Source organism: Chelativorans sp. J32, assembly GCF_000518985.1.
Lineage (GTDB): Bacteria > Pseudomonadota > Alphaproteobacteria > Rhizobiales > Rhizobiaceae > Chelativorans.
This window is the reverse complement of sequence record NZ_JAEQ01000004.1, coordinates 57,017-168,158: the sequence shown is the minus strand read 5'-3', so window position 1 is coordinate 168,158 and position 111,142 is coordinate 57,017. Positions and strand designations below refer to the sequence as shown.

111 protein-coding genes, 1 tRNA gene and 2 pseudogenes (1 of these 114 only partly in view) are annotated in these 111,142 nt (G+C 60.9%); 36 read left to right on the top strand and 78 right to left on the bottom strand.

Annotated elements, in window-relative coordinates:
* Both CHEJ32_RS24215 and CHEJ32_RS27385 read right to left on the bottom strand, forming a co-directional pair.
* A protein-coding gene (locus CHEJ32_RS24215; protein ID WP_034658088.1) for a helix-turn-helix transcriptional regulator crosses the window boundary here: on the bottom strand, positions 1-328 show its 5' portion. It extends 26 nt beyond the left edge of the window; 328 of the gene's 354 nt are visible here — the first part of the coding sequence; it begins with the start codon at positions 326-328; its stop codon lies off the left edge, out of view.
* A 109-nt stretch (positions 329-437) separates the two neighbouring features.
* The gene (locus tag CHEJ32_RS27385; protein WP_028033425.1) at positions 438-2,081 is read right to left on the bottom strand and encodes an Ig-like domain-containing protein; all 1,644 of its coding nucleotides are present in this window, start codon (positions 2,079-2,081) and stop codon (positions 438-440) included.
* A 183-nt stretch (positions 2,082-2,264) separates the two neighbouring features.
* On the opposite strand from CHEJ32_RS27385, the gene CHEJ32_RS0108125 reads away from it, so the two are divergent.
* A complete protein-coding gene (locus CHEJ32_RS0108125; RefSeq protein WP_028033424.1) occupies positions 2,265-2,864 on the top strand; it encodes a TIGR00730 family Rossman fold protein in 600 nt (199 codons plus the stop codon).
* Here the strand turns inward: CHEJ32_RS0108125 and rarD are convergent.
* The 8 genes from rarD to CHEJ32_RS0108075 all read right to left on the bottom strand — a co-directional run bounded on the left by rarD (position 2,848) and on the right by CHEJ32_RS0108075 (position 10,743).
* A complete protein-coding gene (gene rarD / locus CHEJ32_RS0108120; RefSeq protein WP_034658087.1) occupies positions 2,848-3,768 on the bottom strand; it encodes an EamA family transporter RarD in 921 nt (306 codons plus the stop codon). The genes CHEJ32_RS0108125 and rarD overlap by 17 nt on opposite strands.
* Before the next feature lies 1 nt (position 3,769).
* Positions 3,770-5,383 carry a citramalate synthase gene (cimA, locus tag CHEJ32_RS0108115; protein ID WP_028033422.1) on the bottom strand — a complete coding sequence of 538 codons (1,614 nt, stop codon included), beginning with the start codon at positions 5,381-5,383 and terminating at the stop codon, positions 3,770-3,772.
* Between the two features lie 67 nt (positions 5,384-5,450).
* Positions 5,451-6,404 carry a prolyl aminopeptidase gene (gene pip, locus CHEJ32_RS0108110; protein WP_028033421.1) on the bottom strand — a complete coding sequence of 318 codons (954 nt, stop codon included), beginning with the start codon at positions 6,402-6,404 and terminating at the stop codon, positions 5,451-5,453.
* Positions 6,401-6,892: a GFA family protein gene (locus CHEJ32_RS0108105; protein WP_028033420.1), complete on the bottom strand. Its 492-nt coding sequence runs from the start codon at positions 6,890-6,892 to the stop codon at positions 6,401-6,403. The genes pip and CHEJ32_RS0108105 overlap by 4 nt, the downstream gene beginning before the upstream one ends.
* A 21-nt stretch (positions 6,893-6,913) precedes the next feature.
* Complete coding sequence (locus tag CHEJ32_RS0108100) at positions 6,914-7,297, bottom strand: VOC family protein (protein ID WP_028033419.1); 384 nt, start codon at positions 7,295-7,297, stop codon at positions 6,914-6,916.
* The gene (cysS, locus tag CHEJ32_RS0108095) at positions 7,294-8,787 is read right to left on the bottom strand and encodes a cysteine--tRNA ligase (protein ID WP_028033418.1); all 1,494 of its coding nucleotides are present in this window, start codon (positions 8,785-8,787) and stop codon (positions 7,294-7,296) included. Before cysS ends, CHEJ32_RS0108100 begins: the two co-directional genes overlap by 4 nt.
* Before the next feature lie 498 nt (positions 8,788-9,285).
* The gene (locus CHEJ32_RS0108080; RefSeq protein ID WP_028033416.1) at positions 9,286-9,906 is read right to left on the bottom strand and encodes a LysE/ArgO family amino acid transporter; all 621 of its coding nucleotides are present in this window, start codon (positions 9,904-9,906) and stop codon (positions 9,286-9,288) included.
* 90 nt (positions 9,907-9,996) lie between these two features.
* Positions 9,997-10,743 carry an SOS response-associated peptidase gene (locus CHEJ32_RS0108075; protein ID WP_028033415.1) on the bottom strand — a complete coding sequence of 249 codons (747 nt, stop codon included), beginning with the start codon at positions 10,741-10,743 and terminating at the stop codon, positions 9,997-9,999.
* A 79-nt stretch (positions 10,744-10,822) separates the two neighbouring features.
* Here CHEJ32_RS0108075 and CHEJ32_RS0108070 point away from each other — a divergent pair, with 79 nt between their 5' ends.
* The 6 genes from CHEJ32_RS0108070 (at position 10,823) to CHEJ32_RS0108045 (ending at position 14,438) form a co-directional block, all read left to right on the top strand.
* Positions 10,823-11,230, top strand: coding sequence for an NUDIX hydrolase (locus CHEJ32_RS0108070; RefSeq protein WP_028033414.1), 408 nt, complete (start codon positions 10,823-10,825; stop codon positions 11,228-11,230).
* 42 nt (positions 11,231-11,272) lie between these two features.
* The gene (locus CHEJ32_RS0108065; protein WP_051469545.1) at positions 11,273-11,644 is read left to right on the top strand and encodes a TIGR02301 family protein; all 372 of its coding nucleotides are present in this window, start codon (positions 11,273-11,275) and stop codon (positions 11,642-11,644) included.
* A gap of 158 nt (positions 11,645-11,802) precedes the next feature.
* A complete protein-coding gene (locus CHEJ32_RS0108060; RefSeq protein ID WP_028033412.1) occupies positions 11,803-12,060 on the top strand; it encodes a hypothetical protein in 258 nt (85 codons plus the stop codon).
* 79 nt (positions 12,061-12,139) lie between these two features.
* Entirely contained in the window at positions 12,140-12,886 is a 747-nt protein-coding gene (locus CHEJ32_RS0108055; RefSeq protein WP_028033411.1) for a hypothetical protein, read from the top strand.
* A 68-nt stretch (positions 12,887-12,954) separates the two neighbouring features.
* Positions 12,955-13,821, top strand: coding sequence for a folate-binding protein YgfZ (locus CHEJ32_RS0108050; protein ID WP_028033410.1), 867 nt, complete (start codon positions 12,955-12,957; stop codon positions 13,819-13,821).
* The gene (locus tag CHEJ32_RS0108045) at positions 13,821-14,438 is read left to right on the top strand and encodes a YfbR-like 5'-deoxynucleotidase (RefSeq protein WP_198023838.1); all 618 of its coding nucleotides are present in this window, start codon (positions 13,821-13,823) and stop codon (positions 14,436-14,438) included. The genes CHEJ32_RS0108050 and CHEJ32_RS0108045 overlap by 1 nt, the downstream gene beginning before the upstream one ends.
* Positions 14,439-14,450: 12 nt before the next feature.
* Here the strand turns inward: CHEJ32_RS0108045 and CHEJ32_RS0108040 are convergent, their stop codons facing one another.
* Both CHEJ32_RS0108040 and CHEJ32_RS0108035 read right to left on the bottom strand, forming a co-directional pair.
* Positions 14,451-15,911, bottom strand: a complete 1,461-nt coding sequence (locus CHEJ32_RS0108040; protein WP_028033408.1) for a RimK family protein — start codon at positions 15,909-15,911, stop codon at positions 14,451-14,453.
* Positions 15,908-16,372: a GNAT family N-acetyltransferase gene (locus CHEJ32_RS0108035; protein ID WP_028033407.1), complete on the bottom strand. Its 465-nt coding sequence runs from the start codon at positions 16,370-16,372 to the stop codon at positions 15,908-15,910. The genes CHEJ32_RS0108040 and CHEJ32_RS0108035 overlap by 4 nt, the downstream gene beginning before the upstream one ends.
* 225 nt (positions 16,373-16,597) lie before the next feature.
* Here CHEJ32_RS0108035 and CHEJ32_RS0108030 point away from each other — a divergent pair, with 225 nt between their 5' ends.
* The 3 genes from CHEJ32_RS0108030 (at position 16,598) to CHEJ32_RS0108020 (ending at position 20,913) form a co-directional block, all read left to right on the top strand.
* The gene (locus CHEJ32_RS0108030; RefSeq protein WP_028033406.1) at positions 16,598-17,488 is read left to right on the top strand and encodes a mechanosensitive ion channel family protein; all 891 of its coding nucleotides are present in this window, start codon (positions 16,598-16,600) and stop codon (positions 17,486-17,488) included.
* Positions 17,489-17,611: 123 nt separating this feature from the next.
* Positions 17,612-18,850, top strand: a complete 1,239-nt coding sequence (locus tag CHEJ32_RS0108025) for an MFS transporter (RefSeq protein WP_028033405.1) — start codon at positions 17,612-17,614, stop codon at positions 18,848-18,850.
* An 89-nt stretch (positions 18,851-18,939) separates the two neighbouring features.
* The gene (locus CHEJ32_RS0108020; RefSeq protein WP_028033404.1) at positions 18,940-20,913 is read left to right on the top strand and encodes a PhoX family phosphatase; all 1,974 of its coding nucleotides are present in this window, start codon (positions 18,940-18,942) and stop codon (positions 20,911-20,913) included.
* Positions 20,914-20,969: 56 nt separating this feature from the next.
* Here the strand turns inward: CHEJ32_RS0108020 and recO are convergent, their stop codons facing one another.
* The 8 genes from recO to rpoZ form a co-directional block, all read right to left on the bottom strand.
* Positions 20,970-21,728, bottom strand: coding sequence for a DNA repair protein RecO (gene recO, locus CHEJ32_RS0108015; protein WP_028033403.1), 759 nt, complete (start codon positions 21,726-21,728; stop codon positions 20,970-20,972).
* An 18-nt stretch (positions 21,729-21,746) separates the two neighbouring features.
* The gene (era, locus tag CHEJ32_RS0108010; RefSeq protein ID WP_028033402.1) at positions 21,747-22,664 is read right to left on the bottom strand and encodes a GTPase Era; all 918 of its coding nucleotides are present in this window, start codon (positions 22,662-22,664) and stop codon (positions 21,747-21,749) included.
* Complete coding sequence (rnc, locus tag CHEJ32_RS0108005) at positions 22,661-23,377, bottom strand: ribonuclease III (protein WP_028033401.1); 717 nt, start codon at positions 23,375-23,377, stop codon at positions 22,661-22,663. The genes era and rnc overlap by 4 nt, the downstream gene beginning before the upstream one ends.
* A 6-nt stretch (positions 23,378-23,383) precedes the next feature.
* Positions 23,384-24,133 carry a signal peptidase I gene (lepB, locus tag CHEJ32_RS0108000; protein WP_028033400.1) on the bottom strand — a complete coding sequence of 250 codons (750 nt, stop codon included), beginning with the start codon at positions 24,131-24,133 and terminating at the stop codon, positions 23,384-23,386.
* 125 nt (positions 24,134-24,258) lie between these two features.
* Positions 24,259-24,657 carry a holo-ACP synthase gene (acpS, locus tag CHEJ32_RS0107995; RefSeq protein ID WP_028033399.1) on the bottom strand — a complete coding sequence of 133 codons (399 nt, stop codon included), beginning with the start codon at positions 24,655-24,657 and terminating at the stop codon, positions 24,259-24,261.
* Positions 24,654-25,238, bottom strand: coding sequence for a DUF2062 domain-containing protein (locus tag CHEJ32_RS0107990; protein WP_028033398.1), 585 nt, complete (start codon positions 25,236-25,238; stop codon positions 24,654-24,656). The genes acpS and CHEJ32_RS0107990 overlap by 4 nt, the downstream gene beginning before the upstream one ends.
* Before the next feature lie 157 nt (positions 25,239-25,395).
* A complete protein-coding gene (locus CHEJ32_RS0107985) occupies positions 25,396-27,633 on the bottom strand; it encodes a bifunctional (p)ppGpp synthetase/guanosine-3',5'-bis(diphosphate) 3'-pyrophosphohydrolase (RefSeq protein WP_028033397.1) in 2,238 nt (745 codons plus the stop codon).
* 115 nt (positions 27,634-27,748) lie between these two features.
* The gene (gene rpoZ / locus CHEJ32_RS0107980; RefSeq protein ID WP_028033396.1) at positions 27,749-28,144 is read right to left on the bottom strand and encodes a DNA-directed RNA polymerase subunit omega; all 396 of its coding nucleotides are present in this window, start codon (positions 28,142-28,144) and stop codon (positions 27,749-27,751) included.
* 307 nt (positions 28,145-28,451) lie between these two features.
* On the opposite strand from rpoZ, the gene CHEJ32_RS0107975 reads away from it, so the two are divergent.
* Positions 28,452-29,036 (top strand): NYN domain-containing protein, encoded by a 585-nt coding sequence (locus CHEJ32_RS0107975; RefSeq protein WP_028033395.1) that lies wholly within the window; start codon positions 28,452-28,454, stop codon positions 29,034-29,036.
* Entirely contained in the window at positions 29,033-29,695 is a 663-nt protein-coding gene (locus tag CHEJ32_RS0107970) for a uracil-DNA glycosylase (RefSeq protein WP_028033394.1), read from the top strand. The genes CHEJ32_RS0107975 and CHEJ32_RS0107970 overlap by 4 nt, the downstream gene beginning before the upstream one ends.
* Before the next feature lie 360 nt (positions 29,696-30,055).
* On the opposite strand, the gene smpB is transcribed toward CHEJ32_RS0107970, so the two are convergent.
* Together smpB and dapA are read right to left on the bottom strand one after the other, a co-directional pair.
* Entirely contained in the window at positions 30,056-30,523 is a 468-nt protein-coding gene (gene smpB, locus CHEJ32_RS0107965; RefSeq protein WP_028033393.1) for an SsrA-binding protein SmpB, read from the bottom strand.
* Positions 30,524-30,550: 27 nt separating this feature from the next.
* Positions 30,551-31,432, bottom strand: a complete 882-nt coding sequence (dapA, locus tag CHEJ32_RS0107960; protein ID WP_028033392.1) for a 4-hydroxy-tetrahydrodipicolinate synthase — start codon at positions 31,430-31,432, stop codon at positions 30,551-30,553.
* A gap of 350 nt (positions 31,433-31,782) precedes the next feature.
* On the opposite strand from dapA, the gene CHEJ32_RS0107955 reads away from it, so the two are divergent.
* A complete protein-coding gene (locus CHEJ32_RS0107955) occupies positions 31,783-33,831 on the top strand; it encodes a lytic transglycosylase domain-containing protein (RefSeq protein WP_028033391.1) in 2,049 nt (682 codons plus the stop codon).
* A gap of 99 nt (positions 33,832-33,930) precedes the next feature.
* Here CHEJ32_RS0107955 and CHEJ32_RS0107950 read toward each other — a convergent pair whose 3' ends face one another.
* Complete coding sequence (locus CHEJ32_RS0107950; protein ID WP_028033390.1) at positions 33,931-35,046, bottom strand: porin; 1,116 nt, start codon at positions 35,044-35,046, stop codon at positions 33,931-33,933.
* A 494-nt stretch (positions 35,047-35,540) separates the two neighbouring features.
* On the opposite strand from CHEJ32_RS0107950, the gene CHEJ32_RS0107945 reads away from it, so the two are divergent.
* The 3 genes from CHEJ32_RS0107945 to CHEJ32_RS0107935 all read left to right on the top strand — a co-directional run bounded on the left by CHEJ32_RS0107945 (position 35,541) and on the right by CHEJ32_RS0107935 (position 37,637).
* Positions 35,541-35,631: transfer RNA gene (locus tag CHEJ32_RS0107945), tRNA-Ser, on the top strand.
* 331 nt (positions 35,632-35,962) lie between these two features.
* Positions 35,963-36,406 carry a DoxX family protein gene (locus CHEJ32_RS0107940; protein WP_051469544.1) on the top strand — a complete coding sequence of 148 codons (444 nt, stop codon included), beginning with the start codon at positions 35,963-35,965 and terminating at the stop codon, positions 36,404-36,406.
* A 109-nt stretch (positions 36,407-36,515) separates the two neighbouring features.
* The gene (locus CHEJ32_RS0107935) at positions 36,516-37,637 is read left to right on the top strand and encodes a pyridoxal phosphate-dependent aminotransferase (protein WP_028033388.1); all 1,122 of its coding nucleotides are present in this window, start codon (positions 36,516-36,518) and stop codon (positions 37,635-37,637) included.
* Between the two features lie 65 nt (positions 37,638-37,702).
* On the opposite strand, the gene CHEJ32_RS0107930 is transcribed toward CHEJ32_RS0107935, so the two are convergent.
* From CHEJ32_RS0107930 to CHEJ32_RS0107920, 3 genes are all read right to left on the bottom strand, one after another.
* A complete protein-coding gene (locus CHEJ32_RS0107930) occupies positions 37,703-38,143 on the bottom strand; it encodes a GNAT family N-acetyltransferase (RefSeq protein WP_034658086.1) in 441 nt (146 codons plus the stop codon).
* A 194-nt stretch (positions 38,144-38,337) separates the two neighbouring features.
* On the bottom strand, positions 38,338-38,736 hold the full coding sequence (locus CHEJ32_RS0107925; protein WP_034658085.1) for a VOC family protein: 399 nt from the start codon (positions 38,734-38,736) through the stop codon (positions 38,338-38,340).
* Positions 38,737-38,780: 44 nt separating this feature from the next.
* Positions 38,781-39,020, bottom strand: a complete 240-nt coding sequence (locus CHEJ32_RS0107920) for a hypothetical protein (protein WP_028033385.1) — start codon at positions 39,018-39,020, stop codon at positions 38,781-38,783.
* A 144-nt stretch (positions 39,021-39,164) separates the two neighbouring features.
* Between CHEJ32_RS0107920 and CHEJ32_RS0107915 the strand changes: the two genes are divergently transcribed.
* The 4 genes from CHEJ32_RS0107915 (at position 39,165) to CHEJ32_RS0107900 (ending at position 43,245) form a co-directional block, all read left to right on the top strand.
* Entirely contained in the window at positions 39,165-40,325 is a 1,161-nt protein-coding gene (locus CHEJ32_RS0107915) for an isovaleryl-CoA dehydrogenase (RefSeq protein WP_028033384.1), read from the top strand.
* Positions 40,326-40,378: 53 nt separating this feature from the next.
* Positions 40,379-41,986, top strand: coding sequence for a carboxyl transferase domain-containing protein (locus CHEJ32_RS0107910; RefSeq protein WP_028033383.1), 1,608 nt, complete (start codon positions 40,379-40,381; stop codon positions 41,984-41,986).
* 91 nt (positions 41,987-42,077) lie between these two features.
* Positions 42,078-42,794: a hypothetical protein gene (locus CHEJ32_RS0107905; RefSeq protein ID WP_028033382.1), complete on the top strand. Its 717-nt coding sequence runs from the start codon at positions 42,078-42,080 to the stop codon at positions 42,792-42,794.
* Positions 42,772-43,245, top strand: a complete 474-nt coding sequence (locus tag CHEJ32_RS0107900) for a DUF2019 domain-containing protein (protein ID WP_028033381.1) — start codon at positions 42,772-42,774, stop codon at positions 43,243-43,245. Before CHEJ32_RS0107905 ends, CHEJ32_RS0107900 begins: the two co-directional genes overlap by 23 nt.
* An 80-nt stretch (positions 43,246-43,325) precedes the next feature.
* On the opposite strand, the gene CHEJ32_RS0107895 is transcribed toward CHEJ32_RS0107900, so the two are convergent.
* Both CHEJ32_RS0107895 and CHEJ32_RS0107890 read right to left on the bottom strand, forming a co-directional pair.
* Positions 43,326-43,877: a DUF922 domain-containing Zn-dependent protease gene (locus tag CHEJ32_RS0107895; RefSeq protein WP_084032736.1), complete on the bottom strand. Its 552-nt coding sequence runs from the start codon at positions 43,875-43,877 to the stop codon at positions 43,326-43,328.
* A gap of 127 nt (positions 43,878-44,004) precedes the next feature.
* A complete protein-coding gene (locus tag CHEJ32_RS0107890) occupies positions 44,005-44,436 on the bottom strand; it encodes a cyclopropane-fatty-acyl-phospholipid synthase family protein (RefSeq protein WP_028033379.1) in 432 nt (143 codons plus the stop codon).
* Positions 44,437-44,697: 261 nt separating this feature from the next.
* On the opposite strand from CHEJ32_RS0107890, the gene CHEJ32_RS0107885 reads away from it, so the two are divergent.
* The gene (locus CHEJ32_RS0107885; RefSeq protein WP_028033378.1) at positions 44,698-46,659 is read left to right on the top strand and encodes an acetyl/propionyl/methylcrotonyl-CoA carboxylase subunit alpha; all 1,962 of its coding nucleotides are present in this window, start codon (positions 44,698-44,700) and stop codon (positions 46,657-46,659) included.
* 85 nt (positions 46,660-46,744) lie between these two features.
* On the opposite strand, the gene CHEJ32_RS0107880 is transcribed toward CHEJ32_RS0107885, so the two are convergent.
* Together CHEJ32_RS0107880 and CHEJ32_RS0107875 are read right to left on the bottom strand one after the other, a co-directional pair.
* Positions 46,745-47,011: a sel1 repeat family protein gene (locus CHEJ32_RS0107880; protein ID WP_028033377.1), complete on the bottom strand. Its 267-nt coding sequence runs from the start codon at positions 47,009-47,011 to the stop codon at positions 46,745-46,747.
* A 317-nt stretch (positions 47,012-47,328) separates the two neighbouring features.
* On the bottom strand, positions 47,329-48,030 hold the full coding sequence (locus CHEJ32_RS0107875; RefSeq protein ID WP_028033376.1) for a glutathione S-transferase family protein: 702 nt from the start codon (positions 48,028-48,030) through the stop codon (positions 47,329-47,331).
* 204 nt (positions 48,031-48,234) lie between these two features.
* On the opposite strand from CHEJ32_RS0107875, the gene CHEJ32_RS0107870 reads away from it, so the two are divergent.
* Together CHEJ32_RS0107870 and CHEJ32_RS0107865 are read left to right on the top strand one after the other, a co-directional pair.
* Positions 48,235-48,420 carry a hypothetical protein gene (locus CHEJ32_RS0107870; RefSeq protein WP_028033375.1) on the top strand — a complete coding sequence of 62 codons (186 nt, stop codon included), beginning with the start codon at positions 48,235-48,237 and terminating at the stop codon, positions 48,418-48,420.
* Positions 48,421-48,462: 42 nt separating this feature from the next.
* Positions 48,463-49,962 (top strand): AMP nucleosidase, encoded by a 1,500-nt coding sequence (locus CHEJ32_RS0107865; RefSeq protein WP_028033374.1) that lies wholly within the window; start codon positions 48,463-48,465, stop codon positions 49,960-49,962.
* Between the two features lies 1 nt (position 49,963).
* Here the strand turns inward: CHEJ32_RS0107865 and CHEJ32_RS0107860 are convergent, their stop codons facing one another.
* Entirely contained in the window at positions 49,964-50,587 is a 624-nt protein-coding gene (locus tag CHEJ32_RS0107860; protein ID WP_028033373.1) for a class I SAM-dependent methyltransferase, read from the bottom strand.
* A 161-nt stretch (positions 50,588-50,748) separates the two neighbouring features.
* On the opposite strand from CHEJ32_RS0107860, the gene CHEJ32_RS0107855 reads away from it, so the two are divergent.
* On the top strand, positions 50,749-51,768 hold the full coding sequence (locus tag CHEJ32_RS0107855) for an endonuclease/exonuclease/phosphatase family protein (RefSeq protein WP_034658084.1): 1,020 nt from the start codon (positions 50,749-50,751) through the stop codon (positions 51,766-51,768).
* Between the two features lie 34 nt (positions 51,769-51,802).
* Here the strand turns inward: CHEJ32_RS0107855 and CHEJ32_RS0107850 are convergent, their stop codons facing one another.
* Entirely contained in the window at positions 51,803-53,509 is a 1,707-nt protein-coding gene (locus CHEJ32_RS0107850) for an electron transfer flavoprotein-ubiquinone oxidoreductase (protein ID WP_028033371.1), read from the bottom strand.
* 304 nt (positions 53,510-53,813) lie between these two features.
* On the opposite strand from CHEJ32_RS0107850, the gene CHEJ32_RS0107845 reads away from it, so the two are divergent.
* Together CHEJ32_RS0107845 and CHEJ32_RS0107840 are read left to right on the top strand one after the other, a co-directional pair.
* Complete coding sequence (locus CHEJ32_RS0107845; protein ID WP_028033370.1) at positions 53,814-54,401, top strand: hypothetical protein; 588 nt, start codon at positions 53,814-53,816, stop codon at positions 54,399-54,401.
* A 42-nt stretch (positions 54,402-54,443) separates the two neighbouring features.
* Positions 54,444-55,292: a uracil-DNA glycosylase gene (locus CHEJ32_RS0107840; protein ID WP_028033369.1), complete on the top strand. Its 849-nt coding sequence runs from the start codon at positions 54,444-54,446 to the stop codon at positions 55,290-55,292.
* Between the two features lie 76 nt (positions 55,293-55,368).
* On the opposite strand, the gene CHEJ32_RS0107835 is transcribed toward CHEJ32_RS0107840, so the two are convergent.
* Entirely contained in the window at positions 55,369-56,328 is a 960-nt protein-coding gene (locus CHEJ32_RS0107835) for a DMT family transporter (protein WP_028033368.1), read from the bottom strand.
* A gap of 64 nt (positions 56,329-56,392) precedes the next feature.
* On the bottom strand, positions 56,393-58,705 hold the full coding sequence (locus tag CHEJ32_RS0107830) for a xanthine dehydrogenase family protein molybdopterin-binding subunit (protein WP_028033367.1): 2,313 nt from the start codon (positions 58,703-58,705) through the stop codon (positions 56,393-56,395).
* Positions 58,706-58,837: 132 nt separating this feature from the next.
* Between CHEJ32_RS0107830 and pepN the strand changes: the two genes are divergently transcribed.
* Together pepN and CHEJ32_RS0107820 are read left to right on the top strand one after the other, a co-directional pair.
* Positions 58,838-61,483: an aminopeptidase N gene (gene pepN, locus CHEJ32_RS0107825; protein WP_028033366.1), complete on the top strand. Its 2,646-nt coding sequence runs from the start codon at positions 58,838-58,840 to the stop codon at positions 61,481-61,483.
* Between the two features lie 136 nt (positions 61,484-61,619).
* Entirely contained in the window at positions 61,620-63,941 is a 2,322-nt protein-coding gene (locus tag CHEJ32_RS0107820) for a PAS domain-containing sensor histidine kinase (protein ID WP_028033365.1), read from the top strand.
* A gap of 5 nt (positions 63,942-63,946) precedes the next feature.
* Here the strand turns inward: CHEJ32_RS0107820 and CHEJ32_RS0107815 are convergent, their stop codons facing one another.
* From CHEJ32_RS0107815 to CHEJ32_RS0107665, 31 genes and pseudogenes are all read right to left on the bottom strand, one after another.
* Entirely contained in the window at positions 63,947-66,913 is a 2,967-nt protein-coding gene (locus CHEJ32_RS0107815) for a bifunctional [glutamine synthetase] adenylyltransferase/[glutamine synthetase]-adenylyl-L-tyrosine phosphorylase (RefSeq protein ID WP_028033364.1), read from the bottom strand.
* Positions 66,913-68,319, bottom strand: coding sequence for a HAMP domain-containing sensor histidine kinase (locus CHEJ32_RS0107810; protein WP_028033363.1), 1,407 nt, complete (start codon positions 68,317-68,319; stop codon positions 66,913-66,915). The genes CHEJ32_RS0107815 and CHEJ32_RS0107810 overlap by 1 nt, the downstream gene beginning before the upstream one ends.
* Positions 68,319-68,993, bottom strand: a complete 675-nt coding sequence (locus CHEJ32_RS0107805) for a response regulator transcription factor (protein WP_028033362.1) — start codon at positions 68,991-68,993, stop codon at positions 68,319-68,321. Before CHEJ32_RS0107805 ends, CHEJ32_RS0107810 begins: the two co-directional genes overlap by 1 nt.
* 81 nt (positions 68,994-69,074) lie before the next feature.
* A complete protein-coding gene (locus CHEJ32_RS0107800; protein ID WP_028033361.1) occupies positions 69,075-70,583 on the bottom strand; it encodes a Do family serine endopeptidase in 1,509 nt (502 codons plus the stop codon).
* Between the two features lie 200 nt (positions 70,584-70,783).
* A complete protein-coding gene (locus tag CHEJ32_RS0107795) occupies positions 70,784-71,248 on the bottom strand; it encodes a cytochrome c-type biogenesis protein (protein WP_028033360.1) in 465 nt (154 codons plus the stop codon).
* On the bottom strand, positions 71,245-73,230 hold the full coding sequence (locus tag CHEJ32_RS0107790) for a heme lyase CcmF/NrfE family subunit (protein WP_028033359.1): 1,986 nt from the start codon (positions 73,228-73,230) through the stop codon (positions 71,245-71,247). The genes CHEJ32_RS0107795 and CHEJ32_RS0107790 overlap by 4 nt, the downstream gene beginning before the upstream one ends.
* A gap of 10 nt (positions 73,231-73,240) precedes the next feature.
* Complete coding sequence (gene ccmE / locus CHEJ32_RS0107785; RefSeq protein WP_028033358.1) at positions 73,241-73,675, bottom strand: cytochrome c maturation protein CcmE; 435 nt, start codon at positions 73,673-73,675, stop codon at positions 73,241-73,243.
* Positions 73,672-74,820, bottom strand: coding sequence for a c-type cytochrome biogenesis protein CcmI (gene ccmI, locus CHEJ32_RS0107780; RefSeq protein WP_028033357.1), 1,149 nt, complete (start codon positions 74,818-74,820; stop codon positions 73,672-73,674). The genes ccmE and ccmI overlap by 4 nt, the downstream gene beginning before the upstream one ends.
* Positions 74,821-74,918: 98 nt before the next feature.
* Entirely contained in the window at positions 74,919-75,341 is a 423-nt protein-coding gene (locus tag CHEJ32_RS0107775) for an RT0821/Lpp0805 family surface protein (RefSeq protein WP_028033356.1), read from the bottom strand.
* Between the two features lie 84 nt (positions 75,342-75,425).
* A complete protein-coding gene (locus CHEJ32_RS0107770; RefSeq protein WP_028033355.1) occupies positions 75,426-76,808 on the bottom strand; it encodes an ATP-binding protein in 1,383 nt (460 codons plus the stop codon).
* A gap of 40 nt (positions 76,809-76,848) precedes the next feature.
* Positions 76,849-77,514, bottom strand: coding sequence for a response regulator transcription factor (locus CHEJ32_RS0107765; protein ID WP_028033354.1), 666 nt, complete (start codon positions 77,512-77,514; stop codon positions 76,849-76,851).
* Between the two features lie 36 nt (positions 77,515-77,550).
* Positions 77,551-77,844: a hypothetical protein gene (locus tag CHEJ32_RS0107760; RefSeq protein WP_051469543.1), complete on the bottom strand. Its 294-nt coding sequence runs from the start codon at positions 77,842-77,844 to the stop codon at positions 77,551-77,553.
* 101 nt (positions 77,845-77,945) lie between these two features.
* Entirely contained in the window at positions 77,946-78,152 is a 207-nt protein-coding gene (locus tag CHEJ32_RS0107755; protein ID WP_028033352.1) for a hypothetical protein, read from the bottom strand.
* Between the two features lie 32 nt (positions 78,153-78,184).
* On the bottom strand, positions 78,185-82,075 hold the full coding sequence (locus tag CHEJ32_RS0107750) for a glycoside hydrolase/phage tail family protein (RefSeq protein ID WP_028033351.1): 3,891 nt from the start codon (positions 82,073-82,075) through the stop codon (positions 78,185-78,187).
* 3 nt (positions 82,076-82,078) lie between these two features.
* A complete protein-coding gene (locus CHEJ32_RS0107745; protein ID WP_034658083.1) occupies positions 82,079-82,528 on the bottom strand; it encodes an NlpC/P60 family protein in 450 nt (149 codons plus the stop codon).
* Positions 82,525-83,412, bottom strand: a complete 888-nt coding sequence (locus CHEJ32_RS0107740) for a DUF2163 domain-containing protein (protein WP_028033349.1) — start codon at positions 83,410-83,412, stop codon at positions 82,525-82,527. The genes CHEJ32_RS0107745 and CHEJ32_RS0107740 overlap by 4 nt, the downstream gene beginning before the upstream one ends.
* Positions 83,412-84,050, bottom strand: a complete 639-nt coding sequence (locus CHEJ32_RS0107735; RefSeq protein WP_028033348.1) for a DUF2460 domain-containing protein — start codon at positions 84,048-84,050, stop codon at positions 83,412-83,414. Before CHEJ32_RS0107735 ends, CHEJ32_RS0107740 begins: the two co-directional genes overlap by 1 nt.
* Positions 84,051-84,203: 153 nt before the next feature.
* Positions 84,204-84,767 carry a phage tail tape measure protein gene (locus CHEJ32_RS0107730; protein WP_028033347.1) on the bottom strand — a complete coding sequence of 188 codons (564 nt, stop codon included), beginning with the start codon at positions 84,765-84,767 and terminating at the stop codon, positions 84,204-84,206.
* Positions 84,752-84,949: pseudogene (locus CHEJ32_RS24210) on the bottom strand (phage tail assembly chaperone); the annotation flags it as partial. The gene CHEJ32_RS0107730 and the pseudogene CHEJ32_RS24210, both read right to left, overlap by 16 nt.
* 35 nt (positions 84,950-84,984) lie before the next feature.
* The gene (locus tag CHEJ32_RS0107720) at positions 84,985-85,326 is read right to left on the bottom strand and encodes a gene transfer agent family protein (RefSeq protein ID WP_028033346.1); all 342 of its coding nucleotides are present in this window, start codon (positions 85,324-85,326) and stop codon (positions 84,985-84,987) included.
* Positions 85,323-85,739, bottom strand: a complete 417-nt coding sequence (locus CHEJ32_RS0107715) for a phage major tail protein, TP901-1 family (protein WP_028033345.1) — start codon at positions 85,737-85,739, stop codon at positions 85,323-85,325. Before CHEJ32_RS0107715 ends, CHEJ32_RS0107720 begins: the two co-directional genes overlap by 4 nt.
* 79 nt (positions 85,740-85,818) lie before the next feature.
* On the bottom strand, positions 85,819-86,223 hold the full coding sequence (locus CHEJ32_RS0107710; protein ID WP_028033344.1) for a DUF3168 domain-containing protein: 405 nt from the start codon (positions 86,221-86,223) through the stop codon (positions 85,819-85,821).
* A complete protein-coding gene (locus tag CHEJ32_RS27075; RefSeq protein ID WP_156936646.1) occupies positions 86,204-86,380 on the bottom strand; it encodes a hypothetical protein in 177 nt (58 codons plus the stop codon). Before CHEJ32_RS27075 ends, CHEJ32_RS0107710 begins: the two co-directional genes overlap by 20 nt.
* Complete coding sequence (locus tag CHEJ32_RS0107700) at positions 86,377-86,712, bottom strand: phage head closure protein (RefSeq protein WP_028033343.1); 336 nt, start codon at positions 86,710-86,712, stop codon at positions 86,377-86,379. The genes CHEJ32_RS27075 and CHEJ32_RS0107700 overlap by 4 nt, the downstream gene beginning before the upstream one ends.
* Positions 86,709-87,281, bottom strand: coding sequence for a head-tail connector protein (locus CHEJ32_RS0107695; protein ID WP_028033342.1), 573 nt, complete (start codon positions 87,279-87,281; stop codon positions 86,709-86,711). The genes CHEJ32_RS0107700 and CHEJ32_RS0107695 overlap by 4 nt, the downstream gene beginning before the upstream one ends.
* Positions 87,282-87,370: 89 nt before the next feature.
* Positions 87,371-88,630 (bottom strand): phage major capsid protein, encoded by a 1,260-nt coding sequence (locus tag CHEJ32_RS0107690; protein WP_028033341.1) that lies wholly within the window; start codon positions 88,628-88,630, stop codon positions 87,371-87,373.
* Positions 88,631-88,633: 3 nt separating this feature from the next.
* Complete coding sequence (locus tag CHEJ32_RS0107685; protein ID WP_028033340.1) at positions 88,634-89,314, bottom strand: HK97 family phage prohead protease; 681 nt, start codon at positions 89,312-89,314, stop codon at positions 88,634-88,636.
* Between the two features lie 3 nt (positions 89,315-89,317).
* Positions 89,318-89,671 carry a DUF6107 family protein gene (locus tag CHEJ32_RS24205; protein ID WP_371179795.1) on the bottom strand — a complete coding sequence of 118 codons (354 nt, stop codon included), beginning with the start codon at positions 89,669-89,671 and terminating at the stop codon, positions 89,318-89,320.
* Positions 89,672-89,749: 78 nt separating this feature from the next.
* Positions 89,750-90,925 carry a phage portal protein gene (locus CHEJ32_RS0107675; RefSeq protein ID WP_028033339.1) on the bottom strand — a complete coding sequence of 392 codons (1,176 nt, stop codon included), beginning with the start codon at positions 90,923-90,925 and terminating at the stop codon, positions 89,750-89,752.
* Between the two features lie 15 nt (positions 90,926-90,940).
* Complete coding sequence (locus tag CHEJ32_RS0107670; RefSeq protein WP_084032723.1) at positions 90,941-92,257, bottom strand: terminase large subunit domain-containing protein; 1,317 nt, start codon at positions 92,255-92,257, stop codon at positions 90,941-90,943.
* Positions 92,166-92,663 (bottom strand): hypothetical protein, encoded by a 498-nt coding sequence (locus CHEJ32_RS0107665; RefSeq protein ID WP_028033337.1) that lies wholly within the window; start codon positions 92,661-92,663, stop codon positions 92,166-92,168. Before CHEJ32_RS0107665 ends, CHEJ32_RS0107670 begins: the two co-directional genes overlap by 92 nt.
* Positions 92,664-92,992: 329 nt before the next feature.
* Between CHEJ32_RS0107665 and CHEJ32_RS0107660 the strand changes: the two genes are divergently transcribed.
* The 4 genes from CHEJ32_RS0107660 (at position 92,993) to CHEJ32_RS24200 (ending at position 97,673) form a co-directional block, all read left to right on the top strand.
* A complete protein-coding gene (locus CHEJ32_RS0107660) occupies positions 92,993-95,131 on the top strand; it encodes a transglycosylase domain-containing protein (protein WP_028033336.1) in 2,139 nt (712 codons plus the stop codon).
* Between the two features lie 83 nt (positions 95,132-95,214).
* Entirely contained in the window at positions 95,215-95,799 is a 585-nt protein-coding gene (locus tag CHEJ32_RS0107655) for a DUF1214 domain-containing protein (protein WP_028033335.1), read from the top strand.
* Complete coding sequence (locus CHEJ32_RS0107650; RefSeq protein ID WP_028033334.1) at positions 95,792-96,343, top strand: DUF1254 domain-containing protein; 552 nt, start codon at positions 95,792-95,794, stop codon at positions 96,341-96,343. The genes CHEJ32_RS0107655 and CHEJ32_RS0107650 overlap by 8 nt, the downstream gene beginning before the upstream one ends.
* A 439-nt stretch (positions 96,344-96,782) precedes the next feature.
* Positions 96,783-97,673, top strand: coding sequence for a DUF2336 domain-containing protein (locus CHEJ32_RS24200; protein ID WP_198023837.1), 891 nt, complete (start codon positions 96,783-96,785; stop codon positions 97,671-97,673).
* 27 nt (positions 97,674-97,700) lie between these two features.
* Here the strand turns inward: CHEJ32_RS24200 and CHEJ32_RS0107640 are convergent, their stop codons facing one another.
* The 3 genes from CHEJ32_RS0107640 to CHEJ32_RS24195 form a co-directional block, all read right to left on the bottom strand.
* Positions 97,701-98,045, bottom strand: a complete 345-nt coding sequence (locus tag CHEJ32_RS0107640; RefSeq protein ID WP_028033333.1) for a DUF1491 family protein — start codon at positions 98,043-98,045, stop codon at positions 97,701-97,703.
* Positions 98,046-98,088: 43 nt separating this feature from the next.
* Positions 98,089-98,640 carry a peptidoglycan-binding protein gene (locus CHEJ32_RS26660; RefSeq protein ID WP_245261024.1) on the bottom strand — a complete coding sequence of 184 codons (552 nt, stop codon included), beginning with the start codon at positions 98,638-98,640 and terminating at the stop codon, positions 98,089-98,091.
* 223 nt (positions 98,641-98,863) lie between these two features.
* Positions 98,864-100,549: a PAS domain-containing sensor histidine kinase gene (locus CHEJ32_RS24195; protein ID WP_198023836.1), complete on the bottom strand. Its 1,686-nt coding sequence runs from the start codon at positions 100,547-100,549 to the stop codon at positions 98,864-98,866.
* 514 nt (positions 100,550-101,063) lie between these two features.
* On the opposite strand from CHEJ32_RS24195, the gene CHEJ32_RS26170 reads away from it, so the two are divergent.
* Together CHEJ32_RS26170 and CHEJ32_RS0107620 are read left to right on the top strand one after the other, a co-directional pair.
* Positions 101,064-101,387, top strand: a complete 324-nt coding sequence (locus CHEJ32_RS26170) for a DUF5330 domain-containing protein (RefSeq protein ID WP_051469540.1) — start codon at positions 101,064-101,066, stop codon at positions 101,385-101,387.
* A 53-nt stretch (positions 101,388-101,440) separates the two neighbouring features.
* The gene (locus tag CHEJ32_RS0107620; protein WP_028033331.1) at positions 101,441-101,866 is read left to right on the top strand and encodes a SufE family protein; all 426 of its coding nucleotides are present in this window, start codon (positions 101,441-101,443) and stop codon (positions 101,864-101,866) included.
* Positions 101,867-101,881: 15 nt separating this feature from the next.
* Here the strand turns inward: CHEJ32_RS0107620 and CHEJ32_RS0107615 are convergent, their stop codons facing one another.
* Together CHEJ32_RS0107615 and CHEJ32_RS0107610 are read right to left on the bottom strand one after the other, a co-directional pair.
* Complete coding sequence (locus tag CHEJ32_RS0107615; protein WP_028033330.1) at positions 101,882-102,679, bottom strand: DUF6456 domain-containing protein; 798 nt, start codon at positions 102,677-102,679, stop codon at positions 101,882-101,884.
* Between the two features lie 17 nt (positions 102,680-102,696).
* Positions 102,697-103,119, bottom strand: a complete 423-nt coding sequence (locus CHEJ32_RS0107610; protein ID WP_028033329.1) for a helix-turn-helix domain-containing protein — start codon at positions 103,117-103,119, stop codon at positions 102,697-102,699.
* Positions 103,120-103,327: 208 nt separating this feature from the next.
* Here CHEJ32_RS0107610 and CHEJ32_RS28030 point away from each other — a divergent pair.
* Positions 103,328-103,591, top strand: a pseudogene (locus CHEJ32_RS28030) (cytoplasmic protein); the annotation flags it as partial.
* Between the two features lie 241 nt (positions 103,592-103,832).
* Here CHEJ32_RS28030 and CHEJ32_RS0107600 read toward each other — a convergent pair.
* The 8 genes from CHEJ32_RS0107600 to CHEJ32_RS0107565 all read right to left on the bottom strand — a co-directional run bounded on the left by CHEJ32_RS0107600 (position 103,833) and on the right by CHEJ32_RS0107565 (position 110,501).
* Complete coding sequence (locus CHEJ32_RS0107600; protein WP_371179792.1) at positions 103,833-104,252, bottom strand: MucR family transcriptional regulator; 420 nt, start codon at positions 104,250-104,252, stop codon at positions 103,833-103,835.
* Positions 104,253-104,649: 397 nt separating this feature from the next.
* Complete coding sequence (gene mnhG / locus CHEJ32_RS0107595) at positions 104,650-105,003, bottom strand: monovalent cation/H(+) antiporter subunit G (RefSeq protein WP_028033327.1); 354 nt, start codon at positions 105,001-105,003, stop codon at positions 104,650-104,652.
* Positions 105,000-105,335 carry a cation:proton antiporter gene (locus CHEJ32_RS0107590; protein WP_028033326.1) on the bottom strand — a complete coding sequence of 112 codons (336 nt, stop codon included), beginning with the start codon at positions 105,333-105,335 and terminating at the stop codon, positions 105,000-105,002. The genes mnhG and CHEJ32_RS0107590 overlap by 4 nt, the downstream gene beginning before the upstream one ends.
* Complete coding sequence (locus tag CHEJ32_RS0107585; protein WP_028033325.1) at positions 105,332-105,805, bottom strand: Na+/H+ antiporter subunit E; 474 nt, start codon at positions 105,803-105,805, stop codon at positions 105,332-105,334. Before CHEJ32_RS0107585 ends, CHEJ32_RS0107590 begins: the two co-directional genes overlap by 4 nt.
* A complete protein-coding gene (locus CHEJ32_RS0107580; protein ID WP_028033324.1) occupies positions 105,802-107,361 on the bottom strand; it encodes a Na+/H+ antiporter subunit D in 1,560 nt (519 codons plus the stop codon). The genes CHEJ32_RS0107585 and CHEJ32_RS0107580 overlap by 4 nt, the downstream gene beginning before the upstream one ends.
* A gap of 5 nt (positions 107,362-107,366) precedes the next feature.
* Positions 107,367-107,744, bottom strand: coding sequence for a Na+/H+ antiporter subunit C (locus CHEJ32_RS0107575; protein ID WP_028033323.1), 378 nt, complete (start codon positions 107,742-107,744; stop codon positions 107,367-107,369).
* Positions 107,744-108,163: a Na+/H+ antiporter subunit B gene (locus tag CHEJ32_RS0107570; protein ID WP_028033322.1), complete on the bottom strand. Its 420-nt coding sequence runs from the start codon at positions 108,161-108,163 to the stop codon at positions 107,744-107,746. The genes CHEJ32_RS0107575 and CHEJ32_RS0107570 overlap by 1 nt, the downstream gene beginning before the upstream one ends.
* A gap of 1 nt (position 108,164) precedes the next feature.
* The gene (locus tag CHEJ32_RS0107565) at positions 108,165-110,501 is read right to left on the bottom strand and encodes a putative monovalent cation/H+ antiporter subunit A (RefSeq protein WP_028033321.1); all 2,337 of its coding nucleotides are present in this window, start codon (positions 110,499-110,501) and stop codon (positions 108,165-108,167) included.
* Positions 110,502-110,708: 207 nt separating this feature from the next.
* Between CHEJ32_RS0107565 and msrB the strand changes: the two genes are divergently transcribed.
* Positions 110,709-111,116: a peptide-methionine (R)-S-oxide reductase MsrB gene (msrB, locus tag CHEJ32_RS0107560; protein WP_028033320.1), complete on the top strand. Its 408-nt coding sequence runs from the start codon at positions 110,709-110,711 to the stop codon at positions 111,114-111,116.
* Positions 111,117-111,142 lie beyond the last annotated feature (26 nt).

The window sequence follows — 111,142 nt, the reverse complement described above, 5'->3', positions numbered from 1 at the left end:
CAGCGCTGGCGGCGCAATCGGAAAGAAAACCGCTCACGGCCTGCGAAAGCGCGCACAACGCCTCGGTGTCGATCGTATAGTTAGAGCGCTGGGCCTGGGGGCGCATCCTTACCAGACCCGCATCAAGAAGGACCTTCAGGTGCTGCGATACAGTGGATTGTGCAAGCGGCAGGCGACCTGCAACATCCTTGCAGCAGCATGCCTCGGCCCTGGAAAGCTGGCGCAATATCTCTATGCGGACGGGATGGGAAAGGGCGGCGAGACTGCGCGCCAGCGTTTCCGGCGTGCAGCAACCCTCCTTCCCGGGATTGTCGGAAAACTCTTTCATCGTATATCGGCGATATACGATGATTCATTTTCGTGCAAGACGGCTCCCGCGAAATGGGCCCGATGTGAACCCGGCTAGTTCACACCTTCAACGCTGAAAAAGCAGAGGGCTATTGCCCCGATCGCTCGGCTGATTGCCCCAGTTCCGGTGTTTGGCCGCCAATGGCATCGAGGTCGGCCTTCTCGCCTTCCTCGGTTTCGTTCGGGACGGTGAAGACCTGGCCCGGCCAGATGAGATCCGGGTCACTGATCTGGCTCTGGTTGGCAAGATAGATCGTGGTGTAGCGGATGCCCCGGCCATAGACCCGGCGCGATATGTGCCAAAGCGTGTCGCCGCGCCGGATGATGACCGAACCATCCACGGGCTCCAGCGCCGGCGAAGTCATGCCGGAGGAAGCAGCGTCTGCTTCAGAGCCAGCGCGCTGGGGGGCATTCGCGCTTCGGGCTCCCATCTGCTCGCCCAGTCGGCCCTGCGCATCGCCTGCGCGCCTCCCGTTGCCCGAAGGCGTTCCGGCTTCATAAGCGGCGGTTCCTGCGCCGTGGCCCTGGTCATCTGTTGCGGGAGCCGCTTGTGGCGTTTCCCCCAACCGGTCGCCTGATGGAACGGCGGCCTCGCTCCGCTCTGAGGGTTTGCGCGACGAAAGCGTCTGCGGCGCTACGGCGGAGATCTTTTCGCCTTCCGGGCGCTCAAATGGGACGGCAGCGCGTGAGACGACGGTGCTTCCATCCTCGCCAAGCACGTCGGCTCGAACGATGTAGTCCCCCACAGGGAGATCGCGCTCGGCTTCGATCAGAAAGCGCCCTTCCTGCGAAATATCGGTCTGGCCGAGCAGGATATCGTTGGCATAGACACGGACCGTATGCCCCGGTTCTGCCCGCCCCGCGACGAAAACATCCCGCCCGTCGATTTCCACCGCCTCAATGAAGGGCGCGTCGTTTTCGGGGGCTTCCGCGGCATCCGCCGAAGCTGCGGTGTCTCCCTCCCCGGCCGGTGCTCCACCAGGGTCGGAGCGGGCAACATCCCCGGTGCCATCCGGCTCCTTCGGCGCATCTTCACCGGCAGACGCCCCGCCACTCCCGGCCTGCTCTCGAGAGACCTCAGAGGTTCCCTGCCCTGCGGGAGGGGACGCATCCTCCGGTGCCCTGGCTATCCGCTGCGGCTCTTCGGGCTTCTGCGCCTCGGCTACGGGTGCCGTAATCAGTCGGCTCGGCTCACCGGGTTGCTGGACAAGAGCGACGACCTGCCCGCTTTCGGCGGTGGGGATCGAGACGATCGCAGTCTCCAGGGATGTGGCTGACACTCGGTCCTTCGATGTCGCACGCAACACGATATTGTGTTCGCCAGGTTCCAACGGATCATCGAGAATTGCAGCGAAATCACCGCCGGGACCGGCGGTTGCCTTGGCGAGCACGGAAGAGCCGCTGACGATTTCCACCTCCGCCCCTGCCTCTGCCCTCCCGGCCACCACGAGCGAGCCGTCAGGTTCGGCGCGCAGGAGATCGAAAGCGGGAACCACGACCTGCTCATCGCCGGCCTTCCCCTCCTCGCCCGCTTCAGCCACAACAGGAGCTTCGCTTGCCGGCTTCTCCGCGGCCGCACCGCTTTCGGCGCGCTGCCCGGAAAGGGGGCCATTCACGGCCGCCTGCGGTTGTTGTTCGCCTTGCGGGTTGAAGATGCCGGCCAGATGAACCACAACGCCGGCGACAAGGACTCCCGCGATGAGAAGCAACACTCTGAGCGGAGTGAGAACCATGTTGTCAAACTCTTTATCGTTACCGAGCGGTCTATATCTTTTTGAACAGCAGGACAAGGCAAAGGCCTTGCAAACCCGTTGTGGCCAGCGGGTTTCGATCATGCAGGACGAGGCTTGCCCAAACCATGCCGCACGAGCAATTGCCGCTTGACCCGACTCGCCAACCCGATCACCAATGATGCCATGAAAACCATCACATCCGTTTGCGTCTACTGCGGCTCCTCCACCGGGCGCGGGGACGGTTATCTCACCGCCGGCCGCAGGTTCGGCAACGCGCTCGCGCGCGCACGCCTCAGGCTCGTCTATGGCGGGGGCACCAAGGGCATCATGGGCGCAGTCGCCGCCGGCTGCCTGGAAGAAGGGGGCAAGGTCACCGGCATCATTCCCCGCTTCCTCATGAACAAGGAGGCGACCGAATCGGCGCTATCGAGTTTGGATGACCTCATCGTCACCGACGATATGCATCAGCGCAAGCATCTGATGTTCGACCACTCCGATGCGTTCGTTGCGCTGCCGGGCGGTATCGGGACGGTGGAAGAGATCGTCGAGATCATGACGTGGGCCCAGCTCGGACGGCACGAAAAACCGATGGTTTTCGCCAATGTGGGCGGTTTCTGGGACCCCTTCCTCTCACTTCTCGATCACATGAGAGCGGAAGGTTTCATCCATACGGGGCATCGCGTGCAGCCGCTCGTCATAGAACAAATCGACGAGATCGTGCCGGCCCTGATGAGCGCCGGCTCTCCTTCGGAGGGCGATCCGGCGATCATTGAGCGGCTGTGACCTTCAGGCTCCGCAGCATCGGCCACGTATAGAGCACCAGTGCGGTCCAGATCAGCGCGAAGGCGATCGCCTGTTCGTGGCTGAACGGTTCCTTGAAAATGAACACCGCGATGATGAACACCATGCTCGGCGCGATATACTGCATGATGCCGATCGTGGCATAGCGCAGGAGCTTGGCCCCGAAGGCATAGAGAAGGAAGGGACCGGCAGTCACCGGACCGCAAGCCAGAAGCAGGGCGATGTTGGCGGGTTGGTCCATGTGGAAATGGCCCTGGCCGATGGCTTGCAGCCAGACGATATAGCCAAGGGCTGGAACGCTCAGGATGAGGACTTCGAGGAAGAAGCCCTGGCTTGGACCAATGGGCAGGGTTTTTCTCAAGAAGCCGTAGACGGCGAATGTCAATGCAAGCAGCAGCGACAGCCATGGAAGCCCACCGCCTTCGATCGTGAGCACAACAACCGCGATGACGGCAAGTCCAACGGCTGCGAGTTGCAGCCGGGTCAGTTTCTCGCCGAGAAGGACAGCGGCCATGGCGATCGAAACCAGCGGATTGATGTAGTATCCAAGCGCCGTATCAAGCGCCCGGTCGGTCGCTATCGCCCAAACATAAAGGCCCCAATTCGCCGAGATGATGGCCGCCGTCAACGCGGCCAGCAACAGCGTGCGGGGGGAAGTCAAAGCCTTGCGGACATCGGCAGTGCGCCCCAGGAAAAGCAGTACGATGCTGGCAATCGGAACGGACCAGACGACCCGGTGGGCAACAACTTCCATGGCCGGGATATGAGCCACTGCCTTCAGGAAAAAGGGAAGCAGACCCCACAGGAAATAGGCGGAGAATGCGAAGAGGAACCCCCGCGCTGAATCGCCCCCGCTCGCTGGGGGATTTGCCACCGTGTCGGTCATATTATTCGGCCGCGAGGCCAATCCTTTCCCGGTTCTTCACCAGCTTGTAGATCACGGCGTCCATCAGTGCCTGGAAGGAAGCGTCGATGATATTGTCGGAAACGCCGACGGTCCACCATCGATCACCGGTCACATCGCGAGATTCGATTAGCACACGCGTGATGGCCTCAGTGCCCCCGTTGAGGATACGCACTTTGTAATCCGTGAGCGCCATGTCCTCGATCTCGGCTTGGAATTTACCGAGATCCTTCCTGAGCGCGATGTCGAGCGCGTTGACCGGCCCGTGTCCTTCCGCAACGGAAAGCCGCGTCTCGCCATCGATCGTCACACGCACCACCGCTTCGGATACTGTTTTCAGATGGCCTTTGGCGTCGAACCGGCGCTCCACCATGCAGCGGAAACCATCCACCTTGAAGAATTCAGGGAGCCTGCCGAGAATCCGCCGCGCCAGGAGATCGAAACTGGCGTCTGCGCCCTCATAGGCGTAGCCCTGCGCCTCACGTTCCTTGACCAGCGCGATCAGCGTATCGAGCCGTGGGTCGGATTTCTCCACCTGGATGCCGCGCCGGGTCAGCTCGGCGATGAAATTGGCCTTGCCGCCCTGGTCCGACACCATGACCCGACGCGTGTTCCCGACTTTCTCCGGCGCCACATGCTCATAGGTCTGCGGGTCCTTTAGGATCGCGGATGCATGGATCCCCGCCTTCGTGGCGAAGGCAGAAGCTCCCACATAGGGTGCCTGCGCATTGGGCGCCCGGTTCAGAAGCTCGTCAAAAGCGTGTGATACGCGTGAGACGCCCTCAAGTCCTTCGTCCGTAAGGCCGATCTCGAACCGGTCGGCGTAAGCAGGCTTCAGCATCAGCGTCGGAATGATCGTGATGAGATTGGCGTTCCCACAGCGCTCGCCGATCCCGTTCAGCGTGCCCTGGATCTGGCGCACGCCTGCGTCTATGGCCGCCAGCGAGTTGGCGACCGCCTGGCCCGTGTCGTCATGGGCATGGATGCCTAGATGCGATCCCGGAATGCCCGCAGCGATGACCGCCGATACAATCTCGCGCACCTCGCCCGGCTGGGTGCCGCCATTGGTGTCGCATAGCACCACCCAGCGGCATCCCGCTTCGTAGGCTGCCCTGGCGCAGGCGAGCGCATAATCCGGATTGGCCTTGTAGCCGTCGAAGAAATGCTCGCAATCGACCATGGCCTCCTTGCCGGCCGCCAGTGCGGCAGCGACGGAAGCACGAATTGCTTCCAAATTCTCCTCATTCGTCGCGCCTAACGCCAAGCGGACATGATAGTCCCAACTCTTGGCAACGAAACACACCGCGTCGCTTTCTGCCTGGGTGAGTGCCGCAAGGCCCGGATCATTCGCTGCGGAAACGCCCGCCCGTTTGGTCATGCCGAAAGCCACGAAGGCGGCGCGACGCGTGCGCTTGCGTGAAAAGAACTCGGTATCGGTGGGGTTCGCTCCGGGATAGCCGCCCTCGACATAGTCCACGCCAAGTTCGTCGAGCAGTCGCGCGATGGCGATCTTGTCCTCGACGGAAAAGTCCACTCCCGGCGTCTGCTGGCCGTCACGCAGCGTGGTGTCGAAAAGATAGATGCGTTCTCTGGTCATGCGGACACCTCGATGCGCAGCGTTCCATGTTCTCCCAGTGACACGCGCGAAGGGGCTGGGATCTCCATCACGCGTTTCCCGCGAACTCATCGGTCGCCCGGATCAGCCGATCGAGTATGCCCGGCTCGGAAAAAGCATGACCGGCACCTTCGATGATATGTAGCTCTGCGTCCGGCCAAGCTTTGGCAAGCTCCCAAGCGTAGCGTAGCGGGCATGGCATGTCATAGCGGCCATGCACGATGACCCCGGGGATGCCCTTGAGTTTCACGGCATCGCGCAGGAGCTGCCCCTCCTCGAACCAGCCCCCATGGACGAAATAGTGGTTCTCGATGCGCGCGAAGGCGATAGCAAAGTCATCTTCCGCATGGTGTGACGAGAGCGCAGGATCGGGAAGCAAGGTGATCGTTTCGCCCTCCCAGACGCTCCATGCTTTGGCCGCCTCGAGCTGCACATTCCGGTCGCCTGAAGTGAGCCGCTTGCGGTAGGCCGCCATCAGGTTGCTCCGCTCGGCTTCGGGGATCACCGAAACGAACTGCTCCCATTTGTCCGGAAACATTTCGGAGACACCAAACTGGTAATACCAGTCAAGCTCTGCCTTGGTGAGGGTGTAGACGCCGCGCAGGATGAGTTCCGAGACGCGGTGGGGATGGGTTTCCGCATAGGCGAGAGCCAATGTCGATCCCCAAGAGCCGCCGAAGACCTGCCACTTCTCGACGCCCATCATCTCGCGCAACCGCTCCATGTCGGCCACCAGATGCCAGGTCGTGTTCGCTTCCAGTTCGGCATGAGGCATCGACTTTCCACACCCGCGCTGGTCGAAAAGCAGGATGTCGTATTTCTCCGGATCGAACAGGCGCCGGTGGGTCGGGGAAATCCCGCCACCCGGCCCGCCATGCAGGAATACGGCAGGTTTGGCGCCGCGCGTGCCCGCCCGCTCCCAATAAATCCTGTGGCCGTCACCGACATCCAGCATGCCGGTCTCATAAGGCTCGATCTCGGGATAGAATGTGCGCAAGCTCATTTGGTCCTCACCGGCGGCCATTGATCCGTGTCGTGGTCGGGATGTTGGTAGGAGACGAGGTCGGCGAGAAAATCGGCCTCACCAACATCTTCCATCGTTTCATGGCCCGGCAGGGTGTGGAGCGTATCGACATAGGGCAGCTTGCTTTCGATGCCCCCTTGAACGCGCGGCGCGACCTCTTCGGGATGATCGAAAGCGCCGATGGCAAGCGCAATCCCGTCCGGCCCCTCAAAGGTGAGCGGGGTTCCACACTCGGAGCAAAAGCCGCGCTTCACATGATTGGATGACTGGAAACGCTTCGGCTCCCCACGGGTCCACTCCAGCTTCGCCTGGCGCGTAGAGACCAGCGGCGCATAGAAATTGCCGAAAGCCTTCTGGCACATGCGGCAATGGCAGATGGAAGCATCTCCAAGCGCGCCTTCAATGCGGAAGCGCACAGCACCGCACTGGCAGCCGCCGGTGTAAACCGGTTGATTGTCGAGGCTCATTGCGCAGCTCCTTGCCGTTCGTCACGCCGGGGCGTGGCAGACGGCCTCGATGTTGTTGCCATCCGGATCGAAAACGAACGCGCCATAATAGTTGGCGTGGTAGTGCGGGCGCAGCCCCGGCGCACCATTGTCCTTGCCTCCGGCGGCAATCGCAGCGTGATAAAAGGCGTCGACCTCGTCCCTCGTCCGGGCACTGAACGCCACATGCTTTGATTCGCCTGAGCTGCCTGCTTCGTGCAGCCAGTAGACCGGCCGGTCACGGCCATAGCCACCGATCTTGACACCACCCGTGTGCTCAGTAGGCACCATCATCAAAAGGCGCGCGCCGAGCGGGGCGAGCGCTTGATCGTAAAACGCCTTCGCGCGATCGAAATCCGCTACTCTGATGCCGATATGGTCGATCATCTCTTCACCTCCCATCTGGTCCTGCGCTCGCCGGTTTCGGGATCCTTGTAGTCCATGAGCTGGATGCCGGCAGCTGCAAGCTCCTCGCGAATGCGGTCTGCCTCGGCGAAATTCTTCTCGCGCAGGAAGGACAAACGCGACGCTATGCGCTCCTCGACCGAGGCTTCGTCGATGGCGGCGCCTGCTGCCTTGCCGGAAAACCACTGCTCCTGCGATTGCGTCAGGAGTCCAAGCAGGGCTGCATTCGCCTTCAGATCCGCCTTCGCCGCCTCGCTCCCCTTCGCCGCCTGTGCACGCAGGTCATGGAGCGCGGCGATCGCGCCGGTCGTGCCGAGATCATCACGCAGCGCAGCGCGGGCCAGAGCGTTGTCCCCGTTATGTGCTTCGGCATCCCCGATAGCACGATACCATCCGTCCAGCACGGTTTCGGCTTCCTCGAGCTTCCTCAAGGAGAAATCGAGCGGCTCGCGGTAGTGCGTCATGAGAATGGCAAGACGCAGCACCTCGCCCGGCCACTTGCGCCCCCCGAACCGCTCCGTCTCCAGGAGTTCGTTGATGGTGACGAAATTGCCTTCCGATTTCGCCATCTTCCTGCCCTCCACCTGCACGAAGCCGTTGTGCAGCCAGTAATTGGCCATGACCGGCGTGCCGTGGGCGCAGCGCGATTGCGCAATCTCGTTCTCGTGGTGCGGGAAGATCAGATCCAAGCCGCCGCCATGGATATCAAAGACTTCGCCGAGATACGCCGCCGACATGGCCGAGCACTCGATATGCCAGCCGGGCCTGCCCCGGATGGCAAGCGGCCTCCCATCCAAGGTGAAACGCCCTTCCCACCCTGGTTCTTCGGCCGACGATTCCTTCCAGAGAACGAAATCCGACGGATTCCTCTTGTGCGGATCCACGGCCACCCGCGCGCCCGCCTGCTGGTCCTCCAGCCGGCGCTTGGAAAGCTGGCCGTAATCTGGCATGGAGGCCGTGTCGAACAGGATTTCGCCTTTAGCGGCATAGGCATGGCCGCGATCGATGAGAGTTTGAATCAACGTCGCCATATCGGCCTTGCCGTCCGGGCGCGGAAGCACGAATTCCGTCGCGCGCGGCTCGTGAGTGGGCGCAAGGCATCCAAGCGCGGTGACGTCTGCGTGGAACTGCTCGGCCGTGCGCTCCGTCACGCGCCGAATGGCCTCGTTGAGCGTGAGACTCCCGGCCTCGATCTCGTCGCCGAAATCGCGCAGGGCGCGGGCGTTGATCTTGTCGTCCACATCCGTGATGTTTCGCACATAGGTGACATGATCCTCGCCATAGAGTTCGCGCAGGAGGCGGAACAGGACATCGAAGACGATGACCGGCCGCGCATTCCCGATATGAGCGAAGTCGTAAACGGTCGGCCCGCAGACATACATGCGCACATTTGCCGGATCGAGGGGCTCGAACTCCTCCTTGCGCCGCGTCAGCGTGTTGTAGAGCTTCAGTCCCTTGAACCCGTCAGACATGCCCGATCCCGTGTTTAAAAGATCCGTGCCAACGCTCCGGCCGGCTGGCCTGGGCGTTTTTCGTATCGGGAGGGAAGAGGCGAAAACGACCGGACCAGCGTAGGTGCGCTAGCCGATAATGCAAATGCCGATAATGGCGAACAGCGTTTTCATCGTCATCCTTATCGCCTCGACCGCTTCTCGCGTCAAGCGGGGAACGGCTGTGTTTCCAGCGCAACACTGCCGAAAGGAAGTATTAAGCATGTCGCAAGAAGCTCCGATACAGCTTGCCTGAACCTTCGTGGAACATGATTTCGTCGGAATCAGTTCGCAGTTGGGGGCAATAGTAAACAGACAGGCAGTACCATGGCCTCTTACACCGCCACACAAGACCGAGCACGACCTCGGGAGAAGCCCGCAGAGGCAGAGCTCGTCCGCGAATATAGGCAAGTCGGTCCCGCCGCGATCAACGCAGCGCTCCTTTGCAAGCCCAAGGCCAAGAAGGAAGAGCCTAAGCGCTTATACGAGCCGCGCGAGGAGACCTGATCCCAGCGCGGCCATCACAAGGCCGATCAGCGTGTCGAGCACGCGCCAGGATTGGGGACGCGCGAAAATCGGCTGCAGCAAGCGTGCACCATAGCCGAGGCTGAAGAACCACAGGAACGACGCCGCGATCGCGCCGAGCGCGTAGCTTGTGCGTGCGGCGCCTTCATATGCGCCTGAAAGCGAGCCCACGAGCACCACCGTGTCGAGATAGACGTGCGGGTTCAGGAAGGTGAAGGCGAGGCAAGCGCCTATCGCGGCTTTCAGCCCCCGCTTTTCCTCCTTGGCAGCTTTTAGGGCGTCCGGATGCAATGCTCGGCGAAAAGCGAAAATCGCGTAGGCGAAGAGGAATATGGCCCCACCAAGGGTCACGGCGGTGATCAAGGAGGGCGAGCGTGCCACCAGCGTGCCCAGGCCCGCCACACCCGCCGCGATCAGGAGCGCGTCCGATAATGCGCAGATCAGGCAGAGAATGAAGACATGTTGCCTGAGGAGCCCCTGTCGGAGAATGAACGCATTCTGCGCGCCGATCGCCACGATCAGCGAACCGCCCAGGAAGAAGCCTGCCAGAAAAGAAGGATAAAGCGCCGTGTCCATGCCGGCGCATTTGCCCTACTTGGATGCCCGAGACAATGGGCAGAATCACCCGGCGGTGTATGCCAAAAGTGCGGTTGCGCCCAGTGCTCGCTAAAACAGGCTCAACTGGGTGTCCAATTTTCCTTCGGAACGCGGACCTTCAAAGTCTATCTCCACTCTCTCCTGCAGGTCGGGTCCCACATTGGCGACGCTGTTGACCTTGTCGGAAACGGGTACGGCTTCGAAAAAACCGGGCTCGACAGGAGCCAGCAAATCCGCCATGTCGCGCGGCTCGTATTTCACGCCATCAAGCCAGCGTGAGAAGTGTTCGGGCGGGATCACCACCGGCATGCGCTGGTGGATCGGGGCAAGGTCGCTGTTTGCCTCGGTGGTCAGGATAGCGCCGGTGTCGATCTCGCTGCCTCCCGGCTCCGACCAGGTCTCCATCAGCCCGGCAAACGCGACGAGCTCTCCCTTTCGGGGCCGAACCCAAAAGGGTTGCGCGCGGCCTTTGCCCTCCCGACGCCATTCGTAGAAGCCCGAGGCTGGCACGAGCGTGCGGCGGTGGCGCATGGCGGCGCGGAAGGTAGCCTTCTCCGCGGCACTCTCCGAACGTGCATTGATGAGAAGCGGCATATCCCTGGGGTTCTTTGCCCAACCGGGTATGAAGCCCCAGCGGACCAAAGCCGCCCGCCGGCGCGGCAGGTTAGAACCCTCCGGCCGCGGCGTGGAGACGGCCATCAGAATCGGCTGGGTGGGTGCAATGTTGAAGCGGGGTGGAAAATCGTCGAGTTCGGCAAGGCCGAGGAATATCTCCACTTCCTTCGCTTTTGCCGTCAATGCAAATCGTCCGCACATTTCTATCTTCGCCCCAGGCTTTGACGGCATTCTCGCCACAGATGTGTTTAGACTAGGGTCTCGGTTCAGGGATGTAACGATGGGTCAAAACGATATCCACGCCGTTTCGCTTGCGGTGTTGTCGAACGGGCGCTTCTTGCTCGTGCGCCGGGGCCACGCACCGGCGAAGGGGCTCTTCGCCTTTCCGGGTGGGCGCGTAGAGGAAGGCGAAGATGCCGAAACCGCCGTCCGGCGTGAGCTCTATGAAGAGACCGGGCTGGTTGTCGACGAGATTTACTCGTTCCGCGAGATCACGCTGGAGGCAGAAGGCGGAAAGCGCTACCGCCTCGAAATTTTCCGAGGCCGCGAGCTGAAGGGCTGTGCCAGGGCGGGAGACGATGCGGACCTCGCTGGCTGGTATACGATCGAGGAGATGCGCTCGCTGCCGGTGACGGCGAGCACGCTCGAAATCGCGCAAGACATGATTGCCCTAAGCGAAGCTTCATGAATTGGAGCTATCCTGCCGGCACGCCACGACGTAGAAGTCTCTATGAAACCGCTTCTGAAGCCCCTTTTCGCCGGTATCCTGGCTGCCTGTTTGTCGTTTATGCCCGCCTCGGCGCAAGCGCCCTATGATCCGCAGCTTATGCGTCTTGCCGAGGTTCTCGGCTCGATCCATTTCCTGCGCAGCCTTTGCGGGGAAGAGGAGAGCGTGTGGCGAGACCGGATGGAGGCCCTGATCTTGGCCGAAGCTCCTTCGGAAGAACGCAAAGCGAGGCTGATCGCAAGTTTCAATCGCGGCTATCGCGCCTTCGCAGGGGTTTACACCAGCTGCACGGAAGCCGCGGCGCAGGCGGTGGCCAGATATATGAAGGAAGGCGAGACGCTGACCGACGAAATTACCCGCCGCTATGGAAATTGAGCTTGCCCGGCGCCCCAAACCGTTAAAATTTTACCTTTCCTTTACCACTCCTGGCAGTGTCTCCGTCCCGCCGCATTTTTCATGGTACCCCTATCGATAAGGGGACGAACAGGGACAGACGCCGGTATGCTGGCGTCAACGGAACGGGTGGTATTTCAATGCATATGACTGTTGCCGACATCGAAGCGCTGATCGAGGAAGAAAAGCGTACGACCTGTGCTGAATGCCATGGCGCAGCCTGGGCGGAAGGACTTCTGGCCGGTATCGAACCGGAGATCATTGCCGAGGCAGCGCTCACCACCGCCCTCACGGAACTGGGCAAGAGCGGGGAAGAAGAGAAGCTTTTGGATCTGCTCGATTCCATGCGCCGGCGTGTGCTCACAGGGGATTTCCTTCCCAAGCGCAGCCACCATTGAGCTTACCTTCCGCATTCGCTATTCCTGGCATCGCATATCCCAGCCGTTCTTTCGGCAGCACTGATTTCAAGGTGGCGCGATGCCGTTCTCTCTCCTTCCGGCACTACCTTCCGGATCGAATATCGCAGTGGTCACGCTGGCGGCACTTCTCGGGCTCACCAGCGCAGTCCATGCATTGAACGACACGTTTCCGGAATACCGCCCTCTGCAGAGCCAGATCGAACAGCAGCCCGAAGGCGGTTCCGGAATCATCCCAAAGACTTCACCTCTCTCGCCTGCGAGGCCCTCTGACGGCACGGATGGGGAGGAGGCACCCGCAGGGGACGCCGCGCGTCCTGATACTACTCCCGGCCAGGAACTGCCCGAGATCATCTATGATCTCAGCCGCCTGCCGGAGCCGGTGCGGCGGATGCGACAGCTGATCATCGACGCCTGCAAGAGCGGGGACATAGAGAAGCTTAGGCCGCTTATCGGTACCGGCGAGGGAGCCACCCAGCTTCTGCTTGGCGAACTCGACGGCGATCCGATCGATTTCCTGCGCCAGATCTCGGGTGATCAGGAGGGGTATGAAATCATGGCCATCCTTCTGGAAGTCATGGAATCCGGCTTCGTGCACCTCAATGCCGGCACCGAAAGCGAGTATTACGCCTGGCCTTATTTCTTCGCCGTTCCTCTGGAGGAACTGACGCCGCCGCAGAAGGTGGAGCTTTTTACATTGCTCACCGCGAGCGACTATGAAGAAATGAAAAACTACGGGGCCTATGTCTTTTATCGCGTGGCAATCACGCCGGAGGGGCGCTGGCTCTTCTTCGTGGCCGGAGACTGAGCAGGCCGCTTGCCGTCGCTCGCCGGCACGCTTACCTGAATGGAGAAGCACAGTCCGGATTCGAAGCCATGCCTACCGTTAAGCTTTCAGACCGCGCGATCCTTCGCGCCACCGGCCCCGATGCCGAGGCGCTCCTGCAGAATGTCATCACCATAGATCTCGCGACCTTGGGCGAGCGGGAAGCGCGACCCGGCGCGCTTTTGACGCCGCAAGGCAAGATCCTCTTCGACTTCCTGATTTCCCGCGCCGGCCCGGACAGTTTCCGCCTCGATTGCCGGCGCGATATCGCGCCGGATCTTCTCAAGCGGATGATGCTCTACCGGCTGAGGGCAAAAGCGGAGCTTTCGCTGGATAATGAATCGCTTATCTCGACATCTTGGGAAAGTGATTCATCCGTTTCGCAAACTGATTCAACTTCAGTGTTCGATCGCCGGTTTCCGGAAACCCTGCAGGTCATTCGCAATTACGGCACCTCTCCAGCCGAAAGCGGGGATGCCTCGGCATGGGATCTTCTGCGCATCGAGCATGGCGTGCCCGAGAGCGGCCAGGACTACCAACTGGGAGATGCTTTCCCGCACGAGATCCTTTTCGACCAGAATGGGGGGGTGGGCCTGAAGAAGGGCTGCTATGTGGGACAGGAGGTCGTCTCGAGAATGCATCATCGCGGGACTGCCCGCCGCCGGCTTGTAATCGTCCATGGCGAAAGCACCCTGCCCCCACCCAGTGCCGAAGTGACCGCGGACGGACGCGTGATCGGCGCACTCGGTACGGTCGCCGGCTCGGAAGGACTTGCGATCCTGCGCATCGACCGGGCCGCCGAAGCGGCGCAATCGGGGCTGCCGATACTTGCCGGCGGCGTCCCTCTGACGCTTCGCGTTCCCAACTATGCAAAGTTCAACATTTCCACCGGCCCTGGCGAGGCGGAGACCGCTTGATGCCGGCCAAGGAAGCCGCTGCACCGCGCGCCTGGCAGCGCATGCTCTCGGGTCGCCGCCTCGATCTCCTGGATCCCTCCCCGCTGGATATAGAAATCGCCGACATTGCCCATGGGCTTGCGCGCGTTGCACGGTGGAACGGCCAGACCAATGGCGATCACGCCTTTTCCGTCGCGCAGCATTCGCTTCTGGTGGAGCAGATTTTCCAGAGACTGCACGAGGATGCGCCGGTCGATTGGCTGCTGACCGCCCTTCTCCACGACGCACCGGAATATGTGATCGGCGACATGATCTCGCCGTTCAAGGCAACGCTGGGGCAGGATTACAAATCGGTCGAGCAGAGGCTTCACCGTGCGATCCACCTTCGCTTCGGTCTGCCCGCCGAAACGTCTTCGAAGCTCAAAGCCGAAATCAAGAGGGCCGACTGCATTGCCGCCTATTTCGAGGCGACGGAGCTCGCCGGGTTCGCCCATGGGGAGGCGTCCCGCTTCTTCGGCCGGCCACGCGGCTTCACCCTGGATATGCTCGATCTCGAGCCGAAACCCGCACGCCGCGCGCAATCGGCTTTTCTCGCGCGTTTCGAGGCGCTGGAGAAACGACGCCGCAAAGCGGCCTGAGAGGGCCGCCTCTTATCTCCCCTGCCGCTCCAGCCGGTCGATGAACCATTGCGTCAGCCGGACCCAGACCTGGTCCTTCTCGCCGGAATCCTCGCAGCCGTGGTCGAGATTGGGATTGTCGTTCACCTCAATCACATGGATGCCTTCGCGCGTCTCTTTCAGATCGACCCCATAGAGGCCATCGCCGATGCAGCGCGCAGCCTTCACGGCGATGTCGATCACCTCGCGCGGGGTCTCCTGAAGCCGGAAGGTACGGAAACCGCCTTCGTCCGGCTTGCCCCGCCTTTCATGGTTCACGATTTGCCAGTGCTTCTTGGCCATCAGGTACTGCACGGCAAAAAGCGGCTCTCCACCCAGGACTCCGATCCGCCAATCGAATTCGGTGGGAAGGAATTTCTGCGCCAGCAGAAGGTCGGTATCCTCAAGCCATTTCGTGGCGAGTTCCTTGAGCTCGGCCATATTGGCGGCCTTCTTCACCCCGCGCGAGAATGCGCTGTCGGGGATCTTGAGCACCAGCGGAAATCCCAACGCATCAGCCGCCGGCTCCAGATCGCCCGGTCCGGAGATCATGACGGTGGGCGGCACCGGCACGCGATTGAACAACATGAGTTCGTTCAGGTAGACCTTGTTGGTGCAGCGGATCATCGAGAGGGGGTCGTCGATGACCGGCATGCCCTCCTGCTGCGCCCGGCGGGCAAAACGATAGGTGTGGTTGGAGATCGCCGTCGTTTCGCGGATGAACAACGCGTCGTAATTGGCGAGCTTCGGCAAATCCTTGCGGGTGATCGGCTCGACCTCGACGCCCATCTTCTCGGCAATTCGCGACCAATATTTCAGCGAATTGACACTCGAGGGCGGGAGCACCTCCTGCGGGTCGATGAGCGTGGCGAAAGTATAGCGCGATGGCGTGCGGGCCTTCGTATCCCGCCACTGCCGGTTGGTATAGGTGTCGAGACTCTCCAGGAAACGTGTCTTCTCGTCCTTCTTCATGCGCGCGAGCGGCAAGAAGCCGATTTTCCTGATCGTGGCCCATTCGCCGTCGTCAATCGCCACTTCCAGCGCGGGCGCGCGGAACCAGTCGAAAAGCAGCCGGGCAAATCGATCCCAGGCTTTCGACGGGCCTATGCCGAAAAAAATCGAAACCGTCGTCGGAAAACCGCCGCCCAATTCCTTGCGACACTTGTTGAGCGCCTGCTCCAGTTCCGGCAGCGCATTCTCGTATAGCTTGCGGCCGGACAGATCGATCATCGTCTCGACCGACGGGATCACCTTGTGGCCGCGCGAGCTTGCAAGCAGCGATGCGTAATAGCCGCGGCTCTGATAAGCATAGGTATTCGACAGATTGATGATCTTCGGCCTTTGGCCGCGAAACAGCGATGGGTGGGCCAGGTAGTCGCGGCTGGTGATGATCTTGTGGGGAGTTGCGACCTGATCGAGATCGTTCTGCCTGCCGGTGAGAATGACCCAGCTCATTGCTCCGTGGAGCCTCCTAAATCCTTTTCGAGCCGCAGCGCCGGCGCGCCGTCCTCGTAGTAGTTTTCGCGCCGCCCGATCGGGCGGTAGCCGGCGCGCTTGTAAAGCTCCAGAGCGCGCAGATTGTCCTCGCGCACTTCCAGACGAAGTATAGAGCGGCCATTGGCTCGCACCGTCGCCTCTGCAGCAGCGAGCAAGCCACGGCCAATACCGGCAGAAGCCTCGCTGCTGGCCACAGCAATTGAATAGAGCCGGGCGATCTTCACGCCTCGTCGGTAGAAAACAAGCGCGTATCCAAGCACCACGCCGTCCCTTTCAGCGACCAGGAGAGAAGTCGTGCCGCTTCCTATATGGTTGCGAAAAGCACGGCGGTTAAGGCGGTCCGATTCGAAAACGCTGTTCTCGATCGAAACGAGCGTATCGATATCGGAAGCGCGAGCCGGACGAATGTCGGCGTGCATGGGTGTGCGGATCACCTCGAACCAGGGTTGCCAGTCATAGCACCACCTTCAGACACTTCCAGTGGGAAAAAGAGATTGTCCGCAACGGCGTGCTTCCGCGCGACTTGCGGCCACCGGATGACAGGTCCCTTCGTCGGGAGGCCGGGATCGGTCATGGCGATCGGAGGTTTACATTGGGCGCCATTTGTCCCTTGCTTATGACAAGTTCAAAATGAGGCAGTCTCTATGGAACTCGATCCCGCCGAAATGATAACCACGGCTGAAGCGCTCTGGCGCGACCTGAGTGCACTTGCAATTTCCTATGCATTCTCCGCCCTCGGCGCGCTATTGCTGATCGTGATCGGCATCTTTGCAGCTCGCCTGTTCGAGGGATGGACACGCGCTGCTCTTGGCCGCCTGCCCGGCATTGATGAAACCCTAAGCCGCTTCCTCTCCAAGATCGTGCGCTATGCCATTCTGATCCTGGTTGGCGTGACGGTGCTCGCCCAGTTCGGTGTGCAGACTGCAAGCATCATCGCCGCGCTCGGTGCGGCGGGTCTCGCGATCGGCCTTGCCCTTCAGGGCACGCTTCAGAACATAGCCGCCGGGATCATGCTGCTGGTCCTCAAGCCCTTCCGGGTCGGAGAATATATCGACGCCGGCGGTATCGCGGGAACCGTGGAGGAGATCGGCCTGTTCGCGACCGAACTCAAGGCTGCCGATGGTGTCTATGTCATGGCTCCAAACAGCGAACTGTGGAACAAGCCCGTCACGAACTACTCGCGCAACGCGGTTCGGCGCAACGATATCGCGATCGGCATAGGCTACGACGACGACATAGACCTTGCCCAGAAGCTGCTGATGAACCTTGCAACGGCTGATAACCGCGTGCTGGCCGCTCCCGCGCCGGAGACGTTCGTGGGTGCCCTCGGCGACAGTGCTGTGCTGGTAACGCTGCGCTATTGGACGTCAACCGGCGATTACTGGCAGGCGAGCCTCGATCTTCGCAAGGCGGCGAAGGAAGCCTTTGACGCCCATGGCATTTCCATACCTTTCCCGCAGCGGCAGATTTACGTCACGCCTGCGGATGCAGCAGGCCAGAGCACACAGATAAGCCAAGGCCGGGCGAAGGTCTGACAGCAAGGTCGGAAGACCGCGGGATGATCCATCAAAACTATTGAATGCTTCTCCTTTGCCAATTCATTTGAATAAAGGATGGCTTCGGATAAGGCTTAAGCTGAGATTTAAAGGGCAATCGTCATGGCCGGCTCCGTTTCGCAGCGCTCCGCTTCCGCATCCTTTCCCTGGCTGATCGTCATATGCGGTTGCCTTATCGCCGCGCTTACCTTCGGCCCGCGATCGGCCATGGGCTTTTTCCAGCTTCCGATGCTTGCGGAGAAGGGGTGGGACCGCACGACATTCGGCCTTGCGATGGCGATCCAAAACCTGCTCTGGGGATTCGGCCAGCCGATCTTCGGCGCTATCGCCGACCGATTCGGCACCTGGCGCGTGCTGGCGATGTCGGGCGGCCTCTATGCCCTCGGCCTGCTCCTGATGGCAAGCGCCGATAGCCCGACCATGCTCTATATCGGCGGCGGCGTGCTGGTCGGCCTCGGCGTGGCCGCAGGTTCCTTCGGCATCGTGCTTTCCGCCTTCGCACGGAATGTGCCGGCGGAAAGGCGCAGCATGGTTTTCGGCATCGGCACCGCGGCCGGTTCGGCCGGCATGTTCCTCTTTGCGCCTATCAGCCAGGGCATGATCGATGCTTTTGGCTGGTCCGATACGCTTGTCTATATGGGCATAGCCATGCTTCTCGTTCCTCTGCTCGCGATCCCGCTTACCGGGAATTCCGCGAGCGGCTCGGTCCGGCAAGCAGAGTTCGAGCAAAGCTTCGGCGCCGCCCTGCGGGAAGCATTCGCCCATCGCGGCTTTCTCCTCCTTACCTCTGGCTTCTTCGTCTGCGGCTTCCAGGTCGCCTTCATCACCGCGCATTTTCCAGCCTATCTGGGGGATATCGGCATTGACGCCAGCTATGCGGTGATCGCACTGGCCCTTATCGGCTTCTTCAATGTGATCGGTTCCCTCGCCTCCGGCGTCATCGGCCAACGCTACCCGAAGCCAGCCTTCCTTGCGCTTATCTACCTTGCGCGCTCGGTGCTTGTGACTGCCTTCCTGCTGATCCCGCAGACCCCGACCACGGTCATCGTCTTCGCCATTATCATGGGCCTGCTCTGGCTCTCGACCGTGCCGCCGACCAACGGTCTCGTGGCCGTCATGTTCGGCACGCGCTATCTCGGCATGCTGGGCGGCATCGTCTTTTTCTCGCATCAGATCGGCTCATTTCTCGGAGTGTGGCTCGGCGGCTATCTCTACGACCAATTCGGTTCCTATGACCCGGTCTGGTGGCTGGGAGTAGCGCTCGGCATCTTCGCCGCCGTCGTTCACTGGCCGATTCAGGAGAAACCGGTGGAACGGCCGGCACTGGCGCCGGCGGAGTAAACGGAAGCATCGACAAATTTCTGTCATGCGCCTGCAACATCGGTTTGCTTTAGCCCTCTTGGACATTTCCACCCACCAGGAGGCAGGCAATGAACAAGAACGTCGATCCGAAAGCGATCAAAACGCTTAGCGAAATCCGCGAGGAGCGCGAGGACATCGGCCGCAACCCGAGCGCCAATCCCACCATGGGCGATATCATCCATCGCCGCTATTCGCGCAGAGGTTTCCTTGGTGGTTCCTTGGCGGTTGCCGCCATCGGCGCCACGGTGAGCCCGATGGCACTGCTCGCCGCGAAAGAAGCGAAGGCGCAAGGCACCGCCTCGCAGTTCAACTTCACCGAGGTGGAGGCCGGCGTCGACGAGACGCATCACGTGGCCGACGGATACGACGCACAGGTTTTCCTGCGGTGGGGAGACAAGGTTTTCGCCGACGCGCCGGAGTTCGACCCCGCCAACCAGACCGCGGAAGCCCAAGCCAAGCAGTTCGGCTACAACAATGACTATGTGGGCTTCATCCCGCTTGAAGGCGCCAATGACCGCGGGATTCTCGTCGTCAATCACGAATACACCAATGCCGAGCTGATGTTCCCCGGCTTCGCAAAGGTGGAAGGCGACGATGTCAAGCTCGGCGAATACACCAGGGAGCTGGTGGATATCGAGATGGCGGCACATGGCGGCACGGTCATCGAGATCCGCAAGGTTGATGGCCGCTGGCAGCCGGTGCTCGACAGCCGGTATAACCGCCGCATCACCGCCGACACGGAAATGCAGCTCTCCGGGCCGGTTGCCGGTCATGACCGTGTGAAGACCAATGCCGATCCCACGGGAACGAAGGTGCTTGGCACCATCAACAATTGCGCCGGCGGCGTCACGCCCTGGGGCACCTATCTCATGGCCGAGGAGAATTTCCACGGGTATTTCTCCGGCGAGCTTCCGGAAGGCCATCGCGAGGCCGAAAACTACAAGCGCATCGGCGTCCCCGCCGCCGAATATGCCTGGGGCACCTTCCACGACCGTTTCGACGTCTCCAGGGAGCCGAACGAACCCAACCGCTTCGGCTGGGTGGTCGAGGTCGATCCCCTCGACCCGAACTCGGTGCCCAAGAAGCGCACCGCGCTCGGCCGCGTGAAGCACGAAGGGGCAGAGAGCATCGTGAACAAGGACGGCCGCGTGGTCGCCTATTGCGGTGATGACGAGCGCTTCGACTATGTCTACAAATTCGTGACGGCCGGCACCTTTAACGAGCAGGACCGCGCCGCAAATATGGACCTCCTCGACGAAGGCACGCTTTATGTCGCCCGCTTCGATGAGGACGGCACTATGGAGTGGCTGCCGCTCATCCATGGGGAAGGCCCGCTCACGGCTGAGAACGGTTTCGAAAGCCAGGCGGACGTTCTCATCGAGACGCGCCGCGCTGCCGACATGCTCGGCGCCACCAAAATGGACCGCCCGGAAGACGTGCAGCCCAATCCGAAGACCGGCAAGGTCTACGTGATGCTGACCAACAACACCCGGCGCGGGGCGGACCAGGTGGATGCCGCCAACCCGCGCGCGGATAATGCTTTCGGCCATATCATCGAGATCACCGAAACGGACGGTGATTTCGCGTCCACCAAATCGACCTGGGAAGTGCTGCTCAAATGCGGCGATCCCTCGCTCGCCGAAGTGGGAGCGAGCTTCTCGCCGGATACGACCCGCAACGGGTGGTTCGGCATGCCGGACAATTGTGCCATCGACGCAGATGGACGCCTTTGGGTCTCGACCGACGGCAACAACCAGAAGGCCACCGGCCGCACTGATGGCCTGTGGGCCGTTGATACCGACGGGGATGCGCGCGGAACCTCAAAACTCTTCTTCCGCGTGCCGGTGGGTGCCGAAATGTGCGGTCCCTACTTCACACCGGATGGGGAGACCCTGTTCCTGGCCGTCCAGCATCCGGGCGACGAAGGTCTCGCCACCTTCGAGCAACCGGCCACCCGCTGGCCCGACTTCGACGACAACCTGCCGGTTCGTCCCGCGGTGGTGGTCGTGACCAAGCAGGGCGGCGGCAAAATCGCGGCTTGAGCGATCAGCGATATACCGTAAGGCGGGGCCTTTTGGGCCCCGCCTTTTTTGGAATTTCAGCTTGCAGATACGCGGGTAGCTCCTTCCCCGCTCGGGAGGCACCGCATCAAAGCCGCCAGAAATCCCGCTCGCGCTTCGGGCTCGGTCAGTCCGCGCGGCTCGTAGACGTGACGCGTGAAGAAGAAGCCCGTGAGCGCGAAGGCCTGCAAAAGCGCTTTCCTGTCGCAGAGACCCTCGCCGGCATTCAGGAAGGTCGGCAACGGGAGCAGCTTGTCCGCCCAGGGTGCACCCGCTTCGCGGGTGACGGCCCTCCCCGTCTTCGGCGATACGTAAGCGAGATTTTCCCGGCTGCCCGTAAGGGCGCAGCGGGAAAGGTCGAGCCCGAAACCCAATTCCTCCAGCACGGCCAGTTCGAAGCGGGCGACCAGCATCCCTGCCGCGGCAGGATCATCCAGATGCGCAGCAATCACCCCAAGCGCTTCGAAGAGGCCGGGATGCGGATCCCGCTCCGGCAAGAGGCGCAAATGCGCGCCGAGCGTCTGGATGCCATAGACGGCGACGGCAGAATTGATGAGCCGGGCGGCATTGAGCTCCAACGGCTCCACTTGGAACGTGCCCAGATGCTCGTCCAGCCTTGCGCGCCAGGTAAGGCCGACGCGATTCCCCGGCTGCAGCACCGGCTGCATACGCTTTGATCGACCGCCCCTGACCATGCCAAGGTGCCGGCCGTGGCCGGCCGTCATCGTTTCCAGGATAACGCTGGTCTCTCCATGCCGCCGGGTACCGAGGACAATGCCTTCGTCGAGCCATTCCATGGCACGGTTCTCTTCCCCTCAACCGGGGAATTCAAGCCCGATCTCGCGATAGCGCTCGGGATCGTTGCTCCAATTCTCGCGCACCTTTACGAACAGGAAGAGGTGGACCTTCTGTTCGAGGATTTGTGAAAGCTCTTCGCGCGCAGACTGGCCGATCTCGCGTATCGTCGATCCCTTATGGCCGAGCACGATCTTCTTCTGGCTTTCGCGCTCCACATAGATAACCTGCTCGATACGCACCGAGCGGTCCTTCCGCTCCTCCCATTTTTCCGTTTCCACGTGGGCGGAATAGGGAAGTTCCTGGTGAAGCCGAAGATAAATCTTCTCGCGGGTGATCTCGGCCGCAAGCTGACGCATGGGCAGATCGGAAATCTGGTCCTCCGGGTAGTACCAGGGGCCTTCCGGCAGCGTCTCGGCCAGATAGTCGAGCAGGTCTTTGCAACCGTCCCCGGTCAGCGCAGAGACCATGAAGGTTCTGTCGAAGGGGGCGCGCTCATTCGCCTCCGCCGCAAGGACAAGCAGCTTGTCGCGCTTGATGCGATCGATCTTGTTGAGGATCAGGATCTTTGGCTGTCGTACGTCCGCAAGGCTGTCGAGGATCGTTTCGGCATCTCCCTTGATCCCCCGTTCCGCATCGATGAGAAAAGCCACGATATCCGCATCCTTGGCTCCGCCCCAGGCGGTCGTCACCATGGCGCGATCAAGCCGCCGTTTTGGCTTGAAAATGCCGGGCGTATCCACGAACACGATCTGCGTCTTGTTATGGGTCGCGATGCCACGGATCAGCGCGCGCGTGGTTTGCACCTTGTGCGTGACTATGGAGACTTTCGCGCCCACCAACTGGTTGAGCAACGTTGATTTTCCGGCATTCGGCGCCCCGATCAGCGCGACAAACCCGGACCGTGTCCCCGGCGAAGGCTCTCCGGTTCCGGTCATGGCAAGCTTTCCATCGGCGTCCATACGGCCTCGCGAATCAAAACTTCAGTCGCCGCTGCCTGTTCCGCCTCGCGCTTGGAACGGCCGCGACCACGCCCTTCCTTGTACCCCGCGATACGCACCACCGCGGTGAAAATCGGGTCGTGATCCGGCCCCTCGCGGCTTTCAATCACATATTCCGGCGTGGCGCCTGAAGCCCTATGAGCCCATTCCTGCAGGGCTGTCTTGGCGTCGGCGCGGGCCGCTCCCTCGGCCGTGGAACGCTCCGTCCAATGAGTCCGGATGAACTGGCGTGCGCCCTCCAGCCCGTCCTGCAGGTAGATAACGGCGATCAGTGCCTCCAGAACGTCGGCACGCAGATTGACCTGCTTGCGCATGGCAAGCGCCTTCAGGTCGCTTCCGGTCCGGATGAGCGTATCGAGCCCCAATTCCTCGGTGATTTCGGCCAAGGTCTCCGCGTTCACCAGCGCATTGAGACGCAAAGAAAGCTCACCCTCAGGCGCATCCGGATAGGCTTCGTAAAGCATCTCGGCGACGGCAAGCCCCAACACCCGATCGCCCAGAAATTCCAGACGCTGATAGTCACCGCCCTTCCCGCGCACGCTCGAATGAGTGAGCGCGCGCTCAAGCAGCTCGGTATCGCGGAAGGAAAGTCCGATCCGTTCCTCGACCGCCTCCGCCAGCGCATGCCCTTTGAGACGCCGCTGCGCCATTGCCGATCAGTCGACCCAGCTGAACATGCGCGACAGTCGGATTTCAGACGGCCAACGCCAGATCTCCAGCGGGCTCGCGCCGCCGGCTATCGAAAAGAAGATGATGTTGGCCCGGCCGACCAGATTCTCCGCCGGCACGTAGCCGACCGAGAAGCGGCTGTCTGTGGAATTGTCGCGGTTATCCCCCATCATGAAATAATGTCCCTCGGGAACCACGAACTCTCGCGTGTTGTCACCGACGGAATTGGGGGAAAGATCCAGCGTCTCGTAGGAAACGCCATTGGGCAATGTCTCGCGATAGATATCCACCGGCCGCGCCAGTTCCGTGATATCCACATTGTCTATCTGCCCGATCTTCTCGCGCGGAACGGCGGTGCCATTGATGTAAAGCTGCCCCTCGCGCATCTGGATATGGTCGCCCGGAAGGCCGATCACGCGCTTGATATAGTCGAGCGAAGGGTCCGGCGGATACTTGAAAACCACGACGTCGCCGCGCTCCGGCTCTCCTCCCCAGATCCTGCCGGAAAACAGCGGCGGAGAAAAAGGAAGTGAATAGCGCGAATAGCCATAGGCCCACTTGGTCACGAACAGATAATCGCCTTCCAGCAGCGTCGGGCGCATGGAACCGGAGGGTATCGAAAATGGCTGAAAAAGAAATGTTCTGATCACAAGGGCAAGCAGCAGCGCCTGGACGACGACGCTGATGGTCTCGGCCAGTCCGCCGGATTTCTTATGAGATTTATGGGCCACGCTCATCTAGTCCTCAGTTCGGTCGCGTGCCCGCGACCCCTTTCGCGTTTCGTCTTATCGGCTTGCAGCCCTCACGGCAATGCGCGGGACTGCGGCATTCGCAGCTTCTTCCGTTCTGCCTCTACCATCATTTATTCAGGCACGGCTTCAATGATGACGAACGCCTGGGCAAGCGGGAAATCATCGGTGATGGTGAGATGGACGAGAGGCCTATAGCCTGGGGGGGTGATCGCATTGAGGCGCTCGGCAGCGCCGCCGGTCAGATGCATGGTCGGCTTGCCGCTCGGCAAATTCACCACGCCCATGTCGCGCCAGAACACGCCCTGTGCCAACCCCGTCCCGAGTGCTTTGGCGCAAGCTTCCTTGGCCGCGAAGCGCTTTGCGTATGATGCGGCGCGCTGGCGGCGCCGGTCGGATTTGGCTCGCTCCACCTCGGTGAAAACACGATAGGTGAAGCGCTCGCCATGCCGCTCAAGCGTCTTCTCGACGCGACGAATATCAATGAGATCGCTGCCAATACCAATGATCATGAAGCCATTGCGCCCGCATCATCTGCCGCCCGGCGGCGGGCCCGTTCCGCCAGCCGCTTTCGCCGCTCCTCGCGAAAAGCATTCGTCGCCCACCGAGTCACGATGTAACCGATCAGCGCCGCTAACGCGCCAAGCGGCAGCGCGCCAACCGCCATCGGCTTCAGCAGCGGCTCCCAAAGCTTTTCAAACTCCAGATGCCACAACAAGTGGCCGATGTCTTCCGGTCCGATCCCCGCCGGATGCTCGCCACGCAGGATGAATCTGCCGAGACCGAGCGTGGCCCCCCAGATGAAGGGGAAGGTCAGCGGATTGCCGACGAAGGTGCCCAGCGCGGAGGCCACCACATTGCCGCGCAGCAGCCACGCAGCCGTTGCGGCGAGGATCACATGAAATCCCATGAAAGGCGTGAAGGAGGCGAATATACCCGCGGCGACGCCGATCGCGATTGCATGCGGCGTTGCGCTCAAACGCAGGGCGCGCTTCACGACGTAAGCCGCCGATCGCCGGAACGAGCGGCGAGGCCAGACCATCGTCCTCAGCCTGTCCCGCAGCGGTTCCCTTGTCCTGCGCTTGAACAACATTTCGCTACCGCGCTCCGGCCATCTGCCGCAGCCGACACGACCTTCTCACCAGCATACCCGCATTCATATCATTTTCCGTCGCCCGGCGTCCCCTAATCTATGCTCGAAAGGCGTCGGGGCAAACCTATGGTCGGTGCAAATCGAAAAATCACCGACACTATCCGTTAACGCGCTGAACGCTGCTTACGCTGCTCGTTTCGCGGAGTTGTGAAATCAACCGGTTCAGGTGCTTCAGGTCCCAAACTTCGATATCGAAGACCATTTCGGTGAAATCGGGCGCCGTGTGCCGCATCGACAATGTATGGATGTTCGCATCGTTGGAGGCCATTACCTGGGCGATGGTCGCGAGCGAGCCGGGTTCGTTGATGGCCGTCACCAGGATGCGCGCGGGAAACCGCTCTTTTGTGTTCTCGTCGATGTCCCAGCGCACGTCGATCCAACGTTCCGGCTGGTCATCGAAGGCCGTGAGCGAGGGCGACTGAATCGGATAGATCGTGATGCCGGATCCGGGCGTGAGGATGCCGACAATCCGGTCTCCCGGCACCGCTCCCTCGGGCGCGAAACGCACCGGCAGGTCGCCGGAGACACCGCGGATGGGAATTGCTCCATTTTCGGCGGAAGCGGTTTCCTTTCCCTTCCGGCGTGAAGACCGGCCAGGGACCTTAAAGAGCATACCTGCCGCATTGCGCAGATTGAACCAGCCCTCTTCCCGCTTCTTGGGATGCTGAACGGTTACACGCTCGTCCTTGTAATCGGGGAACACTGCGCGAAGGACATCCTGCGAGGTAATCTCGCCGCGCCCAACGGCTGCCAGCACGTCCTCCACATCCTTGCGGGCCAGGCGATGCATCACAGGCTTCAGCAGATCCTTGCCGAACGTCTTCCCCGCCCTCTCGAAGGCACGCTCGAGAATACGGGTGCCCAGCCCGGAATATTGCCGGCGAATCGCATTTCTCGTGGCGCGGCGGATGGCTGAGCGCGCCTTGCCGGTGACGACCACCGACTCCCAGGCAGCGGGAGGCACTTGCGCCTTCGAACGGATGATCTCCACCTCGTCGCCGTTTTTGAGCTCCGTCATCAGCGGCATGATGCGGCCGTTGACCTTGGCGCCTACACAGGTGTCCCCGACATCCGTGTGGACCGCATATGCGAAGTCGATCGGCGTGGCGCCGCGCGGCAGAGCGATCAGACGGCCCTTGGGCGTAAAGCAGAAGACCTGGTCCTGGAACAGCTCGAGCTTCGTGTTCTCCAGGAATTCTTCGGGGTTATCGCCCTCCGAGAGCTGCTCGATCGTATGGCGCAGCCACGCATAGGCGTTGGTGTCCTTTGAAATCTGGTGGCCCGGCCCGTTCGGTTTGGGACCGAAATCCTTGTAGAGCGAGTGCGCCGCCACGCCATATTCGGCGATACGGTCCATTTCCTGCGTGCGGATCTGCAGTTCCACCCGCTGGCGCGAAGGGCCGACGATCGTGGTGTGAATCGAGCGGTAATCGTTCTGTTTCGGAGTCGAGATATAATCCTTGAACCGCCCGGGAACGAGGGACCACGTCGTGTGAATGGCTCCTAGCGCACGGTAGCAATCCTCCACCGTGTCGACGATCACGCGGAAGCCGAAAATATCGGAAAGCTGCTCGAAGGAGAGTGCCTTCGCTTCCATCTTGCGGAAGACGGACCAGGGCTTCTTCTGCCGGCTCTTCACGACGGCCTTTATGTCGTATTTGTCGAAGAGACCTTTGAGCGCCTCCTCGATCTCCCCGATCACGCCACGGTTTCGCTCGGTGAGGTCCGCCAGGCGCTCCGTCACTGCATGATAGGCTTCCGGATTGATATAGCGGAAGGCGAGTTCCTCGAGTTCCTCGCGCATGTCCTGCATGCCCATGCGGCCGGCGAGCGGAGCATAGATCTCCATCGTCTCTTCGGCGATCCTCAACCGCTTGTGCGACGGCATGTGATCGAGCGTGCGCATATTGTGCAGGCGGTCCGCGAGCTTGACGAGAAGCACGCGAACATCTTCCGATATGGCCAGGAGCAGCTTACGCAGGTTTTCCGCCTGCTCGGCCTTGGAGGATACCAGATCCAGCTTCTTCAGCTTGGTAAGCCCCTCGACAAGCCTGCCGATTTCCGGGCCGAAGAGTTCGTCGATCTCATCGCGCGTGGCGCTTGTATCCTCGATCGTGTCATGCAGCAGCGCGACGGCGATCGTCGCCTCGTCAAGATGCATGTCCGTCAGGATGGCCGCCACTTCGAGCGGATGGGAAAAATAGGGATCGCCCGAAGCCCGCTTCTGGTGACCATGCTTCTGCATGGCGTAGACATAGGCTTTGTTCAGAAGCGCCTCATTCACGTCAGGCTTGTAGCGCTGCACACGCTCGACAAGCTCGTACTGACGCATCATGAGCGGCTTCTCCTGGGCCTATAAACGTAAATCATGCGCCGCATCGGGCATGCGACGCATGTGGATTCGCCCTGAGAAAAGATCCGCCGCCAACGAAAGGCAGCGGAACGACGGATCAGAAGTCGTCGTTCTTCTCCGGCGGAACAAGACCCTCGATGCCGGCCAGCAGGTCTTCCTCGCTCATGCGATCGAAGGCGATATTGTCCTCGGGCAGAAGGTCGGCTTCCGGCGCATCCTCGGCCTGGGCAGTGATCGCCGGCAGGTCGGCCTCGGGCTCGTCCACCTCCACATGCTTTTGCAGGGAGTGGATCAGAGCCTCCTTGAGATCGCCCGGAGACAAGGTCTCATCGGCAATCTCGCGCAGCGCCACCACTGGGTTCTTGTCGTTGTCGCGATCGACGGTGATATGCTCGCCCTGGGAGATCTGACGCGCACGATGACTTGCGAGAAGCACCAGCTCGAAGCGGTTCTCGACCTTGTCGATGCAGTCTTCAACGGTTACACGGGCCATCTGTCGCCCCTTTCATTCGCGCGGAATTTTTGGAAACTGCGGGGTCCATAGCTTTTCCACGGAAAAAACACAACACCCATGAGGGACAGGCATTAGACCTTTCCCTCACAAAGGTTCACAGTCCGGGCAGGCATCAGCCTGAGCTTAGACCCATATTATTTGCAGTTTTTTACCTTATACAATTTAATTGGCATTGGCATGAAAACAAGTCCGCACTATGTCACGGGATGAGGAGCGGCATTGCCGCGATTGAACTGGCGCATTGCGGCAATTCCCACGCAGCGATTGCCACGAAGGATATTTGAGAATGTTTGATCCCCGCGAAAAGATCGCGATGTTCATAGACGGCGCAAATCTATATGCCACCTCGCGATCCTTGGGCTTTGATATAGACTACAGAAAGCTTTTGGCGAGTTTTCAGAAGCGGGCTTACCTTCTGCGCGCCTACTACTACACAGCTCTCGTGGAGGATCAGGAATACTCGTCTATCCGGCCGCTTATCGATTGGCTCGACTACAATGGTTACAAAGTGGTCACCAAACCGGCAAAGGAATTCACTGATTCGACTGGCCGGCGAAAGATCAAGGGCAATATGGACATCGAGCTCACAATTGATGCGCTGGAGCTTGTCGATGTCGTCGACCATTACGTGATCTTCTCGGGCGACGGTGATTTCCGCACACTGGTGGAGGCGCTGCAGCGCAAGGGCCGTAAGGTGAGCATCGTATCGACGATCCAGTCGCAGCCGCCGATGATCTCGGACGAGTTGCGGCGCCAGGCCGATCACTTCATCGATCTTGCCACGCTGCAGACGGAGGTTGGCCGCGATCCGAGCGAGCGCCCGGCCCGCCGCCCCGATCCTACGGATATTGATCAAGACGACACTGAATGAGCCTGCCTGAAGCGGCCGGAGAACCGCCGCGTGACTGTCCTCTGTGCCCTCGGCTTCACAGTTTCATCGCCGGCTGGCGCGAGAAAGAGCCGGAATGGTACAACGCACCTGTCAGAACCTTCCTGCCTGAAGGCGGCGAGGAATCTGTAAGGCTTCTCGTGGTGGGGCTTGCACCGGGGCTGCGCGGCGCAAACCGCACCGGGCGTCCCTTCACGGGCGATTACGCAGGCACACTGCTTTATGAAACACTCATACGCTTCGGTTTCGCCCGCGGAAAATTCGACGCCAGGCCGGATGACGGGCTGACACTCACCGACACGGCGATCACCAATGCCGTGCGCTGCGTGCCGCCCGAAAACAAGCCGGATGCGAGCGAGATCCGCACCTGTCGCGAATATTTTCTTACTCCGACGATCGAGCGCTTTCCCAAGCTGGAGGCCATCGTGACACTCGGAAAGATCGCCCATGACTCCACCGTCAGAGCGCTTGGTCATCGGCTAAGCGCTGTCCCCTTCGTCCACGGGGCGCAGGAGCAGGCCGGAGCGCTCCGCATCTTCTCCAGCTACCACTGCTCCCGCTACAACACGAACACCGGCGTTCTGACGGAGGCGATGTTCGTGGACGTGTTCCGGAGCGTGAGGGAGTTTTTAGGGGACTAAGCAGCAGGGAAAGGTACTGGTTTCCCGCCTCGGTCTTAACAGGCGGTAAGCTTATTGATTCAGGTTTTCAGGCTGTTCCGATACTGTCCCCGTTCGGCTTTGCTTCAACAGCATGAGCATGCCGCGGATCCCCTCCAAGATTCAGGCATGGCTCCTGGGGCCAACCTGGATGCGTCGAGAATCTCGGCAACTCCAGAGCTGGCGGTTGGCAACTATGCGGCTGCAAGCGCCACCTTCTGCTTGACCCAACGACCATGGTTATGGGTTGACGCGCCGCCGCGGCTGCAGGTGAAGCTGCAGGCTATCGGAGGCGTAGCACCGGCTCGAAGACGCCTCCTACTGCCCCACTGGTCTACTGCCCTACCCTCTTTCCTTCAGAAGGCGGGCTTGTTCCCGGCTCCAGTCGCGCTGCTTCAGGGTCTCGCGCTTGTCATGCAGTTTCTTGCCGCGCGCGAGCGCGAGTTGCAGCTTCGCGATGCCACGTTCGTTGAAATAGAGTTTCAAGGGCACCATCGTCATACCCTCGCGCTCCACCGCCTGAGCCATGCGCGCCATCTCCTTCTTGGACAGGAGCAGCTTCCGCCTGCGACGCGGCTCGTGATTGAAGCGGTTGCCGGCAAAATATTCGGGGATATGCGCGTTGATCAGCCAGATCTCTCCGCCTTCCACCGAAGCGTAGGATTCCTGGATGTTGGCGTGCCCTTCCCGCAGGGATTTCACCTCGGTACCGGAAAGCACAAGGCCCGCCTCAAGCGTGTCCATCACCTCATAAGCGAAGCGTGCCTTGCGGTTGTCGGCAACCGTTTTGATGTTTGTGTTCTTGGCCATAGCGAAGGAGATGCGCGTAAGGGCGCGTCAGTTCAAGAGCCCCGCGTGCTTCATGGCTGCATCGATCTTCTCGGCGGTGGAAGACTCGATCGTGACAAGCGGCGACCGCAGCACATTCTGGATTCTCCCAAGCCGCGACAGCGCATATTTGGCGCCGGCCGGATTGGGTTCGAGGAAGAGGGCCTTGTGAAGCGGCAACAACCGGTCCTGGAGCTCGATGGCGCGGGCGCCATCGCCCCCGAGGGAGGCTGCCTGGAATTCCGAGCAGAGCCGCGGCGCCACATTCGCAGTCACCGAAATACAGCCCACGCCGCCATGAGCGTTGAAACCGAGCGCCGTAGCATCCTCACCCGATAGCTGGATGAAGTCGGGTCCGCATGCCGCACGCTGCTCGGACACGCGATCGAGCTTCGCCGTGGCATCCTTTACGCCGACGATATTCTTATAGTCGGCCGCAAGCTTGGCCATCGTCTCAGGAAGCATGTCGATCACAGAGCGAGGTGGAATATTATAGATGAAGATCGGCAGGCTGGTCGCCTTTGCGACAGCCGCGAAATGCTCGTAGAGCCCGCGCTGGTTCGGCTTGTTGTAATAGGGGGTCACGACCAGAAGAGCGTCGGCTCCCACCTTCTCCGCATGTTCAGCAAAACCGATCGCCTCCCGTGTGGAATTTGAGCCAGCCCCGGCAATCACCGGCACGCGCTTGTCCGCCGCCTCGACGCAAAGGCGGATTACCTCCCGGTGCTCATCATGCGTGAGTGTCGGCGACTCGCCCGTCGTGCCAACAGGGACAAACCCGTTGGAGCCTTCCTGGATCTGCCATTCGACCAGGGAACTGAAGGCCTCTTTGTCCAGACTTCCATCCTCACGGAAAGGCGTCACGAGCGCTGTGATGGAACCCCTGAACATCGAGAAATCTCCGATCTCCTCTTGGGCGATCTATCCGGTTGGACCGGCCGCCACGCAATTTTGTTTAGCCACATTAATGCAGAATTGCAGATAAAAAGTTTCCATCGCTGCAAATGCTGCAACCTGCGCCTTTCGCGCAGAGCCGTCCGGCGCTTCTATCCCATCCGGGTTCACCGCACCACAGGTTTTTCCGGGAGCAAATCGCCCTAATATCGCCATGCTCGGTTGCAACTGGTTTGATTGGTACAACGTAACCTTTTGCGCTACCGTTCGCGAAAGGCGTTTCACCCTCGGGCGGGAGAGAGGGCCGGCGTGTTTGCCAGAAGAGCCCGCAATTTCGGGGTTGCTCCATGAAGAAAACTGCGCTCACCGCGCTCGCAATCGTGTTTTCCCACGCAAGCGTAGCGCACGCGCTCGAACTGCCGTCGGATGCACCACTTCCGCAGCCGAGGCCCTTTGCCCCGATCGACAGGGCTGCCGCTGCAGCCTCGATCCCCTTTGCAGCGGGCGTGCTTCTGGAAGAGCATCTCAGCACGCTAAAAGACGGGCTCCAAGCCCTTGCAAAGGGCGATACGACTGAGGCGAAACGGATCCGAGATGAGTTGGCGCCCTCCTCTCTGGACTATCAGATCATCTCCTGGGCAATCGCCATGTCCGGCGATTACGTCGGAAGCGCGGAAATTGCCGACATCGCTGATATGCTTTCGGGTTGGCCGGGAAAGACCCGGCTGCGCGCCAATAGCGAACGGGCCCTCTACCGCGAGAAGCCGACCGCACAGCAGGTGATCGCGGCCTTCGGCAAGACGCGCCCCACCACGTTTGAAGGCGCGATCGCGCTTGCGCGCGCCAATGTGGAGCTCGGCAAATTGGATGCGGCGCGGGCTGCCCTTTCGCCGGTGTGGCGTGAAGAGAAGCTGGAGGCACGACAGGAGTCGGCCATACTCGACGAGTTCGGCGATCTCATCCCCGCATCCGATCACCGCCATCGTATGGAGCGCATGCTCTACAAGGATCGAATCCGCTCGGCGGAACGAGTAGCCAAGCGCGCCGGAGCCGAAGCACTCGCCAAGGCTTGGGCGGCGGTGATCCGCCGTGAGGCAAATGCCGGTGACCTGCTCGAAGCGGTGCCTGCCGCGCAACGTTCGGCAGGTTACTATTTCGCGAAGGCCCATTATCTTCGCCGCGCCGGTAAGTTTGCGGAAGCGGCCAAGGCCATGCTGGCCGCTCCGCGGGACGCTTCCATGCTGGTGGACCCGGATGCCTGGTGGTTCGAGCGGCGTGTCCTTTCGCGCGAATTTCTCGACGAGGGCAATCCGCGCCTCTCCTATCGCATTGCCGCCGCACATCTGGGCGGCAGCAAGGCGACCATGGCCGACGCAGAGTTCCACGCAGGCTGGTATGCGCTGCGGAGCCTTGACGAAGCCAAGATCGCCGCACGCCATTTTGCCCGCATTTTGGAAATCGCCGACGGGCCAATTTCCAAGGCCCGTGCCTATTACTGGCTCGGCCGCGCGGCGGAAGCCGGCGCATCGGGCGATGCCACACATTATTATGAGCAGGCAGCCGACTACGGCACAGCCTTCTACGGCCAGCTCGCAGCAGCCCGGCTGGGGCGCACGACCATCGCGACGGGGAATCCCGATCCCAGCGCCTTGGACCGGAAGAATTTCATCGCTCGCGAACCGGTCCTGGCTCTCGAACGGCTGGAGAAGGCAGGACAGGAGCGCCTTGCCGGGATGCTGTACAGCGAACTCGCCGAGGAACTCTCAAGCACGGGCGAATTGGCGTTGCTGGCGGAGAAAGCGGGGCAACGCGGAGATCATTACCTTGCGCTCCGGATAGGCAAGACCGCCGCCCGGCGTGGTCTCGAAATCGGCCTTCTGGCGCATCCGATCGGCGCTATCCCGGAGAAAGCCTCGATTTCCGGGGCCGGCAAGGCGCTCGCCTATGCCATCGCTCGCCAGGAGAGCGAATTCAATGTGGGGGCGGTTTCGCATGCCGGCGCGCGCGGTCTCCTGCAATTGATGCCGGCAACGGCGCGAATGGTGGCAAAGAAGGCAGGCTTGCCTTACGCTCCGGCCAAGCTCACTTCCGATGCTGGTTACAACGCGACGCTCGGAGCAGCCTATCTCAGCGAGCAGCTCGAACGCTTCGACGGTTCCTATATCCTCACTTTCATCGGCTACAATGCCGGCCCGAGCCGGGCGAGCGACTGGATGGAACGCTATGGCGATCCACGCGGCAAACCGATCGAAGAGGTGGTGGACTGGATCGAGCGTATCCCGTTCACCGAAACGCGCAATTACGTGCAGCGGGTGATGGAGAATTATCAGGTCTACAAGATGCGGCTCACCGGCCGCTTCACGATCGCAGAAGATCTGGTGAGCGGGCGTCAATAGCGGGCTTCTGCCGCACGTCCATATAAACGAGGGCTTCACTCAACGAAAAACCCGGCGGGCAAGCCCGCCGGGTCTTTTAAGCTTGTCTTCTAACCGAAATTAGAAGCTGCGCTGCAGGCGCAGGAAGCCGTGCCACTGGTCGCCGTCGGTGACGCCAGCGATCGTGCCGTCAACCGTGGTGTAGTTGATGGCGAGCTTGGCGTCGAAGTTCTCGACGATCGCGTAGTCGAGCGTGGCGCCGACGTTGAGCGAGTTGATCTCGTCAGCAAACAGCACGTCATGACCGACATTGCTGAAGTACTGAGCGCCGAGCGAGGCCTTGAAGCGGGGGTTGAACTGGTAGCCGATCAAGCCGCCAGCAGACCACTCAGCCCCTTCGCGCGGAATACCAAGAGAAGCGAAGGAGAGCCCGGTGGAATTGAATGGATCGACCGAGTAGAAGTTGATACCGCTCTCATAGGTGCCAATGGCCTCGAGCCACAGCGCCTGGCTCAGGTTAGCCTTCGCAATGGCCTTGAGAGCGAATTCCTCGGCGGTGGCGTCATANGCGCCCCACAGATTCACGCCACCCCAGCCCTGGGTAAAGCCGATGCGGCCAACCACATTCGGCGTCCAGTCGTAACCACGATCAACCTCTTCGAGAGCAACCGCAGCCGAGAAGCCGCTTCCGCCGTCGAAGGTGTAGCGGATGAAGTTGGCACGATCGGCGCCGCCACGGTCGAACTCTGCGGAGAGACCGGCGTCATAGAGCGAGTCGGCAACACCCATGGAAAGGCCGCCCAGCGATATGATCGCCTGCTGCACACGCTGCGTGTTGTTGTCCAGCCCCAGCGAAAGAGCATCGCCCTCGTTAAGGTCGGCCTCGAAAACCGCGCCGCCGCGAGCTTCGAAGCGCAGCTCGATGAAGCCGCCCAGCGTGCCGTACTCGGTCTCGGAACGAGCGTCGAGCGTCACGGTCGCGCGGGTGGTCTTGTTCCAGCCTTCCTGCTCGGCGAAGTCGCCGTCCGAGTAGCCCATCTGATAACGGACATAGCCGCCGATCTTGAGGCAGGTCTCGGTGCCCGGAATGTAGAAGAAGCCTGCGCCGTAGACGTCGCAGACGCGCACATATTCCATCGGCTCCGGCTCTGGAACGACGATGGCATCGGCCGCCTGGGCGCCCGTCGCGACTGCTGAAAGAGCCGCGGAGCCAATCAGAAGGCTCTTGATGTTCATTTCTGACCTCCAGTCAAAGGTTCTAAAATAAGGGTCTGGGTATCTTTTGCTGAAGGACAGCGTTCCCTGCCCCATCCCCGAAGTTTGAAAAGTTGCGCCCCCAGGCGCCCCTTCTCCGCAGCCGACATTACTTATGACGCAGCCGCGTTCAACCACCATTGCCGGCGAGACGGAGCCCGCACGACGCTATGCAGGGGATCTGTTGCACAAAAGCCACGATCTGACCGTATGGGTTCACCATTCGGTAACCATATGTGCCCGGTTTTTCCTTATAGGGCTCTTTAAACGGCTCCCTTTGACCTTCGGCAGGTACGAATCACACCGGGTACGTCGCCTGTCTGCGATTCGTGATCCACCTATCGGGCCGAAATTGAGGGGAAACGATCTGATGGTCCAATAAGGCCCAGCCTTCCCTGCCTGGCTACGCAATTCGCATGTTGGAAACGTTTGTCCGCCTTGCAATCCTAGGGGGTTGCGGTTATGTCCGTGGCACCGGAGAGGTGGCCGAGTGGTCGAAGGCGCTCCCCTGCTAAGGGAGTAGGCTCCAAAAGGGCCTCGTGGGTTCGAATCCCATCCTCTCCGCCACCAGGATTTCCCTGCGCCAGCCATTTTGCGTTGCCCGGCTTCTCACGATGCTTTCGTGTTGGTGGCCGCGACGCGGGTGCCTCGGAACAAGTAGCGTCGCTCCTTCCGCCCTTCAGGATGCGTACCGGCTATCCCCGGCGGCGCAGCAATTTCATTATAATCGTCTCCTGCCCTAGGAATCGGCGGAGGCCCGCTCCCACTGACTGACTTGCGGCTGGTCATCCACTCACCGACTTGTGACTGGTCAGTTGTGTTTTTTTGACCCAGACGCTTGGATGAGCAAGCGCATCTGCTTGCCTCGCCTCATCGCAACAGAGGCCATTGGGCCTGCATGAAAAAGGGGAATCTGGACGTGAACAATCTGGAAGCTCGGCTGACGGAACTTTCGCCCTATGTACTCGCCATACTGAGGATCATGACTGCGCTGCTCTTCATGGCGCATGGCACCGCCAAGCTCTTCGGCTTTCCGGAGACTGGCATGTCTCCGCCCCTCCTCTCGCTGTTCGGGCTTGCTGGTGTCCTCGAGGTGGTCGGCGGCATCCTCCTCGTCATCGGCCTCTTCTCAAGGCCGGTCGCCTTTATTCTCTCCGGCATGATGGCGGTCGCCTATTTCATGGCGCATGCGCCGCAGAACTTCTATCCCATTCTGAACGGCGGCGAATCGGCGATCCTCTTCTGCTTCGTCTTTCTTTATCTGGTCTTTGCCGGGCCGGGTGCGTGGAGCCTCGATCGCCAGCGCGCCGGCGCCGGTGTACCCAGCGCGTTGAGGGCATAAGCCTGGTCATTCAGCCGCGGGCGCCGGTACAGGGCATCCCGCGCCCGCGGCATGTTGCTGAACATCCTCCTGCCGGTGCATAACGCTGCCGTCAGCCGAGGATTTCGCCATGCCCGATCGCCCTCCTCTCACCCCTCTTGTGGATAGCCTGCCCGCCACCGTGCCCTTTGTAGGACCGGAAGCGCAGGAGCGTGCACGCGGCAGGCCGTTCCGCGCCCGTCTCGGCGCCAACGAAAGCGGCTTCGGCCCTTCGCCGACGGTTGTGGAGACCATGCGGGCCGCCGCGCCGGAGATGTGGAAATATTGCGACCCCGAGAGCCACGACCTGAAACAGGCGCTAGCGGCCCATCTCGGGACAGCCGTTGAAAACATCGCGATCGGCGAAGGTATTGATGGCCTTCTCGGCCTCGTGGTGAGGCAATATGTGGAGACGGGAATGCCGGTCGTCACCTCCCTCGGCGCCTATCCCACCTTCAACTATCATGTTGCGGGTTTTGGAGGGCGCCTCGTCACGGTGCCATACGAAGGCGACCGGGAAAATCTCGAGGGACTGCTTGAGGCGGCGCGGCGGGAGAAAGCGCGTATCGTCTATATCTCCAATCCCGACAATCCGATGGGCACATGGTGGGAAGCTCACGAAATCGAGCGTTTTATCGCCGCCCTTCCGGAAACCACGCTCCTCATTCTGGATGAAGCCTATGGCGAGACCGCACCGGCCTCGGCTCTCCCCCCGCTCGACACCTCCCGGCCTAACGTGCTGCGCATGCGCACCTTCTCGAAAGCTTACGGGCTGGCGGGTTTGCGATGCGGCTATTGCATCGGGGAGGCGGTGGCGATCCGTGCCTTCGACAAGGTGCGCAACCATTTCGGCATCACCCGGATGGCGCAGGCGGCCGCGCTTTCGGCGCTTGCCGACCAGCAGCATCTCCGCTTCGTGGTCGAGGCCGTTTCGGCCTGCCGGCGCCGCATCGCCGATATAGCGGAGAGAAACGGGCTGACCTCCCTCCCCTCGGCCACCAATTTCGTGACGATCGACTGCGGCGGCGATGGAGCGTTCGCTATGCGCGTGCTTAAAGCACTGACCGAGCGCGATGTGTTCGTGCGCAAACCCATGGCACCTGGTCTCGACCGCTGCATCCGCGTCAGTGCCGGACCGGAAGCGGAGATCGCTCTGTTCGAGGCGGAGCTGAGCGCAGCGCTCGAGAAGGCGCGCGAGGGCCAAGGTCGATAGACGTCTGATAGGAAGGCGGGCGGCGGATCAAGAAATGGCCGGGGCATTCCCCCGGCCTTCGCTGCTCAACCACGCAGCCTTATCACTTCGAAGGGCAACCCGTTCGCATCGGTTGCCTGCCGGTCGATCTCCCCGAAGCCCAGCCGCTCATAAAACGCTCTGGCGTTTTCGTTGAGGGCGTAAACCTCCAGTTCGAGAGTGCCTTTCAGCTTCCGTGCATGGCCGATAAGAGTGCGACCGATGCCGCGCCCGTGAATTGCGGGATCGACGAAGAGGCCGCCTATGAAATTGTCGAGTAAGCCGATGAAGCCCACCGGCTCATCTTCCAGCACTGCGACCCAGGTCTCGGCCTTGGGCAGGTAGACTTCCCTGACAAGCTGCGCCTGTGCGTCGAGCTCTCCGCTCGTGAAGAAGGGATGTCCTTTGGCGGACGCTGCTCGCCATATCGCCAGCAGGCAGCTTTCGTCCTCCGACCTGTAGGGCCGGATGTCCAGTTCAATATCCATTATAAGATTCCGTCAGTTGAGGCGCGAATGCGCGCGAGTCATCATTCGGCCGATAGGCCGGTTTCCCCTTTGAGATTTCCCTCGATGAAGCCGCTGCGCATAAATCTCCTTCTGCTGACCCGGACTTCATAACCCGTGGAATGTTGCCCATGCAATAGCAGACGGCAGTTCAGCCTGCTTGCTTATAGGAGCTCTCAGGCCACCGTGCCCGGCACGGGTGAGGAAACATCCACAAGGGTGCCCGCCGGATCCCGCAGGAGCAATCGACGCTGGCCGTAGAACAGGTCCGTCGGCGGCTCCAATATCTCCGCGCCCATCGCCTTGGCCTGCTCGAAGGCGACCAGCACCTCTTCAACCACGAAGGTCAGATAGCCGCCCCCCGGTGGCCGGGCCGCCGCCGCAGGCGTCACTTCGCTGTCGCGGGCGATGATGCCAAGTTCAAAGCGGGGTCCCTCACTGGGCACCAGCACCTTGAACCAGTGGCTGTCGTAGATCACCTCCATGTCCAGAAGGCGGACATAGAAATCCCGCACAGCGGCGAGATCGTCGGCCGCGATGTTGAACATCGTGCGCCTAATCTTCGAGCGCGGCATTGCACGTTCCTTTCTCAGGGGATGGAAGTTCCGGCGGAGGCTGGTCAATCCATATCTTCCTCGCCGCCCGGACCGAAGCGGCGGTGCAGGATTTCCACCAACTCGGCTACCCTGCCCTTGGGCATCGGACGGAAATCGTTAACCAAGGCCTCGTCGCTCATCACCCATGCATGGGCTTCTGCCAATTCCCGCTCGTCGGCGCCCGTGGAGGCGATCTCCGCCAGCAGTGCGTTGTCCACCGGCCCCAGAATACGATGTACCCCTTCCCTGGTCAGCGTTGGCATGGAAAACTCCTCGCATGATGGGAACTCCTTTAAAATGAAGGGGGACGCGCAGAGTTCCGTCCCGCCATTTTGGCGAGTGTTCCCAAGAGACGAGGAGAGCATCTGTTACGGCGGTTTCCTTCGCCAAAGCTGAGGGGAGAGAGCATGTACGCGAACACGATGAATTTCTGTCTGGGCGAGGAGATCGACGCGCTGCGCGATATGGTCCACCGCTTCGCGCGGGAGCAGATCGCGCCCATTGCTGCCGAAATCGACCAAAACAACGATTTCCCTGCCCACTTATGGAAGGCGATGGGCGACCTCGGCCTGCTCGGCGTCACGGTCGAGCCGGAGCTTGGCGGCTCCGGCATGGGCTATCTCGCCCATGTGGTGGCGATGGAGGAAATTTCCCGCGCCTCCGCCTCGGTCGGCCTCTCCTTCGGCGCGCATTCCAATCTCTGCGTCAACCAGATCCGCCGCTGGGGCACGCCGGAGCAGAAGGCGAAGTATCTCCCTCCCCTCTGTTCGGGCGAGGCCGTCGGCGCGCTGGCCATGTCCGAAGCAGGTGCGGGTTCCGATGTCGTTTCCATGCGACTGAAGGCGGAGAAGAAGAACGACCGCTACGTGCTCAATGGCTCGAAGATGTGGATCACCAACGGGCCGGATGCAGGCACGCTCGTCGTCTATGCGAAGACGGAACCGGAGGCAGGGAGCCGCGGGATCACCGCCTTCATCGTCGAGCGTGCTATGCCCGGCTTTTCCGTGGCGCAGAAGCTCGACAAGCTCGGCATGCGCGGCTCCAACACGGGCGAGCTTGTCTTTGAGGATGTCGAGGTGCCCTTCGAGAACGTTCTCGGGCGGGAAGGCGGTGGGGTGGAGGTCCTCATGTCGGGGCTCGATTACGAGCGGGTGGTGCTTTCCGGCGGGCCGCTCGGCATCATGGCCGCATGCCTGGACGCTGCCGTGCCCTATGCGCGCGAGCGCAAGCAGTTCGGCCAGCCAATCGGCGAATTCCAGCTCGTGCAGGCCAAGCTCGCCGACATGTACACGACGCTCAATGCCTGCCGCGCCTACGTCTACGCCGTGGCGAGCGCCTGCGACCGCGGTGAAACCACACGCAAGGATGCGGCCGGCTGCATCCTCTACGCCGCCGAGCGCGCCACGCGGATGGCGCTGGATGCGATCCAGGTGCTGGGCGGTAACGGCTATGTCAACGAGTTCCCGACGGGCCGGCTGCTGCGAGACGCCAAGCTCTACGAGATCGGCGCCGGGACCAGCGAGATCCGGCGCTGGCTGATTGGGCGGGAGATCGTCGGAGAGGGCTGATCTCGCCTGCGAAATGCCCTATGCATGGGAAGCACCGTCGTGCAAAGGAAGCTATGCCCGTTATAAGATCCGAGCTCTCGCCCTCCTCCGAAACCTTCCGTGCCAACGAGGCGCGCATGAAGGCTCTGGTGGCCGACATGGCCGAGAAAGCCGCAACGATCGAGCGCGGCGGCCCGGACGAGGCCCGAGCCCGTCACACCGCGCGCGGCAAGCTCCTACCGCGCGAGCGCCTGGCGCAGCTTCTCGATGTCGGCGCGCCCTTCCTGGAGATCGGCCAGTTCGCGGCCTACGGCATGTATGAGGGCGACATCGCGTCGGCCGGCCTCATCGCCGGCATCGGCCGCGTGGAGGGCCGTGAGGTGATGGTGGTCGTCAACGACGCCACGGTGAAGGGCGGCACCTATTATCCGCTCACCGTGAAGAAGCACCTGCGCGCGCAGGAGATCGCGCTCGAGAACAATCTGCCCTGCATCTACCTGGTCGATTCCGGCGGCGCGAACCTCCCCAACCAAGACGAGGTCTTTCCGGACCGCGACCATTTCGGCCGCATTTTCTACAACCAGGCAACCATGTCGGCGCGCGGCATCCCGCAGATCGCCTGCGTGATGGGCTCCTGCACGGCCGGCGGCGCCTATGTGCCGGCCATGTCCGACGAGACCGTGATGGTGAAGGGCAACGCCACGATCTTCCTCGGCGGCCCGCCGTTGGTGAAGGCAGCCACCGGCGAAGTGGTGACGGCGGAGGAGCTCGGCGGCGCGGAGGTCCACACCCGCCTTTCAGGCGTTGCCGACCATTACGCGATGGACGACGAACATGCGCTCGCCATCGTCAGGCGTATCGTCAAAAACCTGAATCGGAAGAAGACGATCGGCCTCGATCTTCAGAAGGTGATTCCGCCTCTCTACGATCCGCGCGAGATCTATGGGATCATCCCCGCCGATGTGCGCCAGCCCTATGACGTGCGCGAGGTGATCGCCCGCATCGTGGACGGCTCGGAACTCGACGAGTTCAAGCAGAATTACGGCACGACGCTTATCACCGGCTTCGCGCATCTTCACGGCATGCCCGTCGGCATCCTCGCCAACAATGGCGTGCTCTTTTCTGAATCCGCGCTCAAGGGCGCCCACTTCATCGAGCTCTGCTGTCAGCGCAAGATCCCCCTCCTCTTCCTGCAGAACATCACCGGCTTCATGGTGGGAAAAAAATACGAGGCGGGCGGCATCGCCAAGGATGGCGCCAAGCTGGTGACGGCGGTCGCCACCGCACAAGTGCCGAAGATCACCACGATCATCGGCGGCTCCTTCGGCGCAGGCAATTACGGCATGTGCGGTCGCGCCTTCTCGCCCCGATTCCTCTGGATGTGGCCCAATGCGCGCATCTCCGTCATGGGCGGCGAGCAGGCCGCGACCGTTCTCGCCATCGTCAAGCGCGAGGGCATCGAGCGCAAGGGCGGCACGTGGTCAGCCGAGGAAGAGGCCGAGTTCAAGAAGCCGATCCTGGAAAAATACGAACGCGAAGGCCATCCGCTCTACTCCTCCGCCCGGCTCTGGGACGACGGCATCATCGACCCGGCAAAGACGCGCGAGGTGCTCGCCCTCTCCCTCTCGGCCGCTCTCAACGCGCCCATCGAGGAGACGCGGTTTGGGGTGTTCAGGATGTAGCAACCCGCAAGAAAACTTTTCCTAATTTATCCCCACCTCTTTCCGCCTGCTTAAACTTCTCCCTGCACAATTAATGTGGCGGGAAGGGATAATGGAAGATTTAATCGAAGAAATCGAACTTCTCAGAATCAAAAGCTGCCTCGCAGCAAATCGCGTGATGCGCTCATGTTTACGGTTACGGAATGCCGTCAAATATAATCCGTGTTGGCATCTCCAGCCACGGGCTCCGGCTGGGAGTGCCCACGGAATCGGCGGGCAGTGGATCAGCGAGGCCATTAACGCCGCGCTGCCAGTCCTGCGTTTTGTCGGAATGCCTGCTATCAAACTGCTCCGGGAGGCGATCAGGCGCACCGCTCCGTACCTTCGTCGCTCGCGGCGGATTTGGGATCTGGGTGATGAGTTTCCCGGCAACGAAGAGTTTGACAAGGACACCGGGCGAATCGGGCCGCCAACGCCTCGTCGGCCGCAGCACCCAGTCATCCGCTTTCGCAGTGAACGAGAACTGCGCAATTACCTCGGGCCTGCCGGTCCCGGCCGTGAATGGCACCATATCATGGAAAAGAGGCTTGCGGATAAGGGAATCTTCCCGCCGGCGCAAATTCACAGCACCGACAACATCATCAACTTGCCTGTCGAGGTGCATCGGCGCGTTACTGCAAAAATGAGCCAGGTTGCACCCAATGCTGATGGGCGTGTGCTGCGCTCTATCGTTGAAGAGATGTCCTTTGAAGACCAATATAATTTCGGCATTCGCCTGATAAAGGAAGCCTACGAGGAACTCGGCTATGACTTCGGCGCAATCCAGTAGATCCAGTAAAAACCTGGAACAATGGGCGGAGGAATTTGTCCGCCGGCTGCAAGAACAGGCAATCGCCGATCGCACCGACAACACCCGAGCTTACAACAGGCTGCACAAGAAGGTCCTGGAGGCCCTGAAAGCGATCCTCGATGCCGGCCCACGGGGGCGCGACGTTCTGGAAAACCTCTTGAGCCACGAGACGCCGCAGGTTCGCATGTGGGCGGCGGGGCAGGTCATCAAATGGGACCCGGACAAAGCAATTCCGATCCTTGGACACCTCATCGTGGACAAGCTGCCAGATGAAACGGCCCCCATGGAACGGGTTACTATCCGCATGGGGGCCAGTTCCTACCTTGAAAAGCACTTCGGCATCAGAACCTATGATCGCAACGAACTGATCGAGCCGCTGAGAGCTTACGGGATCGATGTGCCGCGACGCCCCGAGCAGCCGTGGTTTTGATGAAACCGGGCATCGGCTTTATCCTCCATACAGCCGTTTACGGCCATGTTATACGGAGAACATACCATGAACAAGGGCCTTTATTCCCCGTTCACCAGCGCCAGCACCAATTGGTGCACATTGCCGCCGTCGCTCATCTCCACCCGGTCGAACGCGCGGCTCTTCTGCCGCTGCTCCTGTGACAGTTCGCCGAGCTTCTTCGTCAGCACTTCGCGGATCTTCTTGCAGTTCGGATCGTCCTGCACGGTGAGGCCGACGGAGAAAGCCTCGATCTTCTTCACCATGTCGAGGATGATCTCGCCATGCACACGCTCGTGCTTCTCGACCCCGGTGACGAACGTCTCCCACAGCCGGCGTGTCTCGGGCGGGAGATCGCCGGAGACTTTTGGCAGACGATAGGTAATGGTGAGGAACGGTTTTGCCGAGGCGAGAACGCAGCCGCCGTTTCGCTTCTGGTAGTCGCGCGACCATTTCAGGTCGAAATCCGTATAGGCGATCACCCGGCCGATGCCCACTTTCGGCCCGTTTTCCCCGATCGAGCGATAGAGATCGATGCCGGTCCTGCCGGAGACCGGATAGGTTACGATCTTCTCCGTGGGCTTCCACTCGGCCCGTGCCGGCGCGTGCGGCATCAGGAGACAGGCCGCAACAAGCGCCGTCGGCAGACCTTTTTTCAGCAATCGCCCCTCTCCAAACAAGTCCTTCTCAGCCGCCCGAACTGACAGTCGAATGAACGTCAGGTCAAGGGCTGGCGCGGCCTCAATCCTCAAGCGCGATTTCACGCAGGGGATCGCCGCCATCGATGAAAAGGCGACCGCCGGCCTTGAGCGCCGCCGCGATGCGGCGTCTGGCGAGCCGGCCTGCCCCCGGATGGCGGCCGTCGAGCGCCCCGACGCGGACGGCGACCGCGATGTCGTATCGGGCTTCGCCCGGTTCCAGTTCCAGATCCTCCGCTGCCACCTGCCGCAGGCTCAGCCGCCCCGCCGCGATCTCCGCCTGCGATAAAGCTTTTGCCTGGGCGATAGCCTTGGCCGAGCGATCGATGGCGAGCACATGCCCATGGCCGATGCGTCCAGCGATCTCCCGTGCCATGCCGCCCGGCCCGCAGCCGATCTCAAGCACGCGCATGCCTTCCTTCAGCGGCAGCGCGTTCACAATGGCGAGAAGCCTTGGCGAGAGATCCGTTGCCATCTGCGATAGCCCACTTGCGTTTCCTGGACTGACGGAGAGCCGAAAGCCGCCATTCCCGAGATTTCTAACACTTGCCCCGGCTTCGCTCCAAACGTCCTGCCGCAGGGGAAGCGTTCCCCCGCGTCCGCAGGCCGGCTTATCCCGAGGAAGTGCCTGGAGGGCAAGAGAGGCGGCAGGACGATCCAAACGGGCCTATGACGGTTTCCTTTCCTCGCGCTATAGATCGGTGCAAATCACGCCTGCCTGCCGAGAGGAGACCGGATGTTCAAAAAAGTCCTGATCGCCAATCGCGGCGAGATCGCCGTCCGCATCATGCGCACCTGCGCCCGCATGGGGATTTCCACCGTCGCCATCTATTCGGATGCGGATGCCAGGGCGCTGCATGTGGCGACGGCCGACGAGGCGGTGCATATAGGCGGGGCAGCGGCAGCCGGCAGCTATCTGGATGGCGACCGCATCATCGCCGCCGCGAAAGCTGCCGGTGCCGAGGCTATCCATCCGGGCTACGGCTTCCTTTCGGAAAATCCGGATTTCGTGGAGGCGGTGGAAAGATCGGGGCTGGTCTTCATCGGCCCCTCGGCAAAGGCCATCCGCGCCATGGGCCACAAGGACGCGGCAAAGCGGCTGATGGAGAAGGCCGGCGTGCCTGTAGTCCCCGGCTATCACGGCGAGGCGCAGGAAGTGGTGGTGCTCGCCACGAAGGCGCGCGAGATCGGCTATCCCGTACTGATCAAGGCGCGGGCGGGCGGCGGCGGCAAGGGCATGCGCCGCGTGGACGACCCCGACCAGTTCGCCGACGCACTGGCCGCCGCGAAGCGCGAGGCGAAAGCCGCTTTCGGCGATGCCCAGGTGCTGGTCGAAAAATGGATCGAGAAGCCGCGCCACATCGAGGTGCAGGTGTTCGGCGACCGGCACGGCAATGTCGTCCACCTGTTCGAGCGCGACTGCTCGGCGCAACGGCGTCACCAGAAGGTGATCGAGGAGGCACCCGCCCCAGGCATGACCGTCGCCATGCGCGCGGCCATGACGCAGGCCGCCGTAAAGGCCGCCCAGGCGATTGGCTATGCGGGCGCGGGCACCGTCGAGTTCATCGTCGACGCGTCCAAGGGGCTGAAGCCCGATCGCTTCTGGTTCATGGAGATGAACACGAGGTTGCAGGTGGAGCATCCCGTCACGGAGATGGTGACCGGAATCGACCTCGTGGAATGGCAGATCCGCATCGCGGCTGGCGAGGCCCTCCCCCGCGCGCAGGAGGAGATCGCCCTTTCGGGACACGCTTTCGAAGCGCGGATCTACGCCGAAGACCCCGCGCGCGACTTCCTGCCCGCAACCGGTACGCTCCACCACCTGCGCTTTCCGAAAGAGCTTCCCGGCGCCTCGATCCGCGTGGAAACCGGCGTGCGCGAGGGCGACGCCGTCACGCCCTATTACGATCCGATGATCGCCAAGCTCGTCGTCCATGCGGAAAATCGAAAGAATGCCCTTGCCGCGCTCGCTGTCGCCCTGGACGGGACGGAGATCGCCGGTTCGACGGTGAACACGGGCTTCCTCGCGCAACTTGCGCGCGACCCGGAATTCGCTTCAGGCCGCGTGGACACCGGGCTTATCGCGCGGCGTCAGGAGGCGTTGACCCGGCTTCCCGAGCCTGCCCCGCGCATCGCGGCGGTCGCCGCACTCGCCGCGTCCGGCGCCCGATCCCTGCCGGATGCGCCCGATCCCTTCGACGCCATTCCGGCCTATGCGCATTTCCACCCCCTTACCCACCGGCGCACGCTTCACCACGGAGATCAGAGCTCCACCTTCGCCATCACCGGGCACCGGGACGGGCGCTTCTCGGTCCGGCCTGAAGGAGATGGGGCGGACGAGATCTTCCAGCTATCCGTGGATGCGAACCCGCGGATCGCTGCCTGGCCGGGTCATCTTACGATCTTCGAAGGGGCAAGCAGCCATACCTTCCGCCTCCACGATCCCCTCGCTCTTGCAGAGGAGGCTGGCTCTGCGGGCGAAAGCCTGCGTGCTCCCATGCCGGGGCTGGTGAAGCTGGTGCGCGCCGCGCCGAGGCAGGCCGTGAAGAAGGGCCAAGCGCTTCTCGTTCTCGAAGCCATGAAGATGGAGCACACGATCACCGCGCCTCATGACGGCGTGGTTGCAGAAATCGCGGCGGAGGGAATGCAAGTGAATGACGGCACCGTTTTGGTGCGGTTCGAGGAACAGGGCGCATGAATCGAAACGCCGTGGGCGGCTGATCTGCCGTCCGTGGCGTCTCTTTCGGCACGCAACGGTGCCGCGCCCCCTCACTTTCCGGAATTCAGTGCATCGTCATCCATTCGCGCGCCTCGCGCAACGCGCGGGCGATGTCGGTCTTCGGCATGACAGCGGCGAGGTCGGCGCGCATCCGCGCCGCTTTTTCGGAACCCTTGATGGCTGCGATGTTGAGCCATTTGTGGGCGGCGACCAGATCCACGTCGCAATCGCGGCCGGTGGCATACATCACGCCCAGTTGGAAGAGCATATCGGTCTGAGCGCCGGCGCCGATCGCGCCTGTCTCCGCCTCTTCGATGTTGAAACGTGCCATTTCAGAAATCCCTGTTCGTCCTGAGAGCCCGCTGTTTTTTTCGCGGTGCTTTGATGGTTCGAAGGATGCCAGAGAGCGTTGAAACGGCCGTTAAGCGGCTTGATTAACGCACGGAAAACAAAGGTAAAACAAGAAGTAAACGGCTAGATTCCGTTAAGGATGGAAATGCCGGAACCGCGGGCATTTTCGATTTTTCCGAAGGCTTGGCGGTGCTGCTGCCGGCAATGCTTTTCTAACCATGCCGAAATGCATTGGTGAAGGCTGGAATCAAAACAGGCGGGGAGACCCCGCCTGCACATCGCGTGAGTTCCAGCTGGTCAGCGTGCCTTCTGACCGAAAAGCACCTTCTTTGCTTCATCGTCATTGGCGATGTTGCGCCGGTGCTCCTGGCCGATCTCCAGTCCTCTTTGGACCGTAGGCCGCGCCAGCATCCTGTCGAACCAGCGCTTCAGGTGCGGGAAATTGTTCAGGTCCTGCCCCTGACCTTCATGCGACTTCACCCAACCGATGGATGCCATATCTGCAATCGAGTAGTCCCCGGCCAGGAAATCCCGGTCGGCGAGACGCTTGTCCATCACGCCATAGAGCCGGTTGCATTCGTTTGTGTAGCGCTCGATGGCGTAGGGAATCTTCTCCGAAGCATAATTGCGGAAATGGTGCGCCTGGCCGGCCATGGGACCAAGCCCCCCGACCTGCCAGAACAACCACTGCTCTACTTCCACTCTTTCCCGCTCGTCGGACGGATAAAAGCGGCCGAACTTGCGCCCCAGATATTGAAGGATCGCGCCCGACTCGAAGACCGAAATCGGCTCGCCGCCGGGTCCCTCTGGATCCACGATGGCAGGCATACGATTGTTCGGCGAGATCTTCAGGAATTCCGGCTTGAACTGATCGCCACGACCGATATTGACGTAGCGCACTTCGTAGGGAACCCCGAGCTCCTCGAGCATGATGGTTATCTTGTAGCCATTCGGCGTCGGCCAATAATGCAGCTCGATCGGCTTCGTCTGAGTCGTCATGAGGCTTTCTCCTGTGGAGGAAGAAATGTGGGTATTGAGAGCTCTCGTTCAATATCCATCGAAATAAGCCGGCGATCAATGATCTTGAACGCCGGATGAACGCCCGGATCAGAACTGGTTCAGCGCCGCTCGGAGAATATGCCCCGACGCTCGAGCCGACTGCGGCTCTCTCCAGCAAACCAAAGACCGGGTCGGTGGGCAGTGATGGCAAATTTCCTGGAACTTAAGACGCTTCTGGCAAGGGCAGTGGTGGCTCTCTCCCTGCTCGCGCTTCCGATGATGGCGGTGAGCGGGATTCCAGCGATCGATGGCGGCACGAACGGTTTCTACAAAAAACAATCTCCCGGTGCGGGTTTCGTGCTGCTGGTGAACCTGCAGCGGAACCGCTAGCGGATGGCTCGAAAAGGCCGAACGAAATTCCTATAATGGGGTATGGACAAGCGAATCTACCATAGACCGATCGAAACCATATCCAGCCCGGAGCCTGTCGCGCGGAGATCTTTCAGCGATCCCCGGCAAGCCGTCCAGGCTCTGAAGGAAATATATGAGCGGAACACTGCCTTCTTGCGCGACGCCTTTTTCCGGGTCGGCCAGACAGGCGAAAGCGATTGCCGATACCGCGCATTTTATCCGGCGGTGAGTCTTTCTACTGCAACTTTTGCCCAGATTGACACCCGGCTCGCCTATGGTCACGTGCCCGCGCCAGGCAATTATGGCACCACGATCACCCGGCCCGACCTTTTCGAGAGTTATCTCGTCGATCAGCTCGGTCTGCTCATGCGCAACCACGGCGTAGAGGTAACGGTCGCGGAATCGGAAACGCCGATCCCGCTTCATTTCGCGTTTCTGAAGGACACTTACGTCGAAGGCGCGATCATCGCAGAGCTGAAGCGCCCATTGCGCGACCTGTTCGATGTGCCGGACCTCAACATCCTCGACGACGACATCGTCAACGGTACATATGAGCCCGGGCCGGGAGAGCCGATGCCGCTTGCTCCCTTCACGGCACAGCGCATCGACTATTCCCTCCACCGTCTGTCGCACTACACGGCGACGGCTCCCGAGCATTTCCAGAATTTCGTGCTGTTCACGAATTATCAGTTCTATATCGACGAATTCTGCGCGCTCGCGCGCGAATTGATGGCGAAGGGCGGCGAGGGTTACGAGTCCTTCGTGGAGCCCGGCAATATCGTGACCATCTCAGGCCAAAAAGCGGCTCCGGACATAGCGCTTCCACGCCAGCCACAGATGCCGGCCTATCATCTCAAGAAGCCGGATCATGGCGGCATCACGATGGTAAATATCGGCGTCGGCCCCTCCAACGCGAAAACAATAACGGACCATATCTCCGTACTCCGCCCGCATGTATGGCTGATGCTCGGCCATTGCGCCGGCCTTCGCCACACGCAGGCGCTGGGCGATTACGTTCTTGCGCATGCTTATGTGCGCGAGGATCACGTTCTCGACGAGGACCTGCCGGTATGGGTGCCGCTGCCCGCCCTTGCCGAGGTGCAGGTGGCTCTACAGGAGGCGGTAGCCGAGATCACCGGGCTGTCCGGCTACGAACTGAAGCGGATCATGCGGACCGGCACCGTGGCCACGATCGACAACCGTAACTGGGAGTTGCGCGAGCAACGTGGTCCCGTGCAGCGGCTCTCGCAATCCCGCGCGATCGCGCTCGATATGGAATCGGCCACGATCGCGGCCAACGGGTTCCGGTTCCGGGTCCCCTATGGCACGCTGCTCTGTGTTTCCGACAAGCCCTTGCACGGCGAATTGAAGCTTCCGGGTATGGCGACGGATTTCTACAAGCGGCAAGTCGCGCAACACCTCAAGATCGGCATTCGCGCGGTTGAGAAGCTGGCAGCCATGCCGCCGGAGCGGCTCCACTCCAGAAAACTGCGCAGCTTCTCGGAGACTGCCTTCCAGTAGCCTATGCCTGCCCCGTCGGTATATGGAGCGGGCTTCTGCGCGTGATACGGTAGACCGCAGCGGGCGGGACATTCAGCATCGCCCGGCCGATGCGCGTGGCTTTCAGCCCCAGGCGGTCCAGTATCGGCCTGGGGACGGGACACCGCGGCCCATAGGTGAACTGGTAGAATGCAGCCCCCGGCCGCATATAAAAGAAGGCTCCGCCGACGATTGCCATCACCTTGCGCGGGCTCATGGACAAAAGTGGTAGTCCACTGACCACAGCGCCCACCGGGCTACCTTCGTAAAGGCCGAATTGTGGAAGACGGGCGGCATCGACGGGAAGCACCCGTGCCTCCGGAAAGCGCTTCTGCAGCAGAGCGACGAAATCGGCACCGAGCTCGATGATCGTTAGATCCTCTTGCGCGAGGCCCCGCTTCAGCAAAGCGCGAGTGAAAACGCCGGTGCCGGCACCGAGCTCCAGCACCGGTGCCGCGCTCGGCCTTATCTCACTGGTGATGAGATCGGCGAGCGCCGAACTCGACGGGGCAATGGCGGAGACCCGCAGGGGATGCGCCAGCCATGCGCGCAAGAAGGGGACCACATCCGACGGTGTACCGTGTCTCTCGTGATTGCAGCGCGCCATTGATCGTCCCTTGAAGAGGTAGCGGAAGCTACAGCTATTCCCTGATTCCGGCAACTTGTCGGCAGCCCGAACACGCGTGCGCTCGGCAAATCTTATCCCGATGCGGTTTTGCAGCACCACTTCCCCTTGTCGATGCCATAATTGCGCCGCTACAAGACGACATGTCGAACCTGCCCAGAATAACGCCTGTTGCTTTCGTCTCGATAGCAGCCACACTGCTGATATCGGTGCCGCTGGTGCTGGGTTTTCTGAAGAACGTCCATCCGGCATTCGACGCATTTACCCATTTCCGGGCGCATCTGACCGTTCTTCTTGCGATCACCGCTCTTCCGCTCGTCTTCATCACGGGTTGGCGGATGCTTGGAATTGTCGCGCTTGCGCTGGCTATCATGGCCTTTACCAGCGTGCTCGATCTCTCGCTGCTGCGCGGATTGTCCGGCGGGACGGCGGAAGCATCCGCTCAATCTACGGCCCGATACCGGCTGCTGCAGCTCAACCTGCGCTATGACAACCGCACGCCCAAGGAAGTCCTGTCGCTCATCGGCCGCAGCGGTGCAGATGTGGTGACGCTGGAGGAGGTTTCCCATATGTGGCGGCGCGAGCTTTCCTTCATCGAGAAGACATTCCCCTATCATCAATTCTGCCAGCGGCCCGGCATCGGTGGCGTGGCGATCCTGTCGCGGCGCCCATTCCTGCACCCGTCCACCACGAAATGCTTGAACCGGAACACGCTCGCGATCGCCACGATCAATTTTGGCGGAGCGGCGGTCGACATCGCCGCCCTTCACCTTGGCTGGCCGTGGCCATTCGACCAGCCAAGACAGATCGAGCCGATCACGAAGACACTTCAAACGAAACTCGGCTCCAGCGCCATCCTGGCAGGGGATTTCAATGCTGTGCCCTGGAGCGCGACGGCAGAACGGCTTGCAGCTGCAGGTGGTTTCACGAGGCTTCGCCATATAGGGCCGAGCTGGCTCGCGCAGCCATTGCCTGACTGGCTTCGGCGAACGGTCGGTCTGCCGATCGACAATGTTTTCGTAAAGGGCCGGATCACGGCGGTCCAAACAAAGCGGCTGGAGAGCGTCGGTTCCGATCATCTCCCGGTGCTGGTGGAGTTCAGCATCCTACCTCGCCCGGGAGAATCGCAAACGCTGCAAGCTTCCCTTCGCCCGCTCAACTGAACCTGCGCTGCGGCGGCACTGCCGCCGTCGGCTTTCACATGTTCTGGTAGACAGGCCCTTCACCGCCCTGGGGCGGGACCCAGTTGATGTTCTGGTTCGGGTCCTTGATGTCACAGGTCTTGCAGTGCACGCAGTTCTGCGCATTGATGACGAAGCGCGCATCGGCACTCTTGGGCACCGCTCCACCCTTCTCAGCGGCACCGGGCCCGCCTGCCAGAGAATTCCCTTCCGCATCCACCCATTCATAGACCCCAGCCGGGCAATAGCGCGTGGACGGTCCGGCATAGACGCCATATTCGGATGCCTTCTGCAGTTCCATGTCCCTGACCTGCAGATGCACCGGCTGATCTTCCTCGTGGTTCGTATTCGAGAGAAACACGGAGGAGAGGCGGTCGAAAGTAAGTACGCCATCCGGTTTTGGATATTCGATCGGCGCATGCTTCTCGGCGGGATCGAGCGAGGCATAGTCCGGCTTGCCGTGGCGCAGCGTGCCGAAAGGAGAGAAGCCGAGCAGCGTGTTGAACCACATATCCAGGCCACCCAGGCCGATGCCGAGGATCGTACCGAAGCGCGACCAGAGCGGCTTCACATTGCGCACCCGCTTCAGGTCCTTGCCGATTTCGGAGCCGCGCCACGCTTGCTCGTAGGCGGAAAGCTCGTCATTGGCGCGCCCTGCTGCAATCGCCTCTGCCACATGCTCGGCGGCGAGCATGCCTGAGAGCACGGCATTGTGCGAGCCCTTGATGCGCGGCACGTTTACGAGTCCGGCGGAGCATCCGACAAGGAGACCACCGGGGAAGCTCATCTTCGGCACCGACTGCCAGCCGCCCTCGGTGATGGCGCGCGCGCCATAGGAGAGGCGTTTCCCGCCCTCGAACGTGCCGCGGATTGCAGGATGCGTCTTGAAGCGCTGGAATTCCTCGAAGGGTGAGAGGTAGGGGTTCTTGTAGTTGAGGTGGACGACGAAGCCGACAGCCACCAGATTGTCACCGAAGTGATAGAGGAAGGAGCCACCGCCGGTCTGCCGGTCGAGCGGCCAGCCGAATGAGTGTTGTACAAGACCGGGCCTGTGCTTTTCCGGCGCTACTTCCCAAAGCTCTTTGAGGCCGATGCCGAATTTCTGCGGCTCACGTTCCTCCGAAAGCGCATAGCGAGCGATCAGCTGCTTGGCGAGAGAGCCCCGCGCGCCTTCCCCGATCAGCACATATTTTCCGAGGAGCGCCATACCGGGCTGGTAGGCGGGGCCATGGGTACCGTCGCGCTCCACGCCCATGTCGCCGGTCACGACACCCACGACGGCATTCTCGTCGTTATAGATGACGTCTACGGCGGCAAAGCCCGGATAGATCTCAACGCCCAGCGCTTCGGCCTTCTCGGCGAGCCACTTGCAGACATTGCCGAGGGAAACGATGTAGTTGCCGTGGTTGTTCATGAGCGGCGGCATCATGAAATTGGGGAGCCGCACCGATCCCGCCGGCCCGAGCACCAGGAAGTCATCCTGGGTTACGGGCGTTTGAAAGGGGTGCCCATCCTCCTCCCGCCAGCCGGGCAACAGCTTGTCGATTCCGATCGGGTCGACAACGGCGCCGGAGAGAATATGCGCGCCCACTTCGCCGCCCTTTTCGAGAACGACGACGGAAAGCTCTGGATTAAGCTGTTTCAGCCTGATCGATGCGGCAAGCCCCGCCGGGCCCGCGCCGACGATGACCACATCGAATTCCATGCTTTCCCGCTCGATCATCCAGCCCTCCTAAGCGCCACGATTGACGTTGCGGCCCGGCTATAGCGCATCACCACCGGGAGCGAAACCACCAGAAGAGGCAAAAGAACCGGTCCCTTTCCGCTCAATGGATACATTCAGTTATACATGTGAAAGAGGGCGTTCTGGCATCGGCTTGGATCACACGGCAGCTCGCGGACCGTTTGGTTCGCGTGCGTCGGAATGGCTATCCCATTTTCACTATCGGCCATACGTGCATTCTCGCGTAGAATGCGCTCGCGCCGCCGGCGCGCGTGTCGTGTGCCGCTGGCGCGGGAGCAGGCCTATGGCACGTACCGCAAATTTGGCAGCCGTGGTCGCCGCAGCCTTCCTGCTCGGCGCGGGACCGGCTGATGACGGCCGATGGCTGGCCGGGGGCTTTTCCTTCTCCGACGAGCTTGGCGGGTTCAACATTCTCGATATCCGCGGCAGCGGCACAAAAGCCGATCCGGTTGTCGTCACGCAAGAACTATCTTCCGCGAGTGCGGTCATCCTGGTCATCCGGCAGGATGGGGCACGCGCCCCTTCCAAGGAAACCCATCGGCCCGGCATGGCACTTTATCTTGAGGTAGAAATCGTGAATGGAAGCGGGCTCCCGTGGGTGGAGTTTTCCTACGAGTTACAGGTCCATCTTGGGCAGCCCAGCGTCTATGGCGACGGGCTCTCCTTTGATCAGGCCCAGGCGGAAGGAGGAACGATCGGGGCTGACACCTTCGCCGCATTCAGCCGTGATTTCGAGCCATACGATCGCCTGCTCTTCCACGACGGAAAGGTCGATCCCAAGGAAACGGCCACGTTCAAAATGCTGATCACCGATCTCACGCCCACCTATCAGTTCTATTTGGTCGAGGACCCACGGATACCTCTCTCCTGACGCCGCGCTTGCATTATCTGCGCTCGCGGGTGAGATAGGGCTATGACCCCGACCCCCGACATCGCCGGCCTACGAGAACTGCTCGCCTTCTATTCGGAGGCCGGAGTGGACGAGCCGCTCACCGAGGAACCCTTGAACCGCTTCGCGGAAACAAGCACGAGGGCGGCAGCCATATCCGAGCCGGTTCCCGTTACCCGAGCTGAAAACGGCAGCGGTCAAACGGCCCCCGGAACGGCGCCGGCCCGCCCCGCGGTGGTGGTGGCGCAGCCCGCAGCGGTTCCGGATGAGGCCCAGGCAGCGCGCGCCCGGGAAGTCGCGCGGCAAGCCAAAACCCTTGGTGAGTTGAAAGCGATCCTGGCGGAGTTCGACGGCTGCAATCTTCGATTCACGGCTAAGAATCTCGTCTTTGCCGACGGAAACCAGGAAGCCGACTTCATGCTCGTGGGTGAGGCACCGGGTCGTGACGAGGACCTGCAGGGGCTGCCTTTCGTCGGGCGCTCCGGCCAGCTCCTCGACCGGATGCTGGCAGCGATCGGACGCGACCGGACGACAGCCTATATCACCAACGTCATTCCCTGGCGGCCGCCGGGCAACAGGGACCCCTCTCCGCTCGAAACCGAGATTTGCCGGCCCTTCATCGAACGACATATCGAACTCGTCGCGCCCAAGGTTCTGGTCACACTCGGCAATCCCTCGACCAAACTCCTGCTGGGCACCCAGACCGGCATCATGCGGCTGCGCGGCACCTGGTCCGTGCACCGCACGCCGGGCGGCGTGGAAATCCCGACGATGCCGACATTGCATCCCGCTTATCTCTTGCGGAATCCGGCCCATAAGAAGCTCGCCTGGCGAGACCTTCTGGCGGTGAAGATGAAGTTGAGCGGGCAGTAAGCGGGAGAAACAGGATCGTCGCGATTGTCTCGACTAGAACAATCGCATGCTGCCCCCTACGTCCTATTCCCTCCCTTTACGGGCTCGGCGGCACAAATCTGCGTGCCGCCACGCGCTTCAAGCCGAGCTGGCGTTCGCGCCATATGATGAATAGGCCGGCGCCCACGACCACGACGCCACCGACCAGGGTATAAATGGTGGGGATGTCGCCGAAGGCGAAATAGCCGACCAGGATCGCGAGGATCATCGAAGTGTATTCAAAGGGGGCGATGGTCGAAAGTTCGGCATGCCGATAGCACTGGGTCATCAAAATCTGCGCGACCCCGCCGCAAACGCCAGCCCCGGCCAGGGCAAGGAACTGCCAGTGGCTCAGCCAAATCCAGCCGAAAGGAATGGTTGCAAGAGCGAGGACACTCGCGGTGACGGAAAACCATAAGACGATCGTCGCGGTTTTCTCGGTGAGCACCAGCCGACGCACAAGCAGCATCGCGACTGCAGACGCAGCAGCCCCCGTCAAAGTGGCGATGACACCCACGGCCTCGTCCGCCTCCATAGCCGATGTGCTGCCGGTCAAAAGCGTGAGATTGGGCCAAGCGATGATGACCACGCCAAGAAAACCTACCGTCACCGCACTCCACCGATAGATGCGCACCGCTTCTCCAAGGAAGATGGCGGAAAAGACCACCACAAGGAGGGGCTGAGCATAGTTGAGGGTGATGGCTTCCGGAAGCGGCAGGCGGGTCAGTCCGAAAAAGCCGAGCCCCATAGCGGCGACTCCGACCACTCCCCGCATGACATGCCCCACCGGGTGCTTTGTATGGAACGCAGTCGCAAGCTCGCGCTGCCAGGCGAGCATCAGCACGATCGGGAAAATCGCGAAGAAGGAGCGAAAGAAAACGATCTGGCCGGCCGGAACATCTCCGGCCCCCTTGATGAGCGAGGACATCGCCACGAAGATTGAGACTGAGATGACCTTCAGGGCGATCCCGACCAGAGGTCTGGGCTCCGTGTCGAAATCGCTCGCGGCGACCGTCATGATTATACCGGGCTTGAATGAGAGGATAATGCCCGGCCGGGTTACCCGGCCGGGGCCGAGATCGTTACGCGAATTTCGAGCGGGCCTCGGCAATCGCCTGCCAAATGCGCGCAGGGGTGGCCGGCATCTCGATATGCGAGATACCATAGGCGCGATAGAGCGCGTCGACGACGGCATTGAGCGTGGCCGGCGTAGAGCCGACGGTGCCCGCCTCGCCTGCACCCTTCATGCCCAGCGCGTTGGTAGACGACGGCACGTTGCGGGTTTCGAACTGGATGAATGGCAACAGATCGGCGCGCGGCATGGAATAGTCCATGAACGTGGCGGTCACCAGTTGCCCGTCATCCGAATAGACCACTTCCTCCGTGAGCGCCTGCCCCACGCCTTGAGCAATGCCGCCGTGAATCTGTCCGGCGAGGAGGATTGGATTTACCGTTGCGCCAAAATCATCGACAACGGTGTACGCTACGACCTCTGTCTTGCCTGTGGCCGGATCGATCTCGACCTCGCAGATATGAGTGCCGTTCGGGTAAGTCGGCTCGGGCTGTTCGAAAGTTCCGAAGCCTTTCAGATCCTCCGGGTTCTTTGCGGCCCTGGCGATTGAAGCGAAATCCATCACCCGATCGGTGCCGACAATACGCGCAACACCGTCGACCAGTTCGATATCGGCTGGCGAAGCCTCCATCTCATCGGCAGCCACCTTCTTGATCTTTTGCGCGAGATCTTCGCCCGCGCGCGCCGCAGAGACACCGCCGAGAGGAATCGAACGCGAGCCTCCGGTGCCTCCACCTTTCCCGAGAACATCCGTGTCGCCCTGATGGACGTTGATTTTGGATATGTCGAGGTTGAGCTTCTCGGCCACGAATTGCGCATAGGCCGTCGCGTGACCCTGCCCGTTGGATTGCGTGCCGATCGCAAGGGTCACCGTCCCGTCGCCATTGAGCGTGAGATAGGCGGGTTCGGACCCTGGGAAGGCACACGCCTCGATATAGGTGGACATGCCGATACCGCGGATCCGTCCCCGATTTCTCGATTCCTCGAGCCTCTGTTCGAACGTGGCCCAGCCGGCCCGCTCCATCGCAAGCGTCATGTGGCCGTCGAGCTCGCATAGATCGTAGCGACGGCCCGTCGGCGTGCGATACGGGAACTGTTCCGGTTTAATGAAGTTGCGGCGGCGGATTTCCTCGCGTGGAAGGTTCATCTGGCGAGCGCATTCCTCCACCAGCTTTTCGATCAGGAAGGCCGCTTCAGGCCGCCCTGCCCCCCGATAGGCATCCACAGGGGTGGTGTTGGTGTAGACGCCCCTCACATTCACGTCGATCGCCTGGATATCGTAGACACCCGTCGTCATCGACGCACCGCCCACCGGGATATAAGGGCCGAACTGGTGGATATAGGCGCCCATATTGGCAAGCAGTTCCACACGCATCCCAAGAAAGCGGCCTGTCTTATCAAGGGCCATTTCGGCCTTGACCGCATTGTCCCGGCCCTGACTGTCGGTCAGGAAATGCTCATTGCGGTCACCAGTCCATTTTACCGGCCGGCCGAGCCTCTTCGCCGCTTCCATGACAAGGACATATTCGCGGTAGACGAAGCCTTTCGTCCCGAAGCCACCCCCGACATCGGGGGTGACCACCCGCAGTTGCGATGCCGGAATACCGAAGACGCGGGCCAGGATTGCCTGCATGGAGTGAACGCCCTGTGAGCCCGAGGTCAGCACGAAGCGATCTTCCTCGGGCTTCCATTCGGCCAAGGCCGAACGCGGCTCCATATAGTTTGCGACCAGTCGATTGTTGACGAAGGCGATCTCCACCACCCGGTCGGCCTCGGCAAAGGCTGCGTCGGTCTTTTGCTTATCGCCGACATGATAGAGGAAGGCCTGATTTGAGCCGAGTTCCGGCCAAACGAGCGGCGCGCCATCCTCAAGCGCTTGCGCGGTGCCGATGACCGGATCTTCGCCCTCATAGTCGATTTCGATCAGTTCCGCCGCATCCTGGGCCTGCTGGCGGGTGTCGGCGACGACGAAGGCGACCGCATCACCCACATATTGAACACGGTCGCGGCAGAGTATGGGAATGTCACGGGTCGGGGCCTTGCTGCCGTCGGGCTGCTCGGGCATCACAGAGGACTTGAGATCGCCAAGATGCGCCGTATCGGCTCCGGTAAGCACCAGGTGTACGCCGGGTAGAGCGCGGGCCGCCTCCACGGATGCGATGGTGAAACGAGCCTTGGCAATAGGGGAACGAAGGACATATCCATGCAAGGTGCCGGACGGAGTGATGTCGTCGGTGTAGCGGCCCTTACCGGTGATGAAGCTCTCATCTTCCTTGCGCAGCACGGAGGCGCCCATGCCGAATTTCGGTGTGAGAACCGTCATAACGAGATTCCTTGCAAGTGATTGGAGACTTCGAACCTAGCAGCCTGGATAGTTTTGTCGACAGGTTGCATTGTGTAAAGAGCCCGCTTCGAAAAACTTCGGCGGCGACACCGACCCATCAGGAGTAAAACCATGCGCACCGACACCGGCCAGGTGTTCCGCCTCGAAGATTACCGCCCCACCGCATATCTTATCCCGGAAACGGATCTCACCTTTCGTCTCGATGGTGATCGGACGCAGGTAACCGCAAGGTTGACGGTCGAACGGCGCGCTGAAACCGGCCGGGAAGTGCCGCTCGTCCTCGACGGCGATGGACTTGCGCTCGACGATCTCCTGATCGACGGCGAGCCCCTTCCGGCGGAAGCATATGACGCGACGCCGGACCGGCTCATCATCAGACGCCTGCCGCGTACAGGCCGATTCGAACTGACGATCGTCACAGATGTCGAGCCGGCGGCAAACAAAGCCCTGATGGGTCTCTACGTTTCGAACGGCGTCTATTGCACTCAATGTGAGGCGGAGGGCTTTCGGCGCATCACCTATTATCTGGACCGGCCTGACGTGCTTTCCACCTATCGCGTCCGTATCGAGGCAAGGAAGGAGGAGGCGCCGTTGCTCCTGTCCAACGGCAACCCCGTCGAAGCTGGCGACCTGAAGGATGGCTGGCATTATGCCGTTTGGCACGATCCTCATCCAAAGCCATCTTATCTCTTTGCGCTCGTGGCCGGAGATCTCGGTGGCATCCACGACGAATTCGTCACGGCGTCGGGCCGGAGGGTAAAGCTCGGCATCTATGTCGAGCACGGGAAGGAGCCGCTTGCCGCCTATGCGATGGATGCATTGAAGCGGTCGATGCGCTGGGACGAAGAGCGCTTCGGCCGCGAATATGACCTCGACGTCTTCAACATCGTTGCCGTGTCGGATTTCAACATGGGCGCGATGGAGAACAAGGGGCTCAACGTCTTCAACGACAAATATGTGCTGGCCGATCCGGAGACGGCGACGGATACGGACTACGCCAATATCGAGGCCATCATCGCCCACGAATATTTCCATAATTGGACAGGCAACAGAATCACTTGCCGTGATTGGTTCCAGCTCTGCCTGAAGGAGGGCCTGACCGTCTATCGCGACCACGAATTCTCAGCAGACCAGCGCTCACGGGCGGTAAAGCGCATCGCCGAAGTGCGTACCCTCAAGGCGCATCAGTTTCCCGAAGACCAGGGACCTCTCGCGCATCCCGTAAGGCCCCGCCGGTATCGGGAAATCAACAACTTCTACACGGCCACGGTCTACGAGAAAGGTTCCGAGGTCGTACGGATGATCCATACGATCCTCGGCCCGGACCATTTCCGTGCCGGCATGGACCTCTATTTCGCGCGCCATGACGGCCAGGCCGTTACCATCGAGGATTTCCTCAAGTGCTTCGAAGAAGCGTCGGGCAAGGATCTTTCGCAATTCGCGCTCTGGTACCACCAGGCCGGTACGCCGCATGTGGGGGTTTCTGCACGCTATGATGCAAAAGCGAAGGAGTTCACACTGGAGATCGAGCAATCGGTACCGCCCACGCCCTCCGAATCACGCAAGCGCCTTATGCACATTCCCCTCGCCTTCGGGCTTGTCGGCCCCAACGGACAGGACATGGAATATGAAAGCGCGGAGGGAGCGGCAATTGAGAACGGTGTGATCCACCTGCGCAAGCGGCGGCATATCGTGCAATTCAAGGGTGTGAGCGCCCGGCCGGTGATTTCTCTTAACCGGGGCTTCTCGGCCCCGGTCACACTCTCGCTGGAAGCGCGCGCCGAGGATCAGTTCTTCCTGGCGCGGCATGACAGCGATCTGTTCTCCCGCTGGCAGGCACTCAACACGCTTTTCACACAGGCCCTGGTCGACGCTTCCACGCAGATCCGCCGTGGGGGAAAGCCCGATTTCGATAAGGCCTTGCTCAACTATCCAGCGGAGATCGCTGCCGACGGAAATCTGGAGGCGGCCTATCGCGCACTTGCGCTGGCGCTTCCCGCCGAGGCCGATATCGCACGCGAGATCGGGAGCAATATTGACCCGGATGCGATCGGTGCCGCCCGTGACATGCTGCGCGCAGCGATTGGGAAAGAGGCTGAGCCAACTTTCGCAAATGTCTATGATCAAATGCGAAACGACGGCGCGTTCAGCCCGGATGCCGAGAGTGCCGGGAGGCGTGCGCTCCGCAACGTGCTTTTAGAATATCTAAGCGCGGGTTCGGCGGAGCCTGCGCTCGCAACACAACAATTTCGAACCGCCCGCAGCATGACTGAACGGGCCGCAGCACTCAACGTGCTCGCGCATCAATTCGTCGGAAGCGAAGACGCTCATGAGGCGCTTGCCTCATTCGAGAAGCGCTATAACGACAATCCCCTGGTCCTCGATAAGTGGTTTGTGGTGCAGGCGACGATACCCGGCCGGGAAACCGTCGATCTCGTCCGTAAGCTGATGCTGCACCCGGCCTTCTCCATCACCAATCCCAACCGTGTCCGTTCGCTGATTGGCGGCTTCGCAAGCAGCAACCAAACCGGCTTCCATCGCGCGGATGGGGAAGGCTATCGTTTTCTCGCAGAGACCATCCTGAAGGTGGAGGAAAACAACCCGCAGGTAGCCGCCCGCCTGGCCATAGCATTTCGATCCTGGCGCTCGCTCGAGAAGAGCAGGCAGGAGCAAGCCCGCGCCGCCCTCTCCGATATGGCCCGGCGGCCTAATCTCTCTCGCGACCTCAGGGACATTCTGGAGCGAACGATCGCCTGACCGGCAGCCCCCGAATCAATTTTGCGACCGCCCCTCTAGACAAGGCGAATCGGCTTTGATTCCTTATGGATGATTCGCATGTACGCGTTCGCGGATCGGTCAAGCGGAACAAGCAGGAAAGAAAGGGCCCGTCGGGATGGCGAGCGCGTATGCATGGGCATTGCCTGCCGCCCTTTTTTCGAGGCGCAGGAAGCCCAAGCGGGAAACGGAGGTTGCCGGCAATGCGAAGATCATTGCCGCGCCATCCTATGAGCGCTTGCTTGCGGTCGAACCCTATCTGCGCCGGGCCATTCCGATCCTGGTGGTCATTTTCCTGCTTATCCTGGCCGCGGCCCGGCTGCTGACACTGGTCAGCTGGCATGACGATATCGAAGGGGATACCAAGCGGCATCTTGGTCTTGCTGCCAACAACCTTGCCCAAGCGGTACAGATTGCCGGAACGGAAGCGCTGGCCCAGGCGGGCGCGGCAGATACTCTGATCGACGAGGCTGTGCTTCGCGCAAGCATCGGCGCGGGATGGGTACTCGCCCTTACTGACTCGCAATTCGTTGTCACCGCAACGTCTCCACGCGGGCAACGGCTGAAGGGTCAATCCCTGGACAGCCTGATCTCAGGCGGCCAGCCCCTCTTCATGTTCGGCGAGAGAGCCGGCGTGCTCGAGGTGCAGATCGGCAACGTGGACTGGTATGCCTCCGTCAGCCTACTTCCCGGAGAGAGCGGAGCAGCAATCGCGCTCGCTCCCCAGAACCAGGTGTTTGCCGAGTGGCGCAGCACGGTCTCCCTCAATGTGACGGTCTTCGCTCTGACCGCCGGCGTTCTGATGGCGATCCTCTATGCCTATTTCAGCCAGGCAGCCCGAGCGCAGGCGGCGGACCGCATTTACCGTGAAGCGCATCAACGCATCGATCTGGCGCTCGTGCGCGGGAAATGCGGCCTGTGGGACTGGGATATGGCGCGCGGAAAGATGTACTGGTCCGCGTCCATGTACGAGATGCTGGGCTATGAAGCCGCCGATGTGATGCTTTCCTTCGGCGACGTGGCGAGCCTCATCCATCCCGACGACGGAGACCTGTTTGCGGTTGCAAACCGGATCGTCGCGCGCGAGGTCGAGCAGGTCGACCAGATTTTCCGCATGCGCCATGCTAATGGCCAATGGATCTGGATACGCGCCAGGGCGCAGGTGGTGGATCCCGATGCGCCGGAGATCCACCTGATCGGCATTGCGGTCGACGTGACGGAGCAGCGAACGCTGGTGCAGCAGTCGGAGGTTGCGGATCTGCGACTGCGTACCGCGATCGAGAACATCACCGAATCCTTCGTCCTTTGGGATGCCTCGGAACGACTGGTGATGTGCAATTCGCGTTACCTGCAGGATACAGGCATAGATCCCAGCGGGATCATTCCGGGCATGCATCGCCGTGAGATCGAGTCCCGGATGAACGCGGTTCGCTACGAAAGGCGGCTAACAGGATCCAGCAGCGTCGAAGGCGTTACCTATGAGCGCCAGTTGGCGGACGGCCGATGGCTTCAGGTGACGGAGCTGAAGACCCGCGACGGCGGCACGGTGTCCCTCGGCACGGATATCACGCAGCTCAAGCAGCATCAGGAAAAGCTGGTGGAAAGCGAGCGGCGCCTGATGGCCACCATCCATGATCTGTCGGTCGCTCGCCGCGCCGAGCAGGAACGCAGCCAGGAACTCGTGGAACTCAACCGCAAATATATGCGCGAGACCGAGCGAGCGGAATCCGCCAATCGCGCGAAATCAGAATTCCTGGCGAATATGTCCCATGAACTGCGGACACCACTCAACGCCATCATCGGCTTCTCGGAACTGATGCAGCAGGGACTTTTCGGCCCCCTCGGCTCCGAGCGTTACAAGGAGTACGTGAACGACATCTATGCCAGCGGCACCTATCTTCTTGGCGTGATCAACGACATCCTCGATATGTCGAAGATCGAGGCCGGTCAGTTCTCCATTCACCGGGAGAACATCGATCTGGCGGCGGTCATCCGCGAGACCATGCGCGTGGTCACTTTGCAGGCGGGGAAGAAGAATATCGAACTGACGACCGATATTCCCGAGTCGCTCTCGCTTTATGCCGATCGGCGCGCGCTAAAGCAGATCCTCATCAATCTGATGTTCAATGCCGTGAAATTCACCGGTCAAGGGGGACAGGTGACGCTCAGGGCGCGCGCCTTCTCCCGCTCGCTGATGCTGACGATCAAGGACACCGGTTGCGGCATACCGCGAGACGCGCTGAAGAAACTCGGGCGCCCCTTCGAGCAGGTCGAAAATCAATATTCGCGTACGCATAACGGCTCGGGCCTGGGTCTTGCGATCTCACGTTCGCTGGCGGAGCTTCACGGCGGCGCGCTGCGCATCCAGTCCAGAGAGGGAGTAGGTACGGTCGTTTGCGTGCGGTTGCCGCTGCAGGCCCAGCGGAAACGAGCTGCCTAGCGGCCTTAGGCTCGCCCTTCCCCCAGCAGCCTATCGAAATGCCGTCTTACCCGGGCGCTGGTCTCCTTGATATGCGCCTCGAGAATGCCGAACTCGGGCAGATCGACGCTTCGTAGAAGAATATTCGCGAGGCCCGGAGGAACATCCCCCGGCTCCAGGGGACCCGTAAGGCACAGCCGGATGACCTGGGTAAGCGTCATATAGAGGCGATATGCCTCGAGGAGCTCTGCCCGGACCTGATCATCGGCAAAATCGGAAGACAGTTCAGCGAGAATCTTTCCGGTGTTGGTCGGCCGCGAATCGGCAAGGCATTTGCCGGAGAGTGCCGCCACCTGCGCTATAAATTCCAGGTCGATGATGCCCCCCGCAAGAAGCTTCAAATCCCAGATATTCCTTGCCGGTTTTTCCTCTTCCAGGAGTGCGCGCATCTCCCTTGCATCGCGCTTCAGTTTGACGGCGTCGCGCGGAAGCGAGACGATCGCCTGTACCTCCTGCTCGGCTTCAGCACAGAGGGTTTCAGCGCCTGCTATGGCTCTGGCACGTGTGAGGGCCATGTGCTCCCAGGTCCAAGCCTCGTTGCGCTGATACTTCCGAAACGCATCGATATGGGTTGCGACCGGCCCCTTGTTGCCGGAGGGCCGCAATCTAAGGTCCAGTTCGTAGAGCACGCCCTCCGCAGTCGGAGCCGAGACGGCGGCGATCAGGCGCTGGGTCAATCGTGCGTAGTAATGTGATGGCGCAAGCGGTTTGCGGCCATCGGACTCTTCCGCTTCCGGCGCATGGTCGTAAAGCAGGATGAGATCTACGTCCGAACCCGCGGTGAGCTCATGGCTTCCGAGTTTTCCCATACCAAGGATAGCCGTGCGGCCGCCTCGGACACGTCCATGAGTTAGGGCAAACTCCTCTTGAACCGCGTCGAATGCCGCACCAATCGTAAGATCGGCCAGGTCCGAAAAGGCTTTTCCGGCGCGGGTCTCGTCTATGCTGCCCGTCAAGAGGCGGATGCCGATGAGGAATTTCTGCTCCGCCGCAAAAATGCGCAGCCGATCAAGCCGCTCCTCAAAGGAGTTGGCACCCGACAGAAAGATCTCGAGCCGCTCAGCCAGATAAGCTCTGTTGGGCAACTCGGACAAGAGTCCGGGGTCTAGCAGACCGTCGAAGACGTGGGGCCTGCGGGTGATGATCGCTGCAAGCCTAGGTGCTGCCCCCATGATGGTCGCGATCAGATCGAGGAGCCGCGGGTTCGACTGCAAGAGCGAAAAGAGTTGGATGCCGCGCGGAAGCCCGGAGAGAAACTCGTCGAAGCGCAAAAGCGCTTCATCGGCACGGTGGGTCCGTCCGAACGCTTCGAGCAATGCCGGGGTTAATTCGGTGAGACGCTCGCGCGCTTCGGCAGACTGGGTCACGCGGTAGCGTCCAAAGTGCCACCCGCGAATCACGCGGCAGATATCGCTCGGGCGCTCGAACCCCAGTTCGGAGAGGGTGTGGAGCGTATCCGGGTCATCGACATCACCGGTGAAGACGAGATTGCCCACGCCTCGGGAAAGCTGAGGTGCCGTCTCAAACAGAGCCGCATAGTGGCTTTCGACCATATGCAGTGCCTGCCGAAATGCCTCAGCGAAGATCATCCCGCTCGTATAGCCAAGAAGACGGGCAATGCGCTCCAATCCTTCCTCGTCATCCGGCAGGAGATGCGTCTGTTCGTCCGCCACCATCTGTATGACGTTTTCGACATCGCGCAGAAACCAGTATTGAGCGATAAGGGCCTCTCCCGCCTCGGCGGTTATCCAGCCGCGATCCTGGAGTTCCCTAAGCATCTTGACCGTCTCACGTTCGCGCAGCTCCGGAAAACGGCCTCCGGCTATAAGTTGCTGGGTCTGGACGAAAAACTCGATTTCCCGGATGCCGCCTCGTCCAAGCTTCACATTATGGCCGAGCACGGCGATTTCCCCGTGCCCCTTATGGGCATGTATTTGGCGTTTGATCGAATGGATGTCCGCAATCGCTGCATAGTCGAGATATTTGCGCCAGACATAGGGCTGCAGTTCCGTAAGGAACCGCTCTCCGGCCTTCCCATCTCCAGCAATCGCGCGCGCCTTTATCATCGCGGCGCGCTCCCAGTTCTGGCCGCGGCTTTCGTAGTAATGCAACGCTGCTTCCACCGGCAGCGCGAGCGGTGTCGAACCGGGATCGGGCCGCAACCTCAAATCCGTACGGAAGACGTAGCCGTCCTCCGTGCGGTCCTGCAGGATGCGCACAAGCCGCCGCGTGAGCCTCACAAAGAGTTCCGTGGCCTCTATCGGCTCCTTTACGGCGGGCGCGTCCGGATTGATCAGCACGATGAGGTCGATATCGGACGAATAATTGAGCTCCCGTGCGCCTAACTTACCCATGGCAAGCAGAATCCAGCCACTGTCACGGGAAGGCTCCGCGGGGTTGGGGAGCCGCAGCTTTCCCTGGCGATCCGCATCCCGAAGGAGGAAATTGACCGCCGCGTTCACACACGCTTCCGCAAGGAGGCTCAATCGCAGGGCCGTTTTGGCCGCATCCGCCTCGCCCGAGAGCTGTCCCAAGGCGATCAGCAGGTGGGCTTGAAGTTTCAAGCGCCGGAGCATCTTCATGACTCCAGCCTCGCTCTCCTCCGCTCCCAGGCCGACCGCCGCTATCTCTTCCGAAAGCGCATTTAGCCGAGCATCCAGCCTTGCATCGAAAAGTGCTTCCAAGGCAGCTGGTTGGCGCCTGGCACAATCGCGAAGATAGGGAGATAGGTCGAAGACCGCCGCCAGAAACGCCCTCAGCCTGTTGTCGGCTGAGAGAAGGCTGGCGAGCCGAGGGCAGTCGCGTTCATGTGCGGCTTCCAGGAGAGACTCGATCTCCTCTTGAGCATGCTCGGCGTCAAGGGGGTGCAACTCCCGTACCGGGGAGCCAAACCAAGTGGTACCATCTTCGTCTTTCAGGACAGCGTCGGTCATTACTCATTCTTGCCTGTCGGGAAGATCATCGCAACCGCGAGACCGCCGCCCTCCCCCGAAAGCTCGAGCTTTCCTCCATGAAAGGTCATGACCGCCTTTGCGAGGCTGAGGCCCAGGCCGGATCCCGGCTGGCTGCGGCTTGCCTCAAGCCGGACAAAGCGCTCCGTCGCACGCTCCCGATCCTCTTCAGGTATACCCGGGCCGTTATCTCTGACCGTCAGCCTTGCGGCGTCTCCTTCCTTTCGAAGCGATACGGAGACAACCGGCTTCTGCCCAAAACCAGCAGAATATTTGATAGCATTGTCGATGACGTTGGAAAGCGCCTGGCCGATCAACTCACGATTTCCGTCGATCTGAACATTTTCCGCCGCCTCCGCCTTCAGTGTCACGCCCTGTTCTTCAGCCAGCGGCTCGTAGAGCTCGACGACATCCGAGACAATCAAGGCAAGATCGATCTTCGCCGTGCTTTCAGCGGAATAGCCCGCTTCCAGCCGCGAGATCATCAAAATGGCGTTGAAGGTACGGATAAGCTGGTCCGATTCCGCAATCGTCTGCTCAAGCGCCTCTTTCGCGGCGGTCGGGCCAGCCGTGTTGTTCAGCGCAGCCTCCGCGCGGTTGCGCAGGCGGGTCAGGGGCGTTTTTAGGTCGTGGGCTATGTTCGCCGATACCTGCTTCAACCCCTCATTCAGACCGGCAATGCGATCGAGCATGGCATTCAGGTTTTCCGAAAGCCGGTCGAACTCATCGCCAGCTCCCGTTACCGGCAGTCTTCTGGACAGGTCGCCACCCATGATCTGGCGGCTCGCTTCCGTCACGCTGTCGATCCGGCGGAGCGCGCGCCTTCCGACGAAATACCAGATCAGGAACGCGCCGAGACCCATCATGCCCAAAGCCACCGCAAGGGCACGGCGCATCACGCGACCGAACTGCTCCGGCTCGCTCAAATCTCTTCCGACGAGAAGAATCATCTGGTTCGGCAGACGTATGACCTGAGCAACAGCCGCGTGACCACTCTCGCGGCTCGTTGCCCCCTGTTCACCAAAACGCCGATAAAGGAAGGGACTCTCCGTCCAACCGGCAGCATCGAGCACACCGGGCTGAATGCTTTCGACATTGCCGGAGAGGATAAAGCCGCTGGGATCCGCAATGAGGTAGAGATTTGCGCCTGGCTGCCTGGCACGAATTTCGACCAGCCGAACCAGGCCGGTCAGCCCGGCGCGCTGGTAGGCACGCGCGAGGCCGGCGACCTCTTCTGCGATTGCCTCCTGCGTCTGGCCGACCAGCATGCGCGTGGAAAGAGAGCTCACATAGATGACGAGCACCACCGCGCAAGCGGTAAACAACACGAGATAAAGCGCGGAGAGCCGTGCCGCAGTGGTCTTCATGATGGCCGAAAGGGTGGCCATCAGTCCGCTCGGATCATGTAACCCGCGCCACGCACCGTATGGAGAATGGGCCTGTCGAAGCCTCTCTCGATCTTGCCGCGCAGGCGCGAGACATGCACATCGATCACATTGGTCTGCGGGTCGAAGTGATAGTCCCACACATTCTCCAAAAGCATCGTCCGGGTGACAACCTGACCGGCATGTCGCATCAGATATTCCAGCAGACGGAATTCCCGCGGCTGAAGCGTGATTTCCTGGCCGCCACGCCGAACCGTATGGGACAGCCGGTCCAATTCCAGATCCCCTGCCCGGTAGACGGTTTCCACGTCACGCGCGCCGGCTCGTCGCTTGAGTACTTCCACGCGAGCAAGCAATTCCGAGAACGCGTAGGGCTTCGTAAGGTAGTCGTCTCCTCCGGCCCTCAGGCCGGTCACCCGGTCGTCCACCTCTCCCAATGCCGAAAGGATGAGCGCCGGCGTCGTATTGCCGTTCGCCCGCAAACCCGCAATGACCGATAGGCCGTCGCGACGGGGCAACATTCGGTCGATCACGAAGACATCGTAATTTCCGCCCTCTGCCAAGGCGAAACCCGCCTCGCCATCAGCGGCCACATCGGCTGTGTGTCCCGCTTCGGCAAAGGCCTTTTTGAGATAACTCGCCGCTTCGCGGTCATCCTCGATGATCAGAATCTTCATGGCGCCGTGTCATAGCTGATGAAAAGCGGTGGCGAGCTTTCCTCGCCACCGCCAAAGAGTCAAACCGCACTTCTCGATGGATCAGCCGATTGGCAATGCCACGAACCGATTGGCATCGTTGCGTACGACCTGAAGGAGCACGGCACCCCGTCCTGCGCTTGATGCTGCATCGACGGCCTTCTTGAGATCGCTGGCGGCCTTAACCGGTTGTGAATTGACCGCGCGGATCACGTCACCCGGCTGGATGCCGTTTTCCTCGGCCACGCTGCCCGGCTCCACATCGGTTACGACCAGGCCGTTGCCGTCATCCGCAGGGGTGACGGTCAACCCGAAGCTTGCCGGCTGTCCGTTCTCGTCCGAGGGGGCGCTAGGGGCAGCAGCGGCCACCTGATCGCTCTCGGGCATCTCGGTCAAGGTCACCTTGAAGTCCTGAGACTTGCCGTTCCGCCACACGGTAACGTCGATGTTCGTGCCCGGCGCGATTGCTGCCACCGTACGAGCCAGTTCGCGCGGCGAAGCGATAGGCGAACCGTTCACCGCGATCACGACGTCGCCAGCCTCGATACCCGCCTTTTCTGCCGGATCACCGCCATTCACGCTGTTGATCAGCGCACCCTTGGCCTCTTGCAGCCCCAGCGAGTCGGCGATCTGAGGTGTCACGTCCTGGATGCTGACGCCCATATAGCCGCGCTCGACCGAACCATCCTTGATAAGTTGATCGACGACCGTCTTGGCCAGTGAGGCCGGGATGGCAAAGGCGATACCCACATTGCCGCCCGACGGCGAGAAGATTGCCGTGTTCACGCCAACAACTTGCCCCGCAAGGTTGAAGGTCGGGCCGCCGGAGTTACCCTGGTTCACGGCCGCGTCGATCTGCAGGAAGTCGTCATAATTCCCCGCGCCAATCTCGCGGCTCTGGGCGGATACGATGCCCGCCGTCACCGTTCCGCCGAGACCGAACGGATTGCCGACGGCCACAACCCAATCGCCGACACGGACGGAATCGTCAGGCGCCCAGCTCACATAGGTGAATTTGCGATCGGACTTTACCTTGAGCACCGCCAGATCGGTACGCGGGTCCTTCCCGACGAGATCGGCTTGCAGCTCCGTCCCATCCTCCAGAACGACGGTGTACTGGTTTCCATCTTCAACCACGTGATTGTTGGTTACGATATAGCCGTCATCGGAAATGAAGAAGCCGGACCCCTGAGCGATCGGGCGCACGCGCGGGCGCTGCTGGCCGCTACGCGGCTGGTCACGTCGCTGGAATTCATCAAAGAAGCGGCGGAGCGGATGATTGGGCGGGAGATTATCGAAACCGGGCATGTTGAAGAACGGCGTCGCCACGTTACCTGCCTGGGGCGACTCCCCGGATACCCGCACACTCACCACTGCAGGTTTCACCAGGTCGACGACGTCAGCAAAGCTTGGAGCCTGAATGGGCTTGTCGAGCTTCACCGGGTCCGCGAAGACCGGAATAGTGCCCGAACTGATGGCGCTGAAGCCAACCGCGCCGGCAACCGCGAGGGAAGCCACGGCTGCTACGAGACGGTTGCGCGTCTTAGAGGTTACGTTCTGTTCTTCGCTCATGACGAACCACTCCTAATGCCTTTAGCGTGCTAGGGGGACGCTTCTTCGTCCCGTTTGCCCACTGAAATAGGACGGACTACCTTACGATGCCATTTCCAAGGCATGAAACTTTCGTAATGTTTTTGATCGACTGAGCAGAAAAGCTGAGACGCGTGTCTCGGGGCACCGGCGGCGCGCAAAGTCGCCGCACCGGCGACGCCTTAATTCTCGTCCTTCAGAACGTTCCTCAGAGAAGCTTCCTCCTCCGGAGAGAGAGGTGCAGGAGCACTGTCCCCACGCCGACGAAAAGCTGTGAATGCAAGCAGTCCTCCTCCCACAAGGATCAGGACCGGCGCCGCCCAGAGAAGCGCGTTGCGGGCGTTGAACCGCGGCTTCAACAGCACGAACTCGCCATAGCGAGAGACGATGTAGTCCAGCACCTCTTCGTCTGTATCGCCGGCCACAAGCCTTTCACGCAGCAGGATGCGCAAGTCGCGTGCGAGCTCTGCATCCGAATCGTCGATCGACTGGTTCTGACAGACCATGCAGCGCAGCTCGGTCGAAAGATGGCGTGCCCGCGCCTCAAGCGCGGGATCCTTCAACACCTCGTCCGGCTGTACCGCAGCTGCGCCTCCGACAAAGCCAATCAAAAGCCCGCAAGCCAACAGCAGGGTGCGGAACCTCATGACTTCGCCTCGCCGGCTAGTGCGGCCGCTTTCCGCCTTGCGGGTGCTCCTACACGGAGTCGCCGGTCCATGAGAGAAATGAACCCACCTGCCATCATCACGAGCGCGCCAATCCAGATCAGCGTCACGAACGGCTTCCACCAAATGCGCACGACGAGCCCGGACGGAGTCTGATCTCCGATAGAAATGTAAAGCTGGCTCAGGCCGATCGTCTTAATGCCCGCTTCCGTTGTTGGCATACCGCGTGCCGTATAGAGCCGTTTGGAGGAGACGATTTCTCCCAGAGAACCTCCGCGCACTGTCCCGGCCGCGAACTGCGCCTGCTCCTCCGTGTAATTCTGGCCGGTAAAGGGACGCAGATTCTGGAACTGCACGGTGTAGCCGCTGATTTCGGTGCTCTGGCCAGGCTGCATTGTCAGTATGTGTTCCGCCTGGAGAGCGGTTACCGAAACGATGCCGAGCACGCTCAGGCCCAAGCCGGCATGGCCCAAGCACGTACCGAAAATCGAAAGTGGCAGACCCGTAAGCCGACGCAGGGCAACAGCTACTCCGACCTTGCCGAGACCGGATTTCAAAGCAAGATCGGTCAGGGCGCCGACGATGAGCCATATCCCGAGCCCCAGACCGAGCGCGGCGACCGCAGACGCGCGATCGATCAGGAAATAGCCTGCGATCGCTGTCGCCCCAGCCGCCCAGAAGGCGAATTGCAAGCGTTGAAACGCACCGGCAAGATCCCCGCGCTTCCAAGCAAGAAGCGGCCCGAACGGCACCGCCACCAGGAGAGGCAAGAAGAGCGGGATAAAGGTTAGATTGAAGAAGGGTGCGCCAACCGAAATCTTATTGTCGCTGATGGCTTCGATCAGCAGCGGGTAAAGCGTACCGATCAACACCGTCGCCGTAGCCGTGGTCAGGAACAGATTGTTGAGAACCAGGGCACCTTCCCTCGAAATGGGATGGAACAGCCCGCCGGGCGCCAGAGAAGCGGCTCTGACCGCAAACAAGGTCAATGCACCGCCGATGAAGAAAACCAGAATCGCGAGAATGAAAACGCCACGGGCAGGGTCGGTCGCGAAGGAATGAACAGACGTCAAAACGCCCGATCTTACGAGGAAGGTGCCGAGCAGCGAGAGCGAGAAGGTGAGGATCGCAAGCAGCACCGTCCAAATTTTCAGCGCCGAACGCTTTTCCATCACAATGGCAGAGTGCAGCAGAGCCGTTCCGGCGAGCCACGGCATCAGGGACGCGTTCTCAACCGGATCCCAGAACCAGAAGCCACCCCAGCCCAGTTCATAATAGGCCCAGTAGGAGCCCATGGCGATGCCGCCGGTCAGGAAGGCCCAGGCGGCTAGCGTCCAAGGACGCACCCACCGCGCCCATGCAGCATCCATACGCCCATCGATCAGCGCTGCCACCGCGAAGGAAAAGGAGACAGAGAAACCGACATAGCCCAGATAGAGGAGCGGGGGATGAACGGCGAGCCCGATATCCTGCAGGATGGGATTCAGGTCCTGGCCTTCGATTGGCGCAGGTTCCAGGCGCATGAAGGGATTGGACGTGAATAGGATGAAGAGGAGAAAAGCGCTGGCAATCAGCCCTTGAACTGCCAATACGTTTGCCTTCAGGGTCGGCGGTAGATTCTGACCGAAGGCTGCGACCAATGCTCCGAAGAATGCGAGGATCAGAACCCACAGGAGCATTGAACCTTCGTGGTTCCCCCAAGTTCCTGTGATCTTGAAGAGGAGAGGCTTGGCGGAGTGGGAATTCTCCCACACGTTCACTACGGAAAAATCCGACTGCAGATAGGCCAGGACCAGCGCCGCAAAGGCCACCGAGACCAGCGCAAATCCAGTGATGGTCACGGGCTCGCCCACCCGCATGAGCGAGGAGCTGCCGATGCGGGCCCCGACCAGCGGAACGATCGCCTGCACCAGCGCGAGAGCCAGTGCCAAGACAAGGGCGAAGTGGCCAAGTTCGACGCTCATTCGCGCTTCCTCATTCCTCTTGCCAGAGGCCTTCCTGCTTCAGCCTGTCCGCGACTTCGCGCGGCATATAGGTCTCGTCGTGCTTGGCCAAAACGGTGTCGGCGACGAAGATGCCGTCCGCACCTACCACACCCTCTATGACGACGCCCTGCTCCTCCCGGAAAAGGTCTGGCAGAATACCGTCATAGACGACCGGCACCTCGTTCTCGCTGTCTTCCACGACGAAGCGAACATGCGTTCCCTCGCTGCGTTCAATAGAACCCTTCTGAACAAGGCCGCCGAGCCGAATGCGCTCTCCCGCCACTGCCGCTCGTGCCAGCAGGTCTGCCGGCATGTAGAAGTAGGAGGTCTGTTGCCCAAGTGCATAAAACGTCAATCCTGCAGCCAAAGCCAGGAAGGCCATTCCTGATCCTATAATGGTCAGCCGCTTTTGCTTGCGCGTCATTTGTTCACCTGCGCACCGCTGATGCCGAGTGTCTCGGCCAATTCCGACAGGGATTTGCCCTCCGCAGTCTCCGGGCCGAGGGCGGCGAGGCCGCGTTCGAGCGCTCTCACGGCGTCATCCTCGCGGCCTAACACGACATAGGAGCGCAGGAGCCTGCTCCAACCCTCCGGGTCGTTAGGGTTCTGGCGTAGTTTGGCATCGAGGCTGGCCACCATGCCCTTGATCATCTGCTGGCGCTCTTCGGGTGCCATTTGCTGCGCCGCTGCCAGCTGCTCCTCGGAAGGATTCTTCGCTGCCACGGGCGGATTCTGGGCAGCCATGCCATCGAGTCCCGCGATGGCCTGAGCCGCAGCCGCTTTCCAAGGCGAATCGTCCGGCAGACCCGACATCATGTCCTGCCATATAGCGCGTGACGCGTCCCGCTTGCCTTCCTGCGCCCTGGCCAGGCCGATGAAGAAGCGCGCACGGGGATTGCTTTCATCAGCGGCCAATGCACGGTTGAATGCCGCTTCCGCCTCCGCAGTGATGATCCCGCCGCTCTGGCCCACCATCGCCTCGCCCAGACCAGCTTCGCGTTCGGAGTTAGCGCCGGCGATTGCGATCGTCCGACGATAGGCGGCAACCGCATCGGCGAAGCGCCCCATCCTGGCATAAACCGGAGCCAGCGTCTCCCATCCGCGGGCATCATCGGGGTGGTCTGCCAGATAAGCTTCGGCACGCGCGATCAGATCTTCCAGCGGGGCGTGAGCCGGGTCGCCGTTAAGCCTAGCCTGCAACGGCATGGATGGAAGTCCCGGTGACCCCAGCGCGGAATATAGACCCCAACTCAAAGCTGGAACGGCCAGGATCGCCGCAATGGCAATGATACGCTCCAACCTCCCGCCCGATTCGCTCGCCACGCCATCACTGGCCGATTGGGACAGACGCAGAATGCGCCGCCCGATTTCCGCGCGCGCTTCGGCCGCGTCCGTCTCCGACACGAGACCCCGTTTGACTTCCTGGTCGAGCTCGGCGAGTTGATCACGGTAAACCGCCAGATCGTGGGCAGCACCCGGTCGATCTGATTTCTTCCGGCGCAGAAACGGCCGCATAACGGCCAGCGCAGCGGCAAGGGTCAACAGTGCGGCGAGAACCCAAAACAACATGGTGGTTCAATATCCGTCTTGTTGCGCGCTGCCAACCGCTGTTGGATGCGGCATTTCCGCGACGGTGCTCCGGCACGGTCTACCGGCCAATGGAACAGCTATTCGAGCAAAGTCCAGCTTCCGTCCGGGTTACGGCAGGCCGTGCCGCGCGAGGTGCGGGTTCCGCCAGCTGCCGTTATTCTGTGCGAATAGGGACGGCAGTCCTGAGAGCCGACCCGGTAGGGCTGAGAGGCGGTAACCGTACCGCCATGTCCCGTCCGCTCGTCACGCCAGTTCACCGGCTGGCCTGCAGGCGCTGATTCGAGGGCCTTATACTCGGCGTCAATTCCGGCCATGCGCTCCCGGCGATTGAGGTCCGCGCCCAAGTTTCCCATGATGAGGCCGCCGCCGACTATCCCGCCGATCGCGCGCACAGAGGTCTGCCCCGAGCTCGCCCTTACGTCGACCGTGCGGGAAAAGCCTCCGGCGGCACAGCCGGAAAGCAGGAAACCAACCAGTATGGCTACAGCCGATAGTCTCATGCTGCTCTCGCCCTCCGCCGCGAAACCGCGCCGCGACTATAGTTCATGTTTGACGGAATTTTGTCCACGTTTCTCGTCGCGATGTTACGCCGCCGGTAGCACTACCTCAGCGCGAAGGCCTCCCAATCGCGACCGCTCGAGTGCCAGCGTCCCTCCATATTCTTTCACGAGGTCGGCCACGATGGCCAAGCCCAGACCAGTGCCTGGCTTGCTTTCGTCGAGTCTGCGTCCGCGTTTCAATGCCTGCCGCGCCTGATCTTCGGGGATTCCCGGGCCGTCATCCTCGATCGCAATACGAAATCTGCGCGGGTCCGCCCCATTCACTTCGACTGGTTGCAACGTAAGCACCACTTTCCGATCTGCCCATTTCATCGCGTTTTCCAGGAGGTTTCCTGTGATCTCCTCCAGATCTTCGCGCTCACCTACGAAAGTTACCTCGGCCTCGGGCATTTGCAGCTCAAGCATCTTGTCGGGATTGAGCTTTTCGGTAACCCGGCCCATCCTCGCCAAGGTCTGGTTCACCGAGCTGCGCGTGGCCAGCGTGCTTCTCTGTGCGACGGCGCGGGCACGTTGCAGATAGTGATCGATCTGCTTCTGCATGGCTTCCGCATGAGCCGTTATTAGCGCCCCCTGCTCTCCCCCGAGAGACCTGCCCTCATTCATAAGGACCGCAAGCGGCGTCTTGAGTGAATGAGCCAGATTCCCGACCTGCGTGCGTGCGCGTTCGATGATTCGTCGGTTGCTCTCGATTAGGGCGTTTGTTTCCTCGGCCAACGGAGCAATTTCCGCGGGGAAAGGTCCTGATAGCCGCTCAGCCGTACCGGCGCGTATGTTCGCAAGTGCTCGCCTGATACTTCCCAGAGGCTTCAATGCGATGAGGATCGCGAACACATTGATAGCGATCATCCCAACGCCGAAAATGCCGAGATAGGCATAGAGCCGCCCAGAGAAATCAGAAATCTCCTGTTCGAGCTCGCTCCGATTGCCCATGACGCGAAAGCGAGCGATCCGATCGAGCTGGTCGAGCACGATTTCGGCTTCCAGCACCTCGATCTGCTCGCCGCCGGGGCCCTCTTCCAGGTATTTGCGCTGGAAATTGCGGTCAAAGGCCATATCGGCCGTCGACGGGGACCTCACCGGAGTGACCAGCGAGGGCGAGTGCAACTGGTTGCGTAGTGCCGGAGATACCGGCTCCACCGACCAGTACCAACCCGATAAAGGCTCCGAGAACCGGAGATCGCCTAGATTGGGGCTTCCCACCAGCATGCCCTCTTCGGTCGCACTTACCGAGGCGATCAGATTGAAGAGATGGGCGGATAGAACATTGTCAAAACCGCGCTCGCTCACCTGCCGGAACAGAGTGGAAATCACGGTCGCGATGACGACGAGGGCAATCATCGCCCAGATGGATGAAAAGGCCACAACGCGGAAGGTGAGCGTGCGTGGCAAATGCGAGAACCGCGCCATCATGCTTGCCCCTGGGGCGTTTAACGCGTGATCCGCCTCATCAATCATTCGGCTCGCGCATGCGGTATCCCATACCCCGCACGGTCTCGATCAAATCTACCCCGAGCTTCCTGCGCAAGCGTCCGACAAAGACTTCGATCGTGTTGGAGTCTCGGTCGAAATCCTGATCGTAAAGATGCTCGACCAGCTCCGTCCGCGAAACGACTGAACCCTTGTGATGCATCAGATAGGCAAGCATCCGGTATTCATGCGACGTAAGCTTCAACGGCACTCCGTCGATATCGGCCTTTGATGCCTTGGTGTCGAGGCGCAGCGGTCCGCAGAAAAGTTCGGATGAAGCATGGCCGGCGGCCCGGCGGATCAGTGCACGAACACGTGCCAGCACTTCCTCCATATGGAACGGTTTCGTGACGTAATCGTCCGCGCCCGCATCGATACCCGCGACCTTGTCGCTCCAACGGTCTCGCGCTGTGAGGATCAGGACTGGCATCTTGCGTCCGTCACGCCGCCACCGTTCCAGCACGCTTATCCCGTCCATCTGCGGCAGGCCGATATCGAGTACGATGGCGTCATAGGGCTCAGTGTCGCCGAGGAAGTGCCCTTCCTCCCCGTCGAATGCCCGGTCGACGACATAGCCGGCATCCGTGAGAGCGGCACATATCTGCCGGTTCAGGTCCTTGTCATCCTCAATAACCAGAATGCGCATAAGGGGGGCAGCCCAACTGTTGAATCAGATCGTTGATTATCGCAACGGTACAGTTACTTCTACCCGCCGGGGTCGCTCGCCATCTCGTGCCGGGACCAGAATGACGATCCGGCAGACAACGGTCCCGCCTCGAGTTTCCGCAGAAGCGCCGGCAAGCGTGCCGCCCTGCTGTGCTGCGATCTGCTGTCCGATCGCATAGCAATCCGCGCCTTGTGCAAGAAGTATGGGCGACAAAGTCTCGGAAACCTGGCCGTAGGCGCTCGTGACCAGTAGCCCTAACGCCCCCGCGACATTCACCAACCCTGAAAGTTTTCTGCGGCTCTTTTTCATGTCTCCTATCTAACCCAACAGGGCTGAATGGGGAATGAACAATCACGGCCCAGGCCAGAAAACAAAGTCCCACGCGCGGGTTACGCACGTGGGACCGCCTTTTAGTGAATGCGTGAATCCGCAGCCAGCCGTCCAAAGATTGCAAACAGTCCCGATATGGCGGTGATGGCCTGCAATAGCGTTTCCACTACGGCCGGATCATCGAACTGTTCGACCGGCAGCCCAAACAGGCTGCCTACAGCCGCAGCCACCGTAACCACCGACGCCCAAATGGTGCGCGACAGGTACCATGGTTTCGTTTCCACCATTCCAGATACTCCTCTTGCTTGTTGGATAATGTTCAGCCCAGCTGGATAGTCCGTCTGGCGGACAGGCCCGGCCCAAGGGCCGCGCTTACCTGCGCTATGGATACTTCTATGGTCGCCGGCCGAAGCGGCAAGTCGGCCGCCAGCATGGTTGCGGTATAGGTCCAAGCTGGCCTGCTCGCGGTGACGGTTCTCACCAGCTCACCCGACGGACGGGCGATCTCGAGCCGGTAGAGCTCTTGTTCTTCCCCGAGTGGGATATCTTCTCCCATCCAGCTGTCCGCATCGACGCGTCCGCGCCTGATCCAGGATAGATGCAGATCTCCATCCTGGATGTGGCTCTTCACATGCACCGGAGAAAGCGGCAGAAGGGCTCTCATCCCACCTTCTGCTGCGGTCTTCAGGAAGTATTCGTTCGAAATGTCGTACCCAAACGGTCCGACACGCCAATTGAGCTTAAGACCGATTTCTTCGGCCTTAAGTCCCGCCGGTGCCACCGCTTCATCGAGGAATACCAAGGGGGCGCCGCTCTCCGCCCCTGCTTGCATCGCATCACCGGTGCCGAGCTGGCCCCTCAAGAGCTTTTGCAGTCTCCACACTGACGGCTCTATTTCCTCTGCGTCCTGGAACTGCAGGACCTCCCACACCCCCAGCCTCGACCGAACGGCGGCTGCATTCGCGCCGCTCAGCATTCGGATGGTTGAGATGCTTTGCAGTTCTCCATCGAGAAGATGGACGTCGAGCGTTGACGAGCAATCCAGCCGGCCCTCTGCTAGCCCACCCGGCAGCGGCTGCCGCAGCATGCCGATAACCGCTCTACGATCCACCGTTGTGCGCAAGGCGAAGCCGCCATCCTCAGGTGAAGCAAGCACCGCCTGTGAGCGCCACGGCACCGCCCGAGTCGCTAGGCGGAACTGATCCTGCGGCATATCCTGAGAAGAACGCATGGGCAGGTCCAGGAAAAGCGCATGAGGCCTGCTCGGCAGATATACCTCCCCTGAATTTCCAGGATTCTGTATATTTTTTGCAGGCGGAGCCGCGATGCGCACGATGCGTCTCGCCTTAACGACTCGCCCTAGTCCATCCTCAATTTCCTCCACCAGATATTCTGGGCCCTCTGCCTCACTCGGCAGGCGAACAATGCTTCCCGGCTGGATCCGGCGCTCCGCAGCCGGGACGGTGAAGGTGATACGCTCTCGTCCATCCCAGGTTCGCCGCATCAGGCTGCGCGCGAGGCTTTCCGCCTCACCCGTGCTGACCGTTCCCGGAAAAGAAATGAAGCTGGTGCCGTTCCCTCTGGCGCCGACATAATCCGCAGCAACGGTCGCAGACTGATGATTGTTCAAAGGGTCGGTGAAATCGACATGGATCAACGCCGGCAAATCATGATCAGGCTGACGCAGCCGTTCGATCGCCTCGCGGTCACCCTCAAGCACCAGTTCATCTAGCAGGATGGGCTTCCCCGCCGCCTCGCCTTCCGTCGCGAAGATGAGCCGCTCCCCGTCATCCACCGCACCGATGCCGAAAACCGTTGCAAGCGGCTCGATCGCCGCCCGCGCTGTCGTGGGGTTCAGAACGGCATAGCCTGTCACCACGCCGTCCGCTCGAGAAGTATCGGCAGGAGGCAGGCCGTGACTGGCCAGAATTTCGCCGATCAGTGCCTCAATGGGAACGCCGCTCAGCCTTCCGTTTAGCCAATGCCCGCTCCACCAGTTTGCACCATCCCCCCAGGCGTCTGCTTGCAGCGGAAATGCCGGGAAGGGGCGTGCGTCCCAGGCCCAAATGCTGATCTGGCCCACATCCACCATCGGTCTGCCGTAGACCGGCGAGATCGGATTGGCGGCTAATCCGCCTTCCTCCCAATGCCGGTAGTGTGCCATCAGGAATCGGTATTGCGCGAGGTCCGAACGGCCGCCTGACGAAAAATAAGGGACTGTGCTTTCTGCCGATTTGGAATCGCCGAAAACATTAGGTTGGTTCGGTCCCTTGTCCACAGCCGCGCATCCAAGTTCGGTGAAGTGGATGGGCTTCGACATCGGCACCCAGTCAGTCGGTGACGCTTCCTCCACGCCGCCCACGCGATTGTGGTGCGGGTTGGACCACCAACCAACCAGATCCTTGTAACGGAACACCCACGGCTTGCCGAGCGCACCGTCGGTAATAGGCGTGCGACGACGGGCGGCGCGGTCTCCTGCGCTCGCATAGTACCAGTCGAAGCCTTCGCCTGAAGTAATGCCCTTGCGCAAACCTTCAGGATCATAAGGCCCGCTGAAACCATCTGGGTTGCCGCCACCCACGTCCTGGTCTCGCCAGTCTGACAGGGGCATGTAATTGTCGATGCCCACCGCGGTGATCGCGGGATGAGCCCAGAGGCTGTCGAGATGGAAGAATACGTCGCCCGATCCGTCTGACGCCCGGTGACCGAAATATTCAGTCCAGTCAGCCGCATAGGTGATTGCTGTCTCGTCCCCGAGAATTCCCCTGGTCTCTGTTGCCAATTCCTCCAACAGTTCGACAAAGGGAAAGTGGTTCTGATGGTCCCTCAACGTCGTAAGCCCGCGCAACTCCGATCCGATGAGGAATGCTTCCACCCCGCCCGCTGCCGCAGCGACATGGGCATAATGGAGGAGAAAACGCCGATAGCTCCATTCTTCGCGGCGACCAGTAAATCGGACCGTTTTGCCATCAAGATGAAATTGCCCGGGGCGGGCGGTTCCGCCGAAGGCCTTGATCTCGGCTCGCACGGTGGAGCTCTTGTCGGGTGTTCCCGCTCGACCAGGCGCAGGATGGCAGGTGATGCGTCCGCGCCATGGATAGGCTGCCTGGCTGCCGCTGCCATAAGGGTCGGGTAACGTATTGTCGGCCGGCACATCCATCATGATGAAGGGGTAGAGGGCTACTTTTAGGCCGCGTGCATGGATTGCTTTGATGGCTTCCATCACGGAGCGGTCCGTCGGCGTTCCGCCATAGGCGACAGCGCCATTATGGCGCGAGACGACCTGCGCATCTTCCCGGTTCAGGCCCGAAACCTGCCACTCCATCGACATGGCCTTGGAATCGTTGTGGGACACCATGGGCTTGATCTTGCAATCGCCCGCTCGCAAGTCCGTACCAAACCAGGCCACAACGAGACTCACCGACTCGAGATTGGGACAAAGCATCTGAAGCTCGTCCAACGAAGCCTCAAGATCCGTGGCCGCGGTGAGTACATGACGGTTCAGCGCCCGGCTCTCGCCGGGCGCGATCTCCGAGCGGACGAGTTTCGGAGAAAGCCCGTATTCCGTCGATCCGGGAATGAGCGCGACAGACCTGATCCGGCGATTGAGTTCACCGACCGGTCGGATGACCTCGAACTGGAACTGCGGGATTCGCCGGCCATATGCATCGATGGGAAGGCGCTCAATCACGACATAGGCAGTGCCGCGGTAGGCGGGCGCATTGTCCGTCCCCTGCTTTGCTTCGATGAGAGGATCGACCTGCTGATCCTCGCTGCCGGGATAGGCGCGCAACTCGATCTCGTTTCGGTCCACCTCCTTGCCGTCGGCCCAGATACGGCGCACGCCGGCAATCTCCCCCTCGCACAGAGCAAAGGCCACATTGGCGAAATAGGAAAATGACGTAACTTTCGGGCAACCCTTTGCCCCTTGCCGGCTGGTGGTGCTCCGCTCCTCGAAACGAGTCGCCCATATAAGCGTCCCGCTCGTCCGCACAGTGCCATAAAGGCGCGGAAGAGGCGCGCCGTCTTCTGCAGTAAACGGCTGTGCCGAGGTGAGGCGCGGCCCATTGTAATGTTGCGTGCTTGTAATCAACGCCCGGTCGACCGCGTAGCCCGCCATGGCGCCGGCGGCCGAGCCGATCGCGGTTCCGATCGGGCCGAACACGCCGCCCAAAAAGGCGCCGGCCGCCTGCAGCAGGATGGTTGCCATGAATCACTCCGTCAGTGCGGGAAACGCGAAAATGCCGGCTATGCGCCGGCGCCAATGGGGAACGAGGGCGGAGACCAGGACGCCCCGCCCTTCATAGGCGTGGATGAAGGAGTTCTTATCCGCGAGTATGCCCACATGCTTGGCGGGCGAGTGCACGCGCCAACGGAAGAGCACAACCGTCCCCGGCCCCAGATCATCCCTGCCAAGGGCGATGAAGTGCCGTTCTGCGGCTTCCAGCAATCGGTCCTCGCCGCTCGCCTCCGCCCAATCCATTGTGTATGGGCCGGGTCGCTCTGGCTCTTCTCCGTAGAGGCCCTTCCATACGCCTCGCACCAGACCCAGGCAGTCGCAGCCCACGCCTTTACGGCTAGCCTGATGGCGGTAGGGCGTGCCGATCCAGGAAAGCGCTTCTGCCAGCACCAGCGCGGGCGGTGCTGTCTCCTCACGCCTCATTCGACGATCGGGCCGCCATCGAAAAGCTGCCCCTCTACGACATACGAGTAGCCGGCGTCATTCCCTGGCAGGTGCGGGAAACCACGAAAATTGGCGCTGTTCGAAAACTTCGCCCTACAGGTGGAAAATTGCTTGTCGCATCCAGTGCTGACGCCGAAACGGTCGCCGGGCTGCACAATCGCCGCCGCGTCGCGCCAGAGGTCGAGCATGACACCATCAGCATCTTTCCTGTGCCCTGAAACGCGCTCGCGCTTCCCGGCGCTTGCACCCGATTTCCAGGTTAGAATTCCGTCTGCGAACCAGCCGCTGGTAAATCCGTCCAGGCCCGAAACGCGGATGCTGTTGCCTTCGGCCGATGTCAGCACGCCCTCCCCTCGCCACCGGGCATTTTCTAGATCCACGCGGCAGCGCGCGTCACCCAATTCGGCATCGCACTGCCGCCGGACCGTGCGGCCGTTGGTTTGGTCCAGCGCCCGCTCGGGGCTTTCAAGCTCGGCCACAAAGCGCCCGTCCCGACGCGTTATCTGACCGATCACCGCGCGTCGCAGCCGCATGAACTGCTGGGGCTCCTGCCAGTTGACGAGCAGTGTTTCGACGGTCGCACCATCATAGAGGCCCGCCACTATGTCACTTTCGCTGATGTCGAGCGAGGAAAGCGCCCCCTCGACATCCATGGTATCGACTGCAAGACCGAAGGAGTGCCGGGCTTCGCTGCCGGAAAGACCCGTTTCCGGCATGAAGACGGTGCCGTCGCAGGTGACCCGCCGGTCGTGATCGGTAAAACCCATCACCGCGCCATCGCCGCGCGTTACGCGCCAACAATGGCATAGGGTGGTTATCTCCTGCTCAAGGTGCTTTGCCAGCTCCACGGATATCTTCGCCATCACAATACCTCCAGCAGGGGGACCGAGGGGATCTGCCCTGCCCTGAAGGCGGTGATGCTTGCAGAAAGCCGGTCCGTATCGAAGCGTACACGCACGTCGAACTCAAAGCCCGCGGTGATCGTCTGTCCCGCCGCCGGTATGACGCTCGGATTGAAGACCAACTCGCCTGTTTCTGGCGAAATCGCGTAATCGGCCTGGAGACGCTTTTGTACACCGGCTACCGCGACGAGCACTGTTTCCGGCACTGGCAACCGGATTTCACGGCGGTAGGCATCCGGTCCCTCGCCATAGGTCTTTGTCAGGACGAAACTGCTTGTCTTGCCATCCCCGATCCCGATCTCCTGATCAAAAGCCGTCGGAGCTTGGTTCGGCGGGCAGGACTTCATGTCGAACGGGTCGCGAAATCGGAACGCATGCAGCGAACCGCGGCGCGCCTCGAAGAAGGCCATCACTTCGTACAGATCTTCCAGGGAACGCACGCCCGTCCCTGCATCATAGTGTCTCCGCCCGTTTGCCATGCGAGCGTTGCGCTTTTCCCTTCCGGAGGTGAGCTGCACGATCTCGTTTCGCCGCTCCGGTCCGCCAGTCGCCCCAAAGGAGACGCCGAGCGGAAAGCGGACGTCGTGAAAACTGTTCATGAACGATCCTGAGTTTGATCGAGAATCTCGATGGCCGAGTGGTTTGGAACCGCTTGATCGGCGATTTGCGCAACCCACCATCGTTGGCTTGACCGAGGATGCGGGCCAAACATTTCCATCGCACCGGCGTCGGTGCGGTAGAATCCGGTCGCCCTAAAGTGTCCGCGTACCGCGCGAAACGGCACGCGCCAAAAGGCCGGATATTTGCGCCTCGGATTTGCGGAACGAAGCCGCATCAGGCGTGCTTACATTGAAGACGATCTGGGTCCCGCTCCCGCCTCCGCTCGCCGCCACTCCCAATTTGCCATCCGAAGTTCTTCGCAGCGGCAGGATAGCTTCCGCACCGGCCTCTCCCATGAGACCGATATTTCTCCCGGCCGGAAAATAAGTGGGGGCCGAGACAATGCCGCCGCTGGCGAAGGGCACCACACCGCCTCTGGCGAAGGGCATGATATTGCCCAGCCCGCCTAGAAGCCCCGAAAACATCGTTCCCATCAAACCTTGAAGCGGCTGGAGTCCTCGCTCCAGCGCCATGCCCGCGAGGTTGAGCCCGATCCTGCGCAGCACGTCGTCCAGCGATTTGCCGCTCACGGCTGCACTCTTAAGCGCACCGGTCAACTGCGTGCCGAAATTTTCAGAGAGCGCCGCTAAATCCGTGAGAGCCGTTTCAAATGGCGTCGTATCGGCAACGATTGGAACCCTCACTTCATCTGCCATTTATCCGCTCCGGATTTGTCGGGGAAAAGGTGCATCAGCCGTTTCAACTCACCGCGGCCGGGCGCTTCCGCCCTCGTCAGTCCCAATGCCTCGAGCGCCGCGTTGAATTCGATGGGCGTCATCTTCCAGAAAGTTGTCGGGCTAAGCCGCAGCAGGCCGAAAGCCACCCTCATCACCTCATCCCAGGGAAAGGGTGCCGTCGAACCTGCTGCGGCACCTAAGGGCGCTCTTCAACACCTCCCGACCTGTCCCCGCCGAAGGTTATGGCCAGGAGGTCTCCTACCAGCTGTGCGAAACCGGCCGCGCCGTCATCGCACTGCATCCGGCGCACCTCGTCTTCACTCACCTCATGGCCACCGCCCCTCAATCCAGCAGTGATGATGGCGATCACATCGCGTGCGGAAAGCTTGCCGGTCCCGAAACGCTCAACGAGCTGATTGAGGTTTTCGGCAGCGAAGGCGGCTTCCAGTTCAGCCAAGGCGCCCAGTGTCAGGCACAGCCGATAGTCGCGCCCGTCAAGTTTGGCGGCGACTTCGCCGCGTTTGCGATTCACGCTCATTGCGCCACCGCGAAGTTGACCGGCCCGGCGGATTCCAATGCAATCTCGAAGGTCACCTCGCCGTCATGATTGCCGGAATATTCGAGCGCCGTGATTTGGAACGGCCCGAATACGATACCGAACTCTGGGATAGCAAACTGCCAGGTCGCGATATCTCCCGCAAAGAAGCGTGACCTTATGGCCGCATCCGATTGCGCGTCCTTGAAGATGCCCGAACCAGCGACCGACGCTCGCTGTACGCCGCTTCCGGCAAGCAATTCACGCCAGCGGCCGGCCGAATCCGCGTCGGTCACGTCTACCGTTTCGCTGTTGAAGGCGAGGCGCTTCGTCCGCAGCCCCGCCACCGTTACGAAATTGCCAAGTCCGTCCTCGTCGAGCTTGAGGAGCAGGTCCTTGCCCTTCTTCGCGACCATGCATGGTCTCCTTCAATTGTCGTTGTGAAATGGCCCGCGCTCCCCGCCAGGGAGGAGCCGAGATGTCGAGCCAGTGCGTCTATTCCTCAACCACCGCCCTGAAGCGCATGCTGCCGTCATAGACGGCGAGGTCCTCGTCGTAGTGCATCTCGGAGAAGTCGAGCCGCAGATTGGCCAGATGGTGGCTGCCGAGCCTAAGGTCCTTCTCATGCAATGCCCCGCGCACGAGTTCCATAAGCGACAGCGCCTCCTTACGGCCCTTTTGCTTGGACCATACATGGAGGGTGAAAAAGTGCTCGCTACCCGCCTCTGTCCCCGTGCTCCAATCATAGCTGCTGGTGCGTCCGAAGGTGATATAGGGAAAGCTCAGATTGGCCGGTGTGATGTCGTGAAACTTCGCCCCGCCCAGTGCCTGGACGAGCGCTGAACTCGCGTTAAGCGCAGCGAACACCGCCTCCTGCAGGTCAAGAGCCGCCGCTGTCATCTTTCCCTCCCCGCCGCCTCACGACATGATCCTCCTTGGCCGCCTCGACCTGCTTGGCCGACGGCCTCCTCGTCTCCATCGCATCCGCGACCTCGTGCGCCTTGATACGCATCGCCCGCACCAATCCGTCGAGCGTAAGTTGCATCGCAATCTTCATCGGCCCTCCTCGCGCACCAGGCAGGCGAGATAACGGCCCGTTCCGTCAGCATCCTCTATCGTCACGATCTCCATTGTTCGGCCGGCCTGGAGAAACCGCATCCCGCTCCTCAGATCCGCGCGCTCCCGCAGCACCACCCGGTGCGTCACATGCTCGAGGAACTGTGCGGCACCGAAGCGGCTTTCAGCCCGCAACGGAGTGACTTCCGCGAACAGGCGCGCCACCTCGCGCCAATCTTCGCTATGGCCGCCTGCTCCGTCTTCACTGATGACCGCTTCTTGCAGGATGAGTTCGGTGCGGAGCCGGCCCGGATCCATGATGATGGCCCTCATTGCAGCCTCGGAGTTCGCCATACGGAAATCAGCCGCCGATATTCATCGGGGAATGAGACGGGCTGGCTCTCGGCACCATAGACACCGCGAAATTCGTACCAGTGGGCCACCAGCATCAGGATCGCGCGCTTGAGCAGGTCAGGAACGTCGGTTCCCGCTTCCCCGAAACCGGTGAGGAAATCGATTTCGATCCCGTTCAGCTCAAGACCCGGTACCGGCTTCCTCCTAAGGAAGAGCCTTGCCGGCCGCGAAAAACTATCGAGCTGATAATGCTCGGGCGGCAGAACCGAGCCGGCGCCGTCAGCATCGAAGATCGTGATTGATAAAATCTCCCGTACTGGCGTCCGCTGCAGGAGCACCATCTCACTCTTGGGCCAATCGTCGAGAGCCAACCGCCACGACTGCACGATGAATGCGGTGCTGGTCGCCTGCTCGACCTCCCGTCGCGCGGCTCGAATGAGTGCGGATATGAGCTCATCCTCGCTGTCATGAGCGACGCGCATATGGTTTTTGGCCTCGACCAGCGAGACCGGTTCGACCGAAGAGTCGACCGTTCGAAACAGCGCCATAAACGCCTCTCTTCAAGTTTTGATTCAAGAAAAAAGCCCCGGTTTGCCGGGGCTTTCGTTTGCTCGTCCAATTAGAGCTTGAGCCGCAGCTAGTTTGCCGCAAACTTCAGAAGCTTGATTGCTTCGAAGTTCTGGACCCCGCCACCGACGCGCTTGGTGGTGTAGAACAGCACATAGGGCTTTGCGGAATAAGGATCACGCAGTACGCGCACGCCTGTGCGGTCCACCACAAGATACCCACGGCCGAAGTCGCCGAAAGCAATGGGCGTCGAACCGGCCACAATATCGGGCATGTCCTCCGCTTCCACCACGGGGAAGCCCATCAGCATGGCCCGGCTGCCGGGCGCGGCCGGCGGCTGCCATAGATAGTTGCCGTCAGCGTCCTTGATCTTGCGCAGGGCAGCCTGGGTCTTGCGGTTCATCACCCAATTGGCGTTCTGGCGATAGCCAGCCTTGAGTGTGTAGACCGTGTCGACCAGCACATCCGCCGGATTCTCGGCCGGCAGTGCGCCGTCGGCACCCGTAGCCACATAGCCGATGCTCCCCCAGCTCCAAGCCGAATCCGCCACCTGCGGATAGGCCAGGAACCCGTGCGGCTTGTTCACGCCGTCGCCCGTTATGAAGGCAAGCCCCTCCTGCTCGGCAAAGGCCGTCTCGATCTCGCCCGCGATCCAGGCATCGAGATCGACCACACTGTCCTCCAGGAGCGCCGCCGTTGCGGCGGGCATGGCGTAGAGCTCGGCAGTCGGGAAGGAAAGCTCGTCCAGCTGGCTCGATGCCGTCTCAGGCCTCGGTGTGCTTTCGCCAACCCAGCCCGTCGCCGGTCCGTTCACCGCAAAGGGCTTCTTCAACACTGCCGTGGAAACCTGCCGTATTGAAGCGATCGAGCGGATCGGGGAAATATTCGCCAGCCTTTTGGCGATTTCAGCCTCGGTCTCCTCGGGAACAAGATAGCCCCCGTCTTGTCCCGAGCCGTAGGACATCGCCTTTTCTTCGAGCGCCCTCAGCAGGCGGTCGTCACCGCTGCGGACATAGCTCTCGAAAGCCTGCTTGTGCTCGAGCTGCGAGACTGAGATTGAACCCTCACGTCCAAGCAGTGGCCTTGCCTTCTTCAGCACAAGGCGGTCGATTACCCGCTTCTGCTCGTCGACGGCAGCGGAGATGCGCTCCACCTTATCCGTGGTAAGTGGGTCCGGAGCCGAGCGCTTTTCGATCTCCTTCAGCCGCTGGTCATTGGATTCCTTGAAGTGTTCGAAAGAGTTCATGAACTCCTCGAATGCGCCGGCAAGGTCCGCGCCCGCCGCGGCTGACTTGACTTCCAGCGGGCTTGCATTGGTCGTTGCTGTCATCGTTCAATCCTGTTGTTGAAGCAGTTTCGTCGCCCGGCGAATGGTGTTCACCAGGCCCTCTGGCGTTTCCGGCGCTGCATCCCTACTGCGCAGGAGGTAAGCGAAGCCGCGTGAGATCACCGTCTTTGCTTCGCTGCGCGTCAGCTTCGCATCCCGCATCAGCCAACGCTCGAATTCCCTTGGGCTCGGGAGATCGCCACGCGATTTCACCTTCTCCACGCGCGCATCCGGCAGCATGGGAAATGTGACTACGGAGATCTCCCAGAGATCGGCTTTCTTGATATGGCGGACGCCGGTGCGCGGATCGCTCGTCGCCCGGACTGTGCGGAACCCGATGGACAGCCCGTCCAGTGCTCCGTTCCGCATTAATTCCAGCACCTCCCGTGCCCGGCCCACGCCCGTGGCGAGTTTGCCGCGCACGAACAACCCTCGCTCGTCTTCCCGGACTTCCTTCCAGGCGCCGATCGGCTGGTTCGGATCGTGTTGGAAGAGCATGCGAATCCCGCCTGCTCCTCGGTTCTGGATCGAATCCGCAAAGGCGCCACGTTCGACCATGTCACGACCGAGATCGACCCGGCCGAAGAGACTTGCATAGCCCGAGAAGGTGCCGTCATCCTCTATTGCCTCCACATCGAGGCTCGAATATTTCCGCTCGTTCGGTCCGGCGGCGATCTTGTACTGCATCCTTCAACCTTCCGTTGCCTGCCCGCTTCGCGCGGCCGTCGTGAGGAGGCGCGTAACCAGGCCGATCGCGCTCCACGCACAGAGGCTCGCCGCCGCCGAGCCCATCATCACGAGTTCGCTCGGGGCCAGGCGGCCGGCGATGCCAAGCTCGGTTGCGATCTTCAATCCGGCCGTCCCGCCAAACACAAAGCCGCAGGCGACGCCCACGGCGAAACGGATTGCCGCCTCGCGCCGCCCGGAGGGCAGCAGATAGGCGATCGAGATCGCCGAACCGACGATCGCGCCCGCCGCTTTCGCGGCCCACAAAAGGGCCGCTTCGCTCAGTCCGGTCATTTGTTGATCCTTCCAGTTCGTCACATTGGAGGCCCCGCCATCGCTCGTTTCTCCTGGCGTCTTATTCGCGCTCTTGATTTTCATGTCCGGGAATGAAGTCCGTTATCTTCGATCATATGAGCCGTACCCCACCGCCTCGCGCTTCTCATCATCGGTGAGGAAGCTTGCCTCGCTCACCCGTTTCCACAGCGCATCCCGTTCCGCCGAAAGGCCCTCAATCTGGTCCGGGTCGAACCACAGCCGCAGACCGCCGCCGAAGAGCGGAGCCAGGAAGCCGCCCAATTCCTTGGCGGTGCGCCCTACAAGCGGGAGGACCGTCAGCCGGTAGAGGGCCCGGTTTGCTTCTTGGTAATTGGAATAGGTGTTGTCGCCGGGTATCCCGAGCAGCATCGGCGGTACACCCAGCGCCAGGGCGATATCGCGCGCGGCACCATTCTTGGCCTCCTGGAAATCCATGTCTCGAGGGCTGAGGCTCATCGCCTTCCAATCGAGCCCGCCTTCCAGAAGAAGCGGCCGTCCGGCCCTCGTCGCGCCAGAATAGCCTTGCTCCAGTTCCGTCTTGAGCCGGTCGAACTGCTCGTCCGTCAGGTTGCCACCCTCCTTTGGAGCATAGACGAGCGCTCCCGAAGGGCGAGCCGAGTTGTCCAATAGCGCCTTGTTCCAGCGCGCCGCCGCGTTGTGGATGTCGAGTGCCATCAGTGCAGCCGACAAAGGCGCAAAACCGTAATGGTCGTCGAGTGGATGAAAAAGTGTCAGATGCAGCCCGTTTCCGCTTTCCTCCAGCGGGACCCGGCGCTTCACGCCGCCGACGCGGTGCTCCAAAGCCATCGGCCAGCCATTTCCGTCGGCAATCACGGTCACGCGGTCCGGCCGGAGCAGATGCATCTCGCGGGCGCCGGTGCCGGTCTCCACAAGCTCGATGTAAGCATTTCCGGATAGAAGGAGGTGCCCGTAGAGCATCTCAAGGAAACTTGGCCCCGCCTGGCGGTGGTTGGGCCGTGCGAGCAGTTCGAGCATCGGGTGGTCGGAGAGTTCCGCTTCCTCTTCATAAAGAAGCCATGGGATCGTGGCTGCTGCTTCCGCGATCATCCGCACCGCGCGATGCGCGATCGGATTGCGCATGAACCCCTCGCGAGCGAGAGAGACATAGTCCCGCCGCGTCCAGAGCGGCTCTCCCTGCGCATGCAGCGCCAGGAAACCATATCCGCTCGTTCTTTTCCGTTCGAAGAGCGCGCTTTCTCGTCCCGGACGCGATGCCCAGGGCCAATTCCATGCCATTTGCTATCCCTGCTGTTAGAGGAAGTCGCGGATCCGCGGCTCGCCGGCGCGGCCGAGCATCAATTCGGTGATCGCCCAGACCAGCGCATCCACCCGGTCCGGCGAGCGGCCGCCGGAAAGTCCGTCCGGACCGAAATCACACATTTCGTCTTCCAGTTCGGGGAAACGCTGCGTATGGCGCACCCTGCCCTGCGCATAGAGGGCAGCGACCGGCTCTGCGCGCAACCATTTGCCACGGCTTGCCCGCACCGGCTTCACAGGTACCGTGTCGTCGATCGCGCCCAGAACGCTTCGCACCATATCGCCGCCTTGGTTCACCTCGGCCACGATCGTATCCGCCTCGAAGCGGCGATAGAGCGCTATTGCCCGGCGAGCCCATTCCTGCGGTTTTGCCGCCCGGACCGTGCCATCGTGAAGCACCCATCCGTTTCCATTCTCGTCGAGCGCTGCCACTACCATGCCGCAGGCGTCCGACGTCCGCCGACTGGTTGCGGGCGGATCGATCGCCACCACGATCCGCTTCATCGTGCGGCCTTCCGTGGAGCCTCGCATCGCCTCGAGATCGGCCCGGCTCCAGAGCGCGTCCTCACGATCTTCGATCAGCTCACCGTCGAGTTCCTGCCGGCCCAGCTTGGTTCCAGCGTAACTGCGCTCCACGGCGCGGATGAAGCTCGGCGAAAGATGGGCCGCGTTCTCGGCAGTCCGCATCTGCGTCACGGTAACGTCCGGATTTGCAATCAGCCGCCGGACAATCGGCACCGGCTTGGGCGTGGTTGTCAGGATCTGCATCGGCCTGCGGCCCAGCCGAAGCCCGAATTGCAGCATGTCGAAGCAATCCTCCGCGTTCCTCCACTTCGCCACTTCGTCGCACCAGGCCGCCTCGAACTGCGGCCCGCGTAGGCTGTCCGGGTCCTCGGACGAAAAAGCCAGTGCCACGGCGCCGCTGTCCCATACGAGCCGCCGTCTGCTCGGCTCGTAACGCGGACGGTTGCCGCGCGAGGCAGCAAGAATGCCGGAGGGCCCTTCGATCATCACCTCACGCACATCGCCCAGCGTCTCGCCGACGAGCGCTATGCGTCCGTAACGATGCCGCGCGAAGGGCGGCAAGCCCCGTACGAGCGCGTTCACCCACTCAGCCCCCAGCCGCGTCTTGCCGGAACCTCGGCCGCCCATGACCAGCCATGTATCCTTCAACGATGCACCGACGGGATATTGCGCCAGCCGCGCAGACCCAAACCATTCAGACAGGGTCCGAAGCGCTATCTCCCCGCTCAGCCTGTCCACCGCCCATGGTTCCAGCGAGTTCACATGCGAGCTCCAGGATGCGGGCATCGACGAGGGCGAGTGCGGCGGCCAGTTCTGCATCGCTTCTCTTCTGTTTTTCTGCTGCGCGCTCGGGTAGACGCGTCATCTCGCCAAGCTTTTCAACCATTCTCAGCATGGTCGAAAGCGCATCGATGCGGGCCTTGTCATAGGTACCGGAAGCCCGCCCCTCGGCGCCCGCCGCTTCGAGATCGCCCACAAGCTGATCCGAAAGCGCGACCAGCCGCCGTTCCAGGGTCTCGGGGTCTTCCTGCGACGCAGCCGGTGCCTCGCGCCAGCCTTCTTTGCCGGCGATCCTGGCAAGATAGGCTTCCTGCCGCCCGGTGGCTCGCGCCAACAATTCGAGCGAAGGCGGCGCGCCTTCGAAAAGCGCGCGCGCAGCCTGCAGCACGGTGGCTGCCGAACCGCGTCTCATATTTCCTCCAGGGTCCGATTACAAAAAAAGCGCCGGCCAAACGGCTCGACGCTTATGCAATTCTATTCGCCTGGGTCCAAAAACGCTCGGGCATTCCCGATGCCCTCCCCGCCGGACCCACTTTTCCGATGATGCCTGAACCCTATCAAACCACCGTGACGGTGTCAAGGACTAAATTCCTATCGATAAAATTCATCATCAAACGCTTTAACCTGGATCAACCTTCTCCCTACGGAATGTGTTAAGTTACGCCGGGGTAGGCTCGTGCGTACCTAGCACGCGGCATTCGCGGTACTGCAAATGTAGAGAGGACGCCGGGCGGTTTCGTCATGGTTGAGAAGCGGACGTCAAAGAAGGGGAAGGCACCGAGGGCCACGATTTTCCTCGATATCGACGCCTGGATCGATTCCAGCCTCTACGAAGCACGCTTCAAGGCTGCCGAAATATGGGAAGATCTCACGATCTTCTTCCGCCGCTTCCGGGTCTATGGTGTCAAGCGCGGGGTTTTCGAACTCCTGGGCGAGGCATTCACCCTGCTGGCCGCAGGTTCCGTGGCGATGCTCGCGCTCGCCATGCCCGCCTTCCAGGAGACGGCGGGCGACTGGCGTGCGCAGGACGATTACGCCGTCACCTTTCTAGACCGTTATGGCAACGAGATCGGCCAGCGCGGCATTCGCCAGCGCGATTCCGTGCCGGTCGACGAGATGCCGGATCATGTCATCAAGGCCGTTCTCGCAACCGAGGACAGGCGCTTCTTCGAGCATTTCGGAATCGATTTCGTCGGGCTCGCCCGCGCATTGGCGGAAAACATGCGTGCGAACTCGGTCGTCCAGGGCGGCTCGACGATCACGCAGCAGCTGGCCAAAAACCTGTTCCTCACAAATGAGCGCACAGTCGAGCGCAAGATCAAGGAAGCCTTCCTCGCCGCATGGCTTGAGGCCAATCTCAGCAAGAAGGAAATCCTTCAGCTCTATCTCGACCGCGCCTATCTCGGCGGCGGCACCTTCGGCATCTCCGCCGCTGCCGATTTCTACTTCAATAAGGAGGTCAAGGATCTCACGCTCGCCGAGGCAGCAATGATTGCAGGCCTCTTCAAGGCCCCCGCGCGCTATGCCCCGCACATCAACCTTCCTGCGGCTCGCGCACGCGCCAACGAGGTGCTCAGCAACCTCGTTCAATCGGGCTTCATGACCGAGGGGCAGGTCCTTTCGGCCCGCCTCAACCCCGCAAGCGCGGTCGACCGGGGCGAGCGCGAGGCACCGGATTATTTCCTCGACTGGGCATTCGAGGAGGTGAAGAAGATCGTCCCCAAGGGCGCCACCCACTCGCTAGTCGCCCGCACGACGATCGATCTTGATCTGCAGCGCGCAGTCGAGGAGTCGCTCGAATTCCACCTCCGTCAGTACGGCAAGGATTATGATGTCGAGGAAGGCGCCGTTGTCCTGATGGATACGGACGGCGCCGTACGCGCGCTGGTCGGTGGGCGTGACTATGGCCAAAGCCAGTTTAATCGCGCCACCCGTGCCGCACGCCAGCCGGGTTCGTCCTTCAAACCTTACGTCTATGCAGCCGCCATGGAGGCCGGACTTACCCCAAGCACCGTTATTTCCGATGGTCCGATCTCCTGGGGCAACTGGTCGCCACAGAATTACGGCCGCAGCTATGCCGGACGCGTCGATCTGGCCACCGCTCTCGCACGATCCTACAACACCGTGCCCGTCCGCCTCGCGCGTGATTATCTGGGCATCGACGTCATCCAGAAGCTGGTCGGCGACATGGGCGTGGAAACCCCGCTCAACGGTCATAAGACGATGGTGCTCGGCACTTCCGGGATGACCGTAATGGACCAGGCCACCGGCTATGGCGTCTTCGCGAATGGCGGCTTTGCCGGCACGCGCCACGGGATCCTGGAACTCCACACCCATACCGGAGAAAACATCTATGATTGGCGCCGCGATGCGCCGCGGCCTCACCGCGTGCTCTCCGAACAGGCCGCATCATACATGAACAGCATGCTGGTGCAGGTGCCCGAGCGCGGCACCGGTCGGCGTGCGGCGCTCCCCAATATCCGCTCGGCGGGCAAAACAGGGACGACCCAGTCATATCGCGATGCCTGGTATGTGGGCTTCACGGGGAATTACGTGGCCGCCGTCTGGCTCGGCAACGATGATTACAGGCCAACGCGCGAGATGACGGGCGGCTCCTTGCCAGCGATGGTCTGGCAGCGCTTTATGATCTACGCTCATCAAAATATCGAGCTGAAGCCCATTCCGGGTATCGAGAATCCGCTCCCCGTGAAGGACAGCACGACCTTCGCCGCGGCTGAAAATGCTGATGAAGCCATGCGCCGGCCGGCCCACAGCCTACCGCTTGCGACACGGGGCGTGCTTCAGGATCTACTGAGGCGCTTCCGCGAGGCCCCGCCTGTCAGGCCCGCACGTGTATCCGAAAGTCTATCTGCGCTTTGATTGCGATCGTGTCTGACTCATTGAGAGTTGCACCCCTTTCGTCCTCTGCGTATTCGACGAATCCATTTTCGATATGGCCTTCGATGCTGAAAACCGTTTTTCTGGCGCTAACAACGCTTCTAATCGCAATAGGCGGGGGCGCAGGCAGCCTCTATCTCTTTATCAAATCCGCGCCGCCGATCGGTGCCGTCGAGTCTGGCTCCTGGATCGCCTTTCCTGATCTGGGCACGCCGCACGCAGATCCGTATTCGCGCGCCCGTTTCGCGCGGGAAGGCGGAATACCGCTCGGTCGTTCCGAGGGTATCGTTTTCACGGCGAGCAAGGATTCAGCCGGGCGGATCCTTAACCGCCAATGCACCTACCAGGTCGAGGGAGCGATGCCCCCTGCTCAACACTGGATCCTCCATCTCACTGATCTGGCGGGGGCTTCGCTCCCCTCTTTCGGGCGCAAGCCTGCAGCGCTGAGCTCAGAGACGGTCCTTCGCCGTCGCGACAGTGGGTTGACGATCAGCATCTCGCCGCACCCCAAGCCGGATAACTGGATTCCCAGCACGGGACAGGGTGCGATGCAGGTCGTCCTGACATTGCTTGATACGCCGGTTTCGGCAGGGTTTGGGATCACGGGCCTCACGCTTCCCGCCATCAAGCAGGTGAGCTGCGATGCTTAGGCTCCTTTACGTCCTCATTCTCGGCTTGGTCGGTGCCGGTATCGTTCACATATCGATCCTGTTCATGCTGCCATCCTATTCGGAGCGCGATGTTTGGTCGAAGCTGTCCGCCGTCGCCGCGCCGTACACGGTGGTGAAGCTCGGCCCCGATATCATGGACGGCAGCGCTGTAGCCGCCGCCAATCCGCTGCTGCTTGCCGCAGCCTGCCGTTTCGATCTGGCCGAGGCACCGGTGCGCGTGCAATCGGAGGGCTCCGTGCCGTTCTGGTCGCTCTCGATCTACGATAACAACGGGCTTAACAACTTCAGCATCACCGATCGTATCTCAAACGATCGCGCGCTTGATTTCATTGCGCTCAGCCCTGCCCAGATGCAGGAGATCAGGGGCCGAGTGCCCGAAGAGTTTGATCGCTCGGTTTTTGTGGAAAGCGGCCTTGAGGAGGGTGTCGTCCTGGTTCGCGTCTTCCTCTCAGACGACACATGGCAGGGAGCCGTGGATGCCTTCTTGCGCAACCTCTCCTGTCGCCCCCTAGACCTCAGCTAGCCCTGGGGTCAGCGCTTGCTGCCGCGGCGCTTCCGGGAAGGAGAAGATCCAGCTCTGCCGTGCTGGTCCTCGAGCCGTTCGTATCGAACCCCGGTAAAGATTAGAATCGCTGCGCCGCCATTGACCGGCGCCTTGCGAGGTCTTCTTGCATGCTCGTGCCTGAAGGGCAGTATGATCGCCATCTTCGCATCCCCACTTGGCCGGACCCGATCTGCGAATGCACCCCGGCAGTCATGAAATGCATCTTATGGTTAACAGTTCCTTAGCGTTCGCTGAGCTTGGTGAAGATTATCCTTAATATTGCAGTTAATGGGTCGCTAACGCATTCGCTGTAGCTTGCGGTCTGGGGGATGCCTGCCGCACCTGGTGCGGGGGCAGCCGTGTGTTTCAGGTGCCGGGCGTAAACTGCGTGTCAGTCGCGGATTTTAGGGATATCGCATTGGAACAAGGGCCGCGTCATGGCGAACGCGTGCTGCGCGCTGCAGTTTCCGCCTATTCCTCGCTGCCACACCCGACCCGGGACGATGCCACCCGGTTGGACGATCTTGCTCTGGGCCTTTACGAGACGGCTTCGGTCGAGATACGCCGTTTCGCGGCCGCAGCATTGTCCGATTGCGATCCTGCACCGCGCCTTCTCATTCGCCGCCTCGCCGAAGAACCCACCGAGATCAGCGCTCCTGTCCTGATCCGCTCGAAAGCGCTGAGCGATGTTGATCTTATCGCTCTCATCGCTCGCAACGGAATCCCGCATGCCCGTGCTATAGCCCGCCGGGACAATCTCAATCCTGCGGTCGCCGCACTTATCCGGGCTTTGCTCAGCCGCGTGGAACCAGAGCCCCCTGCCCCCGATGCTGCGGTTGACCAGGCACCCAATCCCCTCGAGGCAGTGCGCAAGCAGCTGCGCGACCTGATGAGCGATGACGACTCCCACGGGGCCGATCCAGTGCCAGCTTTGCCGGACCAATCCCTGGCCGAGATCTACCCGGCCCTTCGGGAGGCTGCCCTTTCGGGCGAGATGCGCCATTTTGCGGAAGCGCTTTCGACCGCCCTCAAGGTCCGCATCACGCGTGCGCGGACGCTTATCAACGGCGTCACTTACGCGGATCTCCTGACGGCCCTGAAATTCCTCGAGCTTTCCACTGAGCAGGCTCTCCTGCTCACGCTCGCCGCCTATCCGGCACAGGTCACCAGTCCCGCAGCCATCCGGCTGTTCTGCGTGCGATACGAAGCGCTGACGTTTGAAACTGCCCGTGAAAAGATCCTGGACTGGCGAAATGAGGAGCGTCAGGAGCGGCAATCGCGCTTCGTCGCAGGATCGGGAACAGAATAGGTTCGCAAATAAGCATCGAGCGACAATTCAACCGCCGGCCAACACTAGGTATTCCGAGCGTTCCCGGGCGGTCTCGATTTCCACAATCCACAAATCGGAATCGAAGCGGATTTCGCGAGCGAGACGGGCGTCTATCTCGTTCTCATCGTCTGCGGTCATCATAAGGGTGAACTGCCGCTCGCTTGGCTTGGCTTCGTCATAACTCGTTTGCGGCGCAGGGCCATAGAGCTCCAATTCGCCCAATCGCGTACGCTGCAGGATATAGATTGCCCCTGCTTCGCTTGCGCCTCTGCGCCTCACGGCGGCAAATCCGCCATCGGAAAAGATCCGCTTTATCAGGGCCGAGACCCAAAAATCGCTGGTGACGCGCATCGCCTGCTCCTGCCCTCTTTCCTGCCATGGAAAGGTGAGCACTTCAGTTGATCAGACCGATCTCCTGCATCTTGGTTACCAGGGATGCGTCGGGTTCCCCGGTCACCGGCAAGTCGAACAATGATTGAAACTCACGAATGGCATCGCGGGTCCGGCCACCTATTACACCATCGATCTCGATGCCGTCATTGCCAAAAGCCTTCAACCCCGCCTGGATTTTCCTGATGGTCGCATCTCCGGTCTCAGCCGACGCGGTCTGCTCCACGGGATTTGTCTTCTTCGCTGCCTCTCCACCATTGCTCAAGCCGAGTTGGTGGAGAAGAGCGCCGTCGATCTGACTTCCCGGCTCAAGCCCGACGATCCTGCGATAGGTCTCTATGGCGGAATTGGTCTGGGGACCAGTCATGCCATCGATGGGACCGCGATAGAGGCTGAGATCGTTCAGGACCGTCTGCACGGCTCGAACGGTCGGATCTCCCCCGGTCGCTGGAGGTACGGAACCCGTCGAATCAGGCGATGTCTGGTTTTCCGGAGTTGTCGGTTCGATCTGGCGGACAGGTCTCGGCGCGGATTCAGGATGCGGGTGCTGCGGCATGATATCCGGCAATGCCCGAGGTCCAAGCATACGCGTAGACAGAAATGCGCTCGGGTGCACTTGCGGTTGATAAAAAAGCGCGTTGGCCGAAACAAAAGCCAGCGAAACGAGAAACGCGGTCGTTCCGCCTACCGCGACAGGGTTACGTGCCGCTGCAGACGCTGCACCTGAGACGCCCGACCGTAGCCAGCTTGCTTTTCCTCCGCGGGTTCCGGATCTGGAACTAGGCCGTTTTGCGTAACGTGTCATGGTACCACTCGCCATTCCAATTCGCTCCGCTCTCGTCGAAGCCGGAATCCTCCGTTTTCTGATCGGTTACAGCCGGTCCCGCCGGCAGAGAGACATGGACCCGCGTGCCCATGCCGGGCGCGCTTTCGATGCTTAGGCCGCCACCTTGTAGCCGGACCAATCCCTTCACCAAAGCGAGCCCCAGCCCGGTGCCTTGGCAGGTGCGTGTATAGTCGTTGCGCACCTGCATGAATGGAGTGCCGAGAAGCTCCAGGTCCTCCGCCGAAATTCCGATGCCGGTATCGCTGACCGTGAATTCCAGACGATCGCCACGTCGAGACGCGGTGAGCGCAACCTCGCCTGCCGGCGTGAACTTCACCGCATTGGACAGGAGATTGATGAGAACCTGCTGGATGGCTCTACGGTCGCAATGCACGGTGCCGATATCGTCGGCGATTTCCGTCCTGAGATTGACCGACTTCGCCTGCGCCTGATGAGCCGTCATGGCTACGGAAAGGCGGACGGCATCTTCGAAGCGAAACGATTCGGCTTCGACTCCATAGGTGCCGGATTGCACCTTGGAAACGTCGAGGATCGTGTTCACGACCGAAAGCAGGTGATTGCCGGCCTCGCGGATGAGCTCGACATACTCGCGCTGCTTCTCATTCGCGAACCTGCCGAACATTTCGTTCGAAAGCATGTCGGCGAAGCCCACGACGGCGTTCAGAGGCGTGCGGAGTTCGTGGCTTACGGCCGCCAGCATCTCGTCCTTGGAGCGGGAGGTCACCTCGGTTATGCGCCGCGTTTCGGCAAGCGCCTCTTCCAGGGCAGCCGTGCCCGGATCTTCTCGCAATAGGGCCGCGATGCCCCCTGCTCGCCGGTCCATGACCATATCGCATATGAAGTTGCGATATGCCGCGTGGACAGGGAGCCCCTCCTCAGCCCGCACGCGCAACCGCAGCCGAACCGTCTGGGGGGCTGCATCCGCGCGGAGCGCGCTGAGGGCCGAGAGCCAGGCGATACGATCGGTCACGTGGATGCGGTCGAAGAGTCCGCTTCCCAGCAGCATTTCCGGGACAACACCCAAAAGCTCTTCCGCTTTTGGCGAAGCATGGACCACTTCACCGGATTTTTGCAGCCGCAGGCTCGCTGCTCCGATCATCTCCTCGAGCGGGAAGGTGGAAGCCTCATCCGAACTCACCGCCTCGACTGCAGGCACCAGCGGCCAACGAGCCACGAGAGTCGTCGCATAGAACAGAGGCAGGACCCACTGCCATGCCGATGAAATGTTCTCCCCCGCCCCGATCCAGGCAGGCAGAATGCCGCCGGCTACGACCGCGAAGACGGAAGCAACCAGGCCCCAGGCCGCTGCTTTCCGTGTTCTCCCGACCCAGCCTGCCTCGAAAACAAGGGCGACGCTCATCATCACGAGGGGAGACGTGATCCCGCCGCTGCTTGCGAGCAGCGTTCCCAGCACTGCTGCTCCGAAGGCGAGCGCTGCAGCGTCGACCATTCGAGGCTTCGCCGTAGCAATAAGAGCCAGCGACGGCAGAAGGCCCAATCCAAACACCAGAGCGGCGGCGGAAATGGCGGCGATCACATCCATCCGCGCGGCGACGATCTGCATGGTCGCCACGGCCGCGAAGAACGGCGCAACAAGCAGCACTCCGAGTAAGCGCAACTGCCTTGCTCGCTCCGCTCCGGTCGCAGCGGAGGGATGCAACAGTCGCTCGCAGGCTGCCTTCAGCGCAACAGGCCAATCTGCAGGGAGGGACACTCTCGTGTTCAACTCGACGCGCTCTATTCTTGTCGCTTTTCGGGGCTCGGTCTTACAGGTTGACCCTCTCATCCACGATTTAAGGAAAGGATAAACGGCGCCTCCCAAGAGCCGACTTAGACGTGGAAGGTGGGGTTTAGGCGCTTTCGAATTTGGCCATGGTTAACAAAGGGTCGCTGGGTGAAGAGCCTTGTCTTTGACCAAGCTCGGCGCCCCGAGGCCTAAAGAAATCCTCATTGCGTTTCATTATCAATGTATTAGCTGGTTAGCGTCGGATCTATGCGATGCGAACACTCTGCATAAAATCCGCTCCAAATGCCTTCATTTCAGCTTTCTTTACGTATTTGCCCCCAGCTTTAGCCAAATTCTGTAGGCTCCTTCTTGGGATCGGATGATCCCGATCGCGAGGACATGAGAAATGGGACTGCTTGTTCGTTCCGTCGCGGGGCTTTCACTTCTTTTCCTGATGTTGCCACTCGACCTGAGCAAGGAAACCGGCATCGAAGAACAGGCAGGTCCGCTTCAAAGCCTGTTCACCGCGCGCGACGCGTTGGGCGACCTCCAATCACTCTGCCAAACGCAGCCGGAGCTTTGCGCGAATGCACAAGCGGCAATCGCCGCGATCATAGAGAACGCGGCACTTCTACAATCCTCGGGCGGGAACCCGACCCTCCAACAGGAAATTCCCCACCCCACTCCTCGGGCGCCGCTTGCCGAAAAAGATCGCAAACCCGCCGAATAGGTTTTCGGGACTTTCCTGGTGACGCAGGGCCGCCGAGCCACTATATGCGGGGCATGGTGACCAGCATCGAGACCATTCGTGATGACTTCGCCTTCCTGGACGACTGGGAGGAGCGGTATCGCTATATCATCGAGCTCGGCAACGATCTTCCTGAGTATCCGGAATGGGCACGGGACGAGCGGCACAGGGTACGCGGCTGCGTAAGCCAGGTGTGGCTGCTCACGCAGATCGGCGACGGTTCTGATCCGGCCATCACCTTCAAAGGCGATTCGGATGCGCATATCGTGCGCGGGCTGGTCGCGATCATGCTTGCGCTCTTCAGCGGCCGCCGCGCAAGCGAGATCGTAGCGATTGAAGCCGAAGACACGATGCGCGAGCTGGGCCTTGACGAGCACCTCACGCCGCAACGCGCCAACGGTCTGCGCGCGATGGTTCGCCGCATGAAGGATGAGGCGGCGGGAGCCATGAGCGCAGCCTGATCGGCTACCCTCCGATTATCGCATGGTCGGCCGATATCCCTCGGCTCCCCAATGGAGAATTTTAGCGCGGCGCCGAGGAGATTGCGGCTCATAATGTCGGCTTAACGCGGCGAGCGCGGTCTTGAGCACCACTTTGGCCGAGCGCACCGGCCAACCGCGCTCCATTTCCACCTGCTCGAGACCTTTTAGAAAGCAGCAGACATCCACAAGGACGCCGGCAAGTTCAGGGCCGACGGCTGAAAGGGCATTTTCCACCCGTTGCCGGGCAGCCATCGCCGCATCCGTCAGTTCCGCGATTCCGTTCTCCTTACTGCCGCGCCGGCCGCTCGCCACCGCCTCACTCCAATTGGCACTGATCTTCGGCATGATCTGCCCCCGGGTGTAATCGGCCCGCAGCCTTTCGCCGGCCCGGAATTCACTCCAACTCAGATATGCCTCGCCGGTCCGTGTCCGGCGTCGCGCGAGTTGGCCGATGGGCGATTCGGCCAGATTCCTGGAGACCAGCTCCTCGCCCTCTCCGGTGAGGATGATGCTGGAGGAAAGCTCCATATGCTGCGCGGAAAAAGCGGCCGAGGGATGGGCCTCGCGCCTCAGGGCCGCCCGCCCCTCAGCGGAAAGAGCAAGGCGTCCATTCCTTCTGATTGCAAGTCCCTCGCTGACGAAGGCAGACAGAACGTCCAGGTTGGCCGCTATCACTCCACGCTCGCCCCCGTCGAGCAGTGCTCTGCCTTCCTTGGCGGCGGGCCGCAGGTTCGCTTCCCCGCCAGCAAGGAAGCGCAATATCCGCAGCTTCTCCCGTTCGGCTTGCGTCATTCCGGTCATTGGCCGCTTCACCCAATCACCTCCGTATGCCTGAACGCAGCAGCAGTCACCCGCTCGGTGATATGTACGATGCGGTCGAATTCCGCATCGTCGCGCAGATCCTCAATCAGATGGCAGGCGTGTTGTACCGTCGTGCGGTCGCGACCGAATCCCCGGCCGATTTCTTTCATGTTCAAGCCAAGAACAACATGGGCCACATACATGCCGATCTGCCGCACGCGCGCCACCTCGGTCGAGCTCCGCCCCGGGCTGCGCAAATCCTTTCCGCTGACGTTGAAAAGCGCTGCGACTATATCCATCACACATTCACAGATATCGTTCACCCTCTCATCACAAACGGGGCTGAGCTTTCGCCCCAGTGCGTCCGGCTGAGCCACGCCTTCCGCGCCCCTGTCCTCATCCTGCAACTGGCTTGTGGCGATGGATTGCACAGAAAATACCCTTCTCCTCGAGGAATATTTTCCTTATAGCCCGCCCTGTGTGAGATGTGAACAAAAAGAGAACAATTAAAACCTGCCGTTAAGGTTATATCTTTGATCCGCAACAAGATTCCCACTTTCGGTTACGATCTTCAGCAGGATTCTATCCCCACCCCCTGCTCCCCGCTCCAAACTCTGGCTCCGCAATTAGGAGACCGGTATGGGCATCTTGGAACGCGAGGCAAAGGCCTTCAAACATGCCAAGGCAGAGCGAATTTCAGCGGCACGGCAAAACGCGGCCTTCTTTCTCATCTCGGGGATCGATCTCTCCGCCGCCCTAAGCACGAGGGGAGAAGAACGAACGGCTCTGCTGATCCGCCTTGGCAGGCTGATCGAACGGGAACGCCTAAAGGGGATAAGACACCATTGGAGCTACGATCTCAACCGACATATCGCGCTGAAGCAGGCCTACGACTCGCTGAAACCGCTCGGGAAAGAAGATGGGGATCCGGCGCCATCACGGTCGCCTCGGAGGCGATCACGGTTGGCTGGGCATATGGAACAGCCTGCAAATAGAAACGGCGCCTGACGGCGCCATTTCTACAGCATCGGCCCGAAAACCGGAATCGGTTTTCGGAAAGCACGATGCGTCAATTCAATAACTTACAGCGTCCTTTGCGCGTCCGAATGGACGCACGGCGCTGTATCGTCCCTAAGAGGATGCTTTACTTGGTCTTGCGCTTGCGCCCCAAGCCCATCTTCTTCGCGAGTTGGGACCTGGCGACGGCGTAGTTCGGGGCAACCATCGGATAGCTCGGGTCAAGACCCCATTTCTCACGATATTGCTCCGGCGTCAGGCCGTAATGCGTCATGAGGTGCCGCTTGAGCGACTTGAACTTCTTGCCGTCTTCGAGGCAGATAATATAGTCGTCGTGAACCGAGCGCTTGGGGTTCACCGCAGGCTTTTGCTTTTCTGTTATCACCTGCTCCGTGGTCCGCGTGACCCTTCCCAGGGCCGCATGCACGTCCGCGATGAGGTTGGACAGCTCCGAAACCGGCACTGGATTGTTGCTTACATAGGCCGCGACGACATCCGCCGTGAGCTCCATAAGCACGTCATCATTCTTTGTGTTTTGCTCATCCATTTCCATATCTTTCCCCAGCATAAACGGTGCCCCACCCCCATTCCTATACATTCACCCTCCCTCGAACGATTAGTCTCTCAAATCTAATTCTCATTGGTAGTTTTGCGGATCGGCATATCGACCACTTATAAAAGAACGTCAACTCACAAACTTTTTCAGACAAAGGTTAGTTTTATAGCCTTAATACTTATCTCTCAATCAAGCCGATACGCTGCCACACAAATCGCTTCAGTGGCAAATAAGGCGCAATAATAATGATTTCAATGGGGAAAATTCCCCAACTTCAATCTGGACTGTAAAATGCTGGTTCGGGCAGAGATTCCAGTAGCTGTGGATTACGCCATAAGTGTGGAAAATGGATTCATTTGACAAAAAACTGATGAGGAGAATTTCCAGTCTATTTGGATCCTTTGGAAACCTTGGTTGCGCTCATATCATCATGGACCGAGCCAGACCAGAGGCGATATCCGGCCGCATAAGCGGCCTTGGCCAGTAGATGTGCCGAAATAGGAGCAGTCAAAAGAAAGAAGACCACGCCTGCAAGGGCGCGGGTCACAGTTGCGTGATCATCGGCATAAAGCGCAAGCGCGATAAGCATAACGCCCGATCCCAGGGTTCCCGCCTTGGAAGCCGCATGCATTCGCGTATAAAGGTCAGGGAGGCGCAAAATTCCGATCGAGGCAGCAAGCGCAAAGAAAGCGCCGATCAGTATGAGCGTTCCGACCAGTAGATTTTGGATAAGACCGATCATTCTGCCTTGTCCCTATAAATGCCGAGCGGATCGCGCGAGACAAACTCTTCTTCATACCGGCGGCTCATGACGAAACGCGCGAAGGCGACCGTTGCGAGAAAGCCCACAAGGCCCAGCGCAATGGCGATATCCAGATAGAGCGTATAACCGGTCTTGATCCCGATCACCGCGATGAAGCCGATCGCGATCGCGACCAGCATATCCAGCGCCACAACACGATCCGGTAGAGCAGGCCCGCGTAGAACGCGAACGACCGTCAAGAGGAAGGACAAGCTTAGGATGGCAAGAGCGGCAAGTTCCGCGAAAGCCAGATAGGCCTCACCCGTTATCATCGGAATGCCTCCTTGATCCGGTGTTCGAAACCCTGCGAGATGTCCCGGCGCAACTGCTCCACGTCGGAGCAATCCAACGCGTGAACGTAGAGCGTTTTGCGATCTTCCGAAACATCGACGGAAAGCGTGCCCGGCGTCAACGTAATGAGATTCGCCAACAGCGTGATCTCGAAATCGCGCTCTACGGTGAGCGGGTAGGAAAAGATGCCGGGCTTCAGGTCCATTTTCGGTGATAGCACCAGCTTTGCTACCTTCCAGGCTGAAAGAACGAGTTCATAAAGAAACAGCCATCCCAGTGAGATAAGCTTGGCGGTGCGTCGGAAATAGCCGAGAGAGCCCACCTGCTCCCGGATGAGATAGAGCGCAAACCCACCCAGCAGAAAACCGAATATCATATTGGCGAGCGAGAAAGATCCGCTGACCGCCATCCACGCGAATGCCAGGATGACATTGATGAGAAAGAGCTTCATGGCCGCTGTCCCCCCGGAAACACGGCGTCGATATAAAGAGAACCATCGAGGAGACCACGGGCCGCATTCTCGGCGATATCGATGACCGGCTGCGGATAAAGCCCCATGAATATCACAGCGACGGCGAGGACACCCAATGTGACATAGCCGAACATCGGCGAGGTTTTCTCGACAAGCGCCTCACCCTCATGCTGCCGCCAGATGGTGAGGATGAAGACCCGACCGAGCGCCACGGTCGTGAGGAAGCCCGATAATAGGACGGCAAAGGCCAACCAGCCCTGCCCTGCATCAAGGGAGGCTTGCACCAGCAGGATCTTCGGCCAAAGTCCCGAAGCCGGCGGCAATCCTGCAGAAGCGAGCATCAGGAGCAGCGCAAAGGCTGCAATCATGGGGTGAGCCGCGTAAAGGCCCGACAGCGACCGCAGCGAATAGCTCCCCCCAAGCCCCTTCATCGTGCCGGCAAGCAGGTAGAGGGCTGCCGTCACGATCATGGAGTGGAATGTATAGAAGATGCTTCCTGCAAGCCCCTCGCCCGAGCCGAGCGCCAGCCCCACCAGTATGTTGCCCACGCTGGAAATGACGAGGAAACCCAAAGCGCGTCTGATGTCCGTTTGCGCCAGCGCACCCAGCACGCCAAGGATCATGGTCGCCGCAGCCACCCATGCGATGACACCCGACAAAATCGCCCGTTCGAGCGGGAAGAGCATCACCACGACGCGCAGCAAGGCGTAGACGCCGATCTTCGTCAGGATGGCGCCGAAGAGCGCGGCCGTCACGATGCGCGGCGTATGATAGGAAGCGGGAAGCCAGAAATTGACCGGGAATGCCGCCGCCTTCATGCCGAATGCCAGCAGGAAGAAAACGGCGAGCGTGATCAGTGGCGCGCCCTCCCGGACGTTCCCGGCCTTGACCGCGATATCGGCCATGTTGAGCGTGCCGAATACGCCGTAAAGCAGAGCCGTTGCCGTCAGGAACAAGGTGGTCCCGATCAGGTTGAGGATGGCGTATTTGGTAGCGCCGTCGAGCTGCCTGTGCTCCGAACCAAGGATAAGGAGCCCGAAGGACGAGATGAGGAAGACCTCGAACCAGACATATAGATTGAAGATGTCGCCGGTGAGGAAGGATCCGCTCACCCCGGCCATCATCAGCATGAGGAAGGGATAAAAGCCGTAGCGCCGCCCAAGGGTGCCGATGTCCGAAATCGAATAGAGCGCGCAGATGAGCGCCACCAGCGTGGCCGTAAGTGCAAGCGAGGCGCCGAGCACATCGGCCGTGAAGGAGATGCCAAAGGGCGGCAGCCACCGCCCCATTGTCATCACCACGGGCCCTGCGTCCAGGATCCGCGACAGGAGAAGCACGTTCGAGATCAGCATGGCTGCCAAGCCGACGATCGCTACGCCTGCCTGGATCTTTGTTTCGTGCCGAAACATCAGCAGCACTGCGCCAACGATGATCGGGATCACCACTGGCGCGACGACGAGCCAATCGGCAAGGCTTGGCGCGGCCAGCACCATGGCGCGCGAGAGATCGAGAGTTTCGCTTCCAGGCACGGCCATCCCGTTCAGTACCCCAATGGTGGGAGTTCTTCGCCTTTGGGCTCGGCGACACGCATGCCGTCCGTGTCATCCGTGCCGAGTTCTTGATAGGTGCGAAAAGCAAGAACGAGCAGGAAGGCGAAGAAGGAAAAGGAAATCACGATTGCGGTCAGGATCAGCGCCTGCGGCAGCGGGTTGGCGGTGATTCCGGGCGGTACCGTCACCCCTTCCGGGATGATGGGAGGAACTTCGCGCACGACCCGGCCGGTCGTGAAGATCGTGAGGTTCACGGCATTGCCGAAGATGGCCACACCCAGCAGGATGCGTATGATATGCTTCGAGAGCATCAGATAAATCGAGACGGCGAAGAAGATCCCAACCGTCACCGCGAGAATGGCCTCCATCAGACATCCTCCCTTTCCTCGAGCGTCAGCGCGATCGAGGTGATCGATCCGACCACCACAAGGTAGACGCCGATGTCGAATGCCATGACCGTGGAGAGATCCACCGGAACTCCCAGTACGTCGACCGTCGTCCAGATGCCGGTGAGGAACGGAACCTGCTGGAACAGGGAGAGGATACCGGAACTCGCCGAGAGCAGCAGACCGAAGCCGGAAATCGCCATCGGATGGAAGTAAAGCGCCCGCCGCACGGATGGAACGCCGCAGGCGATGCCATAGATCGCGAAGGCGGAAGCAGCGATTAGCCCCCCGATGAAGCCACCGCCCGGCTCGTTGTGCCCACGCAACAGCACAAAGATGGAGAAAAGCACCATCAGGCTTGCGAGATAGGGAGCGGTGGTCCGAAAGATCAGCGTACGCATCTCAAGCGTCCTTATTGGCCGCAGGCTTGCCGGCGCGTATGCGCACGAGCGCCAGAATGGCAAGCCCCGTCACCATGACCACCGTGATCTCGCCCAAAGTATCGAGCCCGCGGAAATCCACGATGATGACGTTCACGATATTGCGGCCATGGGCGATCACCCGCGAATTTGCGGCGAAGAAATCGCTAAGCGCTGCGTCGAAGGGCACTTGGCTGACCCGCAGGAGAAGCAGCCCCAGTGCAACGCCGCAGAGAACCGCAACGGAGCAGTCGAGCATCTTCTGACCGAGCGGCCGGTGGTCCGCAGGCGAAAGCCGCAGTCTAGTCATTACGAGTGCAAGGATCACGACCGACAGTGTTTCGACCATGAACTGGGTGAAGGAGAGATCCGGCGCGCCGAGCAACATGAAAAGAAGCGCCACGGCGAAACCCTGGATGCCCAGGGAAACGATCGCCGTAAGGCGGTTTCGCGCATAGATCACCGCGCCGAGGCCGATAAAGGCAATGGCGAGCACCGTCCATTCGTAAAAATAGAGAGAAGCGAAGGTCGGCATGGCAGGCAGTTCGTTGAAGCCGATCATCGGCACGAGCAGTGCGACCGCCAATGCAAGAAATGTCGCCGTCATGTAAAAGTCGAGGCGACCGTTCTGGATAATGCCCGTGACGATGGCCGCGATCCGAACGACGCCGCGGTAGAGCTGGTCGAAGCCCCTATCGGGTCCCCAGCCGATCGCCGTGAGCACCGCTGCCATCACGTTACGCCCTCTGCCGATCGCGAGATAAAAGACCAACCCAAGCGCGATCGTGACCAAGGAGAGAAACAGCGGCAATCCGAAATGCGGGACCACAGAGATCGACACGGATACCTGCTCTCCGGCCACGGCGCTCGCCATGGGACTTGAGAGGAATTGATGGCTGAGGGACGAAAGCAGCGCGGTCAGGAGTCCGGCCAGGGAAAGCACCGCCGGGCCGATCCACAGGAGAGCGGGCCCTTCGTGCGGAGGCCTGGGCGTCTCGACCCGATCCCCCAGGAATGGTTTCAGGGCGACTGCAAAGCCTATGGTGAACATCAGCGCATTGCCGACGATCGCAACCGCCGTCAGAAGTGCGGCCCATGTGCCGTCGACAAGCCCCGCATAAATCTCTTCCTTGGCCAGGACCCCGAAGGTGGGCGGCAGACCGCCCATCGAGAACGCCGCAAGCACTGCCGCGCCAAAGGTGACCGGCATTGCGCGACCGATGCCGCCAAGCTGGGTTATGTCGCGCGTTCCGGTCTCGTGGTCGATGATGCCTGCGACCATGAACAGCGCGCCTTTGAACATGGAGTGCGCGATCAGGTAGAGCACAGCTGCGGCTATCGCGATCTCCGAGCCGAACCCTGTCAGCATGACGAGCAGCCCGAGCGAGGCCACCGTCGTATAGGCCAGCATCAGTTTCAAATCCGTCTGGCGCAGGGCAAGCAATGTGCCGACGATCAGCGTGGTCCCGCCGAAGATCGGCAGAACGGTCTCCCAGATAGGCGTCCCGCCAATCACCGGGTTGAGTCTCATGAGCAGGTAGACGCCTGCCTTCACCATGGTGGCTGAATGAAGATAGGCGGAAACCGGCGTGGGCGCTTCCATGGCATTCGGCAACCAGAAATGCAGCGGAAACTGCGCCGATTTGGTGAAGGCGCCGCCAAGCACCAAAAGCAGCACCGCCAGATAAAGCGGCGCCTGCCTCAGCGTATCCCCGGTCGAAAGCAGCATGGAAAGCGAGTGGACGCCGGTGACTTGCGCGATAAGAATGAGCCCGGCCAGGAGCGCCAGCCCGCCTCCTCCTGTCACCACGAGCGCTTGAAGCGCGGCGCGCCGCGCGGCCTCGCGCTTATGATCGAAGCCGATCAGCAGAAAGGAGGCGATCGATGTCAGTTCCCAGAAAACGAACAGCATCAGGAAGGAGTCGGCAGCAACCAATCCCTGCATCGCCCCCATGAACATGAGAATGAAGGAGAAGAAGCGGCCCTGTTGCGGATGACCCTTCAAATAGCCGCCGGAATAGAGCACGATCAGAATGCCGATGCCGGAAATAAGAAGAATGAAGGTGAGCGAGAGGCCGTCCAGATACCAGGAAAAATCGAGGTTCAGGCTCTCCACCCACGGGTATCCGCCGGCGACCGCCTGTCCCTGCGAGACCAGCTCCAGGAAGCCCGCGAAATGAAAAAAGAGGAAGGCGGGAATGAGCGCCAGCACCCAAGCGGCATTGTGCTTTAGAACGCGTGTAAGGAGCGGAGCGACCGCGGCACCGAGGAAAGGCAAGATGAGAGCAAGGAAAGTCAGCCACTGCCCTTCTGCTGCCATCGGTTCCTCTTTGCTCAGAATGCCCCTAAAGAGGTGAATGCATTACCATTCCCTCAAACACAACGTCGTCACATAGACGTTCATTTCCACGCGGGCAAGGCGAGTGCGGCAATCCGTTGGGATATTCACGGGTTGTATAGCCTGCTGGTATCGCACTCCAAAAAGAGTTTCACCTCACCTACATAACGGTGCAAACGGAGCATGATCATGACGGGCGAAACGCGTACGAAAATTCAGAAATCGGACGAAGAATGGCGCAAGGAACTTACGCCGGAGCAATATCATGTCACGCGCGAACACGGGACGGAGCGCGCTTTTACCGGACCCTATTGGGATAACAAGCGCCAAGGTCTTTATCGCTGCGTAGCCTGCGGCCGGCCTCTTTTCTCGTCGGAAACCAAATATGATTCCGGTACCGGATGGCCGAGCTTTTACGCACCGGCGGACACGGATGCGGTCACCCTGCACAAGGACAATTCCTTTTTGATGACCCGAGTGGAGGTGCGCTGTGCGGATTGCGATTCGCATCTGGGCCACCTCTTCGATGACGGACCGGCGCCCACGGGCCTGCGTTACTGCATGAATGGAACCGCCTTGAAATTCGAAGAACAGTAGACGGCAAGCCAGTCTCGTCCCCGGCT

Bases quoted from the DNA above. Each gene is read 5' to 3' on its own strand.
- CHEJ32_RS27385 (WP_028033425.1), bottom strand. From the start codon at position 2,081: ATGGTTCTCACTCCGCTCAGAGTGTTGCTTCTCATCGCGGGAGTCCTT.
- CHEJ32_RS0108125 (WP_028033424.1), top strand. From the start codon at position 2,265: ATGAAAACCATCACATCCGTTTGCGTCTACTGCGGCTCCTCCACCGGG.
- rarD (WP_034658087.1), bottom strand. From the start codon at position 3,768: ATGACCGACACGGTGGCAAATCCCCCAGCGAGCGGGGGCGATTCAGCG.
- cimA (WP_028033422.1), bottom strand. From the start codon at position 5,383: ATGACCAGAGAACGCATCTATCTTTTCGACACCACGCTGCGTGACGGC.
- pip (WP_028033421.1), bottom strand. From the start codon at position 6,404: ATGAGCTTGCGCACATTCTATCCCGAGATCGAGCCTTATGAGACCGGC.
- CHEJ32_RS0108105 (WP_028033420.1), bottom strand. From the start codon at position 6,892: ATGAGCCTCGACAATCAACCGGTTTACACCGGCGGCTGCCAGTGCGGT.
- CHEJ32_RS0108100 (WP_028033419.1), bottom strand. From the start codon at position 7,297: ATGATCGACCATATCGGCATCAGAGTAGCGGATTTCGATCGCGCGAAG.
- cysS (WP_028033418.1), bottom strand. From the start codon at position 8,787: ATGTCTGACGGGTTCAAGGGACTGAAGCTCTACAACACGCTGACGCGG.
- CHEJ32_RS0108080 (WP_028033416.1), bottom strand. From the start codon at position 9,906: ATGGACACGGCGCTTTATCCTTCTTTTCTGGCAGGCTTCTTCCTGGGC.
- CHEJ32_RS0108075 (WP_028033415.1), bottom strand. From the start codon at position 10,743: ATGTGCGGACGATTTGCATTGACGGCAAAAGCGAAGGAAGTGGAGATA.
- CHEJ32_RS0108070 (WP_028033414.1), top strand. From the start codon at position 10,823: ATGGGTCAAAACGATATCCACGCCGTTTCGCTTGCGGTGTTGTCGAAC.
- CHEJ32_RS0108065 (WP_051469545.1), top strand. From the start codon at position 11,273: ATGAAACCGCTTCTGAAGCCCCTTTTCGCCGGTATCCTGGCTGCCTGT.
- CHEJ32_RS0108060 (WP_028033412.1), top strand. From the start codon at position 11,803: ATGCATATGACTGTTGCCGACATCGAAGCGCTGATCGAGGAAGAAAAG.
- CHEJ32_RS0108055 (WP_028033411.1), top strand. From the start codon at position 12,140: ATGCCGTTCTCTCTCCTTCCGGCACTACCTTCCGGATCGAATATCGCA.
- CHEJ32_RS0108050 (WP_028033410.1), top strand. From the start codon at position 12,955: ATGCCTACCGTTAAGCTTTCAGACCGCGCGATCCTTCGCGCCACCGGC.
- CHEJ32_RS0108045 (WP_198023838.1), top strand. From the start codon at position 13,821: ATGCCGGCCAAGGAAGCCGCTGCACCGCGCGCCTGGCAGCGCATGCTC.
- CHEJ32_RS0108040 (WP_028033408.1), bottom strand. From the start codon at position 15,911: ATGAGCTGGGTCATTCTCACCGGCAGGCAGAACGATCTCGATCAGGTC.
- CHEJ32_RS0108035 (WP_028033407.1), bottom strand. From the start codon at position 16,372: ATGCACGCCGACATTCGTCCGGCTCGCGCTTCCGATATCGATACGCTC.
- CHEJ32_RS0108030 (WP_028033406.1), top strand. From the start codon at position 16,598: ATGGAACTCGATCCCGCCGAAATGATAACCACGGCTGAAGCGCTCTGG.
- CHEJ32_RS0108025 (WP_028033405.1), top strand. From the start codon at position 17,612: ATGGCCGGCTCCGTTTCGCAGCGCTCCGCTTCCGCATCCTTTCCCTGG.
- CHEJ32_RS0108020 (WP_028033404.1), top strand. From the start codon at position 18,940: ATGAACAAGAACGTCGATCCGAAAGCGATCAAAACGCTTAGCGAAATC.
- recO (WP_028033403.1), bottom strand. From the start codon at position 21,728: ATGGAATGGCTCGACGAAGGCATTGTCCTCGGTACCCGGCGGCATGGA.
- era (WP_028033402.1), bottom strand. From the start codon at position 22,664: ATGACCGGAACCGGAGAGCCTTCGCCGGGGACACGGTCCGGGTTTGTC.
- rnc (WP_028033401.1), bottom strand. From the start codon at position 23,377: ATGGCGCAGCGGCGTCTCAAAGGGCATGCGCTGGCGGAGGCGGTCGAG.
- lepB (WP_028033400.1), bottom strand. From the start codon at position 24,133: ATGAGCGTGGCCCATAAATCTCATAAGAAATCCGGCGGACTGGCCGAG.
- acpS (WP_028033399.1), bottom strand. From the start codon at position 24,657: ATGATCATTGGTATTGGCAGCGATCTCATTGATATTCGTCGCGTCGAG.
- CHEJ32_RS0107990 (WP_028033398.1), bottom strand. From the start codon at position 25,238: ATGTTGTTCAAGCGCAGGACAAGGGAACCGCTGCGGGACAGGCTGAGG.
- CHEJ32_RS0107985 (WP_028033397.1), bottom strand. From the start codon at position 27,633: ATGATGCGTCAGTACGAGCTTGTCGAGCGTGTGCAGCGCTACAAGCCT.
- rpoZ (WP_028033396.1), bottom strand. From the start codon at position 28,144: ATGGCCCGTGTAACCGTTGAAGACTGCATCGACAAGGTCGAGAACCGC.
- CHEJ32_RS0107975 (WP_028033395.1), top strand. From the start codon at position 28,452: ATGTTTGATCCCCGCGAAAAGATCGCGATGTTCATAGACGGCGCAAAT.
- CHEJ32_RS0107970 (WP_028033394.1), top strand. From the start codon at position 29,033: ATGAGCCTGCCTGAAGCGGCCGGAGAACCGCCGCGTGACTGTCCTCTG.
- smpB (WP_028033393.1), bottom strand. From the start codon at position 30,523: ATGGCCAAGAACACAAACATCAAAACGGTTGCCGACAACCGCAAGGCA.
- dapA (WP_028033392.1), bottom strand. From the start codon at position 31,432: ATGTTCAGGGGTTCCATCACAGCGCTCGTGACGCCTTTCCGTGAGGAT.
- CHEJ32_RS0107955 (WP_028033391.1), top strand. From the start codon at position 31,783: ATGAAGAAAACTGCGCTCACCGCGCTCGCAATCGTGTTTTCCCACGCA.
- CHEJ32_RS0107940 (WP_051469544.1), top strand. From the start codon at position 35,963: ATGAAAAAGGGGAATCTGGACGTGAACAATCTGGAAGCTCGGCTGACG.
- CHEJ32_RS0107935 (WP_028033388.1), top strand. From the start codon at position 36,516: ATGCCCGATCGCCCTCCTCTCACCCCTCTTGTGGATAGCCTGCCCGCC.
- CHEJ32_RS0107930 (WP_034658086.1), bottom strand. From the start codon at position 38,143: ATGGATATTGAACTGGACATCCGGCCCTACAGGTCGGAGGACGAAAGC.
- CHEJ32_RS0107925 (WP_034658085.1), bottom strand. From the start codon at position 38,736: ATGCCGCGCTCGAAGATTAGGCGCACGATGTTCAACATCGCGGCCGAC.
- CHEJ32_RS0107920 (WP_028033385.1), bottom strand. From the start codon at position 39,020: ATGCCAACGCTGACCAGGGAAGGGGTACATCGTATTCTGGGGCCGGTG.
- CHEJ32_RS0107915 (WP_028033384.1), top strand. From the start codon at position 39,165: ATGTACGCGAACACGATGAATTTCTGTCTGGGCGAGGAGATCGACGCG.
- CHEJ32_RS0107910 (WP_028033383.1), top strand. From the start codon at position 40,379: ATGCCCGTTATAAGATCCGAGCTCTCGCCCTCCTCCGAAACCTTCCGT.
- CHEJ32_RS0107905 (WP_028033382.1), top strand. From the start codon at position 42,078: ATGGAAGATTTAATCGAAGAAATCGAACTTCTCAGAATCAAAAGCTGC.
- CHEJ32_RS0107900 (WP_028033381.1), top strand. From the start codon at position 42,772: ATGACTTCGGCGCAATCCAGTAGATCCAGTAAAAACCTGGAACAATGG.
- CHEJ32_RS0107895 (WP_084032736.1), bottom strand. From the start codon at position 43,877: ATGCCGCACGCGCCGGCACGGGCCGAGTGGAAGCCCACGGAGAAGATC.
- CHEJ32_RS0107890 (WP_028033379.1), bottom strand. From the start codon at position 44,436: ATGGCAACGGATCTCTCGCCAAGGCTTCTCGCCATTGTGAACGCGCTG.
- CHEJ32_RS0107885 (WP_028033378.1), top strand. From the start codon at position 44,698: ATGTTCAAAAAAGTCCTGATCGCCAATCGCGGCGAGATCGCCGTCCGC.
- CHEJ32_RS0107880 (WP_028033377.1), bottom strand. From the start codon at position 47,011: ATGGCACGTTTCAACATCGAAGAGGCGGAGACAGGCGCGATCGGCGCC.
- CHEJ32_RS0107875 (WP_028033376.1), bottom strand. From the start codon at position 48,030: ATGACGACTCAGACGAAGCCGATCGAGCTGCATTATTGGCCGACGCCG.
- CHEJ32_RS0107870 (WP_028033375.1), top strand. From the start codon at position 48,235: ATGGCAAATTTCCTGGAACTTAAGACGCTTCTGGCAAGGGCAGTGGTG.
- CHEJ32_RS0107865 (WP_028033374.1), top strand. From the start codon at position 48,463: ATGGACAAGCGAATCTACCATAGACCGATCGAAACCATATCCAGCCCG.
- CHEJ32_RS0107860 (WP_028033373.1), bottom strand. From the start codon at position 50,587: ATGGCGCGCTGCAATCACGAGAGACACGGTACACCGTCGGATGTGGTC.
- CHEJ32_RS0107855 (WP_034658084.1), top strand. From the start codon at position 50,749: ATGTCGAACCTGCCCAGAATAACGCCTGTTGCTTTCGTCTCGATAGCA.
- CHEJ32_RS0107850 (WP_028033371.1), bottom strand. From the start codon at position 53,509: ATGATCGAGCGGGAAAGCATGGAATTCGATGTGGTCATCGTCGGCGCG.
- CHEJ32_RS0107845 (WP_028033370.1), top strand. From the start codon at position 53,814: ATGGCACGTACCGCAAATTTGGCAGCCGTGGTCGCCGCAGCCTTCCTG.
- CHEJ32_RS0107840 (WP_028033369.1), top strand. From the start codon at position 54,444: ATGACCCCGACCCCCGACATCGCCGGCCTACGAGAACTGCTCGCCTTC.
- CHEJ32_RS0107835 (WP_028033368.1), bottom strand. From the start codon at position 56,328: ATGACGGTCGCCGCGAGCGATTTCGACACGGAGCCCAGACCTCTGGTC.
- CHEJ32_RS0107830 (WP_028033367.1), bottom strand. From the start codon at position 58,705: ATGACGGTTCTCACACCGAAATTCGGCATGGGCGCCTCCGTGCTGCGC.
- pepN (WP_028033366.1), top strand. From the start codon at position 58,838: ATGCGCACCGACACCGGCCAGGTGTTCCGCCTCGAAGATTACCGCCCC.
- CHEJ32_RS0107820 (WP_028033365.1), top strand. From the start codon at position 61,620: ATGGCGAGCGCGTATGCATGGGCATTGCCTGCCGCCCTTTTTTCGAGG.
- CHEJ32_RS0107815 (WP_028033364.1), bottom strand. From the start codon at position 66,913: ATGACCGACGCTGTCCTGAAAGACGAAGATGGTACCACTTGGTTTGGC.
- CHEJ32_RS0107810 (WP_028033363.1), bottom strand. From the start codon at position 68,319: ATGGCCACCCTTTCGGCCATCATGAAGACCACTGCGGCACGGCTCTCC.
- CHEJ32_RS0107805 (WP_028033362.1), bottom strand. From the start codon at position 68,993: ATGAAGATTCTGATCATCGAGGATGACCGCGAAGCGGCGAGTTATCTC.
- CHEJ32_RS0107800 (WP_028033361.1), bottom strand. From the start codon at position 70,583: ATGAGCGAAGAACAGAACGTAACCTCTAAGACGCGCAACCGTCTCGTA.
- CHEJ32_RS0107795 (WP_028033360.1), bottom strand. From the start codon at position 71,248: ATGAGGTTCCGCACCCTGCTGTTGGCTTGCGGGCTTTTGATTGGCTTT.
- CHEJ32_RS0107790 (WP_028033359.1), bottom strand. From the start codon at position 73,230: ATGAGCGTCGAACTTGGCCACTTCGCCCTTGTCTTGGCACTGGCTCTC.
- ccmE (WP_028033358.1), bottom strand. From the start codon at position 73,675: ATGACGCGCAAGCAAAAGCGGCTGACCATTATAGGATCAGGAATGGCC.
- ccmI (WP_028033357.1), bottom strand. From the start codon at position 74,820: ATGTTGTTTTGGGTTCTCGCCGCACTGTTGACCCTTGCCGCTGCGCTG.
- CHEJ32_RS0107775 (WP_028033356.1), bottom strand. From the start codon at position 75,341: ATGAGACTATCGGCTGTAGCCATACTGGTTGGTTTCCTGCTTTCCGGC.
- CHEJ32_RS0107770 (WP_028033355.1), bottom strand. From the start codon at position 76,808: ATGGCGCGGTTCTCGCATTTGCCACGCACGCTCACCTTCCGCGTTGTG.
- CHEJ32_RS0107765 (WP_028033354.1), bottom strand. From the start codon at position 77,514: ATGCGCATTCTGGTTATTGAGGATGACAAGGACCTGAACCGGCAGATA.
- CHEJ32_RS0107760 (WP_051469543.1), bottom strand. From the start codon at position 77,844: ATGAAAAAGAGCCGCAGAAAACTTTCAGGGTTGGTGAATGTCGCGGGG.
- CHEJ32_RS0107755 (WP_028033352.1), bottom strand. From the start codon at position 78,152: ATGGTGGAAACGAAACCATGGTACCTGTCGCGCACCATTTGGGCGTCG.
- CHEJ32_RS0107750 (WP_028033351.1), bottom strand. From the start codon at position 82,075: ATGGCAACCATCCTGCTGCAGGCGGCCGGCGCCTTTTTGGGCGGCGTG.
- CHEJ32_RS0107745 (WP_034658083.1), bottom strand. From the start codon at position 82,528: ATGAGGCGTGAGGAGACAGCACCGCCCGCGCTGGTGCTGGCAGAAGCG.
- CHEJ32_RS0107740 (WP_028033349.1), bottom strand. From the start codon at position 83,412: ATGGCGAAGATATCCGTGGAGCTGGCAAAGCACCTTGAGCAGGAGATA.
- CHEJ32_RS0107735 (WP_028033348.1), bottom strand. From the start codon at position 84,050: ATGAACAGTTTTCACGACGTCCGCTTTCCGCTCGGCGTCTCCTTTGGG.
- CHEJ32_RS0107730 (WP_028033347.1), bottom strand. From the start codon at position 84,767: ATGGCAGATGAAGTGAGGGTTCCAATCGTTGCCGATACGACGCCATTT.
- CHEJ32_RS0107720 (WP_028033346.1), bottom strand. From the start codon at position 85,326: ATGAGCGTGAATCGCAAACGCGGCGAAGTCGCCGCCAAACTTGACGGG.
- CHEJ32_RS0107715 (WP_028033345.1), bottom strand. From the start codon at position 85,739: ATGGTCGCGAAGAAGGGCAAGGACCTGCTCCTCAAGCTCGACGAGGAC.
- CHEJ32_RS0107710 (WP_028033344.1), bottom strand. From the start codon at position 86,223: ATGACAGCGGCGGCTCTTGACCTGCAGGAGGCGGTGTTCGCTGCGCTT.
- CHEJ32_RS27075 (WP_156936646.1), bottom strand. From the start codon at position 86,380: ATGAAGATTGCGATGCAACTTACGCTCGACGGATTGGTGCGGGCGATG.
- CHEJ32_RS0107700 (WP_028033343.1), bottom strand. From the start codon at position 86,712: ATGAGGGCCATCATCATGGATCCGGGCCGGCTCCGCACCGAACTCATC.
- CHEJ32_RS0107695 (WP_028033342.1), bottom strand. From the start codon at position 87,281: ATGGCGCTGTTTCGAACGGTCGACTCTTCGGTCGAACCGGTCTCGCTG.
- CHEJ32_RS0107690 (WP_028033341.1), bottom strand. From the start codon at position 88,630: ATGACAGCAACGACCAATGCAAGCCCGCTGGAAGTCAAGTCAGCCGCG.
- CHEJ32_RS0107685 (WP_028033340.1), bottom strand. From the start codon at position 89,314: ATGCAGTACAAGATCGCCGCCGGACCGAACGAGCGGAAATATTCGAGC.
- CHEJ32_RS0107675 (WP_028033339.1), bottom strand. From the start codon at position 90,925: ATGGCATGGAATTGGCCCTGGGCATCGCGTCCGGGACGAGAAAGCGCG.
- CHEJ32_RS0107670 (WP_084032723.1), bottom strand. From the start codon at position 92,257: ATGCCCGCATCCTGGAGCTCGCATGTGAACTCGCTGGAACCATGGGCG.
- CHEJ32_RS0107665 (WP_028033337.1), bottom strand. From the start codon at position 92,663: ATGAGACGCGGTTCGGCAGCCACCGTGCTGCAGGCTGCGCGCGCGCTT.
- CHEJ32_RS0107660 (WP_028033336.1), top strand. From the start codon at position 92,993: ATGGTTGAGAAGCGGACGTCAAAGAAGGGGAAGGCACCGAGGGCCACG.
- CHEJ32_RS0107655 (WP_028033335.1), top strand. From the start codon at position 95,215: ATGCTGAAAACCGTTTTTCTGGCGCTAACAACGCTTCTAATCGCAATA.
- CHEJ32_RS0107650 (WP_028033334.1), top strand. From the start codon at position 95,792: ATGCTTAGGCTCCTTTACGTCCTCATTCTCGGCTTGGTCGGTGCCGGT.
- CHEJ32_RS0107640 (WP_028033333.1), bottom strand. From the start codon at position 98,045: ATGCGCGTCACCAGCGATTTTTGGGTCTCGGCCCTGATAAAGCGGATC.
- CHEJ32_RS26660 (WP_245261024.1), bottom strand. From the start codon at position 98,640: ATGCCGCAGCACCCGCATCCTGAATCCGCGCCGAGACCTGTCCGCCAG.
- CHEJ32_RS26170 (WP_051469540.1), top strand. From the start codon at position 101,064: ATGGGACTGCTTGTTCGTTCCGTCGCGGGGCTTTCACTTCTTTTCCTG.
- CHEJ32_RS0107620 (WP_028033331.1), top strand. From the start codon at position 101,441: ATGGTGACCAGCATCGAGACCATTCGTGATGACTTCGCCTTCCTGGAC.
- CHEJ32_RS0107615 (WP_028033330.1), bottom strand. From the start codon at position 102,679: ATGACGCAAGCCGAACGGGAGAAGCTGCGGATATTGCGCTTCCTTGCT.
- CHEJ32_RS0107600 (WP_371179792.1), bottom strand. From the start codon at position 104,252: ATGGATGAGCAAAACACAAAGAATGATGACGTGCTTATGGAGCTCACG.
- mnhG (WP_028033327.1), bottom strand. From the start codon at position 105,003: ATGATCGGTCTTATCCAAAATCTACTGGTCGGAACGCTCATACTGATC.
- CHEJ32_RS0107590 (WP_028033326.1), bottom strand. From the start codon at position 105,335: ATGATAACGGGTGAGGCCTATCTGGCTTTCGCGGAACTTGCCGCTCTT.
- CHEJ32_RS0107585 (WP_028033325.1), bottom strand. From the start codon at position 105,805: ATGAAGCTCTTTCTCATCAATGTCATCCTGGCATTCGCGTGGATGGCG.
- CHEJ32_RS0107580 (WP_028033324.1), bottom strand. From the start codon at position 107,361: ATGGCCGTGCCTGGAAGCGAAACTCTCGATCTCTCGCGCGCCATGGTG.
- CHEJ32_RS0107575 (WP_028033323.1), bottom strand. From the start codon at position 107,744: ATGGAGGCCATTCTCGCGGTGACGGTTGGGATCTTCTTCGCCGTCTCG.
- CHEJ32_RS0107570 (WP_028033322.1), bottom strand. From the start codon at position 108,163: ATGCGTACGCTGATCTTTCGGACCACCGCTCCCTATCTCGCAAGCCTG.
- CHEJ32_RS0107565 (WP_028033321.1), bottom strand. From the start codon at position 110,501: ATGGCAGCAGAAGGGCAGTGGCTGACTTTCCTTGCTCTCATCTTGCCT.
- msrB (WP_028033320.1), top strand. From the start codon at position 110,709: ATGACGGGCGAAACGCGTACGAAAATTCAGAAATCGGACGAAGAATGG.